Annotated in this window: 105 protein-coding genes and 3 pseudogenes; 65 read left to right on the top strand and 43 right to left on the bottom strand. The window is 43.9% G+C overall.

The window, feature by feature from the left end; genetic code table 11:
* The first annotated feature begins 188 nt into the window (after positions 1 to 188).
* From L2729_RS11410 to L2729_RS11380, 7 genes are all read left to right on the top strand, one after another.
* Positions 189 to 950 (top strand): gamma-glutamyl-gamma-aminobutyrate hydrolase family protein, encoded by a 762-nt coding sequence (locus tag L2729_RS11410; protein ID WP_248988381.1) that lies wholly within the window; start codon positions 189 to 191, stop codon positions 948 to 950.
* A 2-nt stretch (positions 951 to 952) separates the two neighbouring features.
* Positions 953 to 2,302, top strand: a complete 1,350-nt coding sequence (locus L2729_RS11405) for a glutamine synthetase family protein (RefSeq protein ID WP_248988380.1) — start codon at positions 953 to 955, stop codon at positions 2,300 to 2,302.
* 266 nt (positions 2,303 to 2,568) lie between these two features.
* A complete protein-coding gene (locus tag L2729_RS11400; RefSeq protein WP_248988379.1) occupies positions 2,569 to 3,669 on the top strand; it encodes a polyamine ABC transporter substrate-binding protein in 1,101 nt (366 codons plus the stop codon).
* Positions 3,670 to 3,779: 110 nt separating this feature from the next.
* Complete coding sequence (locus L2729_RS11395) at positions 3,780 to 4,916, top strand: ABC transporter ATP-binding protein (protein WP_248988378.1); 1,137 nt, start codon at positions 3,780 to 3,782, stop codon at positions 4,914 to 4,916.
* Between the two features lie 10 nt (positions 4,917 to 4,926).
* Positions 4,927 to 5,832 carry an ABC transporter permease subunit gene (locus tag L2729_RS11390; protein WP_101091285.1) on the top strand — a complete coding sequence of 302 codons (906 nt, stop codon included), beginning with the start codon at positions 4,927 to 4,929 and terminating at the stop codon, positions 5,830 to 5,832.
* Positions 5,829 to 6,644 carry an ABC transporter permease subunit gene (locus L2729_RS11385; RefSeq protein WP_101091286.1) on the top strand — a complete coding sequence of 272 codons (816 nt, stop codon included), beginning with the start codon at positions 5,829 to 5,831 and terminating at the stop codon, positions 6,642 to 6,644. Before L2729_RS11390 ends, L2729_RS11385 begins: the two co-directional genes overlap by 4 nt.
* A gap of 178 nt (positions 6,645 to 6,822) precedes the next feature.
* Positions 6,823 to 8,109 carry an NAD(P)/FAD-dependent oxidoreductase gene (locus L2729_RS11380; protein WP_248988411.1) on the top strand — a complete coding sequence of 429 codons (1,287 nt, stop codon included), beginning with the start codon at positions 6,823 to 6,825 and terminating at the stop codon, positions 8,107 to 8,109.
* A gap of 75 nt (positions 8,110 to 8,184) precedes the next feature.
* On the opposite strand, the gene L2729_RS21685 is transcribed toward L2729_RS11380, so the two are convergent.
* Positions 8,185 to 8,310, bottom strand: a complete 126-nt coding sequence (locus L2729_RS21685; RefSeq protein ID WP_283104211.1) for a hypothetical protein — start codon at positions 8,308 to 8,310, stop codon at positions 8,185 to 8,187.
* Positions 8,311 to 8,689: 379 nt separating this feature from the next.
* Here L2729_RS21685 and L2729_RS11375 point away from each other — a divergent pair, with 379 nt between their 5' ends.
* From L2729_RS11375 to L2729_RS11355, 5 genes are all read left to right on the top strand, one after another.
* The gene (locus L2729_RS11375; protein ID WP_248988377.1) at positions 8,690 to 9,022 is read left to right on the top strand and encodes a c-type cytochrome; all 333 of its coding nucleotides are present in this window, start codon (positions 8,690 to 8,692) and stop codon (positions 9,020 to 9,022) included.
* 3 nt (positions 9,023 to 9,025) lie between these two features.
* Positions 9,026 to 10,435: a cytochrome-c oxidase, cbb3-type subunit I gene (gene ccoN, locus L2729_RS11370; RefSeq protein ID WP_248988376.1), complete on the top strand. Its 1,410-nt coding sequence runs from the start codon at positions 9,026 to 9,028 to the stop codon at positions 10,433 to 10,435.
* A complete protein-coding gene (locus tag L2729_RS11365) occupies positions 10,425 to 11,039 on the top strand; it encodes a cbb3-type cytochrome c oxidase subunit II (protein ID WP_248988375.1) in 615 nt (204 codons plus the stop codon). Before ccoN ends, L2729_RS11365 begins: the two co-directional genes overlap by 11 nt.
* 1 nt (position 11,040) lies before the next feature.
* A complete protein-coding gene (locus L2729_RS11360; protein ID WP_248988374.1) occupies positions 11,041 to 13,206 on the top strand; it encodes a c-type cytochrome in 2,166 nt (721 codons plus the stop codon).
* Between the two features lie 390 nt (positions 13,207 to 13,596).
* Positions 13,597 to 14,055, top strand: coding sequence for a hypothetical protein (locus tag L2729_RS11355; RefSeq protein ID WP_248988373.1), 459 nt, complete (start codon positions 13,597 to 13,599; stop codon positions 14,053 to 14,055).
* A gap of 172 nt (positions 14,056 to 14,227) precedes the next feature.
* Here the strand turns inward: L2729_RS11355 and L2729_RS11350 are convergent, their stop codons facing one another.
* Complete coding sequence (locus tag L2729_RS11350) at positions 14,228 to 16,600, bottom strand: TonB-dependent receptor (RefSeq protein WP_248988372.1); 2,373 nt, start codon at positions 16,598 to 16,600, stop codon at positions 14,228 to 14,230.
* A 132-nt stretch (positions 16,601 to 16,732) separates the two neighbouring features.
* On the opposite strand from L2729_RS11350, the gene L2729_RS11345 reads away from it, so the two are divergent.
* From L2729_RS11345 to L2729_RS11335, 3 genes are read left to right on the top strand one after another with little or no spacing between them, the layout of a single operon-like run.
* Positions 16,733 to 17,050 carry a hypothetical protein gene (locus L2729_RS11345; protein WP_248988371.1) on the top strand — a complete coding sequence of 106 codons (318 nt, stop codon included), beginning with the start codon at positions 16,733 to 16,735 and terminating at the stop codon, positions 17,048 to 17,050.
* A gap of 2 nt (positions 17,051 to 17,052) precedes the next feature.
* Complete coding sequence (locus tag L2729_RS11340) at positions 17,053 to 17,307, top strand: hypothetical protein (RefSeq protein WP_248988370.1); 255 nt, start codon at positions 17,053 to 17,055, stop codon at positions 17,305 to 17,307.
* A 5-nt stretch (positions 17,308 to 17,312) separates the two neighbouring features.
* On the top strand, positions 17,313 to 18,926 hold the full coding sequence (locus L2729_RS11335) for a PepSY-associated TM helix domain-containing protein (protein ID WP_248988369.1): 1,614 nt from the start codon (positions 17,313 to 17,315) through the stop codon (positions 18,924 to 18,926).
* 174 nt (positions 18,927 to 19,100) lie between these two features.
* Here the strand turns inward: L2729_RS11335 and L2729_RS11330 are convergent, their stop codons facing one another.
* Positions 19,101 to 19,844, bottom strand: a complete 744-nt coding sequence (locus L2729_RS11330; RefSeq protein WP_248988368.1) for a phosphatase PAP2 family protein — start codon at positions 19,842 to 19,844, stop codon at positions 19,101 to 19,103.
* Positions 19,845 to 20,434: 590 nt separating this feature from the next.
* On the opposite strand from L2729_RS11330, the gene gshB reads away from it, so the two are divergent.
* On the top strand, positions 20,435 to 21,472 hold the full coding sequence (gene gshB / locus L2729_RS11325; RefSeq protein WP_283104210.1) for a glutathione synthase: 1,038 nt from the start codon (positions 20,435 to 20,437) through the stop codon (positions 21,470 to 21,472).
* Complete coding sequence (locus L2729_RS11320; RefSeq protein WP_248988367.1) at positions 21,453 to 23,450, top strand: flavohemoglobin expression-modulating QEGLA motif protein; 1,998 nt, start codon at positions 21,453 to 21,455, stop codon at positions 23,448 to 23,450. The genes gshB and L2729_RS11320 overlap by 20 nt, the downstream gene beginning before the upstream one ends.
* A 150-nt stretch (positions 23,451 to 23,600) precedes the next feature.
* Here the strand turns inward: L2729_RS11320 and L2729_RS11315 are convergent, their stop codons facing one another.
* From L2729_RS11315 to L2729_RS11255, 13 genes and pseudogenes are all read right to left on the bottom strand, one after another.
* Positions 23,601 to 24,281: a NapC/NirT family cytochrome c gene (locus tag L2729_RS11315; protein ID WP_248988366.1), complete on the bottom strand. Its 681-nt coding sequence runs from the start codon at positions 24,279 to 24,281 to the stop codon at positions 23,601 to 23,603.
* Positions 24,278 to 24,985, bottom strand: a complete 708-nt coding sequence (locus tag L2729_RS11310) for a 4Fe-4S dicluster domain-containing protein (RefSeq protein ID WP_248988365.1) — start codon at positions 24,983 to 24,985, stop codon at positions 24,278 to 24,280. Before L2729_RS11310 ends, L2729_RS11315 begins: the two co-directional genes overlap by 4 nt.
* Before the next feature lie 3 nt (positions 24,986 to 24,988).
* Positions 24,989 to 26,530 (bottom strand): 4Fe-4S binding protein, encoded by a 1,542-nt coding sequence (locus tag L2729_RS11305; RefSeq protein WP_248988364.1) that lies wholly within the window; start codon positions 26,528 to 26,530, stop codon positions 24,989 to 24,991.
* Entirely contained in the window at positions 26,527 to 27,135 is a 609-nt protein-coding gene (locus tag L2729_RS11300; RefSeq protein ID WP_248988363.1) for a hypothetical protein, read from the bottom strand. Before L2729_RS11300 ends, L2729_RS11305 begins: the two co-directional genes overlap by 4 nt.
* Positions 27,136 to 27,247: 112 nt before the next feature.
* Positions 27,248 to 28,306: a 4Fe-4S binding protein gene (locus L2729_RS11295; RefSeq protein ID WP_248988362.1), complete on the bottom strand. Its 1,059-nt coding sequence runs from the start codon at positions 28,304 to 28,306 to the stop codon at positions 27,248 to 27,250.
* Positions 28,306 to 28,911, bottom strand: a complete 606-nt coding sequence (locus L2729_RS11290; RefSeq protein WP_248988361.1) for a 4Fe-4S dicluster domain-containing protein — start codon at positions 28,909 to 28,911, stop codon at positions 28,306 to 28,308. Before L2729_RS11290 ends, L2729_RS11295 begins: the two co-directional genes overlap by 1 nt.
* A gap of 103 nt (positions 28,912 to 29,014) precedes the next feature.
* The gene (locus tag L2729_RS11285) at positions 29,015 to 31,723 is read right to left on the bottom strand and encodes a molybdopterin-dependent oxidoreductase (protein ID WP_248988360.1); all 2,709 of its coding nucleotides are present in this window, start codon (positions 31,721 to 31,723) and stop codon (positions 29,015 to 29,017) included.
* 10 nt (positions 31,724 to 31,733) lie between these two features.
* The gene (locus tag L2729_RS11280; protein WP_248988359.1) at positions 31,734 to 32,384 is read right to left on the bottom strand and encodes a c-type cytochrome; all 651 of its coding nucleotides are present in this window, start codon (positions 32,382 to 32,384) and stop codon (positions 31,734 to 31,736) included.
* A gap of 469 nt (positions 32,385 to 32,853) precedes the next feature.
* Positions 32,854 to 32,960, bottom strand: a pseudogene (locus L2729_RS11275) (peptidylprolyl isomerase); the annotation flags it as partial.
* Positions 32,961 to 33,311: 351 nt separating this feature from the next.
* Positions 33,312 to 33,418: pseudogene (locus L2729_RS11270) on the bottom strand (peptidylprolyl isomerase); the annotation flags it as partial.
* A gap of 207 nt (positions 33,419 to 33,625) precedes the next feature.
* On the bottom strand, positions 33,626 to 33,904 hold the full coding sequence (ppiC, locus tag L2729_RS11265; protein ID WP_101091300.1) for a peptidylprolyl isomerase PpiC: 279 nt from the start codon (positions 33,902 to 33,904) through the stop codon (positions 33,626 to 33,628).
* 132 nt (positions 33,905 to 34,036) lie between these two features.
* On the bottom strand, positions 34,037 to 35,566 hold the full coding sequence (locus tag L2729_RS11260; RefSeq protein WP_248988358.1) for an arylsulfatase: 1,530 nt from the start codon (positions 35,564 to 35,566) through the stop codon (positions 34,037 to 34,039).
* Between the two features lie 38 nt (positions 35,567 to 35,604).
* Positions 35,605 to 37,344, bottom strand: a complete 1,740-nt coding sequence (locus L2729_RS11255) for an N-acyl-D-amino-acid deacylase family protein (RefSeq protein WP_248988357.1) — start codon at positions 37,342 to 37,344, stop codon at positions 35,605 to 35,607.
* Positions 37,345 to 37,488: 144 nt separating this feature from the next.
* On the opposite strand from L2729_RS11255, the gene L2729_RS11250 reads away from it, so the two are divergent.
* On the top strand, positions 37,489 to 38,496 hold the full coding sequence (locus L2729_RS11250; RefSeq protein ID WP_248988356.1) for an AraC family transcriptional regulator: 1,008 nt from the start codon (positions 37,489 to 37,491) through the stop codon (positions 38,494 to 38,496).
* A gap of 60 nt (positions 38,497 to 38,556) precedes the next feature.
* Positions 38,557 to 39,336, top strand: coding sequence for a CLCA_X family protein (locus L2729_RS11245; RefSeq protein ID WP_248988355.1), 780 nt, complete (start codon positions 38,557 to 38,559; stop codon positions 39,334 to 39,336).
* An 84-nt stretch (positions 39,337 to 39,420) separates the two neighbouring features.
* Here L2729_RS11245 and pyrC read toward each other — a convergent pair whose 3' ends face one another.
* Positions 39,421 to 40,458, bottom strand: a complete 1,038-nt coding sequence (gene pyrC / locus L2729_RS11240; protein ID WP_248988354.1) for a dihydroorotase — start codon at positions 40,456 to 40,458, stop codon at positions 39,421 to 39,423.
* A gap of 332 nt (positions 40,459 to 40,790) precedes the next feature.
* Here pyrC and L2729_RS11235 point away from each other — a divergent pair, with 332 nt between their 5' ends.
* Positions 40,791 to 41,477 (top strand): pseudouridine synthase, encoded by a 687-nt coding sequence (locus L2729_RS11235; protein ID WP_248988353.1) that lies wholly within the window; start codon positions 40,791 to 40,793, stop codon positions 41,475 to 41,477.
* Positions 41,478 to 41,561: 84 nt separating this feature from the next.
* Here the strand turns inward: L2729_RS11235 and L2729_RS11230 are convergent, their stop codons facing one another.
* A complete protein-coding gene (locus L2729_RS11230; protein ID WP_248988352.1) occupies positions 41,562 to 43,739 on the bottom strand; it encodes a cation:dicarboxylate symporter family transporter in 2,178 nt (725 codons plus the stop codon).
* 579 nt (positions 43,740 to 44,318) lie between these two features.
* Between L2729_RS11230 and L2729_RS11225 the strand changes: the two genes are divergently transcribed.
* A complete protein-coding gene (locus L2729_RS11225) occupies positions 44,319 to 45,089 on the top strand; it encodes a hypothetical protein (protein WP_248988351.1) in 771 nt (256 codons plus the stop codon).
* A 60-nt stretch (positions 45,090 to 45,149) separates the two neighbouring features.
* On the opposite strand, the gene L2729_RS11220 is transcribed toward L2729_RS11225, so the two are convergent.
* Complete coding sequence (locus L2729_RS11220; RefSeq protein ID WP_248988350.1) at positions 45,150 to 46,046, bottom strand: LysR family transcriptional regulator; 897 nt, start codon at positions 46,044 to 46,046, stop codon at positions 45,150 to 45,152.
* Positions 46,047 to 46,221: 175 nt separating this feature from the next.
* On the opposite strand from L2729_RS11220, the gene L2729_RS11215 reads away from it, so the two are divergent.
* Both L2729_RS11215 and L2729_RS11210 read left to right on the top strand, forming a co-directional pair.
* Positions 46,222 to 46,746, top strand: a complete 525-nt coding sequence (locus L2729_RS11215; RefSeq protein ID WP_248988349.1) for an NADPH-dependent FMN reductase — start codon at positions 46,222 to 46,224, stop codon at positions 46,744 to 46,746.
* A 506-nt stretch (positions 46,747 to 47,252) separates the two neighbouring features.
* Complete coding sequence (locus L2729_RS11210) at positions 47,253 to 48,326, top strand: LysR family transcriptional regulator (RefSeq protein WP_248988348.1); 1,074 nt, start codon at positions 47,253 to 47,255, stop codon at positions 48,324 to 48,326.
* A 179-nt stretch (positions 48,327 to 48,505) separates the two neighbouring features.
* On the opposite strand, the gene L2729_RS11205 is transcribed toward L2729_RS11210, so the two are convergent.
* Complete coding sequence (locus L2729_RS11205; protein ID WP_248988347.1) at positions 48,506 to 49,504, bottom strand: LysR family transcriptional regulator; 999 nt, start codon at positions 49,502 to 49,504, stop codon at positions 48,506 to 48,508.
* Positions 49,505 to 49,978: 474 nt separating this feature from the next.
* Here L2729_RS11205 and L2729_RS11200 point away from each other — a divergent pair, with 474 nt between their 5' ends.
* The 4 genes from L2729_RS11200 to nrfD all read left to right on the top strand — a co-directional run bounded on the left by L2729_RS11200 (position 49,979) and on the right by nrfD (position 52,596).
* Complete coding sequence (locus L2729_RS11200; RefSeq protein WP_248988346.1) at positions 49,979 to 50,398, top strand: DUF2726 domain-containing protein; 420 nt, start codon at positions 49,979 to 49,981, stop codon at positions 50,396 to 50,398.
* Between the two features lie 90 nt (positions 50,399 to 50,488).
* Positions 50,489 to 50,962, top strand: coding sequence for a nitrite reductase (locus tag L2729_RS11195; protein WP_248988345.1), 474 nt, complete (start codon positions 50,489 to 50,491; stop codon positions 50,960 to 50,962).
* Positions 50,963 to 50,974: 12 nt separating this feature from the next.
* Positions 50,975 to 51,658, top strand: coding sequence for a 4Fe-4S dicluster domain-containing protein (locus L2729_RS11190; RefSeq protein WP_248988344.1), 684 nt, complete (start codon positions 50,975 to 50,977; stop codon positions 51,656 to 51,658).
* Entirely contained in the window at positions 51,655 to 52,596 is a 942-nt protein-coding gene (gene nrfD / locus L2729_RS11185; RefSeq protein WP_248988343.1) for a cytochrome c nitrite reductase subunit NrfD, read from the top strand. Before L2729_RS11190 ends, nrfD begins: the two co-directional genes overlap by 4 nt.
* Positions 52,597 to 52,730: 134 nt before the next feature.
* Here nrfD and L2729_RS11180 read toward each other — a convergent pair whose 3' ends face one another.
* Entirely contained in the window at positions 52,731 to 52,907 is a 177-nt protein-coding gene (locus tag L2729_RS11180; RefSeq protein ID WP_248988342.1) for a hypothetical protein, read from the bottom strand.
* A 342-nt stretch (positions 52,908 to 53,249) separates the two neighbouring features.
* Here L2729_RS11180 and L2729_RS11175 point away from each other — a divergent pair, with 342 nt between their 5' ends.
* Both L2729_RS11175 and L2729_RS11170 read left to right on the top strand, forming a co-directional pair.
* Positions 53,250 to 55,022, top strand: coding sequence for an ABCB family ABC transporter ATP-binding protein/permease (locus tag L2729_RS11175; protein ID WP_248988341.1), 1,773 nt, complete (start codon positions 53,250 to 53,252; stop codon positions 55,020 to 55,022).
* A 422-nt stretch (positions 55,023 to 55,444) separates the two neighbouring features.
* Complete coding sequence (locus tag L2729_RS11170) at positions 55,445 to 55,708, top strand: hypothetical protein (protein WP_101091319.1); 264 nt, start codon at positions 55,445 to 55,447, stop codon at positions 55,706 to 55,708.
* Here the strand turns inward: L2729_RS11170 and L2729_RS11165 are convergent.
* Together L2729_RS11165 and L2729_RS11160 are read right to left on the bottom strand one after the other, a co-directional pair.
* The gene (locus L2729_RS11165) at positions 55,705 to 55,899 is read right to left on the bottom strand and encodes a hypothetical protein (protein WP_101091320.1); all 195 of its coding nucleotides are present in this window, start codon (positions 55,897 to 55,899) and stop codon (positions 55,705 to 55,707) included. The two genes, L2729_RS11170 and L2729_RS11165, sit on opposite strands and share 4 nt — an antisense overlap.
* Before the next feature lie 167 nt (positions 55,900 to 56,066).
* The gene (locus tag L2729_RS11160) at positions 56,067 to 56,612 is read right to left on the bottom strand and encodes a histidine phosphatase family protein (RefSeq protein WP_248988340.1); all 546 of its coding nucleotides are present in this window, start codon (positions 56,610 to 56,612) and stop codon (positions 56,067 to 56,069) included.
* Between the two features lie 187 nt (positions 56,613 to 56,799).
* Between L2729_RS11160 and L2729_RS11155 the strand changes: the two genes are divergently transcribed.
* The 6 genes from L2729_RS11155 to L2729_RS11130 all read left to right on the top strand — a co-directional run bounded on the left by L2729_RS11155 (position 56,800) and on the right by L2729_RS11130 (position 63,760).
* Complete coding sequence (locus tag L2729_RS11155) at positions 56,800 to 57,549, top strand: ferredoxin--NADP reductase (RefSeq protein ID WP_248988339.1); 750 nt, start codon at positions 56,800 to 56,802, stop codon at positions 57,547 to 57,549.
* Between the two features lie 9 nt (positions 57,550 to 57,558).
* Complete coding sequence (locus tag L2729_RS11150; protein WP_248988338.1) at positions 57,559 to 58,155, top strand: glutathione S-transferase; 597 nt, start codon at positions 57,559 to 57,561, stop codon at positions 58,153 to 58,155.
* A 195-nt stretch (positions 58,156 to 58,350) separates the two neighbouring features.
* Complete coding sequence (locus tag L2729_RS11145) at positions 58,351 to 59,358, top strand: Fe(3+) ABC transporter substrate-binding protein (protein WP_248988337.1); 1,008 nt, start codon at positions 58,351 to 58,353, stop codon at positions 59,356 to 59,358.
* A gap of 479 nt (positions 59,359 to 59,837) precedes the next feature.
* Positions 59,838 to 61,469: an ABC transporter permease gene (locus L2729_RS11140; protein WP_248988336.1), complete on the top strand. Its 1,632-nt coding sequence runs from the start codon at positions 59,838 to 59,840 to the stop codon at positions 61,467 to 61,469.
* A 1-nt stretch (position 61,470) separates the two neighbouring features.
* Positions 61,471 to 62,499, top strand: coding sequence for an ABC transporter ATP-binding protein (locus L2729_RS11135; protein WP_248988335.1), 1,029 nt, complete (start codon positions 61,471 to 61,473; stop codon positions 62,497 to 62,499).
* A gap of 328 nt (positions 62,500 to 62,827) precedes the next feature.
* Positions 62,828 to 63,760 (top strand): Dyp-type peroxidase, encoded by a 933-nt coding sequence (locus L2729_RS11130; RefSeq protein WP_248988334.1) that lies wholly within the window; start codon positions 62,828 to 62,830, stop codon positions 63,758 to 63,760.
* Positions 63,761 to 63,832: 72 nt separating this feature from the next.
* Here the strand turns inward: L2729_RS11130 and L2729_RS11125 are convergent, their stop codons facing one another.
* Positions 63,833 to 64,303: a cupin domain-containing protein gene (locus L2729_RS11125; RefSeq protein ID WP_248988333.1), complete on the bottom strand. Its 471-nt coding sequence runs from the start codon at positions 64,301 to 64,303 to the stop codon at positions 63,833 to 63,835.
* 161 nt (positions 64,304 to 64,464) lie between these two features.
* Positions 64,465 to 64,935 carry a transcriptional regulator ArgR gene (gene argR / locus L2729_RS11120; RefSeq protein ID WP_101091329.1) on the bottom strand — a complete coding sequence of 157 codons (471 nt, stop codon included), beginning with the start codon at positions 64,933 to 64,935 and terminating at the stop codon, positions 64,465 to 64,467.
* Between the two features lie 351 nt (positions 64,936 to 65,286).
* Here argR and mdh point away from each other — a divergent pair, with 351 nt between their 5' ends.
* Positions 65,287 to 66,222: a malate dehydrogenase gene (gene mdh, locus L2729_RS11115; RefSeq protein ID WP_248988332.1), complete on the top strand. Its 936-nt coding sequence runs from the start codon at positions 65,287 to 65,289 to the stop codon at positions 66,220 to 66,222.
* A 75-nt stretch (positions 66,223 to 66,297) separates the two neighbouring features.
* Here mdh and ispB read toward each other — a convergent pair whose 3' ends face one another.
* Positions 66,298 to 67,269, bottom strand: a complete 972-nt coding sequence (ispB, locus tag L2729_RS11110; RefSeq protein WP_101091331.1) for an octaprenyl diphosphate synthase — start codon at positions 67,267 to 67,269, stop codon at positions 66,298 to 66,300.
* A 280-nt stretch (positions 67,270 to 67,549) separates the two neighbouring features.
* Here ispB and rplU point away from each other — a divergent pair, with 280 nt between their 5' ends.
* The 7 genes from rplU to L2729_RS11075 all read left to right on the top strand — a co-directional run bounded on the left by rplU (position 67,550) and on the right by L2729_RS11075 (position 71,694).
* Positions 67,550 to 67,861 carry a 50S ribosomal protein L21 gene (rplU, locus tag L2729_RS11105; protein WP_020914101.1) on the top strand — a complete coding sequence of 104 codons (312 nt, stop codon included), beginning with the start codon at positions 67,550 to 67,552 and terminating at the stop codon, positions 67,859 to 67,861.
* Between the two features lie 15 nt (positions 67,862 to 67,876).
* The gene (rpmA, locus tag L2729_RS11100) at positions 67,877 to 68,131 is read left to right on the top strand and encodes a 50S ribosomal protein L27 (RefSeq protein ID WP_101091332.1); all 255 of its coding nucleotides are present in this window, start codon (positions 67,877 to 67,879) and stop codon (positions 68,129 to 68,131) included.
* Between the two features lie 138 nt (positions 68,132 to 68,269).
* Positions 68,270 to 69,436 carry an Obg family GTPase CgtA gene (gene cgtA / locus L2729_RS11095; RefSeq protein ID WP_248988331.1) on the top strand — a complete coding sequence of 389 codons (1,167 nt, stop codon included), beginning with the start codon at positions 68,270 to 68,272 and terminating at the stop codon, positions 69,434 to 69,436.
* A 26-nt stretch (positions 69,437 to 69,462) separates the two neighbouring features.
* The gene (locus tag L2729_RS11090; protein ID WP_101091334.1) at positions 69,463 to 70,224 is read left to right on the top strand and encodes a threonine/serine exporter family protein; all 762 of its coding nucleotides are present in this window, start codon (positions 69,463 to 69,465) and stop codon (positions 70,222 to 70,224) included.
* The gene (locus L2729_RS11085; protein ID WP_101091335.1) at positions 70,221 to 70,691 is read left to right on the top strand and encodes a threonine/serine exporter family protein; all 471 of its coding nucleotides are present in this window, start codon (positions 70,221 to 70,223) and stop codon (positions 70,689 to 70,691) included. The genes L2729_RS11090 and L2729_RS11085 overlap by 4 nt, the downstream gene beginning before the upstream one ends.
* 21 nt (positions 70,692 to 70,712) lie before the next feature.
* The gene (locus L2729_RS11080) at positions 70,713 to 71,195 is read left to right on the top strand and encodes a dihydrofolate reductase (RefSeq protein WP_248988330.1); all 483 of its coding nucleotides are present in this window, start codon (positions 70,713 to 70,715) and stop codon (positions 71,193 to 71,195) included.
* Between the two features lie 103 nt (positions 71,196 to 71,298).
* Positions 71,299 to 71,694 (top strand): DUF3718 domain-containing protein, encoded by a 396-nt coding sequence (locus L2729_RS11075; protein WP_248988329.1) that lies wholly within the window; start codon positions 71,299 to 71,301, stop codon positions 71,692 to 71,694.
* A 279-nt stretch (positions 71,695 to 71,973) separates the two neighbouring features.
* On the opposite strand, the gene L2729_RS11070 is transcribed toward L2729_RS11075, so the two are convergent.
* The 7 genes from L2729_RS11070 to lptD all read right to left on the bottom strand — a co-directional run bounded on the left by L2729_RS11070 (position 71,974) and on the right by lptD (position 81,030).
* A complete protein-coding gene (locus tag L2729_RS11070; protein ID WP_248988328.1) occupies positions 71,974 to 73,995 on the bottom strand; it encodes a methyl-accepting chemotaxis protein in 2,022 nt (673 codons plus the stop codon).
* 95 nt (positions 73,996 to 74,090) lie between these two features.
* On the bottom strand, positions 74,091 to 74,915 hold the full coding sequence (locus L2729_RS11065) for a symmetrical bis(5'-nucleosyl)-tetraphosphatase (RefSeq protein ID WP_248988327.1): 825 nt from the start codon (positions 74,913 to 74,915) through the stop codon (positions 74,091 to 74,093).
* A gap of 15 nt (positions 74,916 to 74,930) precedes the next feature.
* Positions 74,931 to 75,311 (bottom strand): Co2+/Mg2+ efflux protein ApaG, encoded by a 381-nt coding sequence (apaG, locus tag L2729_RS11060; protein WP_248988326.1) that lies wholly within the window; start codon positions 75,309 to 75,311, stop codon positions 74,931 to 74,933.
* A gap of 154 nt (positions 75,312 to 75,465) precedes the next feature.
* The gene (gene rsmA, locus L2729_RS11055; RefSeq protein WP_101091341.1) at positions 75,466 to 76,272 is read right to left on the bottom strand and encodes a 16S rRNA (adenine(1518)-N(6)/adenine(1519)-N(6))-dimethyltransferase RsmA; all 807 of its coding nucleotides are present in this window, start codon (positions 76,270 to 76,272) and stop codon (positions 75,466 to 75,468) included.
* A gap of 15 nt (positions 76,273 to 76,287) precedes the next feature.
* Positions 76,288 to 77,271, bottom strand: a complete 984-nt coding sequence (gene pdxA, locus L2729_RS11050; protein WP_248988325.1) for a 4-hydroxythreonine-4-phosphate dehydrogenase PdxA — start codon at positions 77,269 to 77,271, stop codon at positions 76,288 to 76,290.
* A gap of 5 nt (positions 77,272 to 77,276) precedes the next feature.
* Positions 77,277 to 78,581: a peptidylprolyl isomerase SurA gene (gene surA, locus L2729_RS11045; protein WP_248988324.1), complete on the bottom strand. Its 1,305-nt coding sequence runs from the start codon at positions 78,579 to 78,581 to the stop codon at positions 77,277 to 77,279.
* Between the two features lie 124 nt (positions 78,582 to 78,705).
* Entirely contained in the window at positions 78,706 to 81,030 is a 2,325-nt protein-coding gene (gene lptD, locus L2729_RS11040) for an LPS assembly protein LptD (protein WP_248988323.1), read from the bottom strand.
* A 156-nt stretch (positions 81,031 to 81,186) separates the two neighbouring features.
* Between lptD and L2729_RS11035 the strand changes: the two genes are divergently transcribed.
* From L2729_RS11035 to L2729_RS11015, 5 genes are read left to right on the top strand one after another with little or no spacing between them, the layout of a single operon-like run.
* Complete coding sequence (locus tag L2729_RS11035) at positions 81,187 to 82,188, top strand: aminoglycoside phosphotransferase family protein (RefSeq protein WP_248988322.1); 1,002 nt, start codon at positions 81,187 to 81,189, stop codon at positions 82,186 to 82,188.
* Complete coding sequence (murU, locus tag L2729_RS11030; protein ID WP_248988321.1) at positions 82,185 to 82,853, top strand: N-acetylmuramate alpha-1-phosphate uridylyltransferase MurU; 669 nt, start codon at positions 82,185 to 82,187, stop codon at positions 82,851 to 82,853. The genes L2729_RS11035 and murU overlap by 4 nt, the downstream gene beginning before the upstream one ends.
* A complete protein-coding gene (djlA, locus tag L2729_RS11025) occupies positions 82,853 to 83,632 on the top strand; it encodes a co-chaperone DjlA (RefSeq protein WP_248988320.1) in 780 nt (259 codons plus the stop codon). Before murU ends, djlA begins: the two co-directional genes overlap by 1 nt.
* Positions 83,633 to 83,667: 35 nt before the next feature.
* Positions 83,668 to 84,279, top strand: a complete 612-nt coding sequence (locus L2729_RS11020) for an outer membrane beta-barrel protein (protein ID WP_248988319.1) — start codon at positions 83,668 to 83,670, stop codon at positions 84,277 to 84,279.
* A gap of 52 nt (positions 84,280 to 84,331) precedes the next feature.
* A complete protein-coding gene (locus tag L2729_RS11015; RefSeq protein WP_248988318.1) occupies positions 84,332 to 85,285 on the top strand; it encodes a D-2-hydroxyacid dehydrogenase in 954 nt (317 codons plus the stop codon).
* Between the two features lie 87 nt (positions 85,286 to 85,372).
* Here the strand turns inward: L2729_RS11015 and purT are convergent, their stop codons facing one another.
* Positions 85,373 to 86,548 carry a formate-dependent phosphoribosylglycinamide formyltransferase gene (gene purT, locus L2729_RS11010; protein WP_248988317.1) on the bottom strand — a complete coding sequence of 392 codons (1,176 nt, stop codon included), beginning with the start codon at positions 86,546 to 86,548 and terminating at the stop codon, positions 85,373 to 85,375.
* Positions 86,549 to 86,825: 277 nt separating this feature from the next.
* On the opposite strand from purT, the gene L2729_RS11005 reads away from it, so the two are divergent.
* From L2729_RS11005 to L2729_RS10985, 5 genes are all read left to right on the top strand, one after another.
* Positions 86,826 to 87,227 carry a DUF3302 domain-containing protein gene (locus L2729_RS11005; protein ID WP_248988316.1) on the top strand — a complete coding sequence of 134 codons (402 nt, stop codon included), beginning with the start codon at positions 86,826 to 86,828 and terminating at the stop codon, positions 87,225 to 87,227.
* Between the two features lies 1 nt (position 87,228).
* Positions 87,229 to 88,368 (top strand): HlyD family secretion protein, encoded by a 1,140-nt coding sequence (locus L2729_RS11000; RefSeq protein WP_248988315.1) that lies wholly within the window; start codon positions 87,229 to 87,231, stop codon positions 88,366 to 88,368.
* A 91-nt stretch (positions 88,369 to 88,459) separates the two neighbouring features.
* Complete coding sequence (locus L2729_RS10995) at positions 88,460 to 89,929, top strand: AAA family ATPase (RefSeq protein ID WP_248988314.1); 1,470 nt, start codon at positions 88,460 to 88,462, stop codon at positions 89,927 to 89,929.
* Between the two features lie 490 nt (positions 89,930 to 90,419).
* On the top strand, positions 90,420 to 91,961 hold the full coding sequence (locus L2729_RS10990; protein ID WP_248988313.1) for a S10 family peptidase: 1,542 nt from the start codon (positions 90,420 to 90,422) through the stop codon (positions 91,959 to 91,961).
* An 83-nt stretch (positions 91,962 to 92,044) separates the two neighbouring features.
* Positions 92,045 to 92,659, top strand: coding sequence for a LysE family translocator (locus L2729_RS10985; RefSeq protein WP_101091357.1), 615 nt, complete (start codon positions 92,045 to 92,047; stop codon positions 92,657 to 92,659).
* 66 nt (positions 92,660 to 92,725) lie between these two features.
* Here L2729_RS10985 and L2729_RS10980 read toward each other — a convergent pair whose 3' ends face one another.
* The 3 genes from L2729_RS10980 to L2729_RS10970 all read right to left on the bottom strand — a co-directional run bounded on the left by L2729_RS10980 (position 92,726) and on the right by L2729_RS10970 (position 94,253).
* The gene (locus L2729_RS10980) at positions 92,726 to 93,046 is read right to left on the bottom strand and encodes a DUF3144 domain-containing protein (RefSeq protein WP_101091358.1); all 321 of its coding nucleotides are present in this window, start codon (positions 93,044 to 93,046) and stop codon (positions 92,726 to 92,728) included.
* 76 nt (positions 93,047 to 93,122) lie between these two features.
* A complete protein-coding gene (locus L2729_RS10975; protein WP_248988312.1) occupies positions 93,123 to 93,668 on the bottom strand; it encodes a prepilin-type N-terminal cleavage/methylation domain-containing protein in 546 nt (181 codons plus the stop codon).
* Between the two features lie 36 nt (positions 93,669 to 93,704).
* On the bottom strand, positions 93,705 to 94,253 hold the full coding sequence (locus L2729_RS10970) for a type II secretion system protein (protein WP_248988311.1): 549 nt from the start codon (positions 94,251 to 94,253) through the stop codon (positions 93,705 to 93,707).
* A 224-nt stretch (positions 94,254 to 94,477) separates the two neighbouring features.
* On the opposite strand from L2729_RS10970, the gene ung reads away from it, so the two are divergent.
* On the top strand, positions 94,478 to 95,146 hold the full coding sequence (ung, locus tag L2729_RS10965; protein WP_248988310.1) for a uracil-DNA glycosylase: 669 nt from the start codon (positions 94,478 to 94,480) through the stop codon (positions 95,144 to 95,146).
* A gap of 29 nt (positions 95,147 to 95,175) precedes the next feature.
* On the opposite strand, the gene L2729_RS10960 is transcribed toward ung, so the two are convergent.
* The 4 genes from L2729_RS10960 to L2729_RS10945 all read right to left on the bottom strand — a co-directional run bounded on the left by L2729_RS10960 (position 95,176) and on the right by L2729_RS10945 (position 99,476).
* Positions 95,176 to 95,826 carry a 5-formyltetrahydrofolate cyclo-ligase gene (locus L2729_RS10960; RefSeq protein WP_248988309.1) on the bottom strand — a complete coding sequence of 217 codons (651 nt, stop codon included), beginning with the start codon at positions 95,824 to 95,826 and terminating at the stop codon, positions 95,176 to 95,178.
* A gap of 192 nt (positions 95,827 to 96,018) precedes the next feature.
* Complete coding sequence (locus L2729_RS10955; protein ID WP_101091363.1) at positions 96,019 to 96,882, bottom strand: PA4780 family RIO1-like protein kinase; 864 nt, start codon at positions 96,880 to 96,882, stop codon at positions 96,019 to 96,021.
* A 68-nt stretch (positions 96,883 to 96,950) separates the two neighbouring features.
* The gene (locus L2729_RS10950) at positions 96,951 to 98,447 is read right to left on the bottom strand and encodes a S41 family peptidase (protein ID WP_248988308.1); all 1,497 of its coding nucleotides are present in this window, start codon (positions 98,445 to 98,447) and stop codon (positions 96,951 to 96,953) included.
* A gap of 81 nt (positions 98,448 to 98,528) precedes the next feature.
* Entirely contained in the window at positions 98,529 to 99,476 is a 948-nt protein-coding gene (locus L2729_RS10945) for a phospholipase A (RefSeq protein WP_248988307.1), read from the bottom strand.
* Between the two features lie 406 nt (positions 99,477 to 99,882).
* On the opposite strand from L2729_RS10945, the gene cobA reads away from it, so the two are divergent.
* The 5 genes from cobA to cysC all read left to right on the top strand — a co-directional run bounded on the left by cobA (position 99,883) and on the right by cysC (position 105,558).
* Positions 99,883 to 100,698: a uroporphyrinogen-III C-methyltransferase gene (cobA, locus tag L2729_RS10940; protein ID WP_248988306.1), complete on the top strand. Its 816-nt coding sequence runs from the start codon at positions 99,883 to 99,885 to the stop codon at positions 100,696 to 100,698.
* A 41-nt stretch (positions 100,699 to 100,739) separates the two neighbouring features.
* Positions 100,740 to 101,648, top strand: a complete 909-nt coding sequence (cysD, locus tag L2729_RS10935; protein WP_248988305.1) for a sulfate adenylyltransferase subunit CysD — start codon at positions 100,740 to 100,742, stop codon at positions 101,646 to 101,648.
* A gap of 44 nt (positions 101,649 to 101,692) precedes the next feature.
* Positions 101,693 to 103,132: a sulfate adenylyltransferase subunit CysN gene (gene cysN, locus L2729_RS10930; RefSeq protein WP_248988304.1), complete on the top strand. Its 1,440-nt coding sequence runs from the start codon at positions 101,693 to 101,695 to the stop codon at positions 103,130 to 103,132.
* A gap of 2 nt (positions 103,133 to 103,134) precedes the next feature.
* A complete protein-coding gene (locus tag L2729_RS10925; protein ID WP_248988303.1) occupies positions 103,135 to 104,859 on the top strand; it encodes an SLC13 family permease in 1,725 nt (574 codons plus the stop codon).
* 81 nt (positions 104,860 to 104,940) lie between these two features.
* A complete protein-coding gene (cysC, locus tag L2729_RS10920) occupies positions 104,941 to 105,558 on the top strand; it encodes an adenylyl-sulfate kinase (protein ID WP_248988302.1) in 618 nt (205 codons plus the stop codon).
* Between the two features lie 144 nt (positions 105,559 to 105,702).
* On the opposite strand, the gene L2729_RS10915 is transcribed toward cysC, so the two are convergent.
* Both L2729_RS10915 and L2729_RS10910 read right to left on the bottom strand, forming a co-directional pair.
* A complete protein-coding gene (locus L2729_RS10915; RefSeq protein ID WP_248988301.1) occupies positions 105,703 to 106,566 on the bottom strand; it encodes a TIGR03899 family protein in 864 nt (287 codons plus the stop codon).
* Positions 106,567 to 106,622: 56 nt separating this feature from the next.
* Positions 106,623 to 107,814 (bottom strand): annotated as a pseudogene (locus L2729_RS10910) (MFS transporter).
* A 551-nt stretch (positions 107,815 to 108,365) separates the two neighbouring features.
* On the opposite strand from L2729_RS10910, the gene L2729_RS10905 reads away from it, so the two are divergent.
* The 6 genes from L2729_RS10905 to L2729_RS10880 all read left to right on the top strand — a co-directional run bounded on the left by L2729_RS10905 (position 108,366) and on the right by L2729_RS10880 (position 115,164).
* Positions 108,366 to 109,778 (top strand): hypothetical protein, encoded by a 1,413-nt coding sequence (locus L2729_RS10905; protein WP_428848239.1) that lies wholly within the window; start codon positions 108,366 to 108,368, stop codon positions 109,776 to 109,778.
* Between the two features lie 75 nt (positions 109,779 to 109,853).
* Positions 109,854 to 111,002: an imelysin family protein gene (locus tag L2729_RS10900; protein ID WP_248988300.1), complete on the top strand. Its 1,149-nt coding sequence runs from the start codon at positions 109,854 to 109,856 to the stop codon at positions 111,000 to 111,002.
* Between the two features lie 137 nt (positions 111,003 to 111,139).
* Positions 111,140 to 112,792, top strand: a complete 1,653-nt coding sequence (locus L2729_RS10895; protein WP_248988299.1) for a di-heme oxidoredictase family protein — start codon at positions 111,140 to 111,142, stop codon at positions 112,790 to 112,792.
* Positions 112,793 to 112,971: 179 nt separating this feature from the next.
* Positions 112,972 to 113,514, top strand: a complete 543-nt coding sequence (gene hemG, locus L2729_RS10890) for a menaquinone-dependent protoporphyrinogen IX dehydrogenase (protein WP_248988298.1) — start codon at positions 112,972 to 112,974, stop codon at positions 113,512 to 113,514.
* Between the two features lie 27 nt (positions 113,515 to 113,541).
* Positions 113,542 to 114,072 carry a cytochrome b/b6 domain-containing protein gene (locus L2729_RS10885; RefSeq protein ID WP_248988297.1) on the top strand — a complete coding sequence of 177 codons (531 nt, stop codon included), beginning with the start codon at positions 113,542 to 113,544 and terminating at the stop codon, positions 114,070 to 114,072.
* 90 nt (positions 114,073 to 114,162) lie between these two features.
* On the top strand, positions 114,163 to 115,164 hold the full coding sequence (locus L2729_RS10880; protein WP_248988296.1) for a glycosyltransferase: 1,002 nt from the start codon (positions 114,163 to 114,165) through the stop codon (positions 115,162 to 115,164).
* Positions 115,165 to 115,343: the final 179 nt, after the last annotated feature.

The following is a 115,343-nucleotide window of genomic DNA, read 5'->3' as shown; positions in this document are numbered from 1 at the left end:
TTTTACTTAATGATTATTTTCATTCCTTCCTGTTAAGATCTTGCCTAGTTTGTAAATTAAGTGTAGTGTGTGAAAAAATGAACGTTTGGGTTGTGACTGTTCATTATTAAATGATTTCGTAAATCAAGATGAAAACTATTATAAAAACCATTGAAAAAACTCTGAATACGAAGGATTGAAGGTGTTATATGTTGGAAGAAGGGCTCGCGGTAGTCGGTGTGACGGCATGCAATCAGCAATTGGGATTGCATCCATTTAACATTGTTGGCGAAAAATACTTATTAGCGATTGCTGATGCAACGCAATCATGGCCATTAATTATTCCTGCACTGGGCCATTGCCCTGCAGAAACCGTGTTATCACGGTTAGACGGCATTTTATTTACAGGTTCCCCCTCTAATATTGAACCCCATCATTTTGATGGCCCTGCAAGTGAAGCGGGAAGCCATCATGATCCAAAACGAGACGCTACCACCTTACCGTTAATTCATGCGGCAATTAAAGCTGGAGTTCCAGTACTGGGTATTTGCCGTGGTTTTCAAGAGATGAATGTGGCATTTGGTGGCAGCTTGCATCAAAAACTGCACGAAGTCGGCGGCTTTATTGAACATCGCGAAGATAAAACTGCGCCTGTTGAAGAGCAATACGGTATTTCGCATGAGGTTCAAATAGAACCTGGGGGGTTGCTTCACGATGCATGGGGCCGCAGCTCCGCAGAGGTGAACTCTGTGCACACACAAGGCGTTGATCGCTTGGGTGTTGGGTTGCGGCCAGAAGCGTATTCAAATGATGGTTTAATAGAAGCATTTTCTGTTAAAGACGCGAAAAATTTCGCATTAGGCGTTCAGTGGCATCCAGAGTGGAAAGTGTTAGATAACACATTTTATACCGCAATGTTTAAGGCCTTTAGTCAGGCTTGCCAGCGCCGTGCAGCCAGTAGAGTAAAATAATAATGAAAAAGTTAATTAGCTATTTAAAAGACGAAAAGATCACTGAAGTAGAATGTGTTGTCTGTGATATGACCGGTATTGCCAGAGGCAAGATTGCTCCGGTTGCTAAGTTTATTGATGAAAAAGGCATGCGATTACCAGAAAGCGTGTTGCTACAGACGGTGACGGGTGACTATGTTGATGATGCCTCCTATGACGCTTTATTAGATGCAGCCGATATCGACTTCGTTTGTGTTCCTGATGAAAATGCGGTTTTTAAACTGCCTTGGACTATCGAAGCTACCGCGCAGGTTATCCATGATACGTACGACAAAATGGGCAACCCTATTGAGTTATCGCCGCGTAACCTACTTAAAAAAGTACTCAAGTTATACGAAGAGAAAGGCTGGAAGCCTGTTGTTGCTCCAGAGATGGAATTCTATCTTACTCGTATTAATGAAGATCCAGATCAAGCGCTTATTCCGCCTATTGGCCGCTCAGGTCGTCAAGAATCAGGACGTCAGTCTTTTTCAATTGATGCTGCGAATGAATACGATCCGTTATTTGAAGATATGTATGATTGGTGTGAGATCCAAGGGTTAGATATTGATACCTTGATCCATGAAGAGGGTACCGCTCAAATGGAGATTAACTTCTCTCATGGTGATGCTCTGTCGCTTGCCGATCAGGTGTTTGTATTTAAACGTACATTGCGTGAAGCGGCACTTAAGCACAAAGTTTGCGCTACATTTATGGCAAAACCTATCACTAATGAGCCTGGCAGTGCGATGCATTTGCATCAAAGCATCATTGATATTAAGTCGGGTAAAAATATCTTCAGTAATGAAGATGGCACTAAAGGCCCACTGTTTTACAGCTACATTGGTGGCCTACAGAAATTCATTCCTGAGTTACTGCCCTTATTTGCACCCAATGTTAACTCATTCCGTCGTTTTCTACCGGGGACTTCAGCACCGGTTAACTTGGAATGGGGCGAAGAAAACCGCACTTGTGGTCTACGCATTCCAGAATCTTCTCCGCAAAACCTGCGTGTTGAAAACCGTATAGCAGGCGCCGATACCAACAGCTACCTGTCAATAGCGGCGAGCTTACTGTGTGGTTATATGGGCATGGTTGAAAACGTTAAGCCTTCGACTCCAGTACAAGGTCGAGCCAATGAAACGCGCAGCGGAATTACACTGCCGTTAACGCTTGAAGAAGCACTGGCTGTGATGGCTGAAAGCTCCGCTTGTCGTGAGTACTTAGGTGAGACTTTCACCAATGGTTATGTTGCGGTGAAGCAAGCAGATTTAGAAAATTATCGCCAAGTGATTAGCTCTTGGGAACGTAAATTCCTACTGCTAACCGTTTAGACACAGTGGTTGCTGGTGTTGATTTTGGGGATTGATACCAGCGGCGTTTCTGAGTAAAAACATATCAACAGATACAAAGGAGTCATTCATATAGATAGTGCTTAATAAGGGCGATATCTATATGAAAGCTAAAGCAGTACGCACTGCCGATGCCGTTTTTCAGGTGTAGCATTGGTCAACAATAAGAACTAAAGCCGATAAATCGGCAACACAATGCAGCAACAGCAGAAGCGGTTTATCTGCTGCTACGCTAAACAGGAGATAGCATGAAACTTTTTAAAAAAGTGACCACTCTAGCCCTCGTCACAGTAAGTGTCTTGGCCAGTAGCGTCACTTACGCTGAGGAAGTCGTTCGAGTTTATAATTGGTCTGACTATATTGCCGAAGACACGCTAGATAATTTCTATAAAGAAACAGGGATCCGTGTCATTTACGATGTGTTTGACAGTAATGAAGTGGTTGAAGCAAAATTGCTTTCAGGCCGTTCAGGTTACGACATCGTTGTGCCATCAAATAGTTTTTTAGCAAAGCAAATTAAAGCCGGCGCCTTCCAAAAGCTTGATTCAAACCAGCTATCAAATCATAAAAACTTGAGCCCAGAGTTAATGACACAGCTTGAGACTGCCGATCCCGGTAATCAGTATTCTGTACCCTATCTTTGGGGCACTAATGGTATTGGTTATAACGTCGATAAAGTGAAAGCCGCATTAGGCGACGATGCCCCCGTTGATTCGTTAGAGCTGATCTTTAACCCTAAGTACGCTGAGAAGTTGTCTAAGTGTGGTCTATCGGTACTGGATAGCGCCGATGAGATGATCCCTATGGCACTCATCTATTTAGGACTTGACCCTAACAGCATTAAATCTGATGACTTTAAGAAGGCCGGTGAGGTCTTAGCTAAAGTGCGTCCATATATTACCTATTTTCACTCTTCGCGTTACATTACCGATTTAGCCAATGGTGACGTCTGTGTTGCCTTCGGTTATTCAGGTGATATTTTCCAAGCGGCAGCGCGTGCTGAAGAAGCGGGAAATGGCAATGTTATTGAGTACTCAATTCCGAAAGAGGGTTCAAACCTATGGTTTGATATGTTAGCGATCCCAGCTGATGCCGCTAACGTGAAAAATGCTCACACCTTTATTAATTATCTCCTTCGTCCAGAAGTGATAGCGCCTATTAGTAACTATGTTGCTTACGCTAACGCGAACGTACCGGCATTGCCGTTGGTTGATGAAGAGGTGCGTACCAACACTTCAATCTACCCCACGAAAGAGGTGCTAGATCGCCTTTATGTCGGTGATGTACGTCCAATGAAATCACAACGTGCACTGACACGTGTATGGACCAAAGTGAAATCGGGTTATTAATCAGAATTTGGGCAAGGTGTTTACCTTGCCCTTTTTGATCAACAGCAAAAATAGACACAATATTAAAAGATGAGCCTTTGACCTTAAGGCGTATCTGTTGGAGAAGTAATATGGCTAGTACCTTGGGCGTCACCAATAAACCGATTATAAAGACGCAGGGAGAAGTGCTACTTCAGATCGACCGAGTCAGTAAATTATTTGACGAAGTGCGCGCAGTAGATGATGTGTCACTGAGTATTAGAAAAGGCGAGATTTTTGCACTATTAGGTGGTTCAGGCTCGGGTAAATCAACGTTACTTCGCATCCTTGCTGGCTTTGAAAAACCGTCTGAAGGGCGTATTTTTCTTGATGGCGAAGACATTACTGATATGCCGCCACATGAACGACCTATCAACATGATGTTCCAGTCTTATGCATTATTTCCACATATGTCCGTGGCGCAGAATATTGCGTTTGGACTGAAGCAAGACAAGTTATCAAAAGCAGACATTGAAGCGCGCGTGCAAGAGATGCTAAAGCTAGTCCATATGGAAGCTTATGCCAAACGCAGACCTAATCAATTATCGGGTGGACAGCGTCAGCGTGTGGCGTTAGCACGCTCGTTAGCTAAGCGTCCTAAATTATTACTACTCGATGAGCCAATGGGCGCACTCGATAAAAAGTTGCGTACGCAGATGCAACTCGAAGTGGTCGATATTCTTGAAGCTGTAGGGGTGACGTGTGTGATGGTGACCCACGACCAAGAAGAAGCGATGACGATGGCGGCCCGAATTTCGATTATGAATGATGGTTGGATCGCACAGACGGGATCACCAACCGATATTTATGAAAGCCCTAATAGTCGTATGGTGGCTGAATTTATTGGTAGCGTAAATCTGTTTGAAGGCGAGATTGCAGTCGATAAATTTGACCATATTATTATTGAAAGCCAAGGCATGGCGCAAAAAATATTTATTGAGCATGGGGTATCAACCAGCGTAGAAGATAAAAAGGTTTGGGTTGCTGTGCGTCCAGAAAAGACCCGTATTACTCGCGAGCAACCTGAAGGCGAGTATAACTGGTCGAGCGGTGTGGTTGAAGATATTGCCTATTTAGGAGGGATTTCGGTGTATTACATCCGCCTACCCAATAAGCAGTTAATCCAAACCATCATGACTAACCGTGAACGTCGTTCAGACCCTCCAACGTGGGAAGAAGCGGTTTTCATTAGCTGGGAGGCCACCAGCGGAGTGGTCCTTAGATCATAAGGAATCGATCATGAAAAAGCCGTTAAAATTTCGATTACCCAAAGGCCAATGCTGGACCATCGGTGTCCCGTATTTTTGGCTACTAATGTTTTTCGCACTGCCCTTCGCGATTGTACTTAAGATAAGTTTTTCTACGCCACTGATGGCGATACCGCCCTACGAACCGCTATTAGAGTACGCTGAAGAATCGCTTAATATCATGCTCAATTTTGGCAATTATTTGCTAATTCTAGATGACTCACTGTATTACAACGCTTATTTGAGTTCCTTGAAGATGGCAGCCATTTCCACCATTGGTTGCTTGCTGATTGGTTATCCGATGGCTTATGCCATTGCTAGAGCGCCAAAGAGTAGCCAAACCTTGCTGATTTTATTGGTTATGCTGCCGTCATGGACCTCGTTTCTTATCCGGGTTTATGCGTGGATGGGGATCTTGAGCAACAATGGCGTTATCAATAACATATTGATGTGGACGGGGCTTATCTCTGAGCCGCTGCAGATATTAAACACCAATATTGCGGTGTATATCGGCATTATCTATACCTACTTACCGTTTATGATTTTACCTCTGTATGCGACCTTATCGCAGCTTGATATGAGCTTATTGGAAGCCGCATCAGATCTCGGATCGCGTAGCCTCAATACCTTCTGGAAAATCACACTGCCTTTATCTAAGGGCGGCGTCATTGCAGGTTCTATGTTGGTGTTTATTCCTGTGGTGGGTGAGTTTGTTATCCCTGAACTGTTAGGGGGACCAGATACCTTGATGATAGGTAAAGTGCTATGGCAAGAGTTCTTTAATAACCGAGATTGGCCCGTTGCCTCTGCGCTAGCGATGGTAATGTTAGGATTATTGATTATCCCTATCACGCTGTTTCATCATTATCAGGCACGTGAAATGGAGAAAGGGTCATGAAGAAGTTAAGTTTCTCTACCGTAATGCTATGGGCTGGAATGTTCTTTCTCTATGCCCCTATGTTTGTTCTGGTGTTTTACTCGTTTAACGAATCTAAACTGGTGACGGTTTGGGGTGGTTTTTCGGTCAAATGGTATGGCGAACTGTTTCGCGATCAGCAGATCCTTGATGCGGTAGGTACCAGCTTACAAGTGGCATTCTATGCCTCTACGATGGCGGTAATACTTGGCACTATGGCGGCATTTGTGATGACGCGTTTTGCGCGGGGCTGGGGCAAGTTGACCTTGTCTAATATGATCACTGCGCCATTGGTGATGCCTGAAGTGATCACCGGTTTGTCACTGCTGTTGCTGTTTGTGCATATGGCTGAATTTCTAGGTTGGCCAGCGGAACGTGGCATGTTAACCATCTGGATTGCTCACTCGACGTTTTGTGCGGCATACGTTGCAGTCGTTGTATCTGCGAGGCTCCGTGAGATAGACCGTTCAATCGAAGAGGCTGCGCAGGACTTGGGTGCAACGCCGTTAATGACGTTCTTCCAGATCACGGTACCGATGATCTCGCCAGCGATAGTCGCGGGCTGGTTATTATCGTTCAGCTTATCACTCGATGATTTAGTGATCGCCAGCTTTGCCTCTGGCCCTGGTGCAACGACGTTACCTATGGTGGTGTTCTCTTCTGTAAGAATGGGGGTGTCGCCGAAGATCAACGCATTAGCGACCTTGATTATCCTTATTGTCTCGCTAATTGCATTTGTCTCTTGGTACTTTGCCCGCAGAGCCGAAGCCAAACAACGCGCAGGCTCTGGATAGCCAACAACCCATGACAATGCAGAGCAGTGATCTGCATTGTCAGCGGTAAAAGATGAAGAGCTATGTAGAGGGTGATGAGTTGCTAAACAGCACATCTACCGAGATCGAAAGATTCGCTTTTATAGCGTAAAGGACAGAAGTTATGTCAATAATTAGTCACGAAAGACAGGCGGAAACCATGACCAGTACACCACACGCAAATTCATATTACGCGGCATCAGCCAACGACAAAACAGAGCGTGCACAACTACAAGACAACATCGACACTGATATCTGTATTATCGGTGCCGGTTACACTGGTCTGTCGACCGCATTGCATCTATTAGAGATGGGGTACAGCGTCACAGTGTTGGAAGCAGCTCGGATTGGTTGGGGCGCGTCGGGCCGAAATGGTGGCCAGATAGTGAATAGCTTTAGCCGAGATATCGACTCTATTGAGAAGACGGTCGGCAAAGATGCTGGCAAGTTGTTTGGTGAGATGGCATTTGAAGGCGCGCGTATTATTAAAGAGCGCATTAGCAAGTATAACATTCAGTGCGATCTGCAAAATGGTGGCGTATTTGCGGCACTCAACGACAAGCAGATGGGGCATCTACAGTCGCAAAAGTCGCTGTGGGAAAAACATGGCCATATGAACCATCTTGAGCTTTTGGATAAAAATGATATCCGTAAAGTGGTTAATACTGAGGCTTATGTTGGTGGTTTACTCGACAAGAGTGGTGGCCATATTCATCCACTGAACTTAGCGCTAGGTGAAGCCCAAGCGGTGGAGTCTTTGGGCGGTAAGATCTATGAAGACTCAGCGGTCATTAAGGTTGAAGAGGGCGATAATCCCGTGGTGCATACGGCTCATGGCAGTGTGAAGTCCAAATTTGTGGTGGTAGCGGGTAATGCCTATCTGGGCGGTCTAATCCCCAAGCTGCAAGCCAAGGCGATGCCGTGTGGCACGCAGGTGATAACCACAGCACCTCTTAGCGATGAACTTGCAAAGAGCTTACTGCCGCAAAATTACTGTGTTGAAGATTGTAATTATCTACTCGATTACTTCCGCTTATCGGGCGACAACCGTCTTATTTATGGTGGTGGCGTGGTGTATGGCGCCCGCGATCCTGCAGACATTAAGTCGATTATTACCCCTAAAATGTTGAAAATATTCCCACAACTTAAAGATGTTAAAATCGACTATACCTGGACGGGTAACTTCTTGCTGACGCTGTCACGCTTACCTCAGGTTGGGCGCATTGGGAGCAACATCTATTACTCACAAGGCTGCAGCGGGCATGGGGTCACCTACACTCATTTGGCGGGTAAAATCTTGGCTGAAGCCATTAATGGTCAGGCGACTCGATTCGATGCCTTTGCAGGGCTACCGCATTACCCATTCCCTGGTGGGCACAGGCTTCAAGTGCCTTTCAGTGCGATTGGTGCGTGGTACTACACCATGCGCGATAAGTTAGGTGTTTAACAACATATTAGTTTGATAATGCACCTCAAAACAAAAAGCCTACGTTAGTAGGCTTTTTTCGTTTGGCTTAGTTAGTTAGCTATTCGAAAAACGCTTTTTGAGCTTCTTAATGCTCACTCCAAGACCAATCACGAACACTTCAACCGCACCGATACCCAATAAAACATAAAATAATGCAGGAACATGCTTAATAAAATCCATCTCAATTCTCTTTTAATTGCTAGATACATCCTGTTGCTTGCTCTCAATATCCCACAGTCTTAGCGATAATTACTTGATGTCGGTCACAAATAATAGTGCTACGAAGATGGTGCACAGCAATTTTATTGGGATAAAAATGAAAATGTTTAGCTGCTATTTATGGGATTTACGTGATGTGACTAACGCAAATTTTCGCACCAATATTAGGCCATAAAAATTGCCCCGTACTCGCTTGTCTCGTAGTGGTACTGCTAACAATAGTGAACCAATTTATTATCGGCTACGTATGCTTATTTGAATGTTATTACTGGTATTTGTGGCAAATCAAGCAATTCATACTAGTTTCAATAGGGTGCATAAGAACATAAGAGAACCGCTAATGAATCGAATAATCCTGCTAGTCGTACTTGCGCTCATCACCATGGATGCCAAAGCTGACTATGAGCCGTCATTTGAAATAGGTAAGCAAAAAGCCAAGGTCTGTATGACATGCCATGGTGAAGATGGAATTTCTACTATCGACCCCTATCCCAATCTACGTGGCCAGAAGATGGGGTATTTGATCTCCTCCTTAAAAGACTATCAGTCTCGACAGCGTACCAGTGGCTTAGCGATTTTAATGCAGCAGCAAGCTGATGCCTTATCAGAGCAAGATATTAAGGATATTGCTTACTACTTCTCGGTTCTGGGCACAAAAAATGAAGGGGAATAGCATATGACACCAGGCACGGAGCTTTATGATGTCAAAGTGGTTCGGTATTTTATTGTGGCTGCGGTGGCATGGTCCATCGCGGGAATGTTTATCGGCGTGGTGCTTGCAGCTCAGCTTTATTGGCCGGTTCTGAATTTCAATTCTGAATATATCCAGTTTGGCCGCCTGAGACCCTTGCATACCTCCGGGGTTATCTACGGTTTTGTAGTTAATATGTTGATGGGAACGTCCTTGTACATTGTACAAAGGACCGGCCAAACAAAACTGTTTAATCAAAGCCTGTCTTGGATGGTTTTTTGGGGATGGCAATTGGTGTTGTTTCTAGCATTAGTGACCTTACCAATGGGATATACCTCAAGTAAAGAGTATGCAGAACTTGAATGGCCAATCGATTTGTTAATTGTGCTTGTTTGGGTGCTGTATGGGGTGCTATTTTTTGGCACCATAGCGAAACGTAAAGTGAATCACATCTTTGTTTCCAATTGGTTTTACGGCGCCTTTATTATCGTTGTTGCCCTTATTTTTATTCTTAATAATTTAGCGATGCCGGTGTCTGCAATGAAGTCATATTCGGTATTTGCAGGGGCGCAGGATGCAATCGTTCAATGGTGGTGGGGACATAACGCGGTGGGCTTTTTGCTCACTGCTGGCATCATCGGTATGAACTACTATTTCATTCCCAAAATTTCTGAACGTCCGATCTATTCCTATCGTTTATCTGTAATCCATTTTTGGGGGTTAGTCGGGTTTTATACATGGGCGGGAACGCATCATCTACTCTATTCATCTGTGCCTGTATGGTTACAGAATATCGGTATTGTGATGTCTCTTATCCTATGGTTGCCCTCCTGGGCTGGTGCATTTAACAGCGCTATGACCTTGCTGCAAAACAAAGAGAAGCTTAAAACTGATTACATTATGTGGTTCTTTATGTCGGCGATACTCTATTACTGCTTGGCGACGTTTGAAGGGCCTTTGCTGGCGATACGTTGGTTTAACATGCTGGCACACAACACTGAGTGGATTATTGGCCATGTGCATTCCGCCGCGCTGGGTTGGGTAGCAATGTCGGGCATCGCGATGTTCTATTACTTTATTCCGCGACTGTGGGGCAAGACTAAGCTTTGGTCGAACCGATTGCTTAAATGGCATTTCTGGATAGCCCATTTTGGGGTCGCACTTTATGCCATCGCACTTTGGGTTGCTGGCATAGGGGAAGGTTACATGTGGATGGCGCAGCAAGAGAATGGTTCGCTTGCTTATAGCTTTGTTGAAGCGATGGACTTTAAAGCGCCTTGGTTATTTGTTCGATTCTTTGGCGGCGCATGTTTCGTATTAGGTCTGCTGCTAATGGTATTTAATCTCTATAAAACCGTTTCGCTAGCGCAGGAGGGATCAGCCGATGCTAAGTAAAGACTTTACGCAATCGCTCTTAATCCTCATCGTTTCCACCACCGTGGTTGCCAGTTTTTCTATATTGGTGCTTATTGTTCCTAGTCTGGTTCGCACCGATGAAATAAGGGCTACCTCGTTGGCTAAACCTTTAACGGCTTTAGAGGTTTCGGGCAGGGACATTTACATCAGTGAAGGCTGCCATGTTTGCCATACGCAAATGGTGCGCAACATAGAGCCTGAAGTAAAACGCGATGGTCGCCCCAACAAAGAGGGTGATGATATCTATGAATTCCCCAACCTTTGGGGTTCGAAAAGAACGGGTCCGGATTTGACCAACTTAGGGCGGAAATACTCAGCTCAGTGGCAGCGTTTACACCTTATTGACCCAAGGCAAGTGGTGCCTACCTCATTGATGCCTGCTTACCCATGGTTATTCAGGCAAGCACTTTCTGGGGACGATATTGAAGCCAAGATGCGCGTCTTACAAGGATTGGGAGTGCCTTACACCGAGAATGAAATAGAACGATCGCGCTTAGCAGTGAAGGGAGTGACTAAAGGTGAAGCTTTGATTCACTATTTGCAAAGCTTAGGCAATGACACTGCCAGCGATCAGGAGCGTTGATATGACTGTTTTCTGGAACACCTGGGTGATTGTATTCATCTTGATTTTTCTCGCATTCATGGCGTTGGTAGTCGTTAAATATTGGCGAATTGACCATACTGCAGATAAAGATAAAACCATTGAGACCTTTGATGGTATTGATGAAAACGATGCCCCCCCACCGCGGGTATTTTATTTGTCGTACCTCATCGCATTTATTATTTCCGCAGGTTTTCTAGTCCTGTATCCGGGCCTTGGAAATTGGGCTGGCTTAATGGGATGGGAGCAAAGTGATGATGCACTTAGCTCGCCTATCACTGATTTAGATATTCAAATGACGCCGTTAACCGATCTCAGTCTCACTGCATTAGCGAGGAATTCTGACGTCACGAATAGCGGAGAATTACTGTTTCAAAATCACTGTGGTGCCTGTCATCGCAGGAATGGGCAGGGACAAAAGCACTTTCCTAATTTGATTGACCATGATTGGTTATATGGTGGAACGGAAGTCGACATTTTACACTCAATCGAACATGGCCGTCATGGTGCTATGCCTGGGTGGAAAGACATACTGTCGGAAGATCAAATTCTAAAAACATCTTATTATATTGCATCGCTGCAGCGCCGAAATCTCAACGCTCCCCAAGTGAAAGTTGATTTGGGTAAAGAGATCTTTATGCAGTACTGCTCGAGTTGTCATAGTGATGGTACGGTAGCAAATACTGACATCGGTGCGCCAATATTGTCCGATGATATTTGGTTGCATGGTGGTAGCATTGAGGAGATAAAGCACACCATCGAATTTGGATTGAATAATCTGATGCCCGCTTTTTCTGAGCAGCTAAGCCGTAATGAAATATTAGCCATAGGAGCTTACATCACTGAGCAAAAAGACCAGTATGATGTAAAACTTGCGGCACTTGACCCTGAATCAGTTTCGAGAGGGGAGTATCTCGCCAATGCAGGGGATTGTGTGGCGTGTCATAGTTCAGAAAGTGGTGAACGTTTTGCGGGTGGCCTGCCTTTTAAAACGCCCTTTGGCACGGTTTACTCAACCAATATTACGCCCCACCTTAGCGAAGGTATTGGTGACAATGATTATGCAAACTTCAAAGCAGCGTTATTTGATGGCAAAGGCAAACATGGTTATTTGTACCCGGCTATGCCCTACACCTCTTATCAGTATCTAACCGAGCAAGATACCCAAGATCTGTGGAGCTATTTACAATCGATTACTGCCGTTCCAAGGCAAAATGATAAAAATGCAATGATCTTTCCCTCTAATATCCGTATGGGTTTGTTGGGCTGGAATATTGCCTTTATGGACACTGATCCCTTGTCGTACTCAGCGCCCGAACATGTTCAGCTTAATGATCATGAACTTGAGCAGTGGCAGCAAGGTAAGTACTGGGTGATGGGGCTAGGTCATTGCTCTGAGTGCCATACTCCGAGGAATTTGGCGCAAGCCTTGATCCCTGAAAAGATCTTCCAAGGTAACTTAATTGATGGCTGGAATGCGCCCAACATCACTGCTCAAGAGCTGTATGAAGATAGGTGGGATTTAGAATCGCTGACAGACTTTCTGCACACGGGACATTCATCAAAAGGGTCGGCTTTTGCTGGCATGGCAGATGTGGTGAAAAACAGTACTAGCTTAATGACTCGTGATGACATTGAAACCATTTCACGTTATCTGTTGGTGGGGGATTTGCATAACACTATTCCTGATGGGCAAAAGCAGTTGTCACCCACAGGATTTGTGGCGGAGTCCTACGCTGAAGAGCAATTTAGTGCTTATGCCTTGTATGCGGATACTTGTGGTGCTTGCCATGGTGAAGATGGTAAAGGGCGCGATCCAATAGCGCCAACACTGTTGAATAACGGCATTATTATGCATAGTGATCCGTTCAATACGATTGCGGTAACTATACGTGGTTTAGCACCGACGTATTTGGATGAAGAACGTAACTTCATGCCAATGACCAGCTTTCAAAACGTGCTAACGGATAGCGAGTTAGCGGGACTCATTAGCTTTGTTCGTCTCTATCTGGGGGGCCGAGAAGAACCGGTTACCGCAGCGCAAGTTAAAGCTGTGCGGCAAAAGCTAGAAAAAGCGGGCTTTGCTGGCAATCTGCATACAACGCCTGATATGTACGATCATAAAGACACGGATATCAATATTGATTAATGGTGTTACCGATTAAAAAAGCCAGCTGATGCAGGCTTTTTTGTTTATAAATACAACGAGCAGAGTTTGCTCCGTGGCGCTAAAGTGGTAGCGAAGCGGATGGTCTTTATTGTTCATCTGGAACGCGATGCAATACCACAGCTACAATCGTGTTCAACAGCATGAGCCCGAGTATCGAATCTAAGCGACTATAGTGAATTAAGGTACTACCTATCTAGGCTGTTATATACGCTATAAAGCGGATTTAAATAATCTAACTTGATAATACAACTCGTCACTGCTAGTTTTTAATACAGTATTTTATGCTGTATAAAGATTTGCCGTTTGGGTCAATAAACCTAATTAATCTTGTCGATAATAGTGGATATTAAACAGATTAAAGGAATTGATATGACTTATTTAAAAACGGTAGTACTGCTTTTTTGTGTTGTTTTTTCTGCAATGTCAGTCGCAGGTGACGACCATGATGCGAGCCCATCGAGTGGCGCTAAAGATATGCCCGGCGCTAAAGGGGTATTTGCCTTTCAGCCCAGTGATTGGATGGAAGGGAAAAAGACTTGGTGGAAAGATAGCGACGGCGTCGCACCTGGCGTTGCCGGTTGCCATATTGGCACCGATGAAAAAGGCACAGCCAATGGCAGAATGTTTGGCGAAGCTTGCATGGAAGATGGCTTACTTGTCGAATCGAACCCAGGTAAAGAAGTGCTGCACGCTCACACCAATGATACTGGTCACCCGGATAAATTCGATTGTAATGCTTGGTGCGTTGGCACTGGTAACAGCAGTGGTATGTGCACTATTGCCGCTGCAGCGCCTTGTGAGCAATCGGCAAAATGTGTTTGTAACTAACTGATTAATCTTGTCGCTAGTTTCTCTGTAGCACTCGCTCTATCTATAACGTTAGCCATAAGTAAAAAGCGAACCTTTTAGGTTCGCTTTTTACTTATGGTAGCAGCTATATCAGCTGCCAATAAGCGTCTGCAGTAATGTTAGCTGGCTATTTTTTGCATCTAGCTGCTACTTATAAACTAAACTGGCCGCGCAGTGTTAGCGCAACTTGTCTAGGGGCTCCTAGGCTCGGCGTACGGGTAAAGTTAGTGGTGATATATTCCTCATCAAACAAGTTCTTACCTTGGAGGTAAAGGCCGATATCTTGCCATTCATAACCGAGTTGCATATTAACCAAGGTACGGCTGTCATTTTGTAGGTCAAATTCCGCATCGCCCTCTTTGAGCCCATTACGATATGGATTAACACGGTTGGGTGCACCGCTGGCATAGTTGGCATTTAAGTTGGCAAAGATACCACTATCGGCAGTGTAGGTCGCGCCCACATTGCCAGTCCATTCCGGCGCGGTAAATTGTCTACCAGATAGATCGTTAACAATGGCACCTGTTTCAGTAGGAATACTGATGACAAAATCAATAAATTCACTTTTAGCTTGGCCGAAAGAGGCATACAAAGCTAATTCGTCATTCAGTTGATAGTTAAGTTCGAGCTCAAAACCTTTAACACTTGATTGGCCCGCGTTGACTGTTTTGGTGTCGTAACGGTTTGGCGACAGTTGCACTGCGACTTGCTGATCACGCCAATCAACATAGAACAGGTTGGCATTGGCCACAAGGTCGCCATTTAACCAAGTTGAACGCAATGAAAACTCATAGTTGTAGGTAAACTCGGGATCATACTCAAATACTTCAGCACGTGCGCCGTTGATGCCGACTCCACCTGAGCGGTACCCTTTCTGGAAGGACACGCTAGTGATTAAATCTTCTGACCAGTTATAACTGACGCCGATCTTAGGCAGCACGGTATTAAAGTCGGTATCTATCTGCGGTGTCATTTGTGAGGCATTGCTTGCTAGATCGGTAAACATCTTGTTGATGCCCGCGATAAGGGGCGAAATAGCCTCGTAAGGAGTGCCAATGTAATTGGCTGGATCTGGCATTTTATCTTTATTTAAGATGACATATTTTGCATCGTTTTGAGTTTCTTGGCTTTCGTGGTCAAAACGAATACCGGCAAAAATATCCCATTTATCGGTGACATTCCAAACTCCATCGGCAAACAATGCATAACTTGAAATAGTTTGTTGCGATGATGACAGCTGGCTAGTGTGGGCTGGATTAAATTCGGCATATTGGGCAACAACCAGATCGGCGATAGGTTCACTTAGCCCGTAGCGAGCTTGTAATACATCGCTAGTAAGACCTAAGCGGTTCAGCTTTAAGTTACTCAAGCCATTGGTGTTGTCGTCTATTTCTGTTTTAAAGAAGTAGCCGCCGATCACACCGCTTAAATTGTCGTATTCAAAAGTAAGCCTAAGTTCTTGGCTGAGTGAATCAGTGGTGTTTTTATAGTAGGTGGAACTACCAGTATCTTCGGGGAACACGCTGCCTGCAATAGCAAGAAAATCAGAATCCCATTTATAATCAGTATCCACAGCTGACCAAGAGGTATATGAGCCTAAGCTCCAGATATCGCTCAAGTCATAATTGAGTTCCAAAACCAGCATGTTAGCGTTAATGGTTTCGTTTCTTTCATCATTGTTAAAGCTATGACGATTGCTAAATGGATCTTCGCCTGCGGCTATTTCAATGGCGGTATTACCGTAGGTACTATTAGCGTAGGTGTAGCCTAGCTGAGCTGAAAATTCAGGTAACGCCAAAGGTTGATAGAGAAACTTGAGCCTATAGGTTTCATCATCGTGAAAATCAGCGGTCTCATTACGAGTGAGGTTTTCATTGTAACCATCAATTTCTTTTTTCTCACCGCTAAAACGAAAAGCGAGTTCATCTTCAATTAAACCACCGCCAATGGCGACTCCAATCTCTTGTTGGCCATTTTGACCCGCAGTAAGTTGGTATTTACCTTCCCACTCTTGAGTGGGTGCTTGGGTCGTCATGATCACCGCGCCAGCCAGAGCATTACGACCTTGCAATGTAGATTGCGGCCCGCGCAGCACTTCTATTTGTTTAGCATCCCATGTTGAAAATCCACCACCGTAAATCATTCTCTCCGGCAGAGGAGCGCCATCTACATAAACACTGGCTAAGAAACTATTACCGCCGCCAGAGACATTAAAGCCATCAATACCACGGATACTAAAACTGCGATTTTCAGAAGTATGAGTATTGGCTGTATTGATCAGCACTTCACGGAAGTCATTAATATTCTCTTGCTCAAGCTGCTTCTCGGTTAACACTGCAACACTGGTGGTTGTTTCTTGGACAGTTCTGGCAATCTTTTGCCCAGTGACCATGATCCTTTCAATATTAGTGGTGTCGATTTCACCTGCTTCATCAGCAGAAACTGACAAACAAGCAAACGTAGCGGGAACGAGTACGGCTAAGCGCATTGCACTGGTAATTGAATTTAATTTAGATGAAAACATATTATACGGCTCAAATGGTAATAGTTATTGTTTGCATTGGTGCGAAATGCTATCACAACCTACTTGTAATTTGGTAACGTATTTACGATAATAAATACAAATCATTATCATTTGTATTTATTGGTTGGTTGTATGATCTTTATCGGGATATCTCTTTTATGGATAGGTTGCTTGCTGAGCTATTTATCTTCGAATAAACAAAAGCTTAATAAAAAAAACATTAAAAAATTACCAGCTTGGTCATTGTTTGCTATGTGTCTATTACTGGCAACATATTGCTTTACATACCGCTACGGGCTTGTCGTTGCGGCGCTGAACAGTGTATTGCTCGTTATGACAATGTGGTTGCTATTGGTGATTGTTGCATCCCATATTAATCACAAGTTAATGCTGGTTGGAACACTTGGAATTAGTTTGTTCTCAGGTGTTATTTTATTAGGAATTAGATAGTTATGTGGCCTAAATCAATAACCGCATTCTTCGGCGGGCTCGCACTGTCAGTGAGTATTATGTTGAGTTTATATCTGTTAACCCCATTCGCAACGGATGTAAAATTGTTGCTTGGCTTGATTGCTGGATTCCTTATCTGGGTTGGAGCAATGGTTTACTACTTTAGCTATAACAGCGCCAAAGGCTGTGGCATTGCTTGCATTAAGTTACTACTACTTTCAGTGGCGGTTAACACCTTTCTATTTCTGACGAAGTAACCAAAATGAATACTCGAACTTTAAATGCCAAAATGCCAAATACACCACCGAATAAAGTGATTAAAAACTTAACCGAGTCACATAGTTGGATAGGGATAATTATCTCCCCGTTATTGTTTCTTATTTTTTGGGCCGGCGCTGTCACGCTATTTTATGAAGAGGTCAAGCAATGGGCCGTGGCCCCGCAATTTCCGGTATCGATGCAACAGCCAGCAATGCCATTGCAGCAGATAGTTGAAGCAAAGTTAGCGCTGTACCCCTTTGATTACCAAGAGCACTTGATGGTGCAAATGCCGTCCCACTATGATCCTTACTATAAAGTCTATCTCGACCTTGTTCGCGAAGAGGGTAATGAGGATGATCACGGTGAAGTGGCTTCGCTGCTTGTTGATAGCCAATCTGGTAAAACGGTAGCGAATAAAGAAGATTTTTTCTTAGGTGATTTTTTATATCAATTGCACTACAACCTGAACTTGCCGGCGGGCACTTATATCGTAGGGATTATCAGTTTGTTTTTCTTTTTTGCCCTAGTGTCAGGCATTTTTATTCATGCGAAAAAATTGTACCGTCACTTTTTCCAGTACCGCACAGATAAGAATCGCCGAGATAAATTGCTGGATTTACACAATGTGGTGGGAGTGATGACTCTGCCGTTCACCTTGATGTATGCCTTAAGTGGCTTAGTATTTAACTTAGCCATTGTTTACCAAATAGCTTTTGTGATTTTTATCTATCAAGGAGACCAAGATAGCTTATTTAAAGATGCGGGTTTTACTCTGTTTGATGAACAACGCATAGAGCAGCCACTGGATATGACACCGGCCTACAAAATCATCGCCGAGACGAGACAAAGAGATGACTTCAATATTAGTAATGTCATTTTTTATAACTACGGAGATGAGGCGGCCATCATCCAAATTCGAGGAGAAAACCTCTCTCATTTTTCACAAAATGATGAGTTCTTCTATCGCGTTAAAACCGGCGAGTTACTGAATAAAACAGACATCAATAACTACAACGTATTTCGTAAAGGGCGTGAGATTATCGCCACTCTGCACTTTGGCGACTTTGCCGGAGTAGATGTACGCATTCTTTACTTCATATTGTCTATCGCCATTTGCGTGATGATAGTGGCAGGTAATATGCTATGGCTTGATAAACGCAGCTTGCAGCAGAACATATCTGCTCGCAGCATTAGGTTTGTAAGAGGTTTATCGGTGGGTGGGTGTGGTGGTTTAGTCTTGGCGACCGCTGTGGCCTTTTTGTGTGAGCGGATAATACCAGCGTCTATATCTATGCGCTCCGACGTGATGGTCTATGCCTTTGTTATCAGCTTAGTGGCAACCATGTTATTGGCTTATAGAGTGGATAGTAAAAGGCGTTATCTCGCACAGGTGATTTTTGCCACAGTTGCAGTATTAATACTGACCTTACTGGCTGATTGGTTGATGTTTAGTGAGCAGATTATACTGTTATGGCATGATGGCTTTAGAGCTGTTGTTGGTGTTGAAGTGGGAATTTTTCTGTTTATTATTGCTGGTATTTGGGCGATAAAAACTCTGTCTGCCAACAACGAGACAAGGGTGGCCGAATTAACGGCTGAACCCGCTTTAGACTAGCAGTGTGGCGTTATTGGTTAGATTCATTGTGGCGGTAATCCAAGGAGCCAGAGTCTAGCTCCTTGGGGGTTTTGGGCTTGAATTAGCTTGATGTTGTTAATGCTATATGGCGGTGTGCATAGAGGCTAATCTCGCTAAAGTCATATATTTATGTCCAGTGTTAATGGAGTCGCTTTAGTGATTTGCTATTTCAGGTGTTACTAGGCATTTTTGTTTTTTGGCTCTAACAAATAGGAAATAATAATAGCTGCTGGCGGTAAACCAGGATATGGCCAGACTCCATAAACCATGGGAGAAGAAGTGTGCGCCTCTTAGCTGTTGAGTTAAGCTAAATGTTGCGCCCAAGAGTATGCCAAAGGCTAACCCATACCAGCGTAGTTTAGGTTTGAGCTGCAATGCAAAGTAATACAACGCAACCCAAGCGTAGCCACCACTTGAGTGTCCACCAGGAAAACATTGTCCAAATTCAGCACCATTAGGTAAGGGGCTAAAAATGGGTACATAAGCAAATTGACCACCAAATTGAATCACATCCCACGGACAACTAACGTGAGTGAATTCTTTGGCAAACTTCACTAATAATATTGAGCTCAGCACACTTAGTGTTAAGCAGAGTAAGTTACGTCTGTATTGGTTCCAGCGTTTGCTTTTACAGCTTAATCCCAATGAAATCAGTAACGCAGTGCCTAATACGACAACTAAGTTTCGACCACCAGTATGCAGTACATTTTCACTCAACCACTGGCCTCTTAAAGGCCAGCTATCAACGCCGCCTTCTAGGCTAAAAAAATACTGAGCAATATTAAGATCGAATTGAAAATATTCGAAAATGGATGCCACTAACAGAAATAGCATTAGTGGGTAGCTGATATGACGCTCAAGAGAAAAAGGTTGCAGAACATCTACCGTTTTATGCATCGGAACCATACCTATTTTCACCGTGCCTTTTTAGGAAGGCTACTGATATTAGAGGGATGAGTTTATTTAATCGCTTGTGAAAGAAATGTCGATACAGGCTCAGATACATGCAACGTCAGTATCTTAACTATTGAAACGCGTTTTTTGCTAAGTTATAACTCTCACTTTTTTGACGCCTGCTAGAGAGCTAAAACTGAACACCTTATTGATAATTTTGACTGATAAATTAACTTGATAACGGATGTGCTCAATCAACTGTAATACTAGTTAAGCTTCTAATTATAATCGGTTTTAGTTGTTAACGAACTTCGAACCTAAAGAGCGATAGTTGTTGGGTTTTGAAGATGATTTATTACCCCATAAATAAACTCAATATCAGTGCATATTTTTATTTGCATTTTTTTAAAATAGGTGTAAATTACGCCGCCTTATCTAGTTCAAACTTGTATTGATAGATAGATTGCCAATGTCTGATTAGGGCTGATTGTAGCCATAGTCGTTGTGTTATTTATTTTGAATACTCTACACCTCCCCAAGCCACCTCACAGGCCCAAGATCTTTAGAGCATTCCGTTTTTTAAAGAGATCCCTTTGAATATTTTATTTTTGATGTACCCATGGGAAAGCATCGAACCAGAAACTGATTCTACTATTCGGTTGATCCACGAGTGCGTTGCGAGAGGTCATACCGTGGCGCTTGCTACCACTAGTAACTTAACCATGCGTGATTCAGAAGCGAGCGCGTTTTGTCGAGTGTTTAGCAAAGAGCAAGAGACACCCAACAACATTGTTTCGTTTTATAAAAAAGCGCAGTTTAAACCGCTGCGATTACCGCTAGCGGGCTTTGACAGCATTATTATGCGTGCCAATCCGCCGATGGACACGATAGCGCTCAACTTCCTCGATTCAGTGCGTGATGATGTATTCATCATGAACGATATCGATGGTCTTCGCATCGCTAACAATAAGCTTTATACGGCTTCGTTTGACGACCCGACTAATCAATTTATTCCGGTGACGCATGTGTCAAAAACACCTGACTATCTTGAGGAAGTCTTGCGAGAGTCTAAAACAGACAAGATGATCATGAAGCCGCTTGATGGTTATGGCGGCCAAGGGGTCATTCTGGTTGAGAAAGCAGCGCAAAAGAGTTTTCACTCGTTACTAGAGTTCTACATCAACAGCGGCAAGGGCGGCAACTACGTTATTTTGCAAGAGTATGTCGAAGGTGCAGAGCAAGGCGATGTGCGTATTTTGATGCTAAACGGTGAGCCTATTGGTGCCATGAAGCGCATCCCAGCCAGTGGCGAAGTGCGCTCAAATGTTCATGCTGGTGGCAGTGTGGTCAAGCATACGCTGACCAAAAAAGAGAAAGCCTTATGTAAGCACATTGGCCCTAAGCTGGTGCGTGATGGTTTGTTCTTTGTTGGTATTGACGTGATCAATGAAAAGTTGATTGAAGTTAACGTGCAAAGTCCAGGTGGCATTATGCGCATCAACAAGTTGAACAACGTTAAGCTTCAAAAGAAAGTCATTGATTTTGTTGAAAGTGTAGTCAATGCCAAAGAAGCGTTAAACATCAGAAAAACAGCGTTTAGAAAGGCGATCGATGATGCTCACATTAACTGAAAAAGAGTGTATTGGATTAATCAATAAAGGCGAATGCTTTCAAGCCGAGGTTGATGAGGGGTCCTTTATCGTTAAGATTGATGAGTACTCGCCAGTCGTGTGCACCGCTATTCATAATGGCCATCGCTTGCGAGCGGATTTAAAGAAAAGCTTCTTACTGACTAAGCCGGAACGCTTCTATGAGGAAGATCCATACACTGATGAACTATTGTCATCTTTTCCAATCGTATTGATTGGTAACGATTCACGTTTTGAATATGACTTAAACCGCCCTAAAGCGTTGTCGACCTATTTTAAAACGGCGTGGGACAAGCAAGTTTGGCAAAAGCCGTTAACGCCAAAGCAGCGCGGTGAAAGCCATGCTAAGCATCAGTCTTTTTACAATGTGCTCGAGGCACTGGTTGCTCGCTTAGAAAAGCAGTTTAAAAACAGTATTGTGTTTGATGTGCACTCATACAACCATCAACGCATTGAGGCAAATACGCCAACGTTTAATATTGGCACCAGTCAAATTGATATCGAGCGTTGGGGTGAGACCTGTCAATTTTTTGAAAAACAGCTGAACCAAATTGCGCTACCAAACCTTGATGTACGTGCTGCAACCGATGAAGTATTTCAAGGCCGTGGCTATCTAATTGCTCATATTAACGCTCACTTCGACAATACCTTAGTGTTGCCCGTGGAAGTGAAAAAGGTGTTTATGGACGAAACCACGGGCGAGTTGTACCCCTTGGTGTTAGAGGAGTTAAAAGCGGGCGTCAAACAAGCAATTTCAGAAACAGCAGCGTATTTTATGCGCCGCTTTGGCAAGCGTAAGTCTGTCAGGAACATTGACCTATTATCGTCGACGTTACCGCCAGAACTGTTATCGCTCGACAAGAGCTTGTTTAAGTTGGCCAATAACGTCGCCACGCTTAAATATATTAATCCGATTAATATCGCTAGCGAGCGTAAAAAGTTTTTAGCCCGTAAAGGCGCAGTTGCGCCTGAGTTTAACTACAAACAGCTGAATTTGAACCCGTATCAGTTTAGGGAACAGCTGTATAAGTTACCGGTTGAAAGCGTCATGGATGCCGACATTCAACAACTTTATCGGCATGTGATTGATAACTTAGCGACCAAGATTGATCTGCTGTGCTCCATTGGCACTGATGACTTTGTTTATAACTCGCTTAAATATTATGGTCAGCCAGATAAAGATGACATCGCAAATGCTCAGTTCTTATTACGTGCGCCAGCCATTGAAGCTGAAGATGAGCTGCCGATATTTGATGCCGACCATGCAGTTAAGTCATTCCAAAAGCAGGCGGATGAGTGGGGGCTCAAATGTAAGGTCGAAAAATCCTCTCGCTTGGTTGCCAAGGCGATGGTTAATAATGAAAAGGGCAGTTTGTTAATCAATAAAGATGCCATGTTCAGCGCTAAAGAGTTAATCGCATTTGCATACCATGAGCTTGGGGTGCATATGTTGACGACGGTGAATGCCAGACGGCAGCCGCTGCGCGTTTTGTCGCTTGGCTTAGTCGGTAATACCCATACCCAAGAAGGCGTGGCGATATACAGTGAGTATTGTTCAGGAAACTTAACTTTAAACCGGTTAAAAATCCTAGCATTGCGGGTGATTGCGGTTAATTTGATGCTGTCTCAGCGTGACTTTTCAATGACGTTCCAAACACTCATGCGTGAATATGCTCAAACAACAGAGCAGGCATTCACCTTAACCACTCGGGTGTATCGAGGCGGTGGCTTTACTAAAGACTTCCTGTATCTAAAAGGCTTTCGAGATATTGTGGAACTGAGTAAAACAATGCCGCTGGATAACCTACTGGTGGGGAAAGCGGGCTTACTCGACTTACCGATTATTAGTGAGATGGTCGAGCGCAATATGCTTGAAAAGCCCGTGCCGCTGTTTGCGTTACGGCATACGGTGACAGCGGATACTGCTGTCATCGATTATCTGGTATCAGCTATTCGTTAATTGTCGTGTTATACCCATAAAAATGCCTTGTTCTAGAAATGGAACAAGGCATTCTTTTCAGTTAAATTTTACTCTGACCCTAATTTCATGAACTAGCTTACCAAACTCAGAGGTGGACCTTATTCAATTATCTGCCGACAATAAGGGAGCTTAAAACCCCCAATCTTGCTCCTCGACCTTTGGCATATCTTGATGGCATCGGTAACAGGGCAGTTGCTGATTTTCGTAGTAATGATGGTCCTCATCACTGCCGCCTTTGTAGGGGACAACGCCTTCAGGCAGTTGATGGGCAATGCCCTTATGGCAATCAATGCAGGTCTTTTGTCGTTGTTGTGCATGCTCATGAACTAGGCCGCTGCGGCTTTGTTGAGCGGTGATATCCATGGCATCAAAGTTATGGCAGTTTCGACATTCTCTAGAATCGGTTTGCTGCATACTTTGCCATACGTGCTTGGCCAGCTGGATACGCTTTCGTTTAAATTTTTCTGCAGTATCAATCGAGCCGATGAGTTTATGAAATAGCTCCCTACTGGCCTGAATTTTTCTGACTATCATATGTTGCCACTCTTTGGGTACATGACAATCTGGGCAGGTCGCTCTGACACCAGTACGATTTTTATAGTGCACTGTTTGTAGATACTCAGGATAGACATTGTCCTCCATCTCGTGGCAGCTAATACAGAAACTCATCTCGTTGGTCTGTTCTAGTGCGGTATTAAATGCGCCCCAAAATAGTATTCCTACCGCCATAAAGACCATCGCAGCGCTTAAGGTACACCCTAGAATCACCTTGTGATTAAGCCACTGATGACACAGGTTCACTATTTTCATTGGTTATCTTCATGAGTTGTTTGCTCATCTAAAGGGGCAAAATAGCTAATCTCAATCGCTTTAGGCTCGGTGATACAGGCTTGAACACATTGACCGCAACCTATGCAGGTATCCACGTTGATGCTGGGTTGCTCATTGTGCCAGGTTAAGGTTTCTTCTATGGGGCAGCTGCCGTGACATGCGCCACATTCTGGCCCAGAGTAGGGCATACATTGGCTGGTGTTAATTATTGCCGATGCCATCGGCGGACATTCGTTTGCTGTTGGATATCGGTCGATAAGTGTCTCGGCGTCGACTTGCGTTTGTTGCTGTAGCCCTTGTTCCTGCTGCTGTTGACTCTGCTGTGAGGCCGCTGGAAATGCCAGAGCCTTATCTTTACAGGCGGTCACACAAGGCCAGCCACTACAGAGCTCGCAGGCCTTATTGGGAATATCCATCGCAGGAGTCGACATCGCGGTTGCGCCGCTATGAAGTGGCAGCTTAAAAATAACCTGCTGCGGGCAAGCATCAATACACTCGCCACAGCGGCTACAGTTGAGCAGGAAGTCGAGTTCATTGATGGCGAAAGGTGGGCGGATCCATCCCTTGGCATTTTGCTCTGCTTTTTTCTGGGCATGGGCAGAACCGATATCAGCTATCTTGCTAAAGCTAGATTTAAAAAAGCGGCGACGATCCATTAACGGCTGTTTGCTCTGCTCACTCATAAGTTACATTCTCATCGTCATCGGTTGCACTAGCATCCACAGATTAAACCCAGTGACCAATGCGGCGAATAAGATCATCGGCAGTAATGCGATGCCTTGAGCGGCAAATAAGCGTTGCCCTCTATGGCGGATCACCAGCATCGCGATAATAAACCCCATTGCAATCACAGCGCCCTGCATAACAAATAGGGTATTTTCAGAAACCATCATCTCCATATGACGCATATGCTTTTCCATCATGCTCAACGGTTCTGCCCCGGTGCCTAGCGGATTGGCGAGCAGTGATATCCAGTCGCTGCTCTCACGGACAAAGTGGGTGAGGTTGTGAGCAATGTGATAGCTAAATGCCAGTGGCAATGAGACAAAAGAAAAGCCAGAAAATAGCTTGCTAAAGCTGGGTGTTGTCACTAACTCTTTAAGGTGTTTTTTCAGTAAGCCTTGGGTTAAACCAAGGGCGAGACAATAGATAAAAATAGGCAGCATTAAGGTGACCGCCAAGCCGATAGAGAAGCTGATAATAAGCTGACCACTGTCATTAATCATCTGCGCCATTGTGCTTAAATAGCCCTCCCAGTAGTCGAGCATGGTTAAGCCATGAAACAGGGTCAGAGATAATAAAATCAGTAGGAAAAAGGCTTCATCTAGATGAGGTTTAGCCTCTTTTATGGCTTCACTGCTTGGGGATCTTAGCTGCCAACTGACATTACTTGAGGGGCAGCTTTGAGTGCAGTTACCGCAGGAGGTGCAGTAGGTGTTTTCCTGCAATCTTCCCATCACTATCTTAGTTGGGCAGGGGGCGATGTTGTCACTGCCATGGAAACATTCCAAGGTTTTACACTTACGGCAGATTTCACTGTCGATAGGTCTCAGGGCAATGGGGGAGAGTTGTGAGTATGCGCCAACGGTTCTTCCTACTGGGCAGATGTAGCGGCAGAAAGCCTTATCCTCAAACAATGCCAATGTGGTTGTGGCTAGAATCAGCATCAACAGAGCCAGCATCGCAGTGGCGTAAGGGCTGGCCACAATCCCGATACCCAGTTCTAACCAGGTAAAGCCAATAAATAGCAGGCTAGCGGGCCATAGGCTGCGTAAACTATTGGGCAGTTTAAGTTGCAGTCGACTGTTTGAATTTGAGCGGCGCCAGATGCTGTGATTAACCAACCAGCTGGCGATATTGTCCCAAGGACACACTGCGCACCAAGCCGAGCCGCTAAACACGATAGCGATAATAATCCCTGTCCACCACAGGTTCCAAGTGAGAGTGGTGGCCAAATTACGTTCAACAATGGGGGTGCCCCATAAGCCCGCAGTGATCACTGTGATAAATAACGCAGAAAATACAACTTTGAGTAGCAATAGTGGCCAAGTGTATTTTACAAGGAAGCGAAACAGGCCACCCAAGAGGGGCAGTTTGGCCAACGAGATAGTGCGGCTCGTGCTGTGCTTAGCGGGTTTGAGAGCCATGGTGAGCCCCCCTAGCAATAGCATCATCATGCCGATAGCATAAGCCCAATAGAGAGGAAGTCCGGGGTGGGTCATTATCATGCTGTGTGCCCCTGTTGAATTTTAGTGCGAGCAATACGCTTTCGTTGCACGATATTGATCATCAGTAGCAGGAAGAAGATAAAGCCCACGGCAGCACCAATAGGCCCTACTGGGCTTGCAGCGCCGACTTGCAGAGGAAAGTCGAGTTCGTAGGGCTCGCCATTTTTTTCAAAATAGGCGCGAATGATATAACTGCCTCGACTTTTAAAGAGAAAACCTTGGCGATAAACACCATCATCAATATGCTGCTGACCAATCACCTCTGGTTCAGTCGCGCCGCCGATACTCTCACCCCAAAAGGTGTCATCACGCACGGTAAATGTGATCGCTTGGTCGAGCATTGCACCATTATCTATGCGTGTTGCGTATATATTCACTCGGCCTGGTTCATTCGGTTTAGGGAAGGCGGGAAACACCATATAAGTGACAAAATATTCGCCGATCTGTGTCTCGATCGCCATGCTGGGCGGAGTGTTAGAGTCTTCGTTGAGACTATATGAGGGGCGACCAAGCACATGGTGAGCATAGGTTAACGAGCTAAAAAGTGTCACGGTGCACAATAGCAATGCTGAAAGTATTGGTGTTGTTATGGTCATTTTGTTCATTATTTACAGCCCATTTAAATTGATGACTTACCGACATGAGCCATTCATTAACATCGCTCATTACTATCAGCCATTAACATCACTGATTAGACTCGCCATTTATGGCAAGTCGCTAGCTTATGTTTTTAACTTGAATCGTTTCGTTATGGTCGCTATTTTGTTGACGATACTGCCGACTTTGATGGCCCGGCCCTTGGTTGGGCTGGTCTGAAATTGATAGCGTCAGACTCATGGCACTTTTAGGGCAAACTGAGATACAAGCGGTGCAGTTATTACATTCTGCTCCAAAGTTGTCGCGCATTGGATCTAGGTCAAACTCACACACCGCATTGCATTTATTACAGTCATTGCAGGGCTCAACTAAGCGTTTTACTCTGACGACTCTATAGCGTCCAAGTAATGAGTAGAGCGCGCCACCGGGGCAGAAATAACGACAGATCCCGCGGCGGCTGACAAAGGTGTCAAACCCTAAGGTGAGGATAAAAAACAGCGTTCCGCCGCCAAAGCCTGATAGCGCAATGGAGAAGTAAAGCTCTCTCCCCAATACCGCGGGTGGGTAGATGCTGGCAAAAGCGAGTGTGCCTGTGTAGGCCGATATCCCAATGCCCAGTGCTAGCACTAGGTATTTGATATTCTTGTGAAAGCGTCGGTTGTTTTTGATACCAAAACGACTGAGGTAAACCGATAGATTGGAGTTGAGCTCATAGATAAAGGTCGCTGGGCAGATCCAACCACAGAAAAAACGTCCAAATATCAGGGTGGCCAAAAGCGGAATAACGGCAGTGAGTATCAGGGGCCAATAGAGCTTGAGGCTGGCGGCACTCTGGCCAACAATGGCCAAAGGATCGCTGAGTTTGACGCCAAATAGCTGTCCTGACCAGGTCGTTCCCTTGATGGCGTCGAGATCATGTTCAGGCGCATCGACAAAGGGGGCACTGATAAATTCCATGGTGTCATAAAGCAAGGTTTGCGATGGCGATAGATGGTTATATCCCTGCGCTGCGACATAGTGCTGATAAATACTCAGCAGCGGGATCAAAATCAGCATCAAGAAAACCACCGCCAGTGACAGCCAACGCAACTTATTGAGGTGTCGGTACAGAGCGAATGGTTTACTGGCTGTTATTGGTTTCTGTTTCGAGAGACCTGCTGGGGCAAACTCCTTTTCCATCATGAGTTCCTCAGTTGATCTATGGTGTGACTGGGGATGATCTTCACCGCTTGTGGGATCTGAATGCAGCTGCTTTCACACAGTCCGCAACCTACACAAGCGTCGAGGATCTCTGGTTGTTCCATAAAGCCCACGATAATGGCTTTATCTTGCAGCGGGCAGGCACGGTAACAGACGCCGCAAGATTTTCCCTGCCAAGAGAGGCACAGTTGTTTATCGACACGGGCAATGCCCATGTTAACCTGTTCGATTATTGGGGTTAGTTCGCGTTTAATGGGTTGAATGGCTCCGCTTGGGCAGACATCACCACACTTCATGCACAAGATGCAGGCTTTCTCTCTGGGGCTGATATAGGGGGTGCCGTGGGAGGCTATACCATTTTCGGTGCCGAAAAACTTAATACAGTTATTGGGGCAGATCTCAGCACACTGATTACAGCGTATGCACTGACTGATAAAGTCATCTTCAGTCAATGAGCCAGGCGGACGAACGTAACGTTGAGTGAACTGTTTCACCTTAAAGGCCGCGTTAGCCAGTGAGGTTTTCAACGTGAGCCCAACCGCTGTCACTACACTCAGTTGCTTAATAAAATGACGCCTATTCAAATTGCCACCCCGCTATTGATCTTGAATTCGAGTTAATAAATTTGAAAATAGCGAGCTAGCACTTTGCTTGCTGTTTAAGTGCTAACTCATAAAGTGAAACCGGTTAGATCTTCTCTATCCTGGCGGCCAACTTCTTAAAGTCGACCTGTCCCGATACCGGATCCCAGCAACGGTTGGTGATACCGTTGGCTAGCCACTTGTTCTTCTTTGGATCGGCGCTATCAGCAACAGAGAGGTTCCAAGGGCCAAACATATAGCCTCTAGGCACATTGTTACGTGCGGGTTTGACGATACTGTCAGTGCCACCCACTTGAGCGCGAGCCTCGAGTGAACCACGTCTTGTGACCACACGAACCCACTCGCCATCCTTTATGCCGAGATCGTTAGCATCCTCGCTATGCATCTCCACATACATCTCTGGCACTAAGCGACGAGTGGTGGGGCTACGATTAGATTTGGCGGTATGAAAATGTTCATAAACAACCCCTAAGCCCATCCAGTAGGGGTATTTGTCGTTGGGGACCTCCTTCCAAGAAATGCCTCTGAACTCCTCATCAGGAAGATCGGGCGTTAACCCCATATCACGCGCTTTGATGATCAAGTCTTGGTTATCGATGGTGTAGTGATCTTTTTTAACCCCAAACTCCATTAACTTTTTGGTGATCTCTTTTCGTTGGCTGTAGTCCTGCTTACACAGCTTCATGTTGACCTTGCCATCCTTAGTACGGAAATAGCCATAAGGTCGGTTTTCCCACTGGCCTTCTTGCATCATATAACGGCGCTTAGTGCCGCCATTCTTGGCCGAGTCATAGTTCGGTGCAGGCCACTGGATCCCACGGAGGGTTTTAAGCTGCTCATAGGGGCTAATGCCGTCGAGTTTTTCACGCTCTAAGATCCCAGAGAGATCGGCATCAGTGCCAACCGATGCACGGCAGACATCTCTGAACACCTCTTCGGCGTCATATTCACCATCTTCTCCTCGCTTATAGGGGAAGATAGCATCACCATCCATACCCAGTAGATTAGCGATTTCTTTACCCTTATCTATCACCATATCCATATCTGGACGGCAACCTGTTGGGCCTTGTGCCGCTTTTTCAGTGATATTGATTCGACGCTCTGAGCTAATGTAGACCCCGTTAACCTCACCCCAAGTACAAGCGGGAAAGATCACGTCGGCATAGAGATTATTGGGCGCATGACGGTAGATCTCCTGCACCACGTTGAAGGTTTTCAGCAATGCGGGACGCACCAGATTAAATTGGTCGGGGAGATCAATATGGGTGGCATAAACCAAGAACATCGCTTTAAGATCATCTTTAAGGGCTCGCTCCATCATACCAACGGCATAACCTGGGTTGGGTGAGTTGGCCGCAGTGTCGAGATTTTTCTCTGGTACACGCCACATCTTCGCCATATGCTTGCGATGCTCAAGATTATTTAACCCTTCGTTAAATGGCAGGCGACCGGTCAACCCTCCCGTGAAGCGCTCACCCATGGCATTAGGTTGACCTGTCATTGAGAATGGGCCGCAACCGGGTTTAGCCAAATTACCCGTTAAGGTGAGTAGGTTGATGATCGAGATGACATTATGCTGACCATGGATATGTTGGTTATAGCCAATTCCCCACATGATGATCACGCCACCTGTTCCCTTACCGTCTTGCTTACCTTTACCACGGGCAAGACGCTTGCGGGTGGCATCGGCAAACATCTGCGCGACTAAGCGAATTTTATCCGGTGAGACATCGTGGTTAATGCCGCCCATTCTGTCTTGTACCTGTTCGGGGCTATAATCATTTTGCACCCCTTCAATGTATTCCTCCCAGCCACTGACATGCGCCTTGAGAAAGTCCCAATCGATCACATCGTTATGCTCGTTAAGTAGCACATGGGCAATCGCATTGAGGAAGCTGATATCGCCATTAAGAATAGGGACATGCACATGATTGTTACTGTTGATGTCCTCATAACCTTTACTGGTGCCAGTATTACGAGGGTCAACCACAACGGTTGGGATATCATTTTTCTTCTTATGGTCGGCGATTCGCCAGAAGATGATCGGGTGTGACTCTCGGGCATTATGACCAAAATGCATCACCATATCGGCTATCTCGATATCATCATAAGCCAATGGCGGTGTATCCGATCCTAACGTGGCAAAGTAGCCAGTAACCGCAGAGGTCATACACATACGTGCGTTAGCTTCGATGGTATTTGAGCCTAATACGCCCTTCATAAACAGGTTCTCTAGATATTGTCCCTCCATGGTGAGCTGGCCAGAACCATAAAGAGAGATTGAGTTACCTGAGTACTTCTTAGCAAAGTGGGCGACTTTACGCGCCACCATATCAGAGACATCATGGTAGGGAGCTCGGACAAAGTGCTCTTCGTCGAAAGAGCCTTTAGTTTGGCTGATATACTCCATATCACCGTGATTAGGTTTTTGCCACTCAGCCCAGACGTCTTTGCGTACGTAGGGCTCTCCCTCCATGCGGTCAACATACATTGGCTCTGCTGCCGTTAACCCTTTGATGCACTGTAAGCCGTAGTTAGTTGGGTGGTCTTTATCGGGACGCATCGAGACAATTTTGCCATCTTCAACCTGAATAATGGTGCCACACCCCACGCCGCAGTATGGACATTGTGCTAGGGCTGTTGTTCTCTTTTTAGGTGAAGCTGTTGCTGGCGCGGCCTCTAGTTCAGGGTTACTGGCGACAAACAATCCACCACCTGCTGCAGTTGTAGCAATAAACCCACTACCTTTGAGGAAGTTGCGACGTGATAGGTTATTTTCCTTACTTCTTTTCATCTCAAATCCCTTACTTATTTAGTGTGCGCAGATAGGTGATAATGTCTTCAATCTCTTGTTCATCGAGATTAGCCAGTCCGGTCGAACCATAGAATGGCAACATGCGGGTATTGGATCGACCATACTTGATCGTCTCTCGAATAAAGCCGTCACTGGCTTTGTTGAGGAAGCCTGCCTTACCAATGGCGGTACCCGATGAACCTGCTAAATAACCGTCGCCTTCAGGGCCATGGCAGGTAGAGCAGATATCTCTATACCACAGCGCCCCCTTACGGGCATCACCTTGGGCCGAGCGTTGTTTATCAACTTCGGTAGAGCGGTGAGTCAGGGTCTCATGGCTTCTGAGGTAGGCCACAATCGCGACAATTTTTTCTTTGCCAAGATGAGCATAGGGAACCATAGAGGTACCGACACGGCCATCCCTAATCGTGGCCATCAGGTATTTATCAGATGCGATTGCCAACAGCTCAGGGTTAGAGAGTGAAGGCGCGAATCCAGCCTTACCTATAGCGTCTGCCTGATGGCAAAAGACACAGTTCTGGTTATATAGCGTCTTGCCTTTATCGATAAGTTCTTGACTGTTTGCGCTCACATTTACACTGCATAAAATGCTGAGAAATAGGATTGCAGACAACGTAGGTAGTTGGCTAACTCTTGTCATGTCACACTCCAAAATAGTCATATTATTCATATGGTTTTGTATTTATTAGCAACTACGGCCAAATAAGTGATGACAATTAATCATCTACTACAAGAAAGTGTTTAACGTCGACTTTCACTGGTCTGTTAATAAAATGTTACGTGGTGTTTATTTAACCTAATACACCTACTTAATTAGTTCTATGGCTTTTATGGCAGATCAGCAGGAACTTAAACCTTGGTTGACATGGATCAAATACTTTTGGTCTATGTGACATCGATCAAATAACAATCTATATAATTAGTGGTAGGTAATTTTAGGGGCTGCCCTTTGAGCAGGCCCATGTGAAAAGAGCGTAAGGGGATTTAAGTGTGGGTCTATGAGTTTGACGCAGCAGATTGAGATGTGAATATTGCAGTTTCAGGTTTTTTAGGAGGTAATGGCCTACAAGTGATACTTGGCAAACTTTCAGGTTGAGGCGCTAAGTTTGCTAAGTCCGGTAAAGCACCTTAATCACATGCCAACCCTTATCTTCAATGAGAGGGTTTTAACTAAATGCGGCGTAATTAACTCACCGCTGAAGCAGACCTTGTCGAATGGACTGGGAATAACCCATTTGGCCTTTTATCTTATTAAAAGCTGTTAGGTACGATAAAGCACCTTAATCACATGCCAACCCCATCTTTTCATAAAGAGTGTTTTAACTAAATGCGGTGTAATTAACTCACCGCTGAAGCAAACCTTGTCGAATGGGCTGGGAATAACCCATTTGGCCTTTTATCTTATTAAAAGCTGTTAGGTACGATAAAGCACCTTAATCACATGCCAACCCCATCTTTTCATAAAGAGTGTTTTAACTAAATGTGGTGTAGTTAACTCAGCGCTGAAGCAAACCTTGTCGAATGGGCTGGGAATAACCCATTTGGCCTTTTATCTTATTAAAAGCTGTTAGGTACGGTAAAGCACCTTAATCACATGCCAACCCTTATCTTCAATGAGAGGGTTTTAACTAAATGCGGCGTAATTAACTCACCGCTGAAGCAGACCTTGTCGAATGGACTGGGAATAACCCATTTGGCCTTTTATCTTATTAAAAGCTGTTAGGTACGATAAAGCACCTTAATCACATGCCAACCCCATCTTTTCATAAAGAGTGTTTTAACTAAATGCGGTGTAATTAACTCACCGCTGAAGCAAACCTTGTCGAATGGGTTGGGAATAACCCATTTGGCTTTTTCCATGCATCGGTAGGGTTAAGTTTGCTAAGTTCGATACAGAACTTTAATCACATGCCAGCCGAATTTGGTTTTAACTAAATGCGGTGTAATCAACTCACCGCTGAAGCAGACCTTATCGAATTGCGGCACCATTTGGCCTCTTTTGAACTCGCCTAAACTACCGCCTTTTTTACCCGACGGACAGCTAGAGTGTTTCTTAGCAAGCACGTCAAACTTAACGCCTTTGTTCAATTGCTTAATAATGTCTTCGCCAAGCTCTTTATGCTTAACCAAAATGTGCAGTGCAGCTGCCGTTTTTGCCATGTTTAGGCCTATGTCATGATGAAACTAATAGGCCGATTATACCGTTTAATCTAAGGGGGAGGCTAGGGCTGATATTAGCAATGCTTACCGTAAGCAACTGAAGGTCTACTTACGGTAAGGCTGCTGATGAGCTTACTGAGCTTGCTTGGAGATATTGATAAGATCCTGCATGTCGATATCGACCGTAAAACTGCCGGGGACTTGTCGTGGTGGAAATGCTTTAAAGCTTTCTAACATTTGTTTTACTTTTATCTGTGCCGGAACAGCAACAAATGCACGCTTATACCACCAGTCATCATAACCAAAGCCTTGATCACCTTTTTCGTAAGGGTCAGTGGCAAGATCAAACAGTTTAGGGATTCTTAAGGTTGTTTGAGACTGAGTCCAAACAGCAATGCCTTTACTTTCTTGGATCTTAAAATTAAATTTCCAACGGCCATCCCGCATAGCAAGTAATTCGCCATCATCAGACCAATAGAAAAACTGCTTTCTGGCGCTTTCATCAGTTTGATGGCTGAGGTAATCGACTTGATTATAACCATCTAAATGATTGTGGTATTGCTTACCATTTTTGGCGGTATAACCTGCGAGTAATTGCTTTTTTATCTCTGAGTTACCAGCGATGCTGGTTAGGGTTGGAAACCAGTCCGCTGATGACATTATACCGTTAAACTTGGAGTTTGGTTTAATGTGCTTGGGCCATTTTACTAACGCAGGCACCCTAAATCCGCCCTCCCAGCCGGTATTCTTTTCGCCTCTAAAGGGACCCGTGGCAGCGTCTGGCCAGGTGGCATTCATCGGACCATTATCGGTGGTGTAGATCACCAGCGTATTATCATCAATATCTAGTGAGGTTAAATGGGCCAGCAACTCTCCTATAAGGTTATCGTGCTCAACCATACCATCTGCGTAGTCTCCTAAGCCCGTTACACCAGAATGTTTATCGCTGACGTGAGTGTAGTTATGCATTCGCGTACTGTTATACCAAACAAAGAAGGGCTTTTTCTGCTTCACTTGGCGGCTGATAAAGTCATTGGCTGCTGCTAGGGTTTCATCGTCTACGGTTTCCATGCGTTTACTTGTTAGCGGACCGGTATCTTCAATTTTTCCATCTGCGTAGGAATGAATAACGCCACGCGGACCAAAGCGTTTTTTAAAGGCAGGGTCTTGCGGGTAATCGACATTTTCAGGTTCCTCTTCGGCATTCAAGTGATAGAGGTTACCCATGAACTCATCGAAACCATGGTTAGTCGGTAACATTTCATCTCGATCGCCTAAGTGATTTTTTCCAAACTGTCCGGTTGCGTAGCCTAAGTCTTTGAGGGTTTGCGCCAAGGTTATATCTTGAGGCTGTATTCCTTGGCTAGCTCCAGGTAAGCCGACCTTACTGAGTCCGGTACGAACAGGCATTTGTCCGGTAATAAATACCGAACGACCAGCAGTGCACGACTGCTCCGCATAATAGGAGGTTAGCATTGCACCTTCATTGGCAATGCTATCGATATTTGGCGTTTGATAGCCAAGCATGCCGTTGTTATAGGCAGAAATATTGCTGTAGCCAATATCGTCACCAAATATCACTAGAATATTGGGTTGCTCTGCGGCGCTAGTGGCACTGATGAGTATAGAGCTGGCAATCAGGCTTTTTATCATGCTTATCATAATTAATATCCATATTTTATTGAGTCAATGAGGCGCATTTAATGGGCTGGCAAGTAGGTACCGTACTCCATACTTTTTCCAAGTTCTGGGTGGATTTCATCATGTTCGCAGGCCAGGTTCCCATTGATAAATACCTGCTCGACCAGCCCTGGATTTCGGTTAACTAAGCGTTGTAAGTCAAAGTTTTCCATTTCGGCCCAACTGACTTGCTCTAGGTCTTGGGTAAATTTGGCGGGATTGATAATCACTATGTCTGCTCTATCACCCATGTGAATGCGCCCAGCATCAATGTTGAACCACTGCGCCTGATCGCCTGTCATACGAAATACTGCTTGCTCCATTGTCATAATGGCTTGGTTTTCATCGATACTTTCATTGACGAGCTTTAGCATTCTTAATGGGAGGTTATAAAAAGCCATATTCCGAATATGAGCACCAGCATCGCTAAAGGTGATTAACGACTTTTTATCTTTGACCATGTTTTTAAGTACGTGCTTGCGGTGGTTCGCAACGGTGGTGTACCAGCGAAGATCGGTACCGTATTGCACTACGAGATCGAGAAATAGGTCGACCACATGGATCTGCTTTTTATCGGCAACTTCGGCAAAGTTTTTACCCACGATGGACTCATCTGGGCAGGCGAGAATAATGGCGTCACCAAAGTCACGTTGCCAAACTCTGGGGCTGAGCTTTTCACCGTAGAACTTTCTAAAGTCACGCCGATATTTTTCATCTTTTAGTAATTCATTGCGGGCTATATTGTCTTTTAGATCTAACGCGAGCTCGCCAGCGCCAAACTCTTCAAAAAACACTACATCTATGCCGTCAGCGTAAACCGTGAAGGGGGTTGGCAGCACTTGCCAGCGAAAATCTCCATTGAAAAAGTTGGTGACTCTGGCTGCAATGTTAGTAATTTTGCTTAAATAGACACTGCCTTTTAGATCCATTCGGCTAATTAAGGTGGTCTTTAAAGGCTTTTTGAAAATGCCGATGCATTCGCGCATGTATTGATTTATTTGCAGAATGGCGGCTGCGTTGGGTGCCCCTTGATGCACCCGGTCATATTGGCGCACTAAATTATTAAGGCGGGAAACTTCTTTCCACTTAGCGTAGGTGCTCGGTAAGCTTTTGGACCATTCACGATTACCGTCAAGTTTGTCCCATTTAAGGCACATGGTTGATAATCCTAAAAAGCCAATCTCTAGAGACTCTTTTAGCAGGCGTTCCATCTGTACCATTTCAGCTTCAGTGGGCACTACATTGCGATCAGTGGCACGGTTTAAACCCATAACGGCGACTCGCATATCGCTGTGGCCTAGCATGCTAACGACATTGGGGCCTAGCGGATGGTTTTTAGCAAATGTCACCCACTGCTTTGGTGTGTGCCAGGTTTTGTATTTTTTTAGAATAGGCAACACTTTTTCACGAGGAACGGTTTCAACTCGAGTAAAGATATCAGAGGCATCTTCATATTCACTGCACACCATGCTCAATGAACAACTACCGACTAAAACGGTGGTGATGCCATGGCGAACTGACTCCGATAAGCTCGGACTGACAATCAGCTCAGCATCATAGTGTGTGTGGGTGTCGATAAAACCGGGCATCAGCCATTTATCTTCGGCATCAATAATATGATCGCAGCCGGTTTCACTAATGTTTGAGCTAGATACTTTGGCTATCCTGCCGTTTTTTATCGCAATATTTTGAATAGATGAGGCTGCGCCAGTGCCATCAAAATAGCGAGCTCCCTTGATAATGGTATCGTATGCAGACATTGAAAACTCCGAATGTTGTTAATCGTTTTTATTATGTTTATCGATTCGACACATTCAGATTAAGGCTTAGCTAATTAACATTCTTGTCATTTGGTGACAAATTGGCGATTATCTAATCACAGTTAGTTGATAGGTGACGTATTGATGCAGCAAGATTATCTCATTCGTAGTGGCTCGTTAGTGGGGTTTGATGGCTTAGTTACCGAACTTGGAGGTGATGCTGAACATTTGCTTTTACAATGCGCTTTAACCGCTGAAGACATTGTTAACCCCGATAATATGATTGCCGTTGCGGACATGATTAACTTGCTTGAACTGAGCGCGGAACAGTTAAATTGCAAAGACTTTGGTTTACGTTTAGCGGCGACACAAGGGCTTGAGATGTTGGGTGCGGTAGGCATGATAATGCAGACCAGCCAAACAGTGAGAGCAGCCTTGATTCATGCGCAGCGTTATATGGCGATACATAGTCAGGGTGAATATTGGATGTTGCGTGAGTTTGCTTCATCGGCGTTTATCGAACGTTATCAAGTGTTCCAAGATATAAGCCATGCAAAGCAGTACAAGGAGTTATCTTTTGGTGTGTGTTTAGGCTTAGTTAAAACACTTATTGGCCCTCAAGTAAAATTGGACCGACTTGAGTTTGCCCATACCGCAATATCTGATAGTGCGGTATATCGAAAATACTTTGAGTGCTCTGTGGTGTTTAATCAGGAAAATGACCGACTGGTCCTCGATAACAGTTATTTAGCACAGAAATCGCAATCGATTTCAGCGCAAGATAAAGCTCAAGTTGAAGGTTATTTAGAGGCTCTCATTGGACAGTTTGGTGACGATATTGAGCGTAAGGTTAAAACTTTAGTTTTACAAACTATGGGGATGGGCGATGCCAATATTGATGAAATTGCGTCAATGTTGAATATGAATAGGCGCACCCTTCAACGGCGCTTAAGATGTAAAGGTTTAACCTTTAAGCGGTTATTGATGGACGTTAGAGTGAGTTCTGCCTGTTGGCATTTAACCTCAAGTCAAATTGACATTACCTTGTTATCTGAGGTGTTGGGCTTTAGCGATGTGAGTGCTTTTTCTAAATCGTTTAAACATAGGATGCAGCTGTCTCCTTTGCAGTGGCGCAAGCAAAACACACAATAGTCAGTGACTCGCTTTGCTGCTTGATTATAATGGGTGAATATAAGTTAGTTGGAAGAGTGAGTGTTAAAGTCTAAGGCATATCATCGCATTGGTCCTGATTACCGTTTTGATGAGCAAGTCAGTTTTGTTGATGTCAAAGAGGTGTTTGGCTTAGGTCATATCCGCTTAGGCAAGTGGGTAGAAAATGCGGAGCGTGATAAAGCGGCAAATCTGATCTTTGACTCCTTAGCGGATCTTGCTTTTATCTTAAAGCTACCGCCTAAAGCGCTCGGTTTACGGCAAACACTTAATCTTGCTTTTGGCACCGGTGGTCAAAAAGGCGTGCAGGCGCATTATGCGCCCGATAGACGCGAACTCGCGCTGGCTAAAAATGCCGGAGCTGGAGCGCTTGCGCATGAGTTTTGGCATGCATTTGATCATTACATCGCTCCAAAATCATTTCACATCTCACCTAATAGAATCTCTTTTGCGAGTCATAGTTGGATTGCTGATGTAAAACCGATTAAACATCCGTTAAACCAACGTTTAGAGCGGGTATTTGAAGTGAGTATGCTTAGCGACGATGGTGAGGAAGGGCATGACTATGTCAGCCGCGCGATTGCGTTAGATAAGCAATATGGCACCCAGTACTTTTCAAAACCAACCGAATTAATGGCGCGCGCGTTTGAATCTTGTATCGAATCCTATGCCGATATTAGTAATCCTTATTTAGTGGATGAAACCTTAACGTCAGACCTTTTTGATGCTGGCGGTTATCCTACTGTCGAACATCGACAGCAAATATTCAGTGTGTTAATTGATTATTTTGAACCCTTGGGTGAGGCGTTAGGCCGAGAGTAAAGTACAGATTATATTGATATTAGAGACAAAAAAGCCCGCGTTAGCGGGCTTGGTTTCGAACTGGCTGACAGTGAAAATGACCCGTTAAGCGGTCTTCACTTTCCAATTAACTTTTTCACCGGCGAAGAAAGGGACGATAGGATTACCGTTTGGCAGAATGATCTCTGACGGTACTGTCCAAGCCTCTTTTATCAGCGTGACGGTACTCGTGTTGCGTGGCAGACCATAAAAGTCTGGACCATGAGTACTGGCAAAGCCTTCAAGCTTATCCAGCGCACCTAAGTCATCAAACACCTGAGCATAAAGCTCTAATGCGCTCCAAGCGCTATAACAACCTGCGCAGCCGCATGCCGATTCTTTACGGTGCTTTTCGTGCGGCGCTGAGTCGGTGCCTAAAAAGAACTTGCTTGAACCCGTTGCCACAGCAGCGCGTAGCGCTTCTTGATGAGTACTGCGTTTTAAAACCGGTAAGCAGAAATTATGTGGACGCACGCCGCCAACCAGCAGGTCATTACGGTTAAGCAGTAAATGCTGTGGCGTAATCGTGGCTGCTACGTTATCTGCAGCTGACATGACAAAGTCAGCGGCTTCTTTAGTGGTAATGTGCTCAAACACCACTTTCAAGCTTGGGAAGGCATCAACGATACGCGCTAGGTAGCGCTCAATAAAGAGAGCTTCACGATCAAAAATATCGATATGTGATTCAGTCACTTCACCATGAACAAGCAGCAGTAAATCGTGTCTGGCCATTGCTTCAAATATAGGAAATAGTGAATCTAACGCTTTGACTGCCGCATCTGAGTTGGTGGTGGCACCCGCTGGGTAAAGCTTTGCAGCAACAATACCCGCGGCTTTAGCATCGATGATGTCTTGCTCTGTCGTATTGTTGGTTAGGAAAATGGTCATTAATGGTTCAAAATTAGAACCTGCTGGACGAGCAGCTAAAATACGCTCACGGTAGGCAACGGCAAGCTTTGCATCTGTGATCGGAGGTAACAGATTGGGCATCACGATAGCGCGATTAAATAATCTTGCGGTTGCGGGTACGGTTTCTTGCAACATATCTCCATCACGAAAATGAAGGTGCCAATCGTCTGGTGTCAGTAGGGTAAGCTGCGTCATGTAGGGTTCCTAAGCGTTTACGACAAGGTATTAGGTGCTTTCTTATATGTTATTTTGCGAGCTATATTGTGCCTGAAATCGCCTCTGCTTAATAGCGCTACCTGCGAAGATAACAGCAGCATTAAGCTTGTTACCGTAGCTTGTTTGAAAATATTTGTTTCGCCAACATTTTATGAGTTGCTCCAGCCTATCTGTAGATATGAAGCTAATTTTGTAGTGGCACGTAAACAAGTTATAAAAAAGAGCGGTCTTTGAAAGGCGGTATAGAGTTACTTAATGCACCGATGGCTGTTAACCTCTGATGTCATTTATAAAGAAGAATTTTTATCTGTATGCGTCTCGATAAGTTTTTGTGTAAAAGTACTGAGCTAACCCGTATTGCAGCCACTCAATGTATTGAGCTGGGCGAGGTGAGCGTGAATGACAATGTTATTACCGAAGCGAGATTTCAAGTGCATGAGAATAACTGTGTTGTTTGGCAAGGCGAGCGATTAGTCGCCCGGCGTTCGCGCTATATCATGCTGCATAAACCTGTTGATACTTTGAGCTCGAATGTCGATGGTGATTACCCGAGCCTGTTTCGTTGCATTGATGTGGATAGAGCTGATGATCTGCATATTGTGGGTCGCTTAGATGCTGACACCTCAGGGTTAGTATTGCTGACCGATGATGGTCGTTGGTCATTTGAGATCATCAGGCCTGAAAAGCAATGCCCGAAAACATACCGAGTCACACTGCGCGACCCTATTAGCGACGATGTCGCAGCTAAATTTTTAGTGGGGGTTCAACTGCAAAACGAAGCACAACTTACCGCACCTGCCGAACTTACAAGGGTCACTGAAAAAGAAGTGTTGCTGACGATTACTGAAGGCAAGTATCACCAAGTAAAACGCATGTTTGCCGCTGTGGGTAATCGAGTTAATGGCCTTCATCGTGAACAAATTGGCAGCTTGCAACTTGATGTTGAACTTGCTCAATGGCGCTACCTTACCGCCGACGAAGTGGCCAAGTTTCTGTAATTTTGAGCGAGTTAATTTTTTAGTGTATTAGTTTTCGTGTTTATTAAAGAGTCGAGCTGGCAGCTTGACGCTGCCGTTGTTGGCTTATTCTATCCAATGCAGTACGTTGCGAATGATCGACCAGCGAGGCTGTTTCTCAACAGCACCTTGTCCCAGCATCCAATAGTTATAGATCTCATCTTGGTGACCATCGACTTTGCGCAAGCGCTGCCAGTTATTGACATAGTTGAGCAATGATTGGTTTGATTGGGCTACGGCGTAAGCTACCGGGTAACGTGATTTACTTTCGAGCAAAGCAATACCGTAACCTGGGAAGAATAGTGTCCAAGCGGAGCCTGCTTGAGCACTGATCACCACTGCATCGTATTGGTTTTTTTTCTGTCTAAAGAAGTCTTTATAACCATCTATTTTGACGAATTTAATATTGGGTGCTTTTAAACGCGCATCTTCAACAATGTCGCTATGCTCTACATAAGCAATAGTCACAGCCTCCAGTTTCAATATTTTTTCAGCGCTTTTAAAGGTATTAACCAAGTGATCTTTTGTGGCCATTGCTAAGTTAAGCTCGAGTACCGGGTCGGTATAGCTAAGGGCGTCCATCTGCTCGATATCCATCGCTAAACCAGACATGGCGATATCAAAAAAGCCAGCATCTAAGGCTTGAGCGAGTTTGCTTTTCTTGAATGGGATAAACTCAACTTTAACGTTGAGATCTTCGGCCAGTTTGGTGGCCATCGCGGTATCAAAACCAACAAGGCGGCCAGTGTTATTGTAATAACTAAAGGGCACATTACTGGGTATATAACCGACTCTGAGTATGCCTCGGCTGCGGATGGTCTGGATCCCTGCGATCGGTGATCTTGGAGTAGTGCCAATAATAGGAAACTGCTTACTGACCTTAGTGGGCACTTTATCGGCCACCTGCATATTGGCGATAACTCCGCTGGTGACCTCTGGGCTTTGGATAAATAATCCCATCCCCACGCGGCATACTATCAGAGTTAACACCAGGCTGATGCTGATCCCCAAGCCCATTTTTAGTAATCTAGCGGGACGTAGCGTAAGGTGCTTTTCAAACAGTGCGGCAGTCAGCAAAGTCAGTGCAAACAGGTTCATTACTGCCGCTATAGAGTTAAATTTTCCGGTGATAAAGCCTGACATCACAAATAGCTGAAATAGATCTGACGGCAAATGCACCAGATCCAGCATAAAGGGTATTGCGACATATACACTGCCAAAGAGCGATAACAAGCCACTAATTGAAAGTGATGGAATGCTGCTGATATCAACGGGTGTGCCATTAAACCAACCCGCAAAGAGCACAAAGAGGATCACGGTTAACTTACCTATATTAGGGAAGGTGAACGCGATTGGAACCAAAATTTCTATCAAGGTGGCGCCATCTTCACTCAATTTATCGTGCTCGCGCATGACTTGTTTACACTCTTCCACAATCACAGGGATAACAATAAAGATGTTACCGGTGGCAAAGGCGGTCACCAAGCTCGCCTTTGAGATGCGCAAGGCTTGTGCAAACGTAATGGGGGTTAAAGAAGCGACAATCCACGGCAAGATCCAAAATGTGAGCAGCAGGCAGAGTACAAAGTAGCTAATTAAATACACCTGCATACTGGCAAATTCGTCGACGCCCATAGTGCCTGCGGCTGAGGCTGACATGGCAAAAATGCCAATGGGTAGAATTTTGACTAAACCTTGAGTGATACGAGAAAAAATTTCTGAACTGGTATGCATGAAGGTTAATATTTGCTGCTTATTTTCGCCTTGCATACCAATTAATGCAAGCCCCATGGCTATGCTAAAGACCACCATTGCGGGGACATAGCCATCAGCCATTGACTCGAAAGGGTTCGATGGGATATAGAGTTTGAAATAGTTAATCGGGGTAACCGGTTCAATGCTGCTGGTGCTAAAGAAAGAGGCTGACTCAACCACAGGGAATGACAGTGGCATTAAGGCCACGGTAATCAATCCTAGTCCCCAGAGTAATACCATGATGAGTCCAGCGCGGCTGAAAATAAGCTTGGCGGTACTCTTTTGCAGCTTACCGATACCCCCTACCAACGAGACGATAATATAAGGGAGAACTGTCATCTGCATCAGTAATATCACGCTGGTGCCTATGGTGCCCATCCAGCTAACGGATTCGCCAAAGAATAGGCCGACCCCAAAACCAACAAACATGGCCACTAACATCTGTGTCGAGCTGGTCATTGCTAGTATTTTTTTTAGCACTGGTTCCATCCAATTATTATTTTAGTTCTAATGGTTAGCTCAAATGATTAAAAGTAGAGCTGCAAATGTTCATTTTAGCGATTGAAATACCCTGAAGGTTAAAAATATTTTTACCTTGGTTTACGCTGTTCTATATTAGCTAAAGCTCAGCCACGCTAGCGCTGGTATGACATAGCCATGTTCATTATAGATATAGATAGGTTTAACTTTAAAGTAAATATTTTAAAGTTTGCTCATTAGTATTAACAAATTGATTTACCAGCGACTTCAAGGTTTTTTAACCACACGAAAAATCATTACCTCTGAGTATTGTTGGCGTTGCTTATTAAGCTGAGAATGACCTTCTAACCGACAGTGTATTACGGCCGTGTCCTCGCTCTTTATTCGGTTCTTTATGCTCAATTGAACACCATAAAATCTACCATTAGTGACGAATAAATGCGCTAGGATCTCGCAAGTTGAGCAATAGTTGCTAGGCTTTATGCGTAATTATGTTGGCATATTTCAAATCTCATACTCTCTCTAATGTGTTTTCTTAACTTTTAATGTTGACGTGATTGCAACTCACTCACTGAAAGGATTATAGAAATGAAAAAGATTCTATTTAAGATATTCACCTGCAGCTTACTCGCGATGATGGCGTTGATAAATACCGCCGTTGCCGCTGATTCAAAGCCTGACTCACTTGCTGATGTATGGGTTATGGTCCCTAACCATGGCCAAGAGTCTGCATTTGAAACCGCGTTTATAAAACATGTTCAGTTCCGTGCCAGTCAAGGTGACCCAAGAGCATGGAAAGTCTATCGGCCTGCAATAGGCACCGGCATGGACCGCTATATTATTCGCTACTGTTGTACTCAGTGGAATGATGTTGATGGCTATCAAAAGTGGCAGGCCGATAACAAGATCCTTGATGATTGGTACGCTAATGTGGCGCAGTATATTCATCACTATGAGCACTTTTACAGTCGTTTAGACATTGAAAACAGTAACTGGCCACAAGACAGTAAAGAGTTTAAGTATTTTGCAGTCACCAATTACCAAGAGAAGATGGGCAGTAGTAAAGGTATTGCCGCGGGTAAAAAGCTGTTAAGTGACAATGCTAAGGCGATGAAGTGGCCATATTCTTGGTCATGGGCTGATTCTATTGGTGGTGAAGGGGGGCTTAGTTTAGTGATCCCCTACAACAATTACGCTGGCATGACGCCGCCAGATAAGTCATTTGCAGAAGTATTAGCGACCCATATGGGTGATGAAGCTAAAGCCGGTGCGGCGTTAAAAGCGTGGTCTGATAATTTTCACTCCACCACTTACACCGTATATAGGTTAGTGGATGAGTTATCGATGAAAGATAAGTGATGACTCAAATAGATAGCTAGACCATAAAGCCGCGTTCGCGGCTTTATTTTTGTAACCTCGTTAGCCCAATCGCTCAGCCGCGAGATCAATAAAGGCCCTCACTTTTGGCGATAAATGTTTTCGACTCGGGTAGATCACAAAGACATCAACGTCGATTGTTGGAAAGGTATCAAACAGCACTTCAAGTTGATTACTCTGCAACGCCTCTTGCATATAGAAGCTGGGTAGCCTGGCTATGCCATGACCTTCAAGCACCATCGCCAGTTGCATATGGCCATTGTTACAGAGAACTTTAGGGCGCACATCAACAAAAAAGGGTTTACCATCGCTATCGATATAATCCCAGCGGCTCGGCGATTTTAGATTGGAATAACAGATCCCATTATGATTGGCTAACTCGCGTGGATGGTAAGGCTTACCATGGCGTGAAATATAGTTTTTTGAAGCCACAGTAAAGGCTTTACAGGAATAAAGCTTGCGACAAATAAGGCTGGATTCATCGAGCTGTGATGATGCTCTAATAGCAAGATCGTAACCATCGGCAACCACATCAGTGCGTTTATCACTTAAGTCTAACTCTAAGCTGACGTTAGGGTAGCGCTGCAGATATTCAGAGATAATGGGCTCAAGGTGATTTTGCGCAAAGCCTATCGGGCAGCTTAGTTTTAATATTCCTCGGGGACTGACATCATGTTGAGTGATTAAGCCTATCGCCAGCTCGGCGTCGGTAATTAACTGCTGACATTGTTGATAATAGGCATCACCCTCAGGAGTTAAGCCGATAGAGCGAGTCGTTCGGTTGAGTAGTCTAACGCCGAGGCGCGCTTCGAGTTTATTAACCTCTTTACTGATATAAGAGGTTGAATGGCCCATGGCTTCGGCTGCCGCAGAGAAACCACCACTCTTTACGACTTGAGCAAATATCACTACGCCATCAAACAGTTTATTAAGAGTCATATGGAAATAGTTATTATCTTTTAAGGTTATTAATCACGTATGGATTGTAATATACACTTATCTCTATCGGATTGTCGCTCAAAACTTAGCCTTGTCGCTAATCGTTACTACGACAACAACCCCTAATACACGCTGCAGATTTAACTGCAGCGTTAACAGAATAGAGAGTCAGAACATGAAACTATTAGCCTTTGCAGCGAGTAACAGCACTAAGTCAATCAACAAGCAGCTTGCCACTTACGCGGCTTCTTTAGTCGAAGGTGCTGAAGTTGAAATCTTAGACATCAATGATTTTGAGATGCCAATTTTTAGCCAAGATAGAGAGGAGCTATTAGGTCAGCCGGAACTTGCGCAAACGTTTTTTGCTAAGTTAGGTGAAGCCGATGCCATTATTATCTCTTTTGCTGAACATAACGGCTCATACACTGCCGCGTATAAGAACTTGTTTGACTGGACCTCACGTATTGACATGAAAGTGTTCCAGAATACTCCTATGGTATTACTGGCAACTTCCCCTGGACCGGGTGGCGCATCTTCAGTGCTGGCGGCGGCTTCTGGTTCAGCACCGTACTTTGCAGCCGATGTAAAAGGTTCGCTTTCTATCCCAAGCTTTTTCGATAACTTTGATATGGAAAAGCAGGAACTTAGAAACCCAGAGCTAAAAACAGCATTAGTGGCTGCGTTAGCAGGGTTGAAATAACAAACCAATTTTTTAGACATGTTCATTAAGGCTGATGAACTAAGATAACGCCTGATTAGAACATCAGGCTTTTTTATTGCCAGATTGATGCCCGCTATCCTTCCTTTTTTACCCTACTTTCCCATCCTGATTTTTGGTCCTTAGTGAGTCATTTTTTGTTGTTAATACCAGCATTCATGAAACAAATATTTTCTGAAATATCCACCATTGTAAAAACGAATGCGAACACTGTTTAAATGATTAGTATTGGCATTTCTTTATTCTATATAATTATTTTATTTTGCAGGTAAGTTGTTAATTTAAATAGGTAAATATAATTTCAAAATTAAGGTGTATAGTTGAGTGTTAGATTGTGACGAGCCGCTCTGTATTCATTTTATCTAGATGCTAAAAAGGATGGTTGCAGATCATATATTGGAGCAGTGGTCACTGATGCGTTGTGTTGCAATCTCCCATTAGAAAAGGGGCGTTTTTCTATATCAATCGTTAGCAAAAGGATAGGACTAATGTTGAAACAAGTCAGTCGGCTTGATTATTTTACTTTGCAGGTCTTTATTGGTCTAGTTGAGCTAAAAAATGGCAGTACAGTTGCTGAAAAACTGGCTACAACCCAGTCTAAAGTCAGTCGTGCGCTTACAACCTTACGAGACGTTCTGGGTGATGAGCTATTTATAAGGCAAAAGTACGGCTTTGAACCGAATCAAGTCGCCTTAAAAATAACACCTATGGTGCAAACCATATTGCAGCAGTTTGATAAAATTATTGAAACGACGTTAGACAAAAGAGAAGCCCCCTATGAGTTAACGTTTGCGGCAAATGAGCATTGGTCACTAATGGTGCTTAATTGTATTCAGCAATCATGTCGCTGTGTTGATGGTGGTGTTTATGTCAATGTACAGCCTTGGTCTGAAACGGTCAGTCAGCGATTGTGCCAAGGTAAAATCGATTGCTCAATTTCTATTGAGCCGGTTAATCACCCAATGGTAAATGACACCAAAATTGGCGATATCACACATTTCTTTATTGTCGCCAAAACGGGTCACCCGATTCTTGAATCTTCTCAACCACTGAAAGATATCTTTGATTATAAAATTGCGCTGGTAAATTCTAATTTGCAAGGCCATCAGATGCACCGTATTGAGGAGTATGCGCAAGCAAAGGATATCGATATTAAGGTCGTGCTCAAGAGTCCAAGTGTTCGTATGGTGGTTGATCACGTCAGCATGACCGGAGATGTGGGTATTTTAGTGTCTGCAATGTCTTACTATTATTTTGAAAATAGAAAAGATGTTGATTTTGTCGATATCTCTGATGATTGGCGCAATGCTCCAGAATTAACGAGTGACAGTTATTATCTGCATTGCCATCAAAGTGTGCTCTCTCCGATGGTTAACTGCCTAAGAAACTTATTAGGTGACAAATTAGTGGAGATGCAAAGTCATTACGATAACATCACCACATCAACCAGCCCTGCTAAACCTCTGACGACATGTTGCACCAATAAATCTTGTTCTGCGTTACAGTGCGATGCCGACTGTCTGCAGCGTTCTTGTATGGTAGCCAATAAATGCGGCCCTTAGGGTTCGTTTCAATGCTTTTAGTCTTTTATGACTAGAATGCGTTACGCGCTTTTCGCTTAGGTTGCTAAATCATCGCACAAGCCTTGTACTCAAATCATTACTCCTTACGGTAAAGAATCGAACAGAAACTAAGTTCGAGAGATCAACAACCCCTAATACGCTCGCAAAAATTAATAGTATTACTGGTTATGACGATATAGATGCCCACTATGAGTCACTATTTGACTAAGAGCTTCGGTTAGTCGATCAAAGTTTTCGGAATGATTTCCTTTAGCTCTCACAAGATAAAGTGTTGGGTGAGACTGAGATAAGTAGAGTCGGTTGGTTTCCATTTCTGATAAACAGCAAACGTGTAGCCCAGGTAGTAAGTTACTTTGCTCATATATTTTACTGTAAGGCAGAAGTGCAAGGTTTTCGCTATCTGCGAGCAGTGGGTACAAGTCATGGAAACTAGGACTGTCATCAACGTTATCTATATTAGCTAGTCGGCAGTGGATATGGTGTTGCTGACAATAGAATATAAAGGGATCAACTGAGGTGGGAGTTGCTAGGTTATACGCCTTAACATAGGGATAACTGGCTATGGTATCGATATCCAACTCTTGTTTTAAAATGGGGTGATGCAAGTCGCACACTAGATAGATATGGTTGAGCTTTTGCAAAGGGACGATATCCAAGTTGTTGGCATAAAATTGTAATAACTGCGGATTTGATTCCGTGAGTATTGCAATATCAGTGACTCCGTTATTGATATCGTTAAACACATTAATCGATTGAGTGTGCAACTTATAGCTTATGGGCAGATCAGACTGGTTGATAGCACTGCTGAGTTGTTGCGGGAGGTGTTGTACTAGCATGTCACTCGCATAGATATTGATTTCACTGTTGCTTAAATCTTTGGCGCATACGGATAGCTGTTGCAGGTGTTCAGAACACTGTAGAAGCTCTTTGGCGATGGGGTAGAGTTGTTGAGTAAATTCGTTAGGAATTAATCCATGTTTTTTCCGAATAAAAAGCGGGTTGTTAAATATGACTCTCGCATTTTGTAAGCAACGACTTACTTTAGGTGCCGGAATGTTCATTTTTTTTGCAACAAAGGTAGCTGAATGCTCTTCATATAAATTGACGAGAATGTTAATGCTTAGCATATCTAGATTATCAATAGTTATGTTGCGCATATTAAATACCCCTAGAATTTACCACTTCTACAATTACAATATATTAATTATAACTTACGGTAAAATATTAATTCAATTAAAAGCAATAAAGATTTATCATGTCATTAATATGTTTTTTATAACTGTACTGCTTATCTTTTTATTTTCTTATCTTGTTGTTTTGAAAGTATAATGCATGCTTTCTGTGATATGTGATTTATAGTTTTCCATATTGTGATAGTCCTATATCTACTTTTTGATTATCTGTAATGATTAACGTCGGAAATCGATATTGCGACCTTGTTTTAATTTTTGGTAAAAGGTTTTTCATATCTGTTGCTAAGTCATGTTTTGAGAGGTAATAATTAACTCGAGGGTTAAGTTAGTAAATAAATTCATTGGAGGTTTATCATGAACGCCACCGTAATACTAAGTTATGCTTTTATATACTTTGTTTTATTCCTGATTGTTCCTTTCGTCATTGTGACATTTGTTATGACGTGTATTAAATTTTTTAAGTCAAGTGAAGTCGAAAGGGTTGGGGCTGAAATCAGCATTAAACCGCATCTACTTGATAAAGAGTCTATGCACTTTTTAAAAAGCTTAAAAGCGATTGCAAACACACGTTACGACATTCTTTATGGTGCGTCATTGGTGAATGTGGTTGATATTGACGAATCGGTTAATAATCACGAAGAGGTTCAAGATTTTATGGAACATTGCCATCTTGATTATGTTGTTATCGACAATGAATCTTCTTCAGTAAAGTTGGTGATTAGCAATCCCGATGATAGCTCCCCTGAACAAGCTAAATTTGTTGAGAAGTGCTTAGACTATATTGGTGTGCAATTCATCAAGTTAGATAAGCATAAGCACTGCGATGAAGCGTTGATAAAGACGGCTCTCGCCGCATAAGCAAGCACGTCCAACCTAGCGCTAAACATACTGTTTGGCGCTCATTTTCTTAAACTTTTTTGTATTCACCTATCGGTGTAAGGTTTTGTGATGTCGATTACTAACCGTTACGGCGTTGTCTTACTCTATATTGTTTGGTTTGCTTTACTGTGGGTGAGCTTTCCAAGTTCAGCTTTAGCTAAAGATGCTGGAACAGTAGCGAATAGTGCTTGTTTAAAGTGCCATAAACGTAATGGCCAAATGTTGGGATTACATGCCAACCAAGGACTGGCACTAACCTGTGAAGATTGCCATGGTGAAAAAGGTAAACACCCTCGAAAAGGCGCTTCGATTATTGCATTTGGCGCTAAGAGTGACACCGCTATAAAAACACAGGCACAACAGTGTTTAGCGTGTCATGAGCATCAACAGCTCGCCACAGTTCATTGGACTCACAATGTACATGCGAAACGAGTTTCTTGTGGTCAGTGCCATCAATTACATCCTGAAACTGACCCTGCATTATTGCTGTCAGGCCCGGCGCTTAGTCAGTCATGTGCTAAATGTCATCGAGCTGAAATATAAAGGAGGTGTACTGTGGATAATTCAAAGAGACGTTTTCTAAAAGGCTGTGGTGGTGTTATTGCGGGCATGTCAGTTTATACAGTGACCAAGGCTCCACAAGCGAATATTTCCGAACAGGACAATGGCCTCAAGTATGCCATGGTGCATGATGAGAACCTCTGTATTGGCTGTAATGCCTGCGAAGACGCTTGCCGTGAAGTGAACCATGTCCCTTATGGGGTCACTCGGGTCAAGATTGAGCGTAGCGGACCCTTTGGGGAATACCCGGATCAGAGCTATCGTTTTATCCGACATTCTTGCCAGCACTGCGAAGCTGCACCTTGTGTCAAAGTATGCCCTACAGGAGCGGCTTATATTGATAAAGAAACAGGCATTGTTGCGGTTAATGAAGACCGTTGTGTGGGTTGCCAATACTGTATTGCCGCTTGTCCATATCAAATACGCTTTATCAATCCTGAGACTAAAGTGGCTGATAAATGTGATTTCTGTCAGCAAACTCAGTTAAGTGAAGGCCTGCAACCCGCTTGTGTTTTGGCGTGTCCAACGAATGCATTAGTGTTTGGTAATTTGAAAGATCCTGATTCCGCATTAGTTAAAACGCTTAAGTCTAAACCCACTTATCGGGAGAAAGTAGACTTAGGGACTCGACCAAAACTATTCCATGTGCGGACGATTGATGGGGAGATAGTGCTATGAGTGCATTTCATTTTGATGGATTAGTCTGGCATTGGCCGATTGCTATTTACCTATTTTTGGCTGGATTATCGGCCGGGGCTGTGTTTTTTGCGATTATGCTTAAGCACTTTAAGTTAGCTGACAAAGCATATCTGTCTCCTTTTGTTCAGGCTGCAGCAGTTATTGCACCTGTTGCCGTGTGTGCAGGCTTGGGGATTTTGGTCATCGACCTCACCAAGCCATTGGCATTCTGGAAAATCTTGGTGTTTTATAACACCTCATCGGTGATGTCGATGGGCGTTCTGGTGCTGTTGGCATATCAAGTGGTGCTCTTCGCGTGGATTGGTAGCGTGTTTAGCTCGCCAATGCTGAAGTGGTTAAAACAGCGTTTGCCATTGCTAAGCAAACTCTTGGCACTATTGGCTCGACATGAAGATGTTATTACTGGTGTATTGGTGATCTTATCTTTATCACTTGGGGCTTATACTGGCTTCTTGTTATCAGCACTGATTGGTTTTCCTTTGTTGAACAACCCTGTGTTACCACTGTTATTCCTCATTTCTGGTTTGTCTTCTGGTGCCGCGGCAACCCTTCTTGGTGGTGTATTAATGCGTGGTAACCCCAATGGAGTTGAGGTGCGGTTTATTCATCGCATAGAGATCCCGATGATCTTAGTTGAGATCATGTTGTTATTTACCTTTTTTGCGGGGCTTATCTTATCCGGAGGTCAAAGTGAGGTTGCGGCATTGAATGCAATTGGAGAGGGCTTTTGGGGCTGGATTTTCTGGGGCGGCGTGGTTGGCGTTGGTCTAACGTTGCCATTGGCATTTAATTTGTGGATGAAAGTGTCTTCAGACAGAAAGTTCGCTTATGTCGCTGTTACTGCGAGCTTTAGTTTAATTGGAGTTCTGTTGCTGCGAAACTTCATTCTTTACACTGGGCAGATGACAGGAGTCTGATGTAAACCGATCTGCACTATCACCATGTCAAGCTAGTGTCTTGTGTTAAAACATAGCGATAAAAAAGGCTGTTCACTTCAGGTGAGCAGCCTTAATGTATGTACTGTAAAAAGCAAAATCAGTAATAATTTTCGTTATTGTTGATTTTGCTCTATAAGATACTCATTTGCTTTGGCTAAACTGCCAAAGGAAGTAATAAGATTACTTTGACCTTTCTCTTGGATTTCAGGATTTCCAGATTGGGTCATCATCCATATCCATGTTTGGATGAGTGGTAAAGGTGGATATTTTTGATTGGATGAATCCAACATGTTTGTATCCTTTGATAGTTGGCTTGAATCGAGCATTTTTGATGCCCTTGATTCTGTTCACTCTTAAAATTGCATCAAAGAGAATATCAAATTTGTTACGGCTGAGTAACAGGATTTGCACTTCTTTATACAAAGTTATGAGAAAATATACGGCTAAGCACCTTACTGTGACCGAAGATACTGTCGCGTAGTGCTAAAGTAGTATTTTTTGTCGGTATATTTCAAGCATAAATTTACATTTTTTTTACAGGTGTGAATAAATTTATCGCCTTTTAGCGGAATAAAGTCGCGTTAAATATCGTCTGTTTTTAGTTTTTTAATGTTTAACTTTTGGAAGTGATCATGCGTCCCTCTTTATATTTCGACGGTCCTATCGGTAAGCTTAACTGGCATGTCCTCAAACTACTTTGGCCATATTTGCTTGAATTTAAGCAACGAGTCGGCTTAGCGCTGTTGTGTTTAGTGGTGGCAAAAACAGCAAGTGTCGGATTGCCCTTTGTGCTTAAAGCATTAGTCGATGGCTTGACGTTAAAGGGACCAGGGGAACTACTGGCGGTGCCAATAGGGTTAGTGATTGCTTATGGTTGTATGCGTTTACTCAATACCATTATCTCTGAAGTTAGAGATACGCTGTTTGGGCGAGTCACTGAACGTGCCATTCGACGCTTAGGCATGGCTGTGTTTGAGCATCTGCATCGACTCGATATGGCATTTCATTTAGAAAGGCGAACCGGTGGATTGTCGCGAGATATCGAGCGCGGCACCAGTGGTGTGAGTTTTTTAATGCGCTTTATGGTATTCAATATCGTCCCCACGCTATTGGAGATTGTTTTGGTGGTGGGCATTCTTTTCTACAACTACGGTGTTAGCTATGCGGCCGTTACACTACTGTCGGTGGTTGCCTATGGTGCTTACTCGGTGGTGGCGACAGAGTGGCGTACTGGTTATGTCAGAGATGCGGCTAAAGCGGATTCGCTTTCTAGTACACGGGCGGTCGATAGCTTATTGAATTACGAGACGGTGAAGTATTTTAATAATGAACAGTATGAAGCTAATCGTTATGACAGTGCGCTAGCTGACTGGGAAGAGGCGAAGCGAAAGAACCGCTTGTCGTTATTTGCCCTAAACGCAGGGCAGGCCTGCATCATTTCTGTTGCGATGACAATTATGTTGGCAATGGCCGCTACGGATGTGGCGCAGGGTGTGATGAGCATTGGTGACTTTGTGTTGGTGAATGCATTTATGATGCAGCTCTTTATACCTCTGAACTTTTTAGGCTTTGTTTACCGAGAGATCCGTGGTGCATTTGCTAATATTGAGCGCATGTTCAGTTTATTAGACAAAGAACCTTTGATTGAAGATATCGAGAATGCCAACACTGAAAGGCTAACTCAGGGAGTCGTTTCATTTGAGAATGTAAGCTTCAGTTACGATAGTCGCAATATTCTTGATGATGTTAGTTTTTCAATAAAATCAGGGCAAAAAGTCGCAATAGTCGGTGATAGCGGTGCGGGCAAATCGACGATCGTTAAGTTGCTGTTTAGGTTTTATGATGTCGTTTCTGGTTGTATCCGAATTGACGGGCAAGATATTCGTCAATTAAGCCAAGATACCTTGCGACAAGCGATTGCTATCGTGCCGCAAGACACCGTACTTTTTAATGATACGTTAATTGAGAATGTTCGTTACGGTCGCCCATCAGCGACAGATGATGAAATTGATGCTGCAATCAAAATGGCGCACCTCAGTGATTTTATTGCAAGCCTACCAGAAGGTGGCGAAACCCGTGTTGGTGAGCGTGGTTTGAAACTGTCCGGCGGTGAGAAACAACGGGTTGCGATTGCAAGAGCGATTTTGAAACGTTCCCCTATCTTAGTGTTTGATGAAGCAACCTCGTCATTGGACAGCCATTCTGAACACGCTATTTTAACGGCATTGAAAGCGGCGGCTAAAGGCCATACCAGTCTCGTCATTGCGCATCGCTTATCGACCGTCGTCGATGCTGATCAAATTTTGGTGCTGAGCAAAGGTCGAGTAGTTGAAACGGGGACTCATACCAGTCTATTAGAGGCGGGTGGTTTGTATTCAAAATTGTGGCGTATTCAACAAGAGTAACGATGGAGGATTTAAGTCCTTTTCTGCATAGTGCGACTGATTCGGTGTGGCTATAATGAGTGATTTTAAGATAATTCTGTATACAATTCAGGCTAGGTTCAGACTTGTGTACATATACTAGCTTTACATCAATACTCATTGCCTAAAATATCGGTTCATTCAGTGGGAATTCAGCGCTAGAGCCCCGTGGGGAGTTCGAAGCTCATCGTTATTCTATATCGAACGTTTGCAACTTAGCATGTGGATCTTTGAAATTCAGTCAACGGGAAATGCTTAGACATTCCACGTCTGCTTTGCATAGGTTCACAAGGGAGTTACCATCATCCCTTCAATACGCTTTGAGTTGAAAGTTTGGGTGTTTCTGAATTGGCGACATATTAATACAATAGGTATAACGTCATGATTATACAGAGAAGGTCACTATGAAAAACATACCTCTACTTGTCAATATCGAAGGGCAGGGCAGCAAGGCTAGCACTGACTGGCTTGCTATTATGGCGACGCTTAAAAAGCGTGGGCTAGAAACAGATGAACTTGAAGTGGTTTATTTTGAATTGTGTGCCGGCATGCGAGTAACGACTCGCGGTTTGAGTTTAGCTAAAGCGAGCCCGGTAGACCCTTTGAAAGGACTGCTGCATGAGCCAAAATTCTCAGCTCGCGATTATGCTGGAATGCTAACAGCTTAATAGCTGATTTTGCCGATTTTCCAGCCATCACAGAGCAAGATTTTAGGAGCCGGTGTTTTCATCGGCTGTAAACTGATGATTTTCCCCTCTCTGTAGCAAATATATTCGCCTTCAATCACTGTCATGCGTTCGCAACTATTACAACTTACAGACAATCCCATGTTTTGTGAGGGCGCATCTTTGTCATCCATTGCTCTGCCTCATATGTAAAAGATTACTATTTAGTTTAACTCCGCAAAGAGGTATATCCTACCTGAGCTAATACTTATTTACTAAATATTCCGCAAACTAAGTCTCATTCACTTAAAATCAGGGCATGCTTTAGGGTTATTCCATCAAACGGGGATGCGATTGAGCGTCATTGACCAAATTGAGACATCTCAAAGCTAACGTCACCAGATGGGTGAATAGTTAACTGATAAAGCTCGCCATAACTTGATTCATCTAAGGCCGCAATTTGTGGGCCTCCTAATGCTTTTATAATCAGTGGCACGGTATTGGAGTGACCGGCAATGACACTGTTGCCGTTCGAACTCTGCACCAGCGCAACTATCTCAGCAATATGGGCTTCAATTCCATCTTTGGTACTGGCAGTTGTAAGACTAATATTATGAGCGTCGACGAGTGGCTTAAGTGTCAGTTGGGTTCTTTGGTAGTTACTGGCGATGGCTTGAGAAATTGTTAGGTCTGTTAGCACTTTAGCAAGGGCTTGTGCTTGTTGGTAGCCTACGTCACTAAGAAGTGGATCACGTGAGCCATCGCTGAGTTTCTCAGCATGTCGAACCACAATGATGGTTCTGCTATCGATGGCATCGGTTATGTTTTGTGCTAGTGCCAAGGCACTACAATTAAAGGTAAGAGTTAATACTATAAAGGCGATCATCGACTTAAATAGGGTTGGCATACTGGCATCCTTGAATGTTTTTCTTGGCGGGAATCACGACTAAAAGTTACGCCTATAAAGCCTTAGTTGTTAAAGCTTATGCGTCTTTGAGTTAACTGTCCCTAACAAAATGTTGGCGTTAGATTAATCTTTCTGAATATGAAATAAAAGTTTATGCTGAAACGACGACGCACTTTTGGAGCAAGCTATGTGGATTGAAGGCAAAGTCATTGAGCGGAATGATTGGAGTGACAAGTTATTCTCATTAAAAATCAAAGTCGATATTGGAAATTTTATCGCGGGCCAATTTATTAAGTTAAGCCGAGTTGTTGATGAGAAGCGTATTGGCCGAGCTTACTCTCTGGTTAACCCACCAGGGACTGACTACATTGAGGTACTGGCGGTAGCGGTTGATGACGGCCAATTATCTCCAGATCTGCAAGCATTGTCTGCCGGTGATGTTATTGATGTTGCAACCAAAGCATCAGGCTTTATGACGCTTGATGAGCTACCTAAAGATGATAAGAAAGGTGAACACCTTTGGTTCCTTGCGACAGGTACAGCGGTCGGTCCTTTCATCTCTATGATGGCAACCGAAGAGCCGTGGCAGAACTACCAAAAAGTAATCTTAGTCTATGGTGTTCGAGAAGCGCAGGATTTGGCTTATCTGCCGCTACTTAGGGCGTTGGAAAGCAAATGCCCCTCACAGTTTAAATTAGTACTCTTGGTCACAAGAGAGCCTGTTGATGGGGCGCTACGTTGCCGGATCCCTGATGGACTCTTAAGTGGTGAAATAGAAGCATTAGCGGGAGTCACTATTTCCGCCAATGAGTCTCAAGTGATGATTTGCGGTAATCCTGGAATGATCACCGATGCACAACTGGTGTTAAAAAACAGAGGGCTTGCCAAGAACTTACGCCGAGCCCCTGGGCAAGTTACCGTCGAAAAATACTGGTAAGGTCAAATAATGAAACTGTATTATTCCGATGCTTCGCCCTATGCCCGTTGTGTCCGTGTTTTTATTTGCTACCACAAGATTAAAGGGATTGAAGAGATTATTGCGAACCCTTTCGATAACGCTCCAGAACTGCTTAGAGTTAACCCCTTGGCAAAGATCCCCTGTTTGCAGCTTAATGATGGCTCAGCATTATTTGATAGCGAAGTGATTATGCGTTTCTTAGACACTGAATTTGGCCAGTCTCGTTTATTTGGAACCATGGTAAATAATTGGTCGCAACAGTGTCACTTTTCATTACTGAAAGGTATTTTTGAGAGTGCGGTCTCACTTAGACAGGAGCAACTTCGAGATGAAGAGGGCTTGCGTTCTGCATTTTGGACATCGCGATTTGAGCAAGCATTATTAAGAGGCTTAAAAGAGATTGAAACCATTGGCATCACTTACTCTGCTGAGTTAACGGCACTGCAAGTCATGTTAGTTTGTCTATTGGAATACATTGACTTTAGGCACCCCGATATACTTTGGCGAAATTTGGCTCCTGCACTCGGTCTTTGGCTGAAGGAAACGCAGAAAGCTGATGCTTTTGTTGCCACAAGGCCCGCGTGACAACACGACTTCGCTTGTTAGTATTATGAATAAATAGAGGTTAATTAAGTGTTTGCTAAGGTAAATGGTGTTTTTTGTTGGCAGAAATTACGACTAATGCTTGCTGTTCCAGCCTTGATTGATTACCCTACTTGCAATTGAGAAGTATTATCACTAGCGTGGTGATTAAAAGTACATTGATAAAGGAGTAGGGTAATGAGAATGATCAACAGTCTAATGATGGTTGGGCTTTTATGTAGTGCAACTATGGTTAGTGCCGCTGAAAGATTAACGGTCTACTCTTATCGACAAGCTTTTCTTATTGACCCTATTTTGACTGACTTTACTAAGCAAACGGGCATTGAAGTTGATGTCGTGTTTTCAAAGAAAGGCATAGCAGAGCGTATGTCGCGAGAAGGACGCTTGTCTAAAGCTGATATCGTACTGACTTCAGATTTCTATCGGTTAATGGAGTTGGTTAAGAAAGATCTTGTCATCCCAGCAAGCAGCGATACGCTAAAGCAAAATATTCCCCAAAAATACCGTTCCCCTGACGACATGTGGTATGCATTAACCATGCGTGTCCGTAACATTTATAGCTCTAAAGACAGACTGGGTAAGCTGGATATTAACTATGAAGATCTCGCTGATCCTAAGTATGTTGGTAAAATCTGTACTCGAAGTGGTAAGCATCCTTACAATGTTTCCCTCGTCGCATCGATGATTGCGCACCATGGCGAAGAAGACACTAAGGCATGGCTGCAAGGTTTAAAAGCTAACCTTGCGCGTAAGCCACAAGGTAATGATAGGGCCCAGGTTAAAGCGGTAAGCGAAGGTTTATGTGATATCGCCATTGGCAACAGCTATTACTTAGGCAAAATGCTACAAGATCCTAAACAGAAGCCATGGGCTGAAGCGGTTGAGATTAACTTCCCTAACCAAGATAACCGTGGTTCGCACATCAATGTATCAGGTATGGCGTTAGCCAAATACACTAAAAACCGTGATGCAGCTATTCAGTTAATGGAGTTTCTATCAAGTGATTCTGCGCAGAAAACCTATGCTGATGTAAACATGGAATATCCGGTTAAAACTGATGTTGAACCATCGGAATTAGTCGCCTCTTGGGGACAATTTAAAGCTGATGACCTACCTATCTATAAGCTAGCTGAATACCATAGCGCTGCGATAAAACTATTGGATGAAGTGAAGTTTGATCTTTAGTGCAAGCTAGGCTTTTAAGGTTGAGCTAACGCTATCGCTATATAATGCATTAACGCGAATGCTTCGTGATAACATTCTTAGAACCTATCTTTATGATAGGTTTTGTTTTTTCTACATATTTCTATTTTTCATGACTCTTATACCGATCCTACCTGAAGATGTAGGATTCAGTGGGAGTTTAATGGGCTTTAATCACAGATTCATTGCTCCAGGCTGAACCTAAGCACCTACATCCATGTAGGCGAGGCATTGATTGCCGCTAATGGTCATTCCCTTAGTAAAATCAATAACACAGAGTAAAGCCCACTCTATAATATAAAAAGCATACCCATCGCAGAAGACGTTGTGCAAGCCCACTTCGTTGTTGCACTCACTTAAAAGGGAATAACCATTTCTACGTTAATGCGCCTAGAATTGAACTGGCACAACGCCTCTGAAACGAGCATCTCCAAGCTGGATGGCTATAGGTATTTGACACCATGATATTAGGCTTAGCTAGACGCTGGTCTGTTGCAAGCTACACATTGGCACTGTTGATCGTGATGCCGCTTATCGCGCTTATTTTGCAATCACTGATGCCAGATGAAGCTGTTTTTGGTCATCTCATTGATACCGTTCTACCGACCTACATCAGTAATAGCTTACTGCTAATGTTCTGGGTGGTGATAGGCGCACTTTTACTGGCTATCCCCGCCGCTTGGCTGGTGGCCAAATGTCGTTTCCCTGGCCGAAACATCTTCCAATGGGCATTATTGTTACCACTGGCAATGCCAGCCTATGTGGTCGCTTACGTGTACACGGACCTTTTGGATTATGCAGGTCCCGTGCAGCGAAGTCTGCGAGGCCTATTGGGCTGGCAAACGCCCCATGACTACTACTTTCCTGAAGTACGCTCTTTAGGCGGCGCAGCAATCATGCTGGCTTTGGTGCTTTTTCCGTATATCTATCTGCTAGCGCGCACTGCATTTTTAGAGCAATCAGCAAGTTTAGGACACGCTGCACGTGTCATGGGGTGTAGCCCTTGGAAAAGCTTCTGGCGGCTTAGCTTACCTATGGCTAGACCCGCTTTAGCCGTGGGAGCCACACTTGTTGCGATGGAAACAGCGGCAGATTTTGCCACCGTGAGTTATTTTGCGGTGCCTACATTAACCACGGCTGTTTATGATACTTGGTTTGAATATGGCAGTTTAACTGCTGCCGCAAAACTCTCTACTATTATGCTGTTTGTCATCTTCGCTATGATAGGTTTCGAGCGTTTTGCGCGCCGAAAACAACAACTTTTCCAAAAACAGTCATCACCAGGAGAATTAGACAGCTATTCGCTGAGTGGCGTAAAGGCATTTGCGGCTACTGGCTACTGCTTTGGCTTATTAACGCTCGCATTTTTGCTGCCATTCGCTATTTTACTGCAATATGCTTGGGGCTATTTTGCCGAGAGTTGGAATGCCAAATTTTTTGAGTACAGCTTTAATAGTTTATGGATTTCGCTATTGGTAAGCGTGATCTGTGTCTGCATCGGTATTGTCTTAATGTTTGTCAGAAGGGTCAGTCCTCGAAGAGCCGATATGTTGCCGTCAAGGTTAGCCTCTACTGGCTACGCTCTACCCGGTACCGTGTTGGCCATTGGAATTTTAGTGCCATTTACACAGCTTGATTTTGCGATTAATGATGTCGCTGAATATTTTGGTTTTGAAGGACCGGGACTTGTATTAACCGGTAGTGCTTTTATTCTGGTTTGTGCTTTTTGCATCCGCTTTGCGGCAATTGCAATTGGTAGTATAGAAAATAGCTATAAACGGATTTCGCCCTCTTTAGACATGGCGAGTGTAACGTTAGGCTTAACCCCCAAAGCATTACTGGCTAGGGTGCATATCCCCTTGCTGCGAAAAGGGATATTTGCGGGGTTATTACTGGTCTTTATTGAGTGTATGAAAGAGCTCCCAGCAGCTTTGTTACTCAGGCCGATCGGTTTTGAAAATTTGGCGACGTATGTTTTTCAGTTTGTCTCTGATGAGCAGCTAGAACACGGCGCTTTAGCCGCGATTGTTATCGTGTTGGTGGGACTAGTCCCATTGATATACCTCAACCGTTCTTTGGAGCAAGAAAAGTAGTATGGCAACCTTACAAGTCAGCAATGTCCATAGCCAATACCAAAAACAAGTGGTGTTGAAAGGTCTCGATTTAACCGTTGAGAAAGGCGAAATTATTGCCTTATTGGGGCCGAGTGGCTGCGGTAAAACGACACTGCTACGGGCTATCGCGGGTCTGCAACATATTACCGAAGGCGAGATCGCAATCAATGGTAATACCGTGGTATCCGACAAAGAATTTGTCGCCAGTGAGAAGCGTGGGATTGGGATGATCTTTCAAGATTACGCCTTATTTCCTCATCTGACCGTGGCCGAGAATATACTTTTTGGCGTAAAAATAGCGAATAAAGCACAGAGAGTGACACGGCTAGATAAAATGTTGTCACTGGTGAAGTTGGACGGGCTAGGGGAGCGATACCCACACGAGCTATCGGGTGGTCAGCAGCAAAGAGTATCAATCGCTCGAGCGTTAGCCTATGAACCTGAAGTTCTTTTACTTGATGAGCCTTTTTCAAATATAGATGCCAAGGTTCGTCGAGAGATGATGCTTGAGATCCGCCATATCCTAAAGCGACATAATATAAGTGCCGTTTTTGTGACTCATAGTAAAGATGAGGCGTTTGTTTTTGCTGATAAGCTGGCTTTGTTTAACCACGGTAAAATTGTTCAATGTGGTGATGCTGAGAAGCTGTATCTATGCCCACAAGATAAGTATGTGGCTGACTTTTTAGGGGCTAGCAATTACTTACCTGCGAAAGTGATTGCGGATAAAACCGTGTCTACACTTATTGGTGATATTGAAAGTGACCGTCCGCTGACGATGGCGTTAAATGATGAGGCTGAGCTTTTGTTAAGGCCACAGCATTTAGTCATATCTAAAAACGACAAGGGCCTAGGTGAAGTCATTGAGCGTCGTTTTCTTGGACATGTCTGCCAGTATTTGGTCCAAATTGATGACATCACGCTGGATGTCCATAGTGAATGCTTAGATATCAATATTGGTGAAAAGGTGGCAATTACAGTAACACGGCACCATTTAATTTTACTCTAACTGAGGTAGCATTAACCTAATATCAGCGCGTTTGAACTGACATAAGAAAACACTGAGAGTTTAATTCATCGTTTAATGTGTTGTTTTTATCGCCGTTTAGTGACAATTTTAGTAAGCTTGAGTTTAGAACGTTTAATATAAAATTAATTAACGGCTTACTCGTGCTCATGCTACAAGACAAAACCAATGTGACACAGGTATAGCGCTTTGCAAGTAGGCTAAATATAAGTCTTTATTCTGGTTAATGTGCGTCAGGTAGAATTATTAGATGCTAAAGTTGTAGATAATATTGCCGATGATTAATGCAAAATAAGGGTTACATATAAAAATGGATAGTCAGGTTATGCCTCGTGAACAACTAGGAGTTTGTGCAGAAGGGAATTTGCACAGTGTCTATTTAATGTTTAATGCGAATGATGGTATCGAATCGCAAATGCGCCCATGTGTCGCAAATGTGGCCCAATATATTCACGATCTTGCAGATCAATTTGCGGATAGTGCATTCAACGGGTTTGTTGCCGTTGGGGCAAACTATTGGGATGCGCTATACCCTGTAGGCAGACCACGTCAATTAAAGCCATTTCCTGCGATGAATCAAGAGAATAGAGATGCGCCGGCGATCGAATATGATCTATTTGTGCAGCTGCGTGGTGATCGCTTCGATATTCTCCATTTGGTGGCCAATGAAGTGTGTCAGATGTTTGATGGACTCGTAGAGTTGATAGATGAAGAGCGCGGCTTCCGTTTTATGGACAGTCGAGATCTAACAGGCTTTGTTGACGGCACTGAAAACCCCAAGGGTCGTAGCCGTCAAAGTGTCGCACTGGTTGGAGATGAAGATAGCGAGTTTAAAAATGGCAGTTATATTCATGTACAAAAATTTGCTCATAACTTGAGTAAGTGGAATCGACTGCCAGATAAGAAACAAGAAGATATCATTGGCCGTACCAAAGCTGAAAATATTGAATACGCTTCTGCAGAGAAGCCATTAACAAGCCATATTAAGCGAGTTAATCTTAAAGATGATGACGGTAATTCAATGGAAATATTACGTCAAAGCATGCCTTATGGTTCGGTTAAAGAACAAGGTTTAATGTTTATTTCTATGTGTGGAAACTCGGTGAATTTTGAGCAAATGCTCGAAAGCATGATCTATGGTGATGCTGAAGGTAACCATGATCATCTGATGCATTTTACTCAAGCACTAACAGGGTCATCTTTTTTTGCGCCATCAATAGATTTTTTAGAACGATCGGCATAAGCCCAGTTAATCTGCAAAAAAACGCACAATAAGTGCGTTTTTTTATGTCTGCTGTTAGCGGCTTACTACCTGTTATTTTTCTTGTTGTTCTTTATCATTAGTAAAGTAGCTAGTAGGGCTGCGGTCATAAACCTCATTCATACTCCGGACGAGTACTTTATTGGTTTCGGGATAAACAACGACATCATGGGTATCACGGTTACCGACCACTAAAAAAATGAAATCCGCATCGCTATTATTAACTATTTTATGGGCGACACCAGAGTTGGCCGTAAAGCAGATATATTTTCCTTCACTAAAAACATGAGGTTCCTCATCAATATAGAGAGTGGCTTCCCCTTGCATCGCGTAAATGTGTTCCTCTTCTTTAGTGTGATAATGAGCAAGTGCTGATGCCATGCCGGGTGCTACCTTTTCCATGGTTACGCCAACTTTTTCAGCCCCTGCAGTATCACCAATGTGCTTTTGATCACTGCCGTAATTATTTTCATGTGACCAAGACTCCCAGCCAACATCAGAAACATTAATCAGTTTGTTTTTCATCTTTATTATCCTCAACTTAGGAATGCTGCCCTACTGGCAGTATAACCATATTGATATAATAAAAAATAACAGATTCAATATATTGTATAAAATTTATATTGGCATATTGCTTAGAGGGAGATAGGGCGGCGTTTCCGCCCTTATTTTGCTCGCCGAAAAAGTTAATCCATGTAATTGAACAATGATTTAACCGTCTCTACTGTATCCACAATCATGTCGATATTTGACGGACTGATAAAGATAGTATCATCACCTGCTATCGTGCCTAAAATACCTTCTGGCTTGCCTATCGAATCAAGCAATCGGGCGATTAACTGTGCCGCACCGGGACTGGTTCGAACCACGATCATTGACTGGTTATGATCCACATCGAGTACGAGGTTTTTAAGTGGGCTGCCAGCGGTTGGCACACCTAGCTCTGCGGGTAAGCAGTAAACCATTTGCTGTTTAGCATTTCGGGTTCGAACTGCGCCAAATTTACTCAGCATACGCGAGACTTTTGATTGGTTGATATTGCTAAAGCCTTCAGCTTGAAGCGCTATCACTATTTCACTTTGGGAGCCAAAACGCTCCTCTTTTAAGATCAACTTAAAGGTTCTAACGAGATCGTCCTGATTTTTGCTTGTTTGCATATATTATTATTCTTTATTCAAAAAAATCCGCTCTATGATGATTATATTCGCCTTTCATGTCAAATTTTATTCGTTTTTTTGAATAACAATTCACAATGAGTTGTTTTGTTGAACGGTCCTAAATTCATTAGAGTATAAATTCTATTTATTTTTAAACTGATCTTTTACACGCGACTTTAGAGCAAAGCTAGACAGGCTGGGCGTTTAAAGCGATGGTAAGCGACATTGTGAATCTAGAATAGAATGAACACGACTAAGGGATAATTGAATTTTAGTTGTGAATCCAGTACTGTTGCGCCATTAGAAAAGCGGATCTAAATCACAAAAATCCGAGAATTGACGGAGATAACTATGAAAGTTGCTGTACTTGGAGCTGCTGGCGGTATTGGCCAGGCGCTTGCCCTACTATTAAAAACTCAACTACCTGCGGGTTCAAAATTGTCGCTTTATGATATTGCACCTGTAACACCAGGTGTTGCCGTTGATTTAAGCCACATCCCAACAGCGGTTGAAGTAAAAGGATTTGCGGGTGAAGATCCTTCTGCTGCATTAGACGGTGCTGATGTCGTCCTTATTTCTGCGGGTGTTGCACGTAAGCCTGGTATGGATCGCTCAGATCTATTCAACATCAACGCTGGGATCGTAAGAAACCTTGTTGAGAAGTGTGCTGCGACTTGCCCTACCGCGCTTATCGCGATTATCACTAACCCTGTGAATACGACAGTTGCTATTGCTGCTGAAGTGCTTAAGAAAGCGGGTGTGTATGATAAGAACCGTTTATTCGGTGTGACGACGCTTGATGTTATTCGTTCTGAAACCTTTGTTGCTGCAGCAAAAGGCTTAAACGTTGCAGACGTTAAAGTGAACGTTATCGGTGGCCACAGTGGTGTGACTATTCTGCCACTTCTTTCACAGGTTAAAGGCGTTAGCTTTACTGATGAAGAAGTTGCAGCGTTAACAACGCGTATCCAAAATGCAGGTACTGAAGTTGTTGAAGCTAAAGCGGGTGGCGGTAGTGCGACACTTTCTATGGGACAAGCAGCTTGTCGTTTCGGTCTTTCTCTCGTTCGTGGCTTGCAAGGCGAAGCAAACGTTGTTGAATGTGCCTACGTAGATGGCGGCAGCGAACATGCTGAGTTTTTCGCTCAACCTATTGTTCTTGGTAAGAATGGTGTTGAAGAAGTATTAGCATATGGCGACGTTAGCGCATTTGAAGCGAACGCACGTGATGCAATGCTAGATACGCTAAAAGCGGATATTAAGCTTGGTATCGAATTTGTTAAGTAAGCTTACCTTTTGAAAATGTAAGCCCTTAACTAAAAAACGGAGCCAATTGGCTCCGTTTTTAATAGCTCAAAAAAACTAGTGACTACGCTGTACGGCTATCTTAGCCAGTGAAATTAGCGCTGTTTTGTATTCTGACTCTGGCAATATGGCTAATGCGGCGATAGCCTTGTTAGACTCTTCTATGGCTCTCTGTTCAGTATATTCAAGCGCCCCACAACGCTTTAAGGCGCTTATAATCACTTCAATGTGCTCTGTACCGTCACCTTTCTCAATCGCTTCTCTAATGAGCGCTTTCTCAGTGTCGTTACCTTTGGCTATGGCAAAGATCAACGGTAAAGTTGGCTTTCCTTCAGCGAGATCATCCCCTATGTTCTTACCCAGCTCTTCTGTTTCTGCAGTGTAATCCAGTAGGTCATCAGTTAATTGGAAGGCGGTACCCAAAAACTTACCATACTCAGCAAGTGCTGTTTGTATCTCTTCAGAGCTTTCGGCGAGTAAACCCGCTAAGCGTGTCGCAGCTTCAAACAATTTTGCTGTCTTACAATAGATGACACGCATGTAGCTTTCTTCAGTGGTGTCTGGGTCGTTACAATTCATTAATTGCAAGACTTCACCTTCGGCGAGTACGTTAGTGGCGTCAGCGAGTATTTCAAGTACGTCTAAGCTTTTAAGCTCAGTCATCATTTGGAATGAACGGGTATAAAGGAAGTCACCCACCAAAACACTGGCACTATTACCAAACAATGCATTCGCAGTTTCTCTACCGCGACGGAGCATAGATTCATCAACGACGTCATCATGCAGTAGCGAAGCGGTATGAATGAACTCGATTATTGCAGCCAACTTTAGGTGAGAGTCACCTTTATAGTCGATTGCCCGAGCCGCTAAGATTGACAATAAAGGTCTTAAGCGCTTGCCGCCACCGTTAATAATATAAAAACCTAATTGATTAATTAGGGCTACATCTGACTCTAATTGTTTATAGATCAGTTGATTGACAGCTTGCATATCGCTATCAGCCAATTGACGAATGGCGTTTAAATCCATAAATAGACTCTGATTTGTTGGCTGCTATGACAATCAGCAGCTCATTTAAGACATAAATGTTATAATAGTTGGATTCTACCTAAATTTGCGCAGCAAGACAGTAGTTGTCGCTAATTCTGGGAGATATTTGGGTCTTTTTTTATTCTTACTGAATTAGCTCTTGTCAGATGTTAGTTCTTAGCGTAAACTCCGCGACCATTGTCATTAAAGCTTTTATAGCACCCAGCATCAATCTATTATAGTTTGAGCGGCGTGTTTAGAATATCGGAGTAAAATAGCTATGTACGCTGTTTTTCAAAGTGGCGGCAAACAACATCGCGTTGAAGCCGGTCATACAGTTCGTTTAGAAAAATTAGAAGTCGCTACAGGCGAAACTATCGAGTTCGACCAAGTTCTTTTGGTTGCAGATGGTGAGACTGTACACGTAGGTGCACCTTTAGTTGAAGGTGGTAAGGTTGTTGCTGAAGTTGTTAGCCACGGCCGTGCGGAGAAGGTAACTATTGTTAAGTTCCGTCGTCGTAAGCACCACGATAAGAAGATGGGCCATCGTCAATGGTTCACCGAAGTTAAAATTACAGCTATTAGCGCTTAATTAGGAGTCTAACTCATGGCACATAAAAAAGCTGGCGGTTCTACTCGTAACGGCCGCGATTCAGAAAGTAAACGTCTTGGTGTAAAGCGCTTTGGCGGCGAATCAGTTCTAGCTGGTAACATCATCGTTCGTCAACGTGGTACTAAATTCCACGCTGGTGTTAATGTTGGTATCGGTCGTGACCACACTTTATTCGCACTTACCTCTGGTAAAGTGAAGTTTGAAGTTAAAGGTCCACAGAGCCGCAAGTTTATCAGCATTGAAGATTAATCTTTAGCTTCTGCTAAGATTAATACAAAGCCCCGCCATTGGTGGGGCTTTGTTTTTTTTAATATTAAGTAAATTGTTTTTTGGCGACTAGAATCGTTAAGAGTATAATTCTTTCATTCTGTGGTGCCAGGAGTTGGTATGAAGTTTGTCGATGAAGCGACTATCCGTGTTGAAGCGGGTAATGGTGGTAGTGGTTGCGTCAGTTTTAGACGTGAAAAATATGTTCCTGATGGTGGACCTGATGGTGGTGATGGTGGCGATGGCGGCAGTGTTTATCTGCAGGCTGACGAAAACCTTAACACATTAATTACCTTTCAGTTTGAACGCTTCCATAATGCCGAACGCGGTAAGAACGGTCGTGGTCGAGACTGTACTGGTCATGGCGGTGATGAGCTAGTGCTTAAAGTACCTGTCGGTACACGAGCAATAGATGCTGAGACAGAAGAGACTCTTGGTGATTTAACCATACACGGCCAGAAAATGCTTGTGGCCAAAGGTGGTTTCCATGGTATGGGTAATACGCGCTTTAAAAGCAGTACTAACCGTGCACCTAGGCAAAAAACATTAGGTACTGATGGCGAAGTACGTAGCTTGAGACTTGAGCTGTTGTTGCTTGCTGATGTTGGCCTACTGGGTATGCCAAATGCGGGTAAATCGACTTTTATTCGTGCAGTATCAAAAGCAAGACCAAAAGTAGCAGATTATCCCTTTACAACGTTGGTGCCCAATCTTGGTGTTGTTAACCCAAGACCTGGCCAAAGTTTTGTGATTGCGGATATTCCTGGTTTAATCGAAGGTGCTGCAGATGGTGCTGGTCTTGGTGTTCAATTCTTGAAGCACTTAGAACGTTGCCGAGTACTGTTGCACATTTTGGATGTTGAGCCTATCGATGGTAGCAATCCTGTAGAGTCAGCACGTGCTATTGTTGCTGAACTAGAGAAGCATTCACCTAAGCTTGCTGGCAAGCCACGCTGGTTAGTCATTAACAAATCCGATTTGATGCTCAAAGAAGAGCTGCAAGTTAAAATCGATAAGATTGTTAGTGAACTTGAGTGGGAAGGCGAAGTATTTACTGTTTCTGCTTACAACCGCGAAGGTACGGCTGAATTGGCACTTAAGTTGCTCGACTTTATTGCGTTGCTACCTCCTGAAGAGAAAGTTGACGTCGAAGCCGAAGTTGAGTTTAAGTGGGATAATTACCATCAAAATGCTAACGAATCAGTTAACGAAGATTATGTCGCTGACGATGATGACGACGATTTTGATGAAGACGATTATGATGTTGAGGTTATCTATCAAAGATAGATAGTTTCAATTGAGGATGTTGAGAATTGTACGCCGACACACAAAATGATATTACACGTCAAGTTGTTAGGGTTGCTCAACTTCTTCTAGCTTATGGCGCTGACTCTGAACTTGTTGAAGAGATTAGTCAGCGCTTAGGCTATGCTTTAGGCCTAGCCAGTGTCGAAATATCTATCTCCTCCAACTGCCTCGTTTTAACTAGCCTTGTTCATGGGCGCTGCATAACCACAACCAGACGAACGCGTGAGCATGGTATTAATATGACCATTGTATGCGAGCTTCAACGTATCTGTCTGTTGACCGAAAAAGGCATATACGGCCTGCATGAAGTGCGTAAACGTGTCAGTCGCATCGAACCTAAGACTTATCCAGCAAAATATGTAGTACCTATGATTGGCTTATCTTGCGCTAGTTTTTGTCACCTATTCGGGGGGGACATTACGGCTTGCCTGATTACGTTTTTAGCCTCAGCTATCGGTATGTTTGTTCGACTTTCTATCGCTAAACGTCATTTCAATTTACTCCTCAATTTCAGTGTTACAGCATTCGTTACGACTATCATTGCGCAAACGGGTTACCAATTTGATTTAACTGACACGCCCAAGTTACCCATGGCCGCGAGTGTATTGATGCTTGTGCCAGGCTTTCCGATGATAAATGCTATATCAGATATGGTAAAGGGACACCTAAACGTGGGTATTTCGCGTTGGGGCCACGCAACATTACTGACGGTATCGTCAGTAATAGGGATCACTATGGCAATGCAAATAGGCGGGCTGTTTTTATGATGTCGCTTATTCTAAGCATGTTAAACGATGCCGTGTTTTCAGCGATTCCTGCCGTTGGATTTGCGATGCTGTTTAATGTACCGCGTCGTTTCCTGCCTTTTTGTGCGATAGCAGGAGCACTAGGGCATGGCAGCCGCACGATGTGGTTAAGTCTAGGACTGCCTATTGAATGGGCAACATTCTTTGCAGCTGCGCTTGTAGGGATTGTTACAATAGGTTTTGCTAAGCGTCATCTCGCGCCACCTTTGATGTACGCTGTTGCAGCGATCATTCCGATGATCCCTGGCTCCTACGCATTTAATACCGTGATAGCATTAGTCCAATTGACGGCACAATCCCATGTCAGCCCGGAACTGATATCAGAAGTCATCAGTAATGGGCTTAAAACTGTATTCATTCTCGGCGCACTATCTGTCGGCCTTGCTATGCCAAGCTTACTTTATTTTCGCTCGCGTCCAGTCATCTAACAAAATGTAAAAGGAAGTATTTTGAAAATTGCTATGATTGCCGCTATGGCGAATAACCGCGTTATTGGTAAAGACAACAAGATGCCATGGCACCTCCCAGAAGATCTACGCCATTTTAAGGCCGTAACCTTAGGTAAGCCTATTGTGATGGGGCGAAAGACCTATGAGTCAATTGGTCGGCCGCTGCCAGGTAGGCATAATATAGTGATCAGTCGCCAAGCAGATTTGGCCATAGACGGTGTCACTACGGTGACCTGTTTTGAGGATGCTAAGCTCGCTGCAGGCGACTGTGAAGAGCTGGTTGTTATCGGAGGCGGTCAACTTTACACAAGCCTTTTGTGTCTATCGGATGTTTTATATTTAACTGAAATTTCACTGGATGTCGAAGGCGATACCTATTTCCCGCATTGGGATGATGGATCTTGGTTGGAAATGTCGAGAGATGTAGCTATAAGTGGCAAACAATTGGAATATAGCTTTATCAAAATGGTTAAAAAGTGTTAAATTAGGCGGGTTGTTTAGTACCCTGTTGTAATAATAAAGAAAGCATATCGATAAGTGCTTTCTTAATATAATAAATAAAAACTAAAATAATAAGGAGTGTCTGATGCGCTTGTTATCTATGAGCATCGCTACACTGATTGTGGCATCTTCAATATCGATTTCAACTCCAGCCTTAGCAAACCAAGATCAATTAGCTGCCAATATTTGTAACTATGTTGTCAGTGATGATAAAAACCGTTTGCGTAAGAAGCTAAAAGAAAGCCGCGTTAAATTGCGTAATATATATGATGGTGTTTCATGTAATGGTGATAGCTTGCTGAGAGTGGCTATGAAGAATGGCTCTAATGCAGTAGGTACCTTTGTCACAAAGAGACTGCCTGTATCTAACCTAGGTAAAGCTGAAAGTGACGGCCTTACTATCGCTGCATGGGCTGAAAGTAATGGCCATTCAGCCAGTGAAATTACGACAGCGATTAAAGAACGTTTAGCTGGCGGTTAATTCTACTTTTCGACGTATATAAATATAAGAAACCGGGACTTTCCCGGTTTTTTTATATTTGTCACTTAGCACCAATAATAACGGTTTAATGTAATTGGTATAAACATATTAATGCAGTCGGGCTTATGTTGATTGAAGTGCTCTCCGTCTTGAAGGTATTTATTTGGTGTAACATTCATTGTGGCGGATATTTAATCGCTACCAATATTGAAACCAAATAATTTAACGATAAAAAAGGAGGACTGCAAAACAGTCCTCCTTTTTAAATTGTAAAAGTTATTAAACTTTAAATTCTTTCACTGAGGCTTGTAGCTCTTCTGCTAGTTGTGCAACTTGATGGCTAGACTGCGCCGTTTGATCTGCACCCGTTGAAGTTTCTTCTGAAATCGCCGCGATGTGTTCTAGCTTTTCTGAGACTTGTTGACTGACCAGATTTTGTTCTTGCGCCGCATGGGCAATATGGGTGCCAGAGTCGTGAGCTTTGTGAACAGCATTACTGATACTTTCAAGGGCGTTGTTTGCTTGTTCTGTTTTATCAACACAGGATTTTGCTTGTGAACGACCAAGCTCCATAACCGCGACAGCCTCTTGAGTACCTTGTTGTAGTACTTCAATCATCTGCTGGATCTCTTGGGTTGAATCTTGAGTTCTAGAGGCAAGACTACGCACTTCATCTGCTACCACTGCGAAGCCTCTGCCTTGCTCTCCTGCACGTGCAGCTTCAATTGCAGCATTTAGTGCTAGCAAGTTAGTTTGTTCTGCAATGGCTCTAATCACATCCAATATAGAGCCTATTGAAGCGCTATCGGCATGAACCTTATTAATCACCACTCCAGCCTTTGATACTTCATCAGCTAATGCCAATATGGTGCGCTTGTTTTCATCAGCGATGAGGCGCATATGCTGGCTTTCATCGTCAGCCGCTTTTATCTGGCTTAAAGCTTCATCTGCACTCGCTGTCACTTGCAGCGCACTAGAGCTTAGCTGAGTGGTTGCAGTAGCGACTTGATCCACTTGGCTCTTCTGCTCTTGAATGCCTACTGTTGTTTGGGCAGTAATGGCTGAGGTTTCTTCTGCCGCGGCTGCAAGTTGGTCAGAGCGGTCAAGTATACCTTGGATGAGAGCACGTAAACTGTCGACAAGTTTGTTGCAGTTGGCTGACAATTTAGCAAACTCATCATGCCCTGAATCATCGAGCTTATGAGTTAGATCGCCTGATGCGAGCACATTGAGCGCGTGATTAATTTTGTCTAATGAACGGCTAAGCGGACGAACGACAGCAATACTGACCACAATGGCCACTAGAATGGCAATGATCACTAAGATCAGTGTTTGTATGCTGGCACTATCGATATCTTTTATTGCACTCTCGCTGACGTCTTTGGAGAATGACTCGATGAGAGAGGTAAGGCTTGTCATCTGCTTGTTGACGTTACTCGCTTCCTTATCAACGGCACTGAGTAAAAGAGACGCTTTGCTAATGAGCTCAATCTCTTTGGCTTTTAAGTCAATTAAAGAGTTGTTACCTTTGACGAGTATAAATACTTTTGCCGCTTCAACATTAATCTCATCAATGAGATCTGCTTCGACAACACCTTCCCAGTGGGATGTCACATATTTCAGTCTACTTTTGGTGTCACTGACGATGTAATCGAGCTCTTTAGAAATGGTATTAAATTTTGATTTGTCAGTGGTGCCAATCAAATCAAAGCTAGTACTGACGATACCGCTTAAGCTTGAATCTAATGCACTTGCTGTGGCGGCTATCTCTTGTTGGATGATGTCTTCGCTCAACTCCATATCGATAAGGTCGAGTAAAAGAGACGCGCTATCATCGACAGCCATTTCAACTGCATCGTATTTGTTTGTAATTTGGGATTGAGTTATGAGTGCATTTTCATGAGTAGCAATCATGTTTTCGCTTTCATTTTTAAACTGACTATAGCTACTTTTTAGTTTTCTAATGACTTGGCTAAAATCACTTTTATCACTCACTAAAGTGGTTAATGTGCTTAGCTCTTGTGAGAAGGTTCTACTTGCTGATGCAAACTGAGATTTAATTGCCGGTACCGCTTTGCTATCTGGGCTGTGGTACGCAACTAAAATTTGCTTCTCTTGCTGAGATAAGGTTTGGGAAAGAAGGTTACTCGATTCTAAAGCTGGCAGGCTGAGCTCTTGCAATAATGTCGTACTGGTTTTTAGCTTATTATTGGTAAACCATGATGCGGTACCTAATACGATAAGCAGGAAGGTCACAACTGTAAACCCTCCAATCACTCTAGTGGCAACATTTAATTTCATAGAAGCTCCGTTTATTATTATTTTATTCTGCTAGGTGACAACAATCACATTGGAAGGCGCGCTATTATGTTATATCGACCGTAAGCGCGTTAAGTTTAACTTTCTTTTAACTTATTTTGAGTTATTTTCTGGTCTGACTCTAAGTGCCACAGGGTTAAATGTTCTCCCCAACAACAGCCTGTGTCGAGCGCTTGTAGTGCTGGAGAGTTTACTTCGCCCATAATTGCTGCCCAGTGGCCAAAGACCAGTGTATGTTCAGGGCGAAGTATGGCCTGATGGGTGAACCAAGGTGACAGTTGAGAATTATCACATTGTTCTATGGGCAATTTGCAGTCAAAATCTAGACGGCCGTCGGGGTAGAGATAACGCATGCGTGTCAGTGCGTTAATGGTATATATTTTCTTATCTAGCTCAGATAAGTCATCACTGCAGTGAGCAACTGAGTTAGTGTACATTTTTGCAATCAAAGCGGTTAAGTAATCAGGCTGTTGCAGTGCTTCTGCGACGATATCAGCTTTGTTTCTTAGTGTGCTGAGATCCCATTGTGGTGGGATACCGGCATGGGTCATTAATATGTTCTGCTCGGGATATTCTTGATAAAGTGGCTGAAGACGCAACCAGTCAACCAACGCGCCTATATCAGGAGAGGCTAACAACTCGCCTAAATTATCTTTGGGGTTAGCGCGTTTTATTTTTCCATGCACCCCAAGTAAATGGAGATCGTGGTTACCGAGCACCACCTTTGCTGAGCCTTGCAATGACTTAAAATATTGTAGGGTTTGCAGCGATCCCTGACCACGTGCAATCAAGTCACCTACAGCCCATAGGCAATCTATTGAAGGGTTAAACCCCACTTTATTGAGTACTAATTCCAGCTCGTCAAAACAGCCTTGAACATCTCCTACAAAATAATTTGCCATGTAACAATAAAACCCTTAATGAAGCAAGCCAGGAATGGCAAGACTAAATGCTGAAATTGGTGCTTTAAACTCATCACCATTACTTTTTTGCATGGTGTAGCTACCCTCCATGACCCCGAATGGTGTTTCCAGTACTGTGCCGCTTGTATATTGATACGCAGTGTTTGGCTTTATGGTTGGGGTTTCACCAACGACTCCCGCCCCTTGGACTTCACTTTTACGTCCGTTGGCATCGGTGATACACCAATGGCGGCTTTTTAGGGTTACGTCTTGGTCACCGAGATTAATAATGGTGATGGTATAGCTGAATAAATACTTCTCTTCCTCTGGGGTCGACTGGGCTTCAATATATTCCGTTTTGACTTCAACTTTTACGGATGTCGTACTCTGGGTCATGTTTAGCCTCAAGTATGAAAAATCTGGAATGAGTTAACAGTATAGTAATGGGAGTAGTTTGTAATTGATAGAGAATGTGGTTTGAATCGCAGAAAATAGAAAGGGCAAATTAATGCCCTTTCAAATTGTTTTTAGCCATTGTTGCGGGTAAAACTTACACTTGCTTGTCGATGAACAAGTTTGCCATAGCAACGTATTGTTCAACACTTATTTGCTCTGGTCGCAATGTAGGGTCGATATTAAGCTGCGCGAACTCGTCATCAGTTAACATGTGTTTGAGATTATTCCTCAATGTCTTACGACGCATATTAAAGGCGGTTGTTGTCAAATGCCTTAACATTTCCACATCTTTACAAGGGAAGGGTTTGACTTTAAAAGGCACTAGACGTACTACCGCCGAGTCTACTTTTGGTGCCGGAGTAAAAGACTCTGGTGGAACTTCCAACACTGGCATGATTTGGCAATGATATTGTGCCATCACAGTAAGGCGGCCGTAGGCTTTAGTGCCTGGGCTTGCCGACAATCTTAATACCACCTCTTTTTGTAGCATGAAGTGCATATTTTCGATGTACTGTGCAAACTCAAATAGATGAAACATTAGTGGCGTAGAGATGTTATATGGCAGATTACCAAACACTTTCATCTGCATATCTTCACGTACTAACTGTTTAAAATCAAAGTCAAGAGCATCACCTTGGTGGATCTCAAGCTTATCTTTTAGCGTCGGATGTTTTTTTAGACGCTCAACTAAATCTTTATCTAACTCGACGACTGTTAACTTGTCGATACCGCTAGCAACGGGCTCAGTAAGCGCTGCCAAGCCTGGACCAATTTCAACCATAACGTGATCGTTATCTGGCGAAATAGCACCGACGATTCGATTGATCACGTTCTGATCGGTCAAGAAGTTCTGACCGAAGCGTTTTCTAGCCGTATGGCCTAAATGTACTTTATTACTCATGAGATAACTTTTTCACTAATTCTTTGCAGCCAAATCAATGGCTCTATTTAATGCACAGACAAAACTACCAATATCAGCAGAACCAGTGCCTGCAAGCTCTAAGGCCGTACCGTGGTCGACCGATGTTCTTATGTAGGGTAATCCTAGAGTAATATTGACTGAACTGCCAAAGCCTCTAGCTTTTAGTACTGGAAGGCCTTGATCGTGGTACATCGCGAGTACCACATCAGCATCTTCTAAGTATTTGGGTTGAAATATTGTGTCAGCAGGCAGTGGACCAATAATATTCATATCTAACGCTCGCAACTCTTCGAGCGCAGGTATGATGATATCAATCTCTTCTCTGCCTAAATGACCGTCTTCACCCGCATGCGGATTTAAGCCACAGACATAAATCTTAGGTGAAGGGATAGCAAATTTTTCAACAAGATCCTTGTGTAGAATTTTGACTATCTGGTGTAACCGGTCTCGAGTAATTGCCTTTGCAACATAAGCCAGTGGAATATGTGTGGTGACAAGTGCAACCTGTAAACCAGGAGCTGCAAGCATCATGACGACATCTTGGCAATTTGCTTGGTTAGCAAAAAACTCAGTATGGCCGCTAAATGGGATGCCTGCTTGGTTAATAATCCCTTTATGCACGGGACCAGTAACCACAGCATCAAATTCGCCAACCATGTTTTTCTCACCTGCAAAACGCAGTGTATCGACAACATAATGGCTGTTTTTCTCATTAAGTTTGCCGCACACCGCTTCGCTCTCCAAAGTAAATGGAACTATGGTAAGCGTACCGGCTTCTTGAGCTTTAGGAGGCTGATTTGGCTGGTAAGGTCGCAGTTGAATTGATAACCCAAGCTTTTTGGCTCGAGTTTGTAATAGTTCCGGATCAGCACAAACAACTAGCTCAGCAGGCCAAGCCTGCTGAGCTAGTTGTATCACTAAATCGGGGCCTATACCCGCCGGTTCACCCGGCGTAATAGCGATTCGTTTAGTCGACAATATGGTTAACCTCGATTCGGTTCCGGCTCGAATATATCGATAAATGCTTCACTGCGCATTTCATCTAACCAGTTCTGTAATTCTTCGTTAAATTTACGACGATATATTAACTGATGAGCTCGGTTTGTATTAAATTTATCGGTTGCATCAGTAACGCGCTTCTCTTCCAGTTGAGTAATGTGCCAGCCGTGTGTTGAGCGGAATGGTTCACTAATTTCACCAACTTCAAGCGCATTCAACGTTTGGGAAAACGCAGGTACGTAGACGTTTGGATCTGCCCAACCAAGTTCACCACCTTTAGCCGCAGACCCCGGATCTTCTGAATATTGGTGTGCTAGATCTTCAAATTTAGCTTCACCAGAACGGATTTGAGCTAAGAATCTGTCCATCATACCTTTGGCACGTTCTTCCGACAGGATCGGAGATGGCTTCAATAGTATATGACGTGATCTTACCTCTTTAACTTCTTGAGTCTGTAAGCCTCGTGCATCCATGACTTTTAGGATATGAAGACCTGCACCACTCTTAATTGGACCTATTATATCACCGACTTTTGCATCGCTAACAACTTCAGCGAAAAGCGTTGGCATTTCGTTGATGTTCATATAGTCCCAAAGACCACCTTCAAGTGCTTTTGGACCTGCAGATGCTGCAATGGCTATACTTCTAAAGTCATCGCCATCGTTTAAGCGTTTTAATACCGTAGCCGCTCTTTTACTTGATGCTTCAAGCTCAGCGCTCGTAGCATTGTTTGCAACATCGATTAAGATATGACCAATCTGGAATTCTACATCTTTCAAGCCTTGCTCGTTAATCAAGCTGACTAGGTTGTTAATTTCTTGCGGCGAAACTTGGATCCGTCGTTGCACCTGAATACGTTGGATTTCACCTAAGGTCACTTCCTCACGCAGCTGTTCACGATATTGCGCAAAAGAGGTGCCATCAAGTTCGATTTGGGCTTTCATCTGCTCAACAGTTAATTTTTGCTCTTTAGCGATATTATCAATAGTCTGGTCTAACTGGAGATCACCAATATGAAGACCGATACGGTCAGCCATCTGCATCTGCAAGCGAGTCAAAATAAGGCGTTCAATAACCTGTGTTCGCAGTGCAGTATCTGATGGTAGCTTTTGCCCTGCGGTAGCGGCATTGGCTTTAATGGTTTTGACCATCCCAGCAACTTCACTTTCTAAAATGATGCCTTCATTAATTTGCACTGTGACGCGATCTAATGGTTCAACCGCAGCGTGAACAAGTTGGCTCATCGCCAATGTTAGTAAAGCAAAAATCAATCGGTTACAGCGTTTCATCCACAAAAATCCTTGGCATTTATGATGTCATTTACAGTATTTTCATACTGGGTTAATGATTCTTTTATCCTGCTTTGACTGCTTGTCATCGGCTAGGTTCAGCATTTTAGCTAATTTTGTTAATTTAGTTCTTTAAATAAAGTGGTTTGCGATAGTTAAAGAGGCCATCATTAAGCATATCGGAGACCCCTAACGGACCTGAGCCACCTAAACCTTTAATCACAAAATTCAGGTAAACACCGCTTTCAAATAGTTCTCGAGTATCATTGACTGGGTTGTCTTCGTCAATGTAATTGGTCTTAATGCGGTAATGATAACTCAAACGCAGTGCCCAGCAACAAGATTCATATTGAAATCCGGTATAGGTTTCAACGCTGCGGCTTTCATTGAGGTCATAATACCAGTTTCCAACCAAATATAAGCTGTCATTAATTGGCCATGCACCTCTTAAGCCGACTTGCTTTATATCAACTGACTCGTTGGTATTGGTGTTTAGCAGATCGGGTACGTATCGATAACTTGCTTGCAGTAGCTTATTCTTGCCTGGGCGATAATCAACGGTGAGCTCACTCTTCTTATTCTCACTCTCTTTGGCGTCGTATTGAATCGAGCCACTTAAGAACCAATCAGAATAAAGCTGGGTGCTTAGTTCTGCAGCAAGGGCAGAATTTGAAGTGTTTTCTTGAACAAAGCTATCAGAGCTGCCATTAACGTCATTAAGGCCTACACGGCTATCTTCTAGGTAAATTATTTGTCCCAAGCTAAATTTGAACACTTCTTTGTTTTGATCATCAAACAGCTTGGTGGTTAAACCTAACGTAAACTGGTTGGCATCAGCAATACGATCTAAGCCTGAAAAGCGGCGTTCACGAAAGAGTCCGTTATAGTCGTCTTGCAACTGTGCAGTGTCATAAATACCGATGTTAGATTGGTCTTCATAACCCACATACAAGTATTGGAATTGAGGCTCCAAGGTTTGACGGTAGTTCGTATTGAAATAGTCAGTGAAGCGCTCAAAATTAATTTGGCCGTGAATTCGTACTTGCGGCAAGGTGCGATTGACTTTGTCATCAAGTGTCGAGCTTGAAAGATTGGAGTTGTCATCTTGTACATAATTGGTTTGCAGCAGTTTGACTTCGCTCGTCAATGAGCCCGCTGGACCATGTATTGGATAGGAGATACTGGGCTCAATATGCAAACGTGTTGCTGTCGAGTATTCACTATCTTGATGTGAAAAATTGGTGACTTCACTCATCAAGTTAATATCAAAACCATTCCAATATTCAGGTGCGCGGTAGTTAAACGTGAACTGTGGCATCACTTGGTAAGGTTTTTCTTCCTCTCCAAGGACTTTGATGTCTTGTACGCGAGCACTAATATCCCAATTTTCTTCAAAATAACTAATTTCACCAATACGGGTCAATTGATTATCGGTAGCGCGCTGCACATCTGAATTCAGGTCATTGAAATAGTTGTTGTCTGATACGTCGGTATAATTTGCCAATACGCGCCAGTTTTTGTCTATCGCACCACTATGTTCCCAATGGTAAAGGTAACGGTTAGGGCTATTGGTTAACTTGTCATCGTCAGGCAAAAATTCAAAGTTCAGTTGACCTTGTTGCTTGTCGCCAGCGAGATATCTAAATTCGGTTTTAGTATATAAACCGCGAGCAGACATGTAGTTAGGTGTAAATGTTAGATCGAACTCTGGCGCGATATTCCAATAATAAGGTGTCGCGACTTCAAAACCGTTAGTAGTACTGGTACTAAAGGATGGGAATAAAAAACCAGATTTTCGTTTATCTGAGACGGGAATCGTCATGTATGGGATATACATAATTGGTACACCACCAATTTTTAGCTTGGCGTCCCAAATCTCTCCCCACTCTTCTTTACTGTCAATTTTGATTCTATCCGCTTCTAACAACCATGCCGGTGAGTCAGTGGGACAAGTTGTAAAATTGGTTTTCGACATCAACAAGTTGTTTTCTTTGGTGATCTCTAACTTATTGGCATCGCCATGGATCTGTTGGCCATTAAGCCAATATTTAGCGCCTAGTAACGTCGCGCTATTACTGCGCATTTTTGCAACTAAAGAGTCGGCTGTGACGGTGAAAAGTTCATCTTGAAATACTAAATTACCGTTAGCGGCTAGTTCTTCAGCTTCTTGATCAAGAATCGCTTCGTCAGCGGAGATGTTTCTGCCACCTTGACTGAAGCTAACATCGCCATTGAATTTAGCTTGTTTGCCCATTTGCGCTTCAGAGCGGTCAGAAATAATGGAGATACGTTCAAGATCTGCTGGATTATCTAAATCATACAGAGGTACATAAGGCTTAACAGGAGGCTCAATAACGCACTGTGAACTTTCAACAGTTGCAGTATTGGCGTCATTTGCCAAGGCAAATTGGGGAAGCAGGCTCAAGGCCAGAAAATAACGGATCTGCATCTTAGGTCAATTAATTATGATTTCTTAGTTTGGACTATTGAAGAAGAGAAAAGTTGAACCCTTTCTTGGGCAACTCAGCCAAATAATTTGTTTCAATCGCTTAGCTGTTTCCATTTTGTCGTTATAATAAAGCAATTTCTTCTTGAGAGCCATGAGGTGCCCTTGTCAGATCCTAGATTTCTTCAGTTAAATGCATGGGTAAACCAGTATTTTAGCACCAATGTGTCACCGGAACTTATTTCGGGAGACGCCAGTTTTAGACGTTACTTTCGAGTTGTTGTTGGCTCAGTTTCTTATATTGTAGTTGATTCACCCCCTAAACTGGTGCCAATTACACCGTTTATACAAATAGCTGAAAGTTATTCAAGATCCGGAATACCTGTGCCTAAAGTGATCTGCAGTGATACTAAGCAAGGTTTTATGTTGCTTAGCGATCTCGGTGATGTGCAGTTATTATCGGTATTGAACCCCAGCAATCTAAGGCAGTACTACCAACAAGCGTTATTATTGCTAAACGATATCGCTAAAGTCATCGCGACTGACCAAGCACCATTGCCCATTTATGACGATGAATTTGTGCTTCGGGAATTGAATATATTTACTGAGTGGCTAGCAGTGCATCACCTTGGATTATCGAGTGATGAGGTAGGAGCTCAGACTGATATGGCCTTTCAGGTGCTAACCGAAAATGTTAGGCAGCAGCCTCAAGTCGGCATGCATCGGGATTACCATAGTCGTAATATCATGCTGCAAGATGATGAGTTAAGGGTTATCGACTTCCAAGATGCTGTTATTGGCCCTGTGACCTATGATGCGGTTTCATTATTACGCGACTGTTACATTCGCTGGCCTGAAGATAACGTCAATGAACTCATGCTTATTCACTACAAGCAAGTGATTGAAGCGCAGTTATTGCCTGTTGAGGTCAGTTTTTCACAATATCAGCGCTGGTTTGACTTGATGGGACTGCAACGACATATCAAAGCTGCAGGGATATTCGCGAGACTAAATTACCGTGATGGCAAGCCTGCCTATATGGCCGATATTCCGTTAACATTGGAATATGTTCGCGATATAGCGAGTCGTTATCCTGAGCTGAGTAGATTTAGCCAATGGATTGGAAATGTCATTATCCCCGCAGTGAAGGCTAAAAAATGAAAGCAATGATTTTAGCGGCTGGACGTGGCGAAAGACTACGTCCGTTAACCGATAGCCTACCAAAACCTTTGGTTGAAGTGGCGCGCAAACCGCTGATTGTATATCACCTGGAAAAGCTAGCGCTGGCTGGCTTTAAAGAAGTGATCATTAATCATGCGTGGCTCGGCCATAAGCTGGTGTCGGCATTAGGTGATGGTGCTAAATGGGGGCTGAAAATCTCTTATAGTGAGGAAACGCAGGCTTTAGAAACCGGTGGTGGAATTAAAAAAGCGTTAACTTTACTCGGTGATGAGCCATTTTTTGTGATTAACGGTGACGTCTTTATTGATGTGCTGCCTAAAATCGAAAGCTTAGCATCAGGAGAACTGGCGCATCTTTGGTTAGTCGATAATCCCATTCAACATCCACAGGGCGACTTCGCGCTATTGAATGGCAAGGTTTCAATGTTCGGGGAAAATAAGCTCACTTTTTCGGGGATGGGCGTTTATCACCCAGATATGTTTACTCAAGTCTCAGCGCAAGCATTTGCGCTTGCGCCGTTGCTGCGAGAAGCTATGGCGAATGGGCAAGTCATGGGTGATTATTTTGATCATTATTGGTGCGATGTTGGCACGGTAGAGCGTTTGGCACAAATTGAAACACGTGAAATACAAAAGGGTAAGTAATGCGAATTTGGGGTAAAGTTTTCGGTTTTATTATCGGGTTTATGTTTGGTCGTATCGGTGGCGGCGTTTTCGGCTTGTGGCTTGGGCATATGTACGATCGCCGTCAGAGCCAGCGGGCAGGCATTGGCAATAGCAGTAAGCGACAAGCGCTATTTTTTAATACCACTTTTGCTGTAATGGGGCATGTGGCGAAAGCATCTGGGCAAGTAACCGAAGTTGATATTCGGATCGCCAATGCGTTGATGGATCAAATGCGACTCAGTGGCGAGGCTAGAGCGGATGCGCAAGCCGCCTTTAGAGAAGGAAAGGAAAGTAACTTTGATATCCATGCCTGCCTGAAAACCTTCAGATTGATCTCAATGGGGCGCAAAGAAGTATTACAGATGTTTTTAGAAATCCAAATTCAAACGGCGTTATCAGATGCCACCTTGGACCCTAAAGAGCATTCAATTCTATCGACCATTGCTAAAGAGTTAGGCTTCAGCCAAAAGCAATTAGACGATTTACTTGCGCGCTGGCAGGCGGAGTTCAACTTCCATCGAAATGGTGGCAGTGGTAATCATACTTCAGTTGAAGACGCTTATGATGTTTTAGGTATGGAAGAGTCGATGTCTGACCAAGATATTAAAAGAGCTTATCGCAAATTAATGAATGAGCATCATCCTGACAAATTAGTCGCTAAAGGGCTACCTGCAGAAATGATGGAGCTGGCAAAAACAAAAGCTCAAGATATTCAAGCAGCTTATGATAGGGTTAAGAGTGATAGAGGTATGCGCTAACCCTGCATAATAATGATTAACGAGAAGGATCTGTTATGAGAAAAAGCCTAGCATTTGTATTGACCGCGTTTTTTTCTTTGCCCGCAGTGGCTGAAGTCTATGTCGCCCCCTTTGGTGGTTACAGCTTCGGTGCGAGTGATTTCGATATTTACAGCACCCAAAGTGAAGATAATGGCACCGTCAAAGTGTCTGAAGCTGAGAACTATGGCGTGATGTTAGGTTTTACGACTAAAGATCCTGGTAATGTTTACCTGCTTTATAGTCATCAATCGACTGATTTACGTGCCAGCGGCACTTTCAGTCCCGATGTTATCACTAAAATGGATGTTGACTATTTTCATGTCGGCGGCACTCTGTATTTTCCAATGAAAGACGTTAAACCTTATGTCACTACCAGTTTGGGGTTAACTCAAATGAGACCCAGTGGCGCCTACTCAAATGAGACCCGATTTTCAGTCGCATTAGGAGGGGGCGTAGAGTATCAAGTCACCAGTGCATTTTCGTTGTTCGCAGAGGTTAAGGGTTACGCGACCTTTGTAAATTCGAATAATGAACTGTTTTGCAGTGGACAGGGCTGTCTTTGGAATATTCAGACGGACATCATGTGGCAAGGCCAAGCTAATATAGGGGCAAGTCTTAAGTTTTAAGGCAAATGATGACAATGCGTTTGGAAGCTAAACCTCAACATGAGAGTAATAGATGCAGATAGTTATTTTAGATGGCTACACACTGAATCCGGGGGACCTTTGTTGGAAACCTCTTGCTGCAATGGGTGAGCTGACCTGTTTTGAACGGACCGCACCACAAGATGTCCTTGCTCGCAGCAAAGATGCCGCAGTGTTGCTGACCAATAAAACCGTACTCGATGAAAACACGCTTAAGCAATTACCCAAGCTTAGATATGTAGGTGTGCTTGCCACTGGGACAAATGTTGTTGATATCAAGGCTGCTACCGCACTTGGGATCCTAGTGACCAATGTGCCGGGTTATGGGCCTGATGCCGTCGCCCAGATGGTATTTGCCCATATCCTCCATGCGACTCAACAGGTAGCACGTCACTCAGATGCTGTGATGCAGGGGAAATGGTCATTAAGTGAAGATTTTTGTTTTACTTTATCGCCACTGCAGTCGCTAAAGGGCAAGACATTAGGCTTAGTCGGTTTTGGTGATATCGGCCAAGCGGTAGCCCAAATCGCGCTGGCATTCGGTATGCAAGTCATCGTGAATACTCGTAACGCTAAGCTAGTACTTCCTGCTGGGTGCACTTGGGTTACGCAAGATAGCTTGTTTATGGATTCTGATATTGTTTCGCTACATTGTCCTTTAACGACGGCTACCGATAAGCTGATTAATCGCAGTGTGTTAAAGCAGATGAAGCCCACAGCAATGTTAATTAATACTGCTCGCGGTGGCTTAGTTGATGAGTCAGCGTTGGCTGATGCGTTAGCGCAAGGGCAGATTGCTTTTAGCGGCGTAGATGTGTTGTCGACTGAGCCTCCTCAAAAGGACAACCCTCTGCTTAAAGCGCCCAACATTAGCATTTCACCGCATAATGCATGGGCAACAATCGAAGCTAGACAGAATCTGCTCAATATTGCGGTTAATAATCTTAGCGGTTTTTTAAATGGCGATGCCGTTAATACGGTTAACTAGCGGTGATTGCCAGTCAGAATATTGAAGCCCTTTATGTCGCGTTACATAAAGGGCTTTTTACTGCAGAACTGTTTATTACAAACTTTTCTAGAGAATGACGTTAATTTTATTGGCCGAGGCAAGGGCTTTCTCTACTGCTCGTTCAATCGTGGTGTCTCTGGCTAATGCCACACCCAATCGTCTGCTGCCATCAATCTCAGGTTTGCCAAATAATCTAACTTGGGTATTAGGTGCAACCAAAGCCTCTGCAATCCCTGAAAATTGAATGTTGTTTGAATGACCTTCTGCCAGGATCACAGCCGATGCACTGGGCCCATGTTGTACGATATTGCTGATAGGTAAGCCCAATATTGCACGAACGTGCAGCGCGAATTCAGACAAGTCTTGGCTGATCATAGTAACCATGCCGGTATCGTGCGGTCGTGGTGACACTTCTGAAAAATACACAGCATCACCCTTAATAAACAGTTCGACGCCAAACAAGCCGTAGCCACCGAGTGCTTGAACCACCTTTTTGCCTATTTCTTGGGCTTTGGCTGTTACGATATCTGACATCACCTGCGGCTGCCAAGATTCTCGGTAGTCACCCGCTTCTTGACGATGACCAATGGCATCACAGAAGTGGATCCCGTTAACGGCGTTGATGGTCAGTAGGGTGATCTCATAATCAAAGGCGATAAAGCCTTCAACAATCACTCGACCACCACCCGCTCTGCCGCCTTCCTGTGCGTAAATCCAAGCGGCATCTATTTGTGACTCAGTGCGAATAACACTTTGCCCTTTACCGGATGAACTCATTACGGGCTTGACCACACAAGGTAAACCAATTGTTGCTATGGCTTGTTTGAATTGCGTTTGTGTGTCGCAGAAGAAGTATGCTGAAGTGGGGATTGCTAACGTCTCAGCGGCGAGGCGTCGGATCCCCTCTCTATCCATCGTTAATTGAGTTGCTTTAGCCGTGGGGACAATGTTGACCCCTTTAGCCTCTAGCTCAACTAACGTTTGAGTGGCAATAGCTTCAAGCTCTGGGATCACTAAGTCAGGCTTCTCAAGCGCAATCACTTGCTCGAGTGCTGCGGCATCAAGCATGTTGATGACATGACTGCGGTGAGCTATCTGCATTGCTGGCGCATTGGCATAGCGGTCAACAGCAATCACTTCGATACCAAAGCGCTGCAGTTCGATAGCCACTTCCTTGCCTAATTCACCCGATCCAAGAAGCATTGCGCGTTTTGCGCTTACACTTAACGCTGTACCAATCATGGTTTATACCTTTATTAGTTATGTAGGGTCTTACTCTCACGCCGAGTTATATCACTGGTTGGAGGTAAGTCTTTTAGTTTACCCTGAGGTTATACGTTCTAACGTAAGATAGGCAATAAATGTGTGGCAGATCACGTGATTTCAGAACAGAAGGGCACGCTAATATGAAGTTTTATATCAAATAAATATGGCTTTGTAAGGTTTTTGTTGCCAATATGATTTTGTTGCGTTGGGGATAATTAATTCCCGTAATTGACACATTTAGAAGGAGTGCGTTGTGTTTTTAGATTACTTTGCATTAGGAATTATCTTTTTTGTAGCGATTTTTATTTTTTATGGCGTGATAGCAATTCACGACATCCCTTATGAAATAGCAAAAGATCGAAATCATCCTCAGCAAGATGCTATTCATGTCGCTGGCTGGGTAAGCCTTTTCACACTGCATGCTATTTGGCCTTTTTTGTGGATCTGGGCCACCTTGTATCGCGAAGATCGTGGTTGGGGTTTCAATCAAGTTATCGAGAAAGAACAGATTTTAGACAGCGAGGTCAAGGGCTTGACCGAAACCGTAAGAAAATTAGAACAAAGGTTAGCCGCCGTTGAAAGCAATCATACTGCAGTTGAGCAGGTCGAGCCCGTTGTCGAACAGACCAGTGGATCACTAGAGGAGAAGGCGTAGCATGGACTTATTACTCGTTCTTACTTATACCGCGATTTGTATCGCTATTTTTAAAATATTCAAGATCCCTCTGACAAAATGGACGGTACCGACAGCGATATTGGGTGGCATCTTTATTGTGGGTGCATTGATTTTATTAATGAACTACAACCACCCCTATACGCCGTATGGTAAAGAGATGTTCGTTACAACGCCGATCAACCCGCTAGTACGAGGCGTGGTTGTTTCTGTGGAAGTCGAAGCTAACACACCGATCAAAAAAGGCGACGTGTTATTTAAGCTCGATCCTACTGGATATGCAGCCATCGTAAAACAAAAGCGTGCGGCCTTAGTGGCTGCAGAACTCGAAGTGCCACAACTTGAAGCGTCTTGGGAAATGGCTAAAGCCGCGGTGGTCAGAGCGACAGCGGATCGAGATAGAAGTAAGTCAGCTTATGCTCGTTACGAAAAAGGCCGTAAAAGAGGTGGTGCAAATTCACCTTTTACAGAGTTAGAACTTGATAATAAACGCCAACTTTATTTAGCATCTGAAGCACAGTTGACCGCTTCTAATGCTGAAGCGTTAAGAGTGCGATTAGCCTTTGAGTCAAATGTCGATGGGGTTAATACTAAAGTTGCAGCGATCCAAGGCGAGCTTGAAAAAGCACAATTTGACCTCGACCAAACTGTGGTTAGAGCACCTGCCGATGGCATAGTGACACAGTTGGCATTACGCCCAGGAATTGTAGCCGTCCCCATGCCGCTAAGATCGCTACTCAGTTTTATTCCTGATGACGACCGTATTTTCGCTGGATCATTTTGGCAGAACTCTTTATTAAGACTGCAGGAAGGTGACGAAGCCGAGGTCATTTTAGACGGTGCACCAGGTGTTGTCTTTAAGGGCAAAGTCGCGCAGATATTACCTGCGATGGCTGAGGGTGAGATCCAGTCTGGTGGTCGACTTATTACTTCTAACATTATGACAGTACGTGGTAGAGCTATTGTTGTTATAGAACTAGAAGATCAAGATGAAGTTATTAAGCGCTTCCCGGCCGGTGTTTCTGGCCATATCGCTATTTACACTGAGCACTTTGCGCACGTGGCGATTATGCGGAAAGTATTGTTAAGAATGCAGGGCTGGCTGAACTACCTATTCCATTAATGGCATAGTATAAACGCAGCATCATGCTATCGTTGAAAGGGACCGTTAAGGTCCCTTTATTATTGGCTTTACATTAAATAGGCAGCAAAGAATGCAAGATATCAGGGATTTGACAGCCGTTTTGCGTTCCAATACCCCCATTGTGATTATCGAAACCTATGAAGAGTACCGAGTCATTGAGTTGCTCAAAAAGGTGTCGCTGGTACTGTATCAACCCTTATTCAGTTGGAGTATTACCCAGGGACTATCGCGAGTCGATAAAAGCATGGGAGTGCAGAAGTTTAATAGTGAGCCTAGCGATATTTTAGGGCAGATAAAGTCGACGACCCAACGTGGGATCTATGCACTTTGCGATTTTCATCCTTTTGTTATTGATGAACCCAAGAATATCCGCTTACTCAAAGAGATAGCATTGGAGTATGAAGCGCTGCAGCACACCATAGTGTTGATTAGTCACGCCTTTGAGATCCCGGCAGAGATCAAGCGCTATTGCGCTCATTTTCGGCTGTCATTACCCAATAGTACTCAGCTACTTAATATTATTAATGAGCAGGTTAAGCAGGCTAATCAACAAGGTTTTAATATTGATGTCGATGAGTCTGCGGCGTTAAAACTTGCTGATAATCTAAGAGGGGTGACCTTTGATGATGCTCGTCGTTTGGCACATAAAGCGATTGTGGATGACGGTGCAATTACTTACTCCGATATCGATATTGTTAACCGTGGCAAGTTTGAACTGCTCAATATGGATGGGGTACTGCAATTTGAATACGACACTAGCGACTTTTCTCAAGTGGCGGGTTTGCATAACCTTAAAACATGGTTGCAGCACCGTTCGCCATCATTAGGTCATCCAAGTGCGATCGACAGTCCCAAAGGTATTTTACTGTTAGGGGTGCAGGGGAGTGGTAAAAGCTTAGCAGCCAAAGCGGTCGCTGGACTGTGGCAAAGGCCTCTGCTAAAGATGGATCTGGCAGCACTGTACAATAAATATATCGGTGAAACAGAGAAGAATCTTCGTCAAGCGCTCGAACTTGCCGATGTGATGTCACCTTGTGTTTTGTGGATTGATGAAATAGAAAAAGGCCTAAGCAGTGGCGATAGTGACGATGGCACCTCTAAGCGGGTCCTTGGTACTATTTTGACTTGGATGGCGGAACGAGAGTCTGATGTGTTTCTTGTTGCAACCGCTAACGATATTAGCGCGCTGCCGCCTGAACTGATGCGTAAAGGACGCATGGATGAGATTTTCTTTGTCGACTTACCGGATGATGAGATCCGCAGAGCAATTTTTCTTATCCATGTTAAAAAGCGTAGTCTCGATCCGAGTATTTTGAACCTAGCTCAGCTTTCTATGGCAAGTGAAGGCTTCTCGGGGGCTGAAATTGAGCAAGCTGTTATCTCGGCCATTTATACCGCAAGAGCCACTAACCAAGATGTTGATCAATCACTGCTGATTGCAGAGTTAATGAATACACGGCCGTTATCGGTTGTCATGCGTGAAAAGCTGGCAGAATTAAGACATTGGGCGGCGGAGCGCACGGTCAACGCGCACCGTTAATCAGCTTTACTCAACTCGATAACAACCAGCCCTTTGTGATCCATTGCGAAGGGTTTTTCTGTTAATGCTTAATAATCGACGTGATTATGCTCTGACAAATCTGTTTGCAATTGATGCTTTGCGCTTATCCTTTAGAGTTTGTAAGCTGACCGCTTCAAATACAGCTTCTAAAATATCGTACTTAAAATAACAATAAATATTACTAGGGGCTGTTGCTCTTTCGAGCTTGGTTTTTGTCCGAATTCAATGATTTTAGTACAAGGCTTGAGCGATGTTGCTTAGCTGGCTAAGCGAAAAGCTCGTAACGCAGTAATAGAAATATTGAAACGAACCCGAAGGGCCGCGCTTCTTGGCTATTTTTACGGTGTTGTAGGCTATTTGTGGAGAATAACTAAACGACATAGCCTCCGCCTTGTCAAAATAGCCAATAAACGGCGGCAAAAACAACCGTGAAAGATTAACAGTCCCTAACAGTATTAAAGGATTAACTATGTGCTCCCAAGCAAGCATTCCCCATAAGTTTACATTGGCGGTAAGTGCCGCAATCATTCTCTCCTCATCGGTATTTATCTTCAGCGCTAGCGCTGCTGCTGAGACTAAAACCGTAACAGCATCAATTGAACCTGAAATAGTGGTCACTGAGCATAGAGCGAGAATAAATGACAACAAAATTAACTATCAGGCGATCGCGGGAGAGACGATTTTAGAAGACAGTAAAGGCTTGCCGTTAGCGAGTATTTTCTCCATTAGTTATCTGCGTACTGATGTTAAAGATGTCACAAAGCGCCCAGTGACGTTCATCTTTAATGGTGGCCCCGGCTCTGCTTCATTATGGCTACACATGGGACTATTTGGCCCTAAACGAGTCGTTGTCCCTGGTGATGCAACAGACGATGGTGCAGCACCATATCCATTGGTCGAAAACGAATATTCAATGCTTGATGAATCAGACCTTATCTTTATTGACCCTGTAGGTACTGGGTTTAGCCGTGCATTGGGTGACAATAAAGGCGCTGACTTTTGGGGCGTAACCGAAGATGCTAAATCAATTGCTGAGTTTATGCGCCGTTGGTTAATCGAGCATGGTCGCTGGAACTCACTTAAATACTTGGCGGGTGAAAGTTACGGCACAACCCGCGCCGCTGCGCTTGTTGATGAATTACAAGGTGGCTGGACTGATATTTCGATTAATGGTGTGATGTTAATTTCATCCATCCTTGATTTTAGCCATGCCCGCTATCAGCCTGGCAATAATCAACCTTATATTGGCTTTTTGCCAACAATGGCAGCAACAGCGTTTTATCATAATAAAGTCAGCGCTGTGGACAAAGCGATGGGGCTAGAAGCCTTTATCGACGCAGCGCGTCAATTTGCCATTACAGATTACGCGTTGGCATTGCTGCAAGGGAATCGACTTGATAGTGCAACGTACCAAAATATACGTACACAGTTAGCCCGTTTTACTGGACTGAGTGAGAACTACTTAGACAGAGTCAATTTGCGTGTCAGTGCAAGCCGTTACAGCAAGCAACTGTTGCGCGATCAAGACTTAACGATTGGCCGTTTAGACAGCCGATACAAGGGCGTTGATTATGACAGCGGAGGTGAGCGAACTGACAACGACCCATCAGGTTATGGTATTGATGGTGCGTATACTGCGGCGATTCACGATTATGTCTATAAAGATTTAGGCATCAAGATGACTCGTCCATTCAACGTATTGTCATATGAAGTTAACCGCGGCTGGAATTGGAATGTCAGTGGTAAACAGATGCATTACGTCAATGTTGCCCCTATGCTGGGTCGTGCCCAGCGTGAAAATAAAGACCTTAGGATATTTGTTGCTAACGGTTATTTTGATTTTGCGACCCCATTTTTTGCTACCGAGAATACTTTCGCCGATAACGGTATCGACAATAGCCGAGTCTCTATGCATTATTACGCTGCTGGACATATGATGTATATTGAGCCGGATTCACTGGCGCAGTTGGCTAAAGATATTCGTCATTTCTATCATCCTGAAAAGCGTTAAATGGTCATTCGATATCAATGATAAATGAGATGTTCCCTAAAGGGCGCTTAATATAAATAACAGCAATATAGGTAAAGGATTAAATGAGCTTCAGTGCATGGCTAGGGTTACTAGCAATCTGTTGTTTGGGGGCTATGTCTCCAGGACCGAGTTTAGCAATGGTGGTAAGACATACCTTGGGTGGTGGCAGAACAAAGGGGATAATCTGTGCATGGGCTCACTCTATTGGTATCGGGGTGTATGCACTGGTGACGTTGTTGGGACTTGCAGTGGTGTTGAAAAAGGCACCAATGGTGTTCAATGCGATAGCCATCATAGGGGCATTGTATTTAGCTTATATGGGCGTCCAAGCACTGCGTTCAAAAGGTGGCATGTCTGACAAGTTAGCAGCAGGTAAGTCGACGGATGCGTTAACGGCTGCACGAGATGGTTTAGCTATTTCGCTATTTAACCCCAAGATTATGTTGTTCTTTTTAGCTCTCTTCAGTCAGTTTGTCATGGTGGCAGACAATATGACGGCAAAAGGATTGATTGTATTAACACCGCTGATTGTCGATGGTCTTTGGTATACCTTAATTGCGTTAGTATTGTCGCATTCAGCGGTATTGCCAAAGCTACGAGAAAAAGCCGCGCTTATCGATAAGCTGTCTGGCGTAGTCTTGATTTTATTAGCCATAAGAGTGCTGGCGAGTTTATAAGTCTACACGAGTAACAAAAACGCCATCATAACTGATGGCGTTTTTATTTGTTTTACAGCGTATTCACTAAGAGTTAAATTGTTGCACTGAATCATCTTTAGCTGGCTCTTCAGCTTTTGGCTGTGATGGGTTTTTAATATGATCTTCGATGTTGTCTTTCAACATCTCTTTATATTCGTTACCAAACCACTCTACTGCATTATCTTTCTCAGCGGCTAGATCAGCTGACTTGAGTGATGCTTCAAATGCATTGAAACGTGCTGCAGCAAAGCGTAATCCAGTGCCGACTTTACCGACATCCTGCTCTGTTGCTGAAATTTCGTTGGCCAATGCAATGAATTGATCGGCTATTTCAAAAATGGTAGTTTCTTTTTTAGCTTCTGACATTCTGCTTATGCTCTTAGTGATTGATATTTTAAACACTGATTCTATCGTAAATTAGCACTTAAGAAATCATTAGTTATTAACTATTGGGATCTGAATCGGTAATAACGCGACCATCGCGAGAATCATAGTAGATGGACATAGTCTGTTCCGGAAGATAGTAAAAGTAGCATTGGTCCGGTCCTTGATAAAGGGCACGATAAACGGCATCTACAGTATCTGCGGAGTTAGAGACAAGCGGGGCATCTTCTAATATGGTTCGCCAAACTGACATGCAGTCATTGGTGTTATTCAATCGAGGATTGGATTCTACTGGTGGGTAATTCTGAGCCGGAAAGCCCCAAAGGTTAATGTCTAACTGGCCTGATGCGCCCCCGCCGAACACTTGCAGGTTATCTGCGGGACCTGAATTCCCTGCAGCAGCCCATTTTACGTTAGCTAATGTAATACCGGCTTTAAAAGCACCGCCAGTTGCTTCATGTGTTGCTATCTCTGCATCTTGTCTTAGGTTAATAAATTTTGGCATCGCGATAACCGCGATGATCCCTAAAATGATGATAACAACAACCAGTTCAATCAGTGTGAAGCCGCGATGATGTTTACTTTTTGTCACGAATAGGTCCATTGTTCAGTACTTTACCAGAGCTAAGATTTGCTCATTTTAACTGCTTGGATCTGAGTCTACTGTAACTGAACCTAAATTAGAATCGTACTGAATGGATAGTTTAATATTTTCTCTATAGCTGAATGTACAAATTGCGTTTGCACTATAAGTTGCTTTGTAATGGGTTTCATTCGTGTTGGCGCTATCAGAGACGCTTGGCTCATCACCTTGAAATAGAACCTCCCACACTGAGATACAGTCTTCGACATTATCAAGTGCAGGTGACGCTTCGTTACCCTGAGAATAGTGCTGTGCAGGCCAACCGTTAGCATTAAAGTCAACCTCGCCATCTTGAGCTGTGCCGAATACGGGTAAGTCTTCAGCAGGGCCGCTGCCAACTTTTACTGCCCATACTGCTCGCGCGAGATCAACCCCAGACTTAAATGCACCGCCCGTGCCCTTAACCATTGATACTTGTGCATCTTCTGATATATTGACAAATTTCGGTACGGCCACTACAGCCAATATACCTAAAATAATAATGACAACAACGAGCTCTATTAAGGTGAATCCAGATTGGGGTTTAGCAGGTGAAGAGTACAACATTGGGTTGGCCGTCCTGGGCAAATTTGAGCGCGCATTTTAACACCAAAAATACCGAACACCAATCGCTTAACGATCAATTTACGTAATTTCAGGGTACGATTGTGATGAACCTCCGCACTCGTTTGATGGCTCTTTAATCACAAATGTGATTATAAATGCCTTAACTGATTGCCAGCGATAATGTGAACTCTTACTATCAATAAAACATTTTAGTGAGCTCTCCAATGACGATTAATTCAACTTGGAAAACCTTCATCCAGGCGCAGCAGCAACAAGATTACTATATGGCACTAGAAGCCTTTGTTGAGGCTGAGCGAACTGCCGGTAAAGTGATCTTTCCGCCTAAAGAACAGATATTATCAGCATTTGAATATACGCCGTTAAATGAGGTTCGAGTGGTTCTGATAGGGCAAGATCCATATCATGGACCCGAACAGGCGCATGGGCTGTGTTTCTCGGTACAAAAAGGGGTAAAAGTGCCACCCTCATTAGTTAACATGTATAAGGAACTGGCTAGCGACATAGACGGCTTTACGATCCCTGAGCATGGCAACTTGTTAACGTGGGCGCAGCAAGGGGTGTTAATGCTAAATACTGTCCTTACGGTCGAACAGGGTAAAGCGCATTCTCATGCCAAGTCAGGTTGGGAAACATTCACTCAAAACGTGTTATTGCATCTCAATGAGCAGCCTCAGCCTATAATCTTTGTGCTGTGGGGGGCTCATGCTAAAAAGAAAGGTAAAGTGATTACCGCAGCGCATCATCAAATCGTTTCTGGCCCACATCCTTCGCCATTATCTGCCTACCGAGGTTTTTTTGGCTGTAAGCATTTTTCTCATGTAAACCAGTTGCTTGAGCAGCAAGGATCCGCAGCGATTAATTGGCAGGTCTAGCTTTCATTACCGATTGTAATGGCTAGCCCCTAGTCAAATGAGTGATTTTTTGAGGGGGTAATGATAAATGGCAAAGGCACATCCCAATGTTGGCAAGCCAGCTTCGTCACCTGCTGACAATCATGTGCATAGCCAATGGGGAACGGTTTTTTGCGTGTTTGCCAGTTGGCTAAGGTTCTGTCGTAATAGCCGCCGCCCATGCCCATTCTGTTGCCTTGGTCATCAAATGCGACCAGCGGGGTTATCACTACATCTAACTGATGCGGTAAGATCATTTGGGTGATATCTAAGTGTGGCTCCCAAATACCTAAGCTATTTTTCTTAACAGCAGTGTCTTCCTCATATCGAAGAAAGATAAGGTTGCCTGCGGTAAAGGGGTGCAACCTTGGCAAGTACACTTGAATGCCTTGCTGCCAAAGTGTTTTGATTAACACTTGAGTATCCAGTTCACCGTCATTGGTCAGATATAACGCGACCTTATCTGCTTTAAGTTGTTTGAGTTTTTGCAGTGCTTTTATTGCTGCCGTATTAGCGAAAGCAGACTGTTGCACACTGCTTAAGCTGCGGCGAGCAACACGTATCGCTTGTCGAATGGCTTTTGGCGAGTTGACTGCTGGAGCCTCGGCATGGGGCCTGGCTATTTTTTTTTGCAGTATTTTGGGCGTCGGTGTCAGAGGCATCGTTGTCGCTAATCCATTTATGTTCTTATGGAGTCTATCGGCTGTTATACGGTATCGCAATTGGATTTAGCTGATGCTCCTATTAACCAGTGAGTTAATCGAGTGAGATTACAGGTTACATTGACATAAAAAAGCCCAACACTTTATAGGCTGGGCTGTTTTATCATTTAATTTATGCCGTCGCAGGTCTGCCTAATACTCATCTTGCTCAGCGGCATCACTAATTCGCTCTTTGCGTTCCTGTTCCTCTTCGAATGCTGCTTGGATCTCTTCCAATACGGCATTAATATCGGCGGTATGTTCGCTCTCAATAAATTCGCCAGTTAATTCACTATCTGCTGACAGATCGCCAGATTCAAATTTTAGCCACATCTCTTGTGCATATTTGGTTTTTAGCACTGAGGGAGCAAACTGCCCATAATATTGGGTCATGTTGTTCACATCACGCAATAACATGCGCTTGGCATTGTTATTTGCTGCAGCATCGACAGCTTGAGGCAGATCGATAATCACTGGGCCTTTATCATCTAGCAGCACATTAAATTCAGACAGGTCGCCATGAATAAGTCCAGCACAAAGCATACGCTGCACATCTTTCATTACTTGATAATGATGGGCAATGGCCATCTCTTCAGTAAGACTAATATCGTTTAATCTCGGCGCTACGAAGCCGGCGTCATCGGTAACCAGCTCCATCAATAATACGCCGTCAAAACAGCCATAGGGTTGAGGCACTCGCACTCCAGCATCAGCTAGGCGATACAAAGCATCTACTTCAGCATTCTGCCAGGCATTCTCTTGTTCTTGACGGCCGTAATTGGAACCTTTTTCCATCGCACGAGTACGTCGGCTATTGCGACCTTTACGGCCTTCACGATATTCGACTGCTTTTTTAAAACTACGTTTGTCAGCTTCTTTGTAGATTTTAGCGCAGCGGACATCATCACCACATCTTACGATGTAGACGTCGGCTTCTTTGCCACTCATTAATGGACGAACAACTTCGTCTATTAATCCTTCATCAACCAATGGTTGGAGTCGTTTAGGGGTTTTCATAGTGCCCTTATACCCTACTTAAGCAAGCTATGGAACCAAAGTGCGGATCTTCATCATAAAAGATGCCTTTATGGCGATCTTTTAGCTGTTGTGAGTGCATTGGCGCTTGATGCGTGTGTTGGGCTGTTAGATTTAGCGGCGATTAAATGGCTGATGTTTTCATGATTAAGCGCGAGGTTATTTAAGCCAATCGTAGGGCGTATGCCGATACCCGATACTAGCTTTCCCTGAGCGCTATAAACTAAGGCCGCACTAAAGCTCACCTTTATGCCACTTTGTGTGAGTGAGGCATAATGGCGAGGGCTTAGACTACCTCGGGTACTTTCCCCTACAAGTTGTACGTTTGGCCATGCTGATGCCATCAATGCCAGCCATTCACACTCTTGTTGGCAGCTTGAATCGACTAATAAAACTAATTTCCGTTGCTTAGGTTGATTTTCCTCTCTGTTGTGGTTTTTTCTGTTGTTTACTAAGCGACGGACTAGCCAATGGCTAAAGCTTGCTGAGTCCTGAATATGGTTATCGAACCCCAATGCTTCTAAGTTAACTTGCTCAAAAAAATGTAGTTCTTTAATTGGAACAATATTTTTAGTCGAAAATAGCTTGGCTGACGAATGAGGATAACGTTTGTATTTCATTAATCCGATAGCGCTGCTATATGCCACACTCTGAGGCGCAAAGTGGCGCTGTAGCCATTGAGTTAAAGCGGTATCTGGTGCCTTTAGGTGTCTGATATCGAGTATAAGATCTTGTTCAGGTTTACTTGATGCAAGTAGATCTAAAATATGAGGTGATAATTTAATATTCTCAGGGTAACGAATCACACGCTGTGAGCTAGATGAAGCGGCCATGGCCGCTGCTGTCGGCTGCTGAATATTCTCTTGCTGTTGATTTCTGCTGACTAAAGCAACCTCTCGCTGAGTGTTATCACCCTCTGTATTTGTGAATGTCAAAACGATGCTGTTAGAGGTTGTTACGCCTATATCTAACCGAAGCTGATTAATGCCGTGTAACCAATGACTCTGCTCCTTGATTGATAACTTGATAGAGTCGGGAATGTACCGCTGCGCAGCTTTCTGCCAGCGTTGCATGGGGAGGCCGTCCATGTGGGTTAAGAAGGGGAACTCTTCATCGAACAGACTATTTTCTGCGGTATAAACTAACCAATGTTGACCATCGTGATAGAGCTGGCCTGGAAGCTGTTTTATATCGGTAAGTTGCTTCGCTCGACGGGGAAGATTTATAGAGGTCGCTGGATCATTGAGAGAAGAGATCCAACGCTGCAATTGAACTTGAAAATTAACCGCATTACTCGGCTGTAAGTCCGCGCTTAACAGTAATTGTGCATGTTGATTAAAAATGTGTTTTCGGACGGGATCTAATGCTGCGAAAGATGACTTTTGATTAATTACGGCTAAAAGTTGGTTAATATCTTGTCGTTGCTGCGCTGGACTCAGTGCGTACGAGGTTGTATGTGGGAAAAAGGACAGTCGAATGAGTTGAGCTGCACTTATGCCCATCATAAGTACAAATAACAGGACTATGCTTTTAAAACTCACTGTCATATCGATTCTCGGATATGGCCAGCTTAGCCTTTTCTAGGCTAGGCCAGCATAGCCTCTAACTAATTGACTAGATAAGCATAGTTATAAAATGTCGTTGATAGAGATCCCGATACCTATGCGTTGGTTATGTGAATTATAGTCGATAAGACTTTCACCGTAGCCATTAAAGTATTGAGTATAGAGTCTGAGATTGCCCATGATGGGGTAACTCCAGGTAAATTCTACTGCGCCATAATTAGGCTTTTGAATGTAGTTACGCACCATTAAGCTAAATCTATGCTCACCGAGTCCGTACACCCCTGTAAACTCAAGGTTACCCATATAGTCCATTATATCTGGGTTATCATCGCCACTCGGAGAGGTTGGGGTTTCTTTTTCATCTTCAGGTATACGCCACCACGCTTTAGCTTCAAGCGCAAATGGCCCTGAATCGAATATCATCATGCCGTATAAACGATTCCAGCTTCTGGATAATGATCCTGCTTGCCCATTTGATTGGTGTACGGCGCCGACTCCCCAAAAAGAGTTCTGTAAAGGCCCCACTTGCCAATCATTAGTGAAGATCATGAATATTTCAGGCTCATGATTGGTTTCTCTAAACGGCGAAGATATTTCTTTGTTATACACCTGCCAGTACGACTGGTTGGTGTATGCTGCAAACAGGTGGCCATTATCGCCAAATACATTGTGCCAGAGCGGAAATTTAAAACTAATCTGAAACTTGGCTTCTACATTATCCATCATAAACGGGGTGTCTTTAGCTTCTTCAGCAAAAGGTTCCATATTAGGAGAGGAGTTGTAAGTCACCGGAAGAATGTAGTTCACCTTGTGTGGTGTAATGACATAAGGCAGATCGCCAGTTGCTAATTCTTTAGAGACTCGCGCTGCAACCAATGATGTTTGTTTTTTTACTTCAATATCTTCTGTTTTGCTAGCGACCTCTGTTGGTTCTGCTTTCGTCGTTGCTGCATACGACGCAAAAGAGCAGCCTAAACCCATAGACAATAATAACGTGCCTAGCTTATTCATAATATTCCCAAAAGTTGTTAAAACTGCGCTTCTTTTTGTTTGTCGCAATTCTACCTAGCTATCGCTGTGTTTAACAGTGCTATAGCAAGCTGGTAACTTAACACTCGGTAAATAGGTGAAGTGATTACCACTGTGATAGCAACGCGGTTTTGAAACCGGCCTCTAGATCTAAATGCGATAACTTAGTGCCAAATTGTAAAGCGTGTATTTTCTGCTTTGTCCTGGCTCTATCAATACGACCACGCTAAGCATTTGAAAAGTATGCTTTTATTTCTTTATTTGAATGTCTGAATGAATATAATTCTTTTTTTAATAACTAAAAGTTATAAGTGATCTGAATTTTCTATTTATTATGGAATAAGAGGGCGGCTATATTCAGGTTATCAAATTAGAGTGAGGTAGCGTGATGGAGATTGTATCTTTACCGGGTCAAGCCGCAGGAGGAAAGGTGTGGCTAGTGGGTGCCGGCCCTGGTGATGTGGATCTGCTAACGGTTAAAGCATACCGTGTATTGCAATCAGCGGATGTGGTGTTGTACGACGCTTTAGTGAGTCAAGACATCATGGCCCTCATTCCAAGTAAAGCTGAAAAAATCGCGGTGGGTAAGCGTGCGGGTAAGCATAGTGCGGCGCAAAGCGAAATTAATCAATTACTGGTCACCAAAGCGTTTACTCGTAAAAATGTGGTTCGTCTTAAAGGCGGCGATCCTTTTATTTTTGGGCGGGGTGGTGAAGAGTTACAAACGATTGTTGAGTCGGGCCTCGAGTTTGAAGTCGTGCCAGGGATCACCGCTGCAAGCGGCACTGCAGCATATGCAGGCATCCCGTTGACTCATCGAGATTACGCCCAGGGTGTGAGCTTTATTACCGGTCATTGCCAATTAGCGAGTCGGCCGATGGACTGGCAAGGATACGCAAACCCGAATAATACCTTAGTCGTGTATATGGGGATCCTTAACGCCAACATTATTAAAGCGGGTTTACTTGATGCCGGACGTTCACCTAATACCCCGGTTGCTATTGTTTCCAAAGCGACCACTCAGGAGCAGCGAACATTCATTGGCACATTGGACAATATTGAGCAATTAGCGGCAGATCCAGAATTAGTGATGCCCGCATTGATGGTGATAGGTGAGGTGGTTGAACTCGCTGATAGTCTGAACTGGTTTAAGCCTCAAGGCCTGCAGAGTCGCGAAGCAAGCTTAACAACACAAATTAAATAGATGTGCTTAGCACAATCGATTCAAGAAGACGGAGAATTAGCATGGCCGCCAAAGAGTTAAGCCATTTACAACAATTAGAAGCTGAGAGTATTCAAATAATTCGCGAAGTAGCGGCAGAGTTTGATAACCCAGTCATGATGTATTCCATCGGTAAAGACTCTTCTGTGATGCTGCATTTAGCACGCAAAGCTTTCTATCCGGGGAAGATCCCTTTTCCTTTACTGCATGTGGATACCGATTGGAAGTTCAAAGAGATGATCGCATTTCGTGATGCTCAGGCCAAAGAGTTTGGCTTTGAATTGCTGGTGCATAAAAATCCTGAGGGTATCGCGATGGGGGTTGGTCCGTTTACGCACGGCAGTGCTAAGCATACCGACATCATGAAAACCCAAGGGCTTAAGCAAGCGTTGAACAAGTATGGTTTTGATGCCGCCTTTGGTGGTGCACGCCGCGATGAAGAGAAGTCTCGTGCTAAAGAGCGAGTCTACTCATTCCGCGATAAGCACCACACATGGGATCCTAAAAACCAGCGTCCAGAGCTGTGGCGTACCTATAACGGTGCCGTCAATAAAGGTGAAAGCATTCGAGTATTCCCGCTTTCAAACTGGACGGAACTAGATATTTGGCAATATATCTACCAAGAAAACATAAAATTGGTACCACTCTATTTTGCCCAAAAGCGTCCTGTCGTCGAGCGTGATGGCATGATGATTATGGTTGATGATGACAGACTGCCTTTAGAAGAGGGTGAAACGGTTAAAGATGAATTAGTCCGATTTAGAACCCTCGGCTGCTACCCATTAACGGGAGCGATGCATTCAGAAGCTGACACGCTTGAGAAGATCATCGAAGAGATGCTGCTAACACGTTCTAGTGAGCGTGAGGGCCGACTTATCGATTCAGATCAAAGTGCATCAATGGAACTTAAAAAACGTCAAGGCTACTTCTAGGCGCGGTAAGTGCTAAGCATTGTCAGATTTCAAAGGAATTAATCATGAACCAAGCAGTCAATAACAACACCCGCTTAGCCGCTGAGCTAGAAGATTTAGGTGTGAAGGAATATTTAGCACAGCAGCAACATAAAGGCATGTTGCGCTTTCTAACGTGCGGCAGTGTCGATGATGGTAAAAGTACCCTGATAGGACGTTTACTGCATGACAGCGCTCAAATATATGAAGATCAACTCGCCACTTTAAAAAATGATAGTGCCAAAATGGGCACCACAGGTGATGAGATTGACCTGGCATTACTCGTCGATGGCTTGCAAGCTGAGCGTGAACAAGGCATTACCATTGATGTTGCTTACCGCTATTTTTCAACCGACAAACGTAAGTTTATTATTGCCGATACTCCAGGCCATGAGCAGTACACTCGTAATATGGCCACGGGCGCCTCTACTTGTGACTTAGCCGTCATTTTGGTTGATGCGCGTTATGGGGTGCAAACACAGACTCGCCGTCACGCTTTTATTGCCTCGCAGTTGGGTCTACGCCACTTTGTGGTTGCCATCAATAAAATGGACTTGCTCGGCTTTGACGAAAAAGTCTTTAATGACATCAAAGCAGACTTTGCCGAGTTTGCAGCGCAGTTAGGTGACATCGATATTCGTTATGTACCACTATCGGCTTTAAAAGGCGACAACGTGGTCGATCGCAGTACACAAACGCCTTGGTATAAAGATGGCACGTTACTGGAGCTATTAGAAACCATAGACACCCGCCGTGAATTAAACAGCTTACCGGTACGTTTTCCGGTGCAATATGTATTGCGCCCCGATCTCGATTTTAGAGGCTTCTCTGGCACGGTATCATCAGGTGTTATTAAAGTGGGCGACGAGCTGGTGGCCTTGCCATCAGGTAAGCGCAGTAAAGTTGAGCGTATCGTTACATTTGATGGTGATTTGAGCGAAGCTATCGCGGGTCAGGCGGTGACGTTAACGCTAGAAGATGAAATTGATATTTCTCGTGGTGACCTATTATCGCAAGTCGACAATGCCCCCACGCTTGCCAATCTAGTCAGTGCCGATATTGCTTGGATGGACGAAAAACAGTTACAAATTGGCCAGCTTTATGATGTAAAAGTGGCGGGTAAGAAGCTACAAGCAAGTGTTACTCGTGTCGAATACGTAGTCGACATCAATACATTAGAGCATAAAGATAGTGATATCATCGGCTTAAATGATATGGCTCGCGTCACGCTTGAGTTAAATGAAGCGATTGCTATCGACCCGTATACGCTTATTCGTGACACTGGCGGCATGATCTTAATTGATCGATTATCAAATGCGACAGTGGCCGCAGTGATGGCCGTTTCAACTGCGAAGATGAGTAAATCAGCGGGCCAGTTTACTGATTTCGAACTTGAGTTAAATGCGTTAATTCGCAAGCAGTATCCTCATTGGCAAGCGCTTGATATTAGTAAGCTAGAGGGTTAGTGGTGTCTGAATTGTGGGTGTTGTCGAGCATATTATTTGCCTTAGTCGTTGCTTTGATGGCAGGACTTTGGACACCCGCAGCGCTGTTTTTTACGGCGACATTAACGACCTATCTTTTAGGCATGGTGGAGTTAGAGACGGCATTGGCGAGTTTTACCAATGCCAGCTTAGTGACTCTAGTACTGATTATTTTAGCGACTGCCGCGCTAGAGAAAACCTCTTTGCTTGGTAAGCTGAGTCAAGTTGTCGGTGAAGGTTCTTTGGCATCGACGATAGCTAAGCTGGGCTTCTCGACCGCACTGTTGTCATCGTTTACCAATAATACTGCCGTGGTGTCATCCTTGATTGGTGTGGTGAGACGAAATCAGTCTCATGCACCGGCTAAGCTTTTATTGCCACTGTCTTATGCGGCTATTCTGGGCGGAACTCTCACCTTAATAGGCACATCAACCAACCTTATCGTGAACTCTTTTGTTGAGAACGCAGGCCTAGAGCCGTTAGGCTTTTTTGAGTTCTCTATCATTGGTGTGGTTATTGTGACCCTAGGTGTGGGTCTGTTGGTGTTACTCGCTGATTTTTTGCCCGACAGACGCGAAGACGGAACAGAAGAAAGCTTGCCTTACATGCTCGAAGCCAGAGTGGCGAAACAGTCGCAGTTGATTGGTAAAAGCGTGTTAGATAATCGCTTAAGAGCATTGAAAAAACTCTATCTAGTCGAGCTTGAGCGCAGTGGCATCCGAATTTGTCCCGTCCCACCGCACCTCGTCTTGCAAAGTGAAGATGTGTTGCGCTTTGGCGGTGCGGTCGAGTCGGTAGAACTGTTACATCAATTTGATGGGCTCGAATGGTTTGGTAAGCAACAAGCCAAAGGGCAAAACTTGATAGAAGCGGTACTGGCACCCACATCGGAACTGGTGGGTACCTCATTAAAAGCGTCTAAGTTTAGAGAGCGATTTGACGGTGCAGTACTGGCTATTCGACGCGGGCACCATCCGTTAAAAGGTGGCCTCGGTGATATTGAGTTACAAGCGGGTGATGTATTACTGATTACGCCAGGGGATAGCTTTAGCCATAACGCAAAATTGGCGTCAGATTTCGCTGCCGTGAGTGGGCTCGATCTCAGTGTTCGCTTAGATAAAAGACGCAGTCAGTGGGTATTGGGCGGCTTTGCATTGACCATTTTTGCCAGCGTCATTGGCGCATTGCCTTTGGTCAAAGGCTTAATTTTGCTGTTGATTAGTTTCGTTGCCATTGGCGCGGTGAGTTTAACTGAGCTTAGGCGACGCTTTCCGATTGAGCTGGTGGTGATTGTTGGTAGTGCGTTGAGTTTAGCCAATTTGATGCTATCGACAGGTCTTGCAAATGATATCGCTAATTTCATCTTGGGATCGTTAAATGGTTTTGGGGTATTCGCAGCTTTTGTTTGCGTGTATTTGTTAACGTTATTACTGACGGAGTTAATCACCAATAATGCCGCAGCGGCGCTGGCTTTTCCTGTCGCGTACGCTATTGCAATGAGCTATGGCGTCGATACCCGACCATTTATTCTTGCGGTGGTATTTGGTGCTAGTGCAAGTTTCATTTCGCCCTATGGTTACCAGACCAATTTGATGGTTCATAGCGCGGGAAATTACCGTTTTACTGATTTTTTAAGAGTGGGATTGCCTTTGTCGGTGTTGTACTCGTCGATTGTCATTATATTAGTGCCGTTGCTCTTCCCGTTTTAAGGTGGCAATACTATCTCGACCGTTGGAATTGAGTGAGTTTGGCGCATTTTTATCTATTAGATTATTGTTTTTGGAGTGGTTATGTCTGACATCGTTTGGCACCAACATAGTATTGACCAAGAGTCTCGTGCAAAGCAGAAAGGACAAAGTCCGGTACTACTTTGGTTTACAGGCCTATCAGGCTCCGGTAAATCAACCTTAGCGGGCGCATTAGAGCGTGCGTTGTTTGACGCTGGCTTTCATACCTACTTGCTTGACGGCGATAATGTGCGACACGGCCTCTGTAACGACTTAGGGTTTAGCGCCAGTGATCGTGACGAAAACTTGCGCCGCGTGGGCGAAGTTGCCAAGCTGATGGTCGATGCGGGCTTAGTGGTGTTATCTGCCTTTATCTCTCCAACGAAAGAGGAGAGAGAGCGTGTACGTGCTTTATTTGAAGAGGGACGCTTTATTGAAGTGCATGTCTCGACACCGATTGAAGTGTGCGAAGCACGTGATCCTAAAGGGCTGTATAAAAAAGCGCGAGCAGGTGAGATAAAAGAGTTTACGGGTATCTCTGCGCCGTACGAAACCCCCACAGCTGCAGAGTTAACCATTGATACCAGCAAAGGCGATCTAACGGCGCAAGTCAACGCGCTATTAGATTATCTTACCGCGATTCAAGTGATTGATGCAGCGAAGTTAAAAGCCGCTGGCTAATAAGAACGAGCTAAAATAATCGTTGAAATAAGATGCCGTAGATGAAGATTATCTACGGCATTTTTTATGGGATAAATTGGGTGCTTGGAGCTAAATGATGAGATATTTCAGTATGCAACAAAGTGGCTTAACCCGGCTTTAGGGTTACTCCTCAATTCTGAAATCTTGCGCAAATACCGCTTTTAACGCCTTAATATAGTTGGTGTCAGTTTTAAATTGAATTAACTGTGCTAGCTCGTCGCCCACAGGGGTAAAACGGTAATAATTGAAAAAGAGTTGACCGGTTTTTGGGGTCAATTTGAGCTTGATGTTACTTAGGGCGAAATTAATCGGTTTCTTGCTGCTTAGTAATCCTGTTTCCAATTCACTGCGATGTAAAATGCCAGCCTCAATCAAGGTTAAAATATTGGAGTAGGGTAAGCCAAACTGCGACAGACCAATATTGGTCTGAGTCGATTTCTTAAAAAAGTGGCCTAAACCACTGGCGTGTTTAAAGCCAATAACCAGTTTTAACTTACTTTCATTGTTGACCAGTACTGACATCCCCAGGGCTTTTTCTAATACCTGCGCCTCTTTATGGGTAAGCTGCTTTAAAGTGGCTAATGTACGTAAACTAAAGTTACCTGGAATGGTGATTTCACTGGCTAGAATTCTGCCCCATAACTCCTGCATTTTACGATTATGAATCTGTTCAGCCAGCTGAAAAAACTGATGCGCCCAATCGGGGTCGAGATCCACACCGGTGACATCTGACGGGGTTTGGCTTATCGCAATCTTGTAAATAGTTTCTAAATTAGACTGGTATTGGCTAGAGAGTTTTTGTGCTCTATAGGCAGAACGCTCTGCAATTGAGGCGCTGCTGGGGCGGTAATCATCTTCGCTGGCAAGCCCAAGCATGCGCCCAAGCAATAAGGCTTTTTTTCTGGCCGAAACGTCAGCTGACTTTACGTTATCACTGACTGATGATTTCAGCGGGTGATTTCTAGTATCCTTAACTGTTTCAACCATCAACCTCATTCCTCTTTGTTATAAAACTTATGCCAATCAGGGCGTTAATTGTCTAGCTATTTGTCTGCTTTGACAAGTGGTGGCATTTTACCAAATAGCGCGACCTCTTCACCTTGTTTAGGGTGGCGAGGCACATTCATGGCCAGTATGAGTGAACACACCGCAAAACCTGCGCCGATATAGAATACCAGTGAAGGTGAGGTTAGCCATAATAGCCCCAGCAGTGCGGGGATGATAACGGCTGCAATGTGGTTAATGGTGAAACTTACTGACATGGTAGCGGCGATATCTTTGGGATCGGCAATTTTTTGGAAATAGGTTTTTACGGCAATCGCCATTGCAAACAAAAGGTGGTCAATCACGTATAGGGCGGCAGCGGCTTCTGCATGCTCAACGACCGCATAACTGGTAAAGACTGCAATAAGCCCTAAATACTCAATAGTCAGGGCGTTGCGTTCACCAATTCGACCAATGAAGCGGCCAATCGCGGGGGCGAAAAAGAGGTTAACTACATAGTTAATTAGAAAGAGTGAGGTAATTTGACTAATGCTATAGCCAAATTTTTCAACCATCATAAAGCCCGCAAATTATTACCATGAAGATCTGTCTTCTCGCGCCCGAGAAAAAAGTCAGCATATAGTATAACCAGTAGCGTTTTCGCAAGATTATTTTCTTGTGCTGCACCTCTCCTTGTTCAAAGGTAGGAAAGTACAGACGAATGGTTATCACCATGATGAGCCCTAAAGTACCAATGATGGCGTACATCCATTGGTAGTCGAGTTTTAGCCAGCTCATGACTAGCCAAATACTGCCGTAACCTATCAATGCAGCGGCGCTGCGCCATGCCAGAGCTTTGCCTAAAAATTCGGCGGTATTTTTCTTTTCAACCCATTGCAGTGTCAGTGATTGGTTGATGGTTTCAAAATAGTGAAAACCAATCGACATTAATACGGTGGTGATATACAGCCCGAGCACTTGCGGAAAGAACCCCGTGACAGCCACACCGATACACAGTAGTGCCAATGACAATAATGCAAACGCTTGCTCTTTTATCAGTAGTAAGACAAAGATAGCGGTAAACGCAAGAAACCCAGGAACCTCTCTTAAGCTTTGCAATATACCAATTTCAGCACCGGTGAATTGAGCGCGCTCAATAACAAAGTTGTTAAGTAATACCTGCCATACAGCAAAGGCTAATGACATGATAAATGTCATCCAAAGCAGCAGCTTCTGCGGGTTGTTTTTCATTAAAACGGTCCATGTGATCCGGCGAAAGGACGAGCAGTATATACTCAATTAATACTAAGGTGCAGTGGGCTATTCAAAACCCCTCCTCGAAAAAAAGCAGCATAACGCGGGGGTGATTCGCGTGGGATTAACATTGTCATCGTCATATTAGTTGTAGGTTTGAATGCAATATATGATACAAAACAACATGTTAGATGCATAATTTGTTGACTATCTTTTCACCTTCTTCCCTTTTGATAACCACCTCCTTATTCGGCATAAGCAATTAAAGTATTAACACCCTGGTAAGTTGGCTGTAAAGCGCTTGATGCTGATTTATGGGGTACTGCAGTATCTGGTTTATACACTCCGCTATAGGTTTTCCCCCATTGATTTTAATTAATGTATCGCCTTGTTTTTAAGCGTTGCAACTGTTGGCTTTTGGTGTTTGATGTAAGTTTATTGTAAATTATAGTGTAAAGAATAATGCAAATCATTCTCATTTGTAGTATTTTGACGGCGAATTTAAGGGATGCTGGTTTTCCAGCAAAGAATCAATTGAGAGCCGTTTTATGAAAAACATGTCTAAACATGTAAAGCTGAATATATTGGCCGCAACGATAGCAACTGTCTTTAGCGCTAATGCTATGTCAGCAACAGATCCTGAAGTACTCGCCGCAGCGATTGCTAAACAAGAAGCAGAACTGACTGAACTTAAAGTCCAGTTAAAGGAGCTTGCACAACAACAGCAAGCCCAAACTGAACAGCACCAGCAACAACGGTTAGAACAGCAAGAAGCGATAGCGACCGTTAAAGCTGATTCGGCTAATAGTAAGTTCAGCAAGTTTTCATTTAAGTCATACGGCAGTGTGATTTACACCAGTGATGAATATTACGATAACGTCCAAGATACAACGCCTGAACGTCGTGGGCGTGTTGACCTCGAGCGCATTGTGACTGAATTTGGCTATCAGTTTAATGATGACTGGGATATGGAAGTTGAGATTGAGTATGAGCATGGTGGAACTGGTTCTTCACTCGAATACGATGGCTTTGATGAATTTGGTGAGTTTGAAGCTGAAGTTGAAGCTGGCGGCGAAGTGATGATTGAAAAAGCCGAGATCCGTTATCTCCCAAGCGCTGCGTTTGGGGTTAAGTTCGGTAATATCCATCTGCCCGTTGGCCTTAGCAGTACCCTCCATAAACCTAGTCAATACCTCACAGTGCAACGCCATAAAAGTGAAGCGGCAATGTTGCCAGCGGTATGGAATGAAAATGGTATCGGTATTTTTGGTGAAGTTGCTAATTTCCACTATCAAGCACAAGTGGTTAGCGGATTAAACTCTGAGTATTTTCGGACCTATGATTGGGCTGCATCGGGTCACCAAAAGCGTTTTGAACATGTAAATGCTGATGATCTTGCCTACGTTGCTCGTCTTGATTACGGCAACTTCAAAACAGGTTCCGCGGTGGGTGTTTCATATTACTACGGCAATACCAGTGGCAATCGCCATAAAACCAATAAGTTGAGTTCAGATGGTACTGTCAGCATATTTTCAATCGCTGGTGCATTTGTCGAAGGCCCATGGACAGTACGTGGCCAATACCTTAATGGCACCTTGAGCGATTCAGATGCTATTACTCAAGCAAACAAAACCACGCCCGGTCTAAAACCGGGTAACTTCGCGCAACTCGGCAGTGAGTCTGAAGCTTTCTTCGTTGAGGCGGGTGTCGATTTAGGTCATTTCACTCCTATCCCAATTACGATCTTTGCCAACATCGATTATTCAAACCCATTGAAAGAAGTTGAAACTGGCATTGCCACCAAGCGATATGAAAACACGTGGATCAGTGCGGGTATTAACTATTTCCCTATTCCTGAAATCGTTATCAAGGCTGAAGCTGGTGTACAGCAAGTGGCTGTTGCTTCTATTCCAGATACCAATTTCTTTGCGCTTGGCGTGGGTTATCAATTCTCGTTGTAAATAATCAACTATTTATTCGCTAATTCAATTAGCCCAATTAATTAAATTTATTAAGTTAAAAAAATGGAGTTTTTAATGAAACACTTTACTCATTCAGTGGTTGCTATAGCACTTATTTCTGCACTTGCTGCATGTGGCGGTTCGGGCTCTGATAGCACGCCAACACCTGAAGCTGATAAAACTTTCTCATTTACAGCAACAGAGATGGTGACCAACCTGACTGACGATGTCATTGTTGCCGGTTATACCGATCTGGCGGCACGCGGTGCTACATTGTTTGCATCGACTCAAACATTGGTCGCCTCGCCTTCGCAAGTTAATCTTGTTGCCGTACAAGAAGCTTGGAAAGCTGCTCGCCAACCTTGGGAGCAGGGAGAGTCTCATATTTTTGGCCCTGTTGACTCACTTGGCATCGATCCTCATTTAGACAGCTGGCCACTAAACACCACTGATTTAACGTCGGTATTGTCTACAACAACAGGTTTTGATGCGGAAACCATTAAAGGTTGGAATGACGATGTGCAAGGTTTCCATACGATGGAATACCTATTATTCGGTGACGGCGTGACCACAAATACCAAAATGATCGCAGATTTAACGGCTAACGAGCGTGATTACCTAATGGGTCTTGCTGCAGTATTCCGTGATTACACTGAAAAATTGGATGATGCATGGCTTATAAGTCACGATGCTAGTACAGGTAAAGCCTATGGTGAACTGCTTAAGACTCCGGGGACTCAAGATAATACTTTCTACAGCTCAAATGTGGGTGTTGTTCAAGAACTAATCCAAGGCATGATCGGCATTGTTGATGAAGTGGGTAACGGCAAAATTGCCGATCCATTTGGTGCTGACGCAAGCAGCGCTGACACCTCTAAAGTTGAATCTCAATACTCATGGAATTCACTGACAGATTTTAGTAATAACATCATTGGCGTACGTAATGTTTATCAAGGTGAGCTAGCTGGCGCTGCAGATAAGCAAGGTATTGTGGATTTTGTTGCTGCGGCGGATAAAGACATGGCAGCGCGAGTGGGTACTGAAATATCAAACGCAATTTTGACGATTCAAGCCATTGAAGGTGCAAATGAAATGCCTTTCCGTCAAGCGATCTCCGATGTAGAAGGGCGCAAGCGCATTCAAACTGCCGTTGATGCTCTTTCAAAGCTGCAAACCAGCCTAGAATCTGATGTGTTGCCACTGCTTAAAACGTGGAAAGTGTAAAAATATAGTCTGTTGAAAAGGCATTGAGGCGCTCCTCGGTGCCTTATTTTTTAGGTGATTTATCTTAGTTTTTTTGTTGTGTCTTAAATAACAGAATCAAAATACTAACTTAAGATAAAACGTGTGTGGTAACGCAAATGATAATTAAAAATAATAAAGTTAATAATACGAATATAAAGCTAAACATAAAAGTAAGCGTACTCGTGATTGCAAGTGTACTCAGTTTATCGGCATGTGGCGGCAGCGGTGATGAGACCACACCCACGCCAGAAGAGAAAGTTTATCCTTCTTATACTGATATTACTGCCAGTGGGGGTGATACAACCACCTTTGATGCCTCCGAATCAGGTCATGGTTTTTCGACTCCTTCTCCTAACCTTACGGCGGCTGAACTTGAGTTGCACTTAGAGGGTGACCTCGGTTTTGAAACCGCATTTACGACGGCGCCCAATGATGCACATCCAGAGCTAGATGGCCTTGGACCTGTGTTTAATAATGCCGACTGTAACTCTTGTCATCAACGAGATGGCCGCAACTCAACCCCGCAAATTGCCGCAGGTGAAACTCGAGTGAAACTGGGATCCGAAGCTGGGATTTTTTTGCGTATAAGTAAAGCACCAGATGAACCTTGCCTAGAAGGTACTGCCGCTAATAACTATTGCGCTCCTATTGCTGTTCCTGACTTTGGTGGTCAGCTGTTCCATCGTGGCGTACTTAAAGCGCGCCCTGACTGGGAGACAAATAAATTTATTGGCCAGGCTGATGTGTATCTGTCTTATGAAACAAAAGCGATTACCTACAGCGATGGCAGTAGCGTGACCTTGAAAAAACCACTGTTTGATGTTGAAAACCCATATGATGCGCCGGGTGAAACCAAATCAAGTGCTAATGTCACCTCCAATTTACTGCAAGATGACGTACTCATGGGATGGCGTAACGGTATGCCTGTATTTGGTTTGGGTTTGCTAGAAGCGATCCCAGAGGCGGATATCGTGGCAAAAGTCGATAGCGATGATGCCAATAATGACGGGATTTCAGGGCGTGCTAACTACGTATTTGATGCGGTGAAAGCACAAGCTGGCGACAGTAACCCGGTCTCTTTAGGACGCTTTGGCTGGAAGGCCAATACACCAAGTGTCAGAGTACAATCTCTAGGTGCACTGCGAGGCGACATTGGTATTACTAATCCGTTGTTTCCAGATGAAAGTATTAAAGGTACAGCACTGCATGATGACTATCTAACGCGTACTGGGTTTGTCGATACCGGTGAAGGTATTGACGGTGAACCGGATGCGACGGCCGAGTTTAGTGATTCAGTGGTGTTTTATGCCGAGACATTGGCAGTACCGGCTAGACGCAATGTTACCGATACAGATGTACGCGAAGGCGCGCGCCTGTTTGAGCAATTAAATTGCAGCGGTTGTCATACGCCAAGCTTTGTCACTAAAGCAGCGGGTGATATCGGTGGTGCAGAAATGATTGCAGGTCACAAGAGTCAGACTATTTACCCTTTCACCGATATGCTACTGCATGATATGGGCGAAGGTCTTGCTGATGGCCGTCCTGATTTTCTGGCCGATGGCAGTGAGTGGCGTACTCGTCCATTGTGGGGAATAGGGTTAACTAAAACGGTAAACCCACAAGCTGGTTTCTTGCATGATGGCCGTGCAGCAACACTTGAAGAAGCTATTTTGTGGCATGGTGGAGAAGCACAGCAAAGTACAGATGACTTTATGGCACTTAATGCGGCTGAACGTGCTCAAGTTCTTGATTTCTTGATGTCTCTGTAATGGCATTGTCAGACTAACCAAAGGGAAATACAGGCTTAATGTATTTCCCTTTTAATTTTGTGAGCTAGATAAAGTTAAAGCAGATTATCGTTTTGTAGCTCGTGATCTGATTCAAGTAAAAATATTCAATTATCCCCTATGATTAATCAATTGAATTTCTATCTAAAGGGGGCCGCCAGATGAGTAACATTCTTATCGTTTATTCAAGCGTGCATGGCCAGACTCGCAAAATTTGTGCTTATCTTGAACAAAAGCTAATCGCTTTAGGTCATCAAGTTAACGCCGTTAGCATTAGCGACAATATTGATTTAGCTGAATTCGATAAAGTCATTATTGGTGCCAGTATTCGTCATGGCAAACATAATCCAACAGTTTATGATTTTATTGAAGCCAATCAAAGTGCACTTGAACAAATACCTAGTAGCTTTTTCTCGGTAAATTTAGTCGCAAGAAAACCACTTAAAAATACTGCTGCAACCAATCCATATATGCAGGCGTTTATGGAAAAGTCGCCGTGGTCACCCACTCTTACCGAAGTGTTTGGTGGTAATCTGAATTACCCAAGCTATGGTATTGTAGACAGAAGCATTATCCGTTTTATTATGTGGATGACCAAGGGGCCAACGGCAGCAGATACTAACATTGAGTACACCGATTGGTTAAAAGTCGATGCTTATGCTGACAAGATCCATCAGTTACCGGTTGAGACAAAGGTGAGTTAGCCACTTAATGGATCAACAGAGGTCGTCATGGCGAAATCAAAATTACAACGGTTGTTAGATAAGTGTATCGCTCGGCAGCATATTGTTATCATTTTTACGGTGGCTTATCTGCTATTAACCAGTAGCTGGGTGTTAATCGGCCGCAGCTTAAGGGCGAATGCGAGCTTATGGGATCTTAGCCATGTCTACCTTGGATTATTTGCCGCCTTTGTTGCACTCACATTCTTAATCACTACCTGCCTAAAGGGTAAGTGGCGTCAATATTTCCCTTGGTTAGTTGCAGATTTTACTCAGTTAATCAGTGATTTTAAAGGACTAACAAAAGGCAAGTTACCTATAGCGGGTGGGCGTGGCCTGTTTAGTATTGTTGAAGGCTTAGGCTTACTGGTATTTTTGGCCGTGGGTGTGACGGGTGTTTTATGGTTTGTCACACAAGGCTCAAGTGATGCGCTTTTATGGCGAAGTTACCATATATTCTGCACTAAAGGCTTTATTGGTTTTATTGGCGTACATATCGTTTTTGCTTGTTTACATCTGCTCGATTTTATTCGTGATTAGCATTTCTACGTTTTATTGTAAAACAAAGCTTTTATCTTTGATGGCTTTAAATTAACTTACCTTTATTGGGGAACAAATAAAGGTAAGCTATTGCAACCAAAGGTTATCCACCTTATCGATGATGCAAAACTCGGTGGCGTCAATTTGGCGCTAGAGAGTCTTGCTGCCTCAAGGTTAAATCAGCACTTTGATTTTCAGCTGCGGCATATCGAACTGACACAACTGCAACTGACCCGCTATGACACTAATATCATTGTTATTCACGGAGCCATGAGTTGGCGAAAAATTCCCTCACTCGTGATACTAAAACTGGCGAATAGGTCGACTCCTCTGCTGTATCAAGAACATCATTATTGTCGTGAATTTATGCGCCACTGCGTGCGTCATCCTTATCGTTTTAAGCTGATGCTCAAGCTGGGTTACGCATTGATGGATAAGGTGCTGACCGTTTCTGATCAGCAAGCTGATTGGTTAGTTGAGTTTGGCACGCTAAACGAAAAAAAACTCGCGCGAGTTGGACAAGCAAAAGAGCTCGCTAACTGCATAGCACTTACGGGTGTAAAGCCGCATACGCCATTGAGGCTTGTAGCCTATGGTCGATTAGCAAAACAGAAAGGGTTTGACCTGCTTATTCAAGCAATGGCGAGCTTTAGTGAGCAAGAGGTGACGTTAGCGATAGCGGGAGATGGCGAGGATAGAGCGTTGTTACAGCAACTGGCTAAATCAATGCCTCAAGTCACTCTGGTTGGGGAGGTTGATGACGTGGCCGCTTTTTTAAGCACTGCTGATGCGGTTGTTATCCCCTCGCGCTGGGAGCCTTTTGGACTCACGTGTATGGAATCGATTGCAGCAGGACGGCATGTTATTTTACCTGAAATTGATGGGCTTGCCGATCAAATTGCAGCGCTGAGTAAGCATCAACAAGGCTATGAAGTGATTGAGTCGCTATCGGTTGAGGGAATTACGCAGGCGATTATGCGCGTCAAAAATGGCAACCAAATTGGTGTCAATGGCGAGCAACGTCAAGCAACGCAGCAGGCATGGGAAAAGATGTTAGTGCGTTGGCAGCAACTGTTAGCGCAATACCTATAACGCTTTATGAAAACCCGTTCAGCGGGAATGTCGTGAACAGTTGCAATAAAAAAGGTGAGCTTAAGCTCTAATGCCGTTCACTTAAGGTGAGCGGCATTTTTGTTTCTAGCATATCGTTGAGGCCGTGGCTTTACTGTTCTGGGGAATGTTCTTTCCCGCCGGGGTTCAAGTACCAAGCT

Source organism: Shewanella gelidimarina (assembly GCF_023283945.1).
GTDB lineage: Bacteria > Pseudomonadota > Gammaproteobacteria > Enterobacterales > Shewanellaceae > Shewanella > Shewanella gelidimarina.
The sequence above is the reverse complement of the archived record's forward strand: the minus strand, read 5'-3'. Positions and strand labels throughout refer to the sequence as shown.

Excerpts from the sequence above, each read along its gene's own strand:
- L2729_RS10950 (WP_248988308.1), bottom strand. The coding sequence starts at position 98,447 with ATGACAGTGAGTTTTAAAAGCATAGTCCTGTTATTTGTACTTATGATG.
- mdh (WP_248988332.1), top strand. The coding sequence starts at position 65,287 with ATGAAAGTTGCTGTACTTGGAGCTGCTGGCGGTATTGGCCAGGCGCTT.
- L2729_RS11310 (WP_248988365.1), bottom strand. The coding sequence starts at position 24,985 with ATGAGTGAGCAGAGCAAACAGCCGTTAATGGATCGTCGCCGCTTTTTT.
- L2729_RS10915 (WP_248988301.1), bottom strand. The coding sequence starts at position 106,566 with ATGGTTGAAACAGTTAAGGATACTAGAAATCACCCGCTGAAATCATCA.
- murU (WP_248988321.1), top strand. The coding sequence starts at position 82,185 with ATGAAAGCAATGATTTTAGCGGCTGGACGTGGCGAAAGACTACGTCCG.
- pyrC (WP_248988354.1), bottom strand. The coding sequence starts at position 40,458 with ATGACGCAGCTTACCCTACTGACACCAGACGATTGGCACCTTCATTTT.
- L2729_RS11140 (WP_248988336.1), top strand. The coding sequence starts at position 59,838 with ATGATATTAGGCTTAGCTAGACGCTGGTCTGTTGCAAGCTACACATTG.
- L2729_RS11070 (WP_248988328.1), bottom strand. The coding sequence starts at position 73,995 with ATGAAATTAAATGTTGCCACTAGAGTGATTGGAGGGTTTACAGTTGTG.
- L2729_RS11000 (WP_248988315.1), top strand. The coding sequence starts at position 87,229 with ATGGACTTATTACTCGTTCTTACTTATACCGCGATTTGTATCGCTATT.
- L2729_RS11385 (WP_101091286.1), top strand. The coding sequence starts at position 5,829 with ATGAAGAAGTTAAGTTTCTCTACCGTAATGCTATGGGCTGGAATGTTC.
- L2729_RS11200 (WP_248988346.1), top strand. The coding sequence starts at position 49,979 with ATGACGTGTATTAAATTTTTTAAGTCAAGTGAAGTCGAAAGGGTTGGG.
- L2729_RS11330 (WP_248988368.1), bottom strand. The coding sequence starts at position 19,844 with ATGCATAAAACGGTAGATGTTCTGCAACCTTTTTCTCTTGAGCGTCAT.
- L2729_RS11225 (WP_248988351.1), top strand. The coding sequence starts at position 44,319 with ATGAAAAAGATTCTATTTAAGATATTCACCTGCAGCTTACTCGCGATG.
- cysC (WP_248988302.1), top strand. The coding sequence starts at position 104,941 with ATGTCTGACATCGTTTGGCACCAACATAGTATTGACCAAGAGTCTCGT.
- L2729_RS11220 (WP_248988350.1), bottom strand. The coding sequence starts at position 46,046 with ATGACTCTTAATAAACTGTTTGATGGCGTAGTGATATTTGCTCAAGTC.
- L2729_RS10995 (WP_248988314.1), top strand. The coding sequence starts at position 88,460 with ATGCAAGATATCAGGGATTTGACAGCCGTTTTGCGTTCCAATACCCCC.
- L2729_RS11250 (WP_248988356.1), top strand. The coding sequence starts at position 37,489 with ATGCAGCAAGATTATCTCATTCGTAGTGGCTCGTTAGTGGGGTTTGAT.
- L2729_RS11255 (WP_248988357.1), bottom strand. The coding sequence starts at position 37,344 with ATGTCTGCATACGATACCATTATCAAGGGAGCTCGCTATTTTGATGGC.
- L2729_RS10955 (WP_101091363.1), bottom strand. The coding sequence starts at position 96,882 with ATGAAAACCCCTAAACGACTCCAACCATTGGTTGATGAAGGATTAATA.
- L2729_RS10895 (WP_248988299.1), top strand. The coding sequence starts at position 111,140 with ATGATAATTAAAAATAATAAAGTTAATAATACGAATATAAAGCTAAAC.
- L2729_RS10985 (WP_101091357.1), top strand. The coding sequence starts at position 92,045 with ATGAGCTTCAGTGCATGGCTAGGGTTACTAGCAATCTGTTGTTTGGGG.
- L2729_RS11175 (WP_248988341.1), top strand. The coding sequence starts at position 53,250 with ATGCGTCCCTCTTTATATTTCGACGGTCCTATCGGTAAGCTTAACTGG.
- L2729_RS10905 (WP_428848239.1), top strand. The coding sequence starts at position 108,366 with ATGAAAAACATGTCTAAACATGTAAAGCTGAATATATTGGCCGCAACG.
- ung (WP_248988310.1), top strand. The coding sequence starts at position 94,478 with ATGACGATTAATTCAACTTGGAAAACCTTCATCCAGGCGCAGCAGCAA.
- L2729_RS10975 (WP_248988312.1), bottom strand. The coding sequence starts at position 93,668 with ATGGACCTATTCGTGACAAAAAGTAAACATCATCGCGGCTTCACACTG.
- L2729_RS10960 (WP_248988309.1), bottom strand. The coding sequence starts at position 95,826 with ATGCCTCTGACACCGACGCCCAAAATACTGCAAAAAAAAATAGCCAGG.
- L2729_RS11160 (WP_248988340.1), bottom strand. The coding sequence starts at position 56,612 with ATGCCAACCCTATTTAAGTCGATGATCGCCTTTATAGTATTAACTCTT.
- L2729_RS11320 (WP_248988367.1), top strand. The coding sequence starts at position 21,453 with ATGATGCTCACATTAACTGAAAAAGAGTGTATTGGATTAATCAATAAA.
- L2729_RS11020 (WP_248988319.1), top strand. The coding sequence starts at position 83,668 with ATGAGAAAAAGCCTAGCATTTGTATTGACCGCGTTTTTTTCTTTGCCC.
- djlA (WP_248988320.1), top strand. The coding sequence starts at position 82,853 with ATGCGAATTTGGGGTAAAGTTTTCGGTTTTATTATCGGGTTTATGTTT.
- L2729_RS11165 (WP_101091320.1), bottom strand. The coding sequence starts at position 55,899 with ATGGATGACAAAGATGCGCCCTCACAAAACATGGGATTGTCTGTAAGT.
- ccoN (WP_248988376.1), top strand. The coding sequence starts at position 9,026 with ATGACACCAGGCACGGAGCTTTATGATGTCAAAGTGGTTCGGTATTTT.
- L2729_RS11395 (WP_248988378.1), top strand. The coding sequence starts at position 3,780 with ATGGCTAGTACCTTGGGCGTCACCAATAAACCGATTATAAAGACGCAG.
- L2729_RS11350 (WP_248988372.1), bottom strand. The coding sequence starts at position 16,600 with ATGTTTTCATCTAAATTAAATTCAATTACCAGTGCAATGCGCTTAGCC.
- L2729_RS11345 (WP_248988371.1), top strand. The coding sequence starts at position 16,733 with ATGATCTTTATCGGGATATCTCTTTTATGGATAGGTTGCTTGCTGAGC.
- ppiC (WP_101091300.1), bottom strand. The coding sequence starts at position 33,904 with ATGGCAAAAACGGCAGCTGCACTGCACATTTTGGTTAAGCATAAAGAG.
- L2729_RS10980 (WP_101091358.1), bottom strand. The coding sequence starts at position 93,046 with ATGTCAGAAGCTAAAAAAGAAACTACCATTTTTGAAATAGCCGATCAA.
- L2729_RS11235 (WP_248988353.1), top strand. The coding sequence starts at position 40,791 with ATGCGTCTCGATAAGTTTTTGTGTAAAAGTACTGAGCTAACCCGTATT.
- nrfD (WP_248988343.1), top strand. The coding sequence starts at position 51,655 with ATGAGTGCATTTCATTTTGATGGATTAGTCTGGCATTGGCCGATTGCT.
- L2729_RS10970 (WP_248988311.1), bottom strand. The coding sequence starts at position 94,253 with ATGTTGTACTCTTCACCTGCTAAACCCCAATCTGGATTCACCTTAATA.
- L2729_RS11210 (WP_248988348.1), top strand. The coding sequence starts at position 47,253 with ATGTTGAAACAAGTCAGTCGGCTTGATTATTTTACTTTGCAGGTCTTT.
- lptD (WP_248988323.1), bottom strand. The coding sequence starts at position 81,030 with ATGCAGATCCGTTATTTTCTGGCCTTGAGCCTGCTTCCCCAATTTGCC.
- L2729_RS11340 (WP_248988370.1), top strand. The coding sequence starts at position 17,053 with ATGTGGCCTAAATCAATAACCGCATTCTTCGGCGGGCTCGCACTGTCA.
- L2729_RS11170 (WP_101091319.1), top strand. The coding sequence starts at position 55,445 with ATGAAAAACATACCTCTACTTGTCAATATCGAAGGGCAGGGCAGCAAG.
- L2729_RS11180 (WP_248988342.1), bottom strand. The coding sequence starts at position 52,907 with ATGTTGGATTCATCCAATCAAAAATATCCACCTTTACCACTCATCCAA.
- L2729_RS11280 (WP_248988359.1), bottom strand. The coding sequence starts at position 32,384 with ATGACAAGAGTTAGCCAACTACCTACGTTGTCTGCAATCCTATTTCTC.
- L2729_RS11285 (WP_248988360.1), bottom strand. The coding sequence starts at position 31,723 with ATGAAAAGAAGTAAGGAAAATAACCTATCACGTCGCAACTTCCTCAAA.
- argR (WP_101091329.1), bottom strand. The coding sequence starts at position 64,935 with ATGCAAACAAGCAAAAATCAGGACGATCTCGTTAGAACCTTTAAGTTG.
- L2729_RS11195 (WP_248988345.1), top strand. The coding sequence starts at position 50,489 with ATGTCGATTACTAACCGTTACGGCGTTGTCTTACTCTATATTGTTTGG.
- L2729_RS11365 (WP_248988375.1), top strand. The coding sequence starts at position 10,425 with ATGCTAAGTAAAGACTTTACGCAATCGCTCTTAATCCTCATCGTTTCC.
- L2729_RS11085 (WP_101091335.1), top strand. The coding sequence starts at position 70,221 with ATGATGTCGCTTATTCTAAGCATGTTAAACGATGCCGTGTTTTCAGCG.
- L2729_RS10945 (WP_248988307.1), bottom strand. The coding sequence starts at position 99,476 with ATGAATAAGCTAGGCACGTTATTATTGTCTATGGGTTTAGGCTGCTCT.
- L2729_RS11015 (WP_248988318.1), top strand. The coding sequence starts at position 84,332 with ATGCAGATAGTTATTTTAGATGGCTACACACTGAATCCGGGGGACCTT.
- L2729_RS11335 (WP_248988369.1), top strand. The coding sequence starts at position 17,313 with ATGAATACTCGAACTTTAAATGCCAAAATGCCAAATACACCACCGAAT.
- L2729_RS11375 (WP_248988377.1), top strand. The coding sequence starts at position 8,690 with ATGAATCGAATAATCCTGCTAGTCGTACTTGCGCTCATCACCATGGAT.
- L2729_RS21685 (WP_283104211.1), bottom strand. The coding sequence starts at position 8,310 with ATGGATTTTATTAAGCATGTTCCTGCATTATTTTATGTTTTATTGGGT.
- hemG (WP_248988298.1), top strand. The coding sequence starts at position 112,972 with ATGAGTAACATTCTTATCGTTTATTCAAGCGTGCATGGCCAGACTCGC.
- L2729_RS11215 (WP_248988349.1), top strand. The coding sequence starts at position 46,222 with ATGAAACTATTAGCCTTTGCAGCGAGTAACAGCACTAAGTCAATCAAC.
- L2729_RS11065 (WP_248988327.1), bottom strand. The coding sequence starts at position 74,915 with ATGGCAAATTATTTTGTAGGAGATGTTCAAGGCTGTTTTGACGAGCTG.
- L2729_RS11075 (WP_248988329.1), top strand. The coding sequence starts at position 71,299 with ATGCGCTTGTTATCTATGAGCATCGCTACACTGATTGTGGCATCTTCA.
- L2729_RS11155 (WP_248988339.1), top strand. The coding sequence starts at position 56,800 with ATGTGGATTGAAGGCAAAGTCATTGAGCGGAATGATTGGAGTGACAAG.
- L2729_RS11230 (WP_248988352.1), bottom strand. The coding sequence starts at position 43,739 with ATGGAACCAGTGCTAAAAAAAATACTAGCAATGACCAGCTCGACACAG.
- rpmA (WP_101091332.1), top strand. The coding sequence starts at position 67,877 with ATGGCACATAAAAAAGCTGGCGGTTCTACTCGTAACGGCCGCGATTCA.
- L2729_RS11145 (WP_248988337.1), top strand. The coding sequence starts at position 58,351 with ATGAGAATGATCAACAGTCTAATGATGGTTGGGCTTTTATGTAGTGCA.
- L2729_RS11125 (WP_248988333.1), bottom strand. The coding sequence starts at position 64,303 with ATGAAAAACAAACTGATTAATGTTTCTGATGTTGGCTGGGAGTCTTGG.
- rplU (WP_020914101.1), top strand. The coding sequence starts at position 67,550 with ATGTACGCTGTTTTTCAAAGTGGCGGCAAACAACATCGCGTTGAAGCC.
- L2729_RS10900 (WP_248988300.1), top strand. The coding sequence starts at position 109,854 with ATGAAACACTTTACTCATTCAGTGGTTGCTATAGCACTTATTTCTGCA.
- cobA (WP_248988306.1), top strand. The coding sequence starts at position 99,883 with ATGGAGATTGTATCTTTACCGGGTCAAGCCGCAGGAGGAAAGGTGTGG.
- L2729_RS11400 (WP_248988379.1), top strand. The coding sequence starts at position 2,569 with ATGAAACTTTTTAAAAAAGTGACCACTCTAGCCCTCGTCACAGTAAGT.
- L2729_RS11130 (WP_248988334.1), top strand. The coding sequence starts at position 62,828 with ATGGATAGTCAGGTTATGCCTCGTGAACAACTAGGAGTTTGTGCAGAA.
- L2729_RS11360 (WP_248988374.1), top strand. The coding sequence starts at position 11,041 with ATGACTGTTTTCTGGAACACCTGGGTGATTGTATTCATCTTGATTTTT.
- L2729_RS10990 (WP_248988313.1), top strand. The coding sequence starts at position 90,420 with ATGTGCTCCCAAGCAAGCATTCCCCATAAGTTTACATTGGCGGTAAGT.
- L2729_RS11300 (WP_248988363.1), bottom strand. The coding sequence starts at position 27,135 with ATGAACAAAATGACCATAACAACACCAATACTTTCAGCATTGCTATTG.
- L2729_RS11205 (WP_248988347.1), bottom strand. The coding sequence starts at position 49,504 with ATGCGCAACATAACTATTGATAATCTAGATATGCTAAGCATTAACATT.
- L2729_RS11260 (WP_248988358.1), bottom strand. The coding sequence starts at position 35,566 with ATGATAAGCATGATAAAAAGCCTGATTGCCAGCTCTATACTCATCAGT.
- L2729_RS10885 (WP_248988297.1), top strand. The coding sequence starts at position 113,542 with ATGGCGAAATCAAAATTACAACGGTTGTTAGATAAGTGTATCGCTCGG.
- surA (WP_248988324.1), bottom strand. The coding sequence starts at position 78,581 with ATGAAACGCTGTAACCGATTGATTTTTGCTTTACTAACATTGGCGATG.
- purT (WP_248988317.1), bottom strand. The coding sequence starts at position 86,548 with ATGATTGGTACAGCGTTAAGTGTAAGCGCAAAACGCGCAATGCTTCTT.
- L2729_RS11380 (WP_248988411.1), top strand. The coding sequence starts at position 6,823 with ATGACCAGTACACCACACGCAAATTCATATTACGCGGCATCAGCCAAC.
- rsmA (WP_101091341.1), bottom strand. The coding sequence starts at position 76,272 with ATGAGTAATAAAGTACATTTAGGCCATACGGCTAGAAAACGCTTCGGT.
- L2729_RS11355 (WP_248988373.1), top strand. The coding sequence starts at position 13,597 with ATGACTTATTTAAAAACGGTAGTACTGCTTTTTTGTGTTGTTTTTTCT.
- L2729_RS11305 (WP_248988364.1), bottom strand. The coding sequence starts at position 26,530 with ATGATAATGACCCACCCCGGACTTCCTCTCTATTGGGCTTATGCTATC.
- cgtA (WP_248988331.1), top strand. The coding sequence starts at position 68,270 with ATGAAGTTTGTCGATGAAGCGACTATCCGTGTTGAAGCGGGTAATGGT.
- L2729_RS11135 (WP_248988335.1), top strand. The coding sequence starts at position 61,471 with ATGGCAACCTTACAAGTCAGCAATGTCCATAGCCAATACCAAAAACAA.
- L2729_RS11150 (WP_248988338.1), top strand. The coding sequence starts at position 57,559 with ATGAAACTGTATTATTCCGATGCTTCGCCCTATGCCCGTTGTGTCCGT.
- L2729_RS11295 (WP_248988362.1), bottom strand. The coding sequence starts at position 28,306 with ATGGAAAAGGAGTTTGCCCCAGCAGGTCTCTCGAAACAGAAACCAATA.
- L2729_RS11410 (WP_248988381.1), top strand. The coding sequence starts at position 189 with ATGTTGGAAGAAGGGCTCGCGGTAGTCGGTGTGACGGCATGCAATCAG.
- apaG (WP_248988326.1), bottom strand. The coding sequence starts at position 75,311 with ATGACCCAGAGTACGACATCCGTAAAAGTTGAAGTCAAAACGGAATAT.
- L2729_RS11405 (WP_248988380.1), top strand. The coding sequence starts at position 953 with ATGAAAAAGTTAATTAGCTATTTAAAAGACGAAAAGATCACTGAAGTA.
- ispB (WP_101091331.1), bottom strand. The coding sequence starts at position 67,269 with ATGGATTTAAACGCCATTCGTCAATTGGCTGATAGCGATATGCAAGCT.
- cysN (WP_248988304.1), top strand. The coding sequence starts at position 101,693 with ATGAACCAAGCAGTCAATAACAACACCCGCTTAGCCGCTGAGCTAGAA.
- cysD (WP_248988305.1), top strand. The coding sequence starts at position 100,740 with ATGGCCGCCAAAGAGTTAAGCCATTTACAACAATTAGAAGCTGAGAGT.
- L2729_RS11390 (WP_101091285.1), top strand. The coding sequence starts at position 4,927 with ATGAAAAAGCCGTTAAAATTTCGATTACCCAAAGGCCAATGCTGGACC.
- L2729_RS11315 (WP_248988366.1), bottom strand. The coding sequence starts at position 24,281 with ATGAAAATAGTGAACCTGTGTCATCAGTGGCTTAATCACAAGGTGATT.